This is a genomic window from Bradyrhizobium lablabi (assembly GCF_001440475.1).
Classification (GTDB): domain Bacteria; phylum Pseudomonadota; class Alphaproteobacteria; order Rhizobiales; family Xanthobacteraceae; genus Bradyrhizobium; species Bradyrhizobium lablabi.
Window position 1 is genome coordinate 1 of record NZ_LLYB01000071.1, and the last position, 92726, is coordinate 92726.

The following is a 92726-nucleotide window of genomic DNA, read 5'->3' on the forward strand; positions in this document are numbered from 1 at the left end:
CGCCGGTTGCCGTCGCGCCGCCACCGGTCGTCGCCCCGCCGCCGGTTGCCGTGGTCGCGGCCGCGCCACCGGCACTGCCGGTACCGGCTCAGCCGCAGGCAGAGGTGGTGCGCAGCCTCGATTCGAGGGAAATCGCCGCCCTGATCAGGCGTGGCCAGGATTTGCTTGCCAGCGGTGACGTGCAGTCGGCGCGGCTGTTCCTGATGCGTGGCGCGGAAGCGCAGAATGCGCGCGCCGCGCTGCTCGTCGGCAACACCTACGATCCGGCGCCGCTCAAGCAGCTCGGCGCCAGCGGCCTTGCCGACGTCGCGCAGGCCCGCATGTGGTATCAGCGGGCCAAGGAATGGGGCGAACCCGACGCGCAGCGACAACTCGACGGACTCGCGTTCGCGCGCTGATCCCGACGGGCGCGTCGCACGCGCCCGTCAATTGCAACCACCTTTGCCGATCGGTGACAGCGGCCGTTTTAATGGCCCGTTGCGTTCCGGCGTGGGCGAGGCCTATTGGCGAAAGCCGCTGGGAAAGGTGGGCTTGCGCGTTGTCACCGCCCGCCGTTCATCTGCGCCACCATGAACTCGGTGAAGGCCTTGACGCGTGGCGTGCGGTGACGGCCAGGCGCGGTCACGACGTGAACCGGAAACGGCTCGCTCAGATGGGTATCCTCCAGCAGCGGCACCAGCGCGCCCTCCTGTAACGCGCGTGCGACCACGAAATCCGCCAGCCTTGCAACGCCGAGCCCTGCCACCGCGGCATCGAGCAGCAGGTCTGCATTGTCGCTTGTAAGGGTGCCCGAGATGGCGAGCCGGTTGATGCCTTCGCTGGTGTGGAACGGCCATTGGTTGAACTGCGCAAAGCCGGTCAGCGTCAGGCAATTGTGCTGCAACAGATCGGCGGGCACGCGCGGTGAACCGTATGTCTTCAGATAATGCGGGCTGGCGCAGATCAGGCGTCTGGCGTCGTGGAGCTTGCGCGCCACGAGGGTCGAGTCACCGAGCCATCCGGAGCGGATGGCGATGTCCACCTGTTCGGCAACGAGATCGATTTGCCGGTCCGAAACAAGCAGCTCGACGGTGATATCAGGATAACGGCCGAGGAAGAGCGGTAGCGCCGGCCCGAGGATCTGCTTGGCGTAGGTCGTTCCGACGCTGATCCGCAAATGGCCGCGCGGCGCCCGGCTTGCCGCCGTGACCTCGGCCTCCGCGGCCTCGATCGATGCGAGGATCTCGCGGCTGCGGGCGACGAACAGCTCCCCCTCGGCGGTCAAAACCAGACGGCGCGTGGTGCGCGTCAGCAGGCGAACGCCGAGCCGATCCTCAATCCGGGTCACCAGCTTGGACAGCGCTGACGGTGTGATTCCGAGATCGCCCGCCGCCGCGGCGAAGCTGCCGCGTTCGATCACCCGCACAAAGGCATTCATTTCGTCCGAGGCGCTATTCATGAATTTATTTCACGAATGAAGTGAAAACATACGAGATTATCAGTTCCATGGAAAGGAATAGTTTTGTGGCATCAGGTCGTGGAGATCAGACAGATGTCAGCACAAGAGATTTGGAAGAATGGCTCAAGGCGGTTCGCCAGCGGCGATGCGGTACTGCGCCATCCCAACGGCAGCATCGATATCGGGGCCTATGCTGCGATCGCGCATCGCGAGCGCGCCGCGGCGCTGATGTCTTCGCTCTGGTCGGCGGTTCGGCCGATACGCGATGTCTGGGCTGCTATCGCCGTGCGCCGCGCGCATCAACGAACCGCTGCCGGGAAACCCTGCGGCTGATCTCGGGAAAGGGGCGGCGCGTGGCGCCGTTGCGTGAAGCTACCCGAAAATTCCGAACGTCCAGACCGATATGCCGGCGTGCGATCTCACGCCGGCATATCGTTCGAGTCCCTCCCGTCGGGGAGGGACAGCATTTGTTCACGCCGCCGCGTTCGGGAAGCGGTAGCTCTTGAACTGCTCGCGCAGCGCGGTCTTCAGGATCTTGCCGGTCGCGGTGTGGGGAATCCCCTCAACGAAGGCGACGTCATCGGGCATCCACCATTTGGCGATCTTGCCATCCATGAATTTCAGGATGTCCTCGCGGCTCGCCTGCTGGCCTTGCTTGAGCTGGACGATCAGGAGCGGACGCTCGTCCCATTTGGGATGGTAGACGCCGATCACGGCGGCCTCCGCGACCGCCGGATGGCCGACCGCGAGATTTTCCAGGTCGATCGATGAGATCCACTCGCCGCCGGACTTGATGACGTCCTTGGAGCGGTCGGTGATCCGCATATAGCCGTGCTCGTCGATGGTCGCGACGTCGCCGGTGTCGAAGAAGCCTTCCTCGTCGAGAATGTCGGTGTCGAGCTTAAAATAGGCCTTGGCGACCGCGGGCCCGCTCACCTTGAGGCGGCCGAACGTCTTGCCGTCCCACGGCAGTTCCTTGCCGGCATCGTCGGTGATCTTCATCTCGACGCCGAACGGCGGATAACCCTGCGTCTGCAGGATGTCGAGCCGCTCCTCGCCGCTGAGCTCGGCAAACGGCGGCTTGAGCGCCGCAACCGTGCCGATCGGACTCATCTCGGTCATGCCCCAGGCGTGGCGCACGCGGACGCCCATGTCGACGAACGACTTGATCATCGAGCGCGGCATCGCCGAGCCGCCGCACACCACGCTCTTGAGGTGGGGCAGCTTCAGATTGCCGGCGGCCATGTGATTGAGCAGCATCAGCCACACGGTCGGCACGCCGGCGGTGTGCGTGACTTTCTCGGTGTCGAGAAGCTCATAGACCGAAGCGCCGTCCAGCTTGGGGCCCGGCATCACGAGCTTGGTGCCCATCGACGGCGCGGAGAATGCGATGCCCCAGCTATTGGCATGGAACAACGGCACCACCGGCAGCATTGTCTCGGCGGCGCTGGTACCGAGGGCGTCGACATTGTTGGCCATCAGCCCGTGCAACACATTGGACCGGTGCGAATACAACACGCCCTTCGGATCGCCCGTGGTGCCCGAGGTGTAGCACATCGCGGCGGCGGTATTTTCGTCAAAGTCCTTCCAGGCGAACTTGCCGTCGACTTCGCCGATCCAGTCTTCATAGGCGATCGCGTTCTTCAGCGTGGTCTGCGGCATGTGCGCCTTGTCGGTCAGCACGACGTAGCGCTCGACGCTCGGCAGGTTGTCCGCGAGCTTTTCCAGGATCGGCACGAAGGTGATGTCGGTCATCACCACGCGGTCCTGCGCGTGGTTGATGATCCAGGCGATCTGGTCGGGAAACAGCCGCGGATTGACGGTGTGGCAGATCGCGCCGATTCCCATGATGCCGTACCAGCATTCGAGGTGGCGCCAGGTATTCCAGGCGATGGTGGCGACGCGATCACCGAGCTTGATGCCGTCGCGGTCGAGCCGTTGCGATACTTTCAGCGCGCGTGCATGAATTTCGGCGTAATTGGTGCGATGAATAGGACCTTCGACGGATCGCGTGACGACCTCTTGCGTACCGTGATACTTCGCCGCGTGTTCGATAATCCGGTGGCAGAGCAAAGGCCAGTCTTGCATCAATCCGAGCATACGCACGTCCCTCCGATGGTATTGTTTGTTGCCGCACGATCCGCCGATGATACGGCCGGATCGATGGGTGGGTTCATGGAATTGAGATGAACTTTACCGTGCGGAAAGCAAGCCGAAAATGGGCTATTGGCGCCTTTGGCCGCAGTGGGGCGGTAATGGTTACCGTTGCCGTGGCGGCGCTCCTGCTTGGCATGCCAAGCGAGCCGGCGCAGGCCAGGAAAGCATCCCGCACGGTGTGGGACGATCTGTTCAGGGTGCCCCCGTCAAAACCGCGGGCGACGGGGCACCGCGCGGCGGCCGTGCCCTTGCCAAGGCCGCGCCCGGCCGAGGCGCCGTCGGACGAGCGTGACGAGCCCGACAAGGAGCAGCAGGCGTCTCCCCCGAACGGCAAGCCCGGTCCCCCGAACGGCAAGCCCGGCGAGCAGGCCGCGCCCGCGCCGCAGCCCACGCCACAGCCGTCCGCGTGTCGGCTGGCGCTGACCGACGCCATCGCGATTGCCCCCAGCATCCCCGATATCAAGGGCGCCGGCGGCTGCGGGGGCGAGGACCTGGTGCGGCTGGAGGCGATCGTGCTGCCGGACAGCCGGCGGGTCTCGGTGAAGCCTGCGGCGGTCCTGCGCTGTACCATGGCATCCGCACTGGCCGACTGGATCCGCAAGGACATCGCGCCGCTGGCGGAGCGTCTCGGCAGCGCGATTTCCGATATCGATAATTTCGATTCGTTCGAGTGCCGGGGCCGTAACCGCATTGTCGGCGCCAAACTCTCCGAACACGGCCGCGCCAACGCGCTCGACGTGCGCGGCTTCAAGCTCGCCGACGGCACCTTCATCTCGCTGACCGACCGCACCGTGCCGCGGGGATTGCGCGAGAGCGTGCTGCGCTCCGCCTGCACGCGATTCCCGACCGTGCTCGGCCCGGGCTCGGACTGGTACCATGAGGACCATATCCATCTCGATCTGATGGAGCGGCGCGGCAATTACCGGATCTGCCAATGGGACGTCTGGGACCCGCTGCCGCCGAAAGCGCCGCTATTGCCGGCCGAGCGGCCCGAGGAAGCGCCGCCGCGCGAGGTCGCCGAAGACGCCAAACCGCATGCCGGCAAATCTGATGCCGGCAAGTCCGATACTGGCAAGTCCGATGCCAGCAAGTCCGATGCTGAAAAATCAGATGCCGAGAGGCCGGATGAGGCCGAGCCGCCGCGCGAGCAGAAGCCCGCAAAGAAAAAGCGCCGGCAAAACCGGCGCTCTTGAAATGTGATGGCTGTGACGATGCCGGTCTATTGTGGCATCGGGCCGCCGGCGCCGCCACCCTGCAGCGCCATCTTGGAATTGTACGGCGAGTCACCCTGCTTGGGGTCCAGCACGACGACGACCGTACCCTGCTTCACCCGGCTGTAGAGATCGATGACGTCCTCATTGGTCATGCGGATGCAGCCCGAGGAGATCGAGGCGCCGATATATTCCGGCTGATTGGTGCCGTGAATGCGGAACAGCGTGTCGCGGTTGCCCTGGTAAAGGTAGAGCGCGCGGGCGCCGAGCGGGTTGTCGACGCCGCCGGGCACGGAGGCCGGCAGGCCTTCGATGCGCTTGTGGATGTCGGCGGTCGGCGTCCATTTCGGCCACTCGGCCATGTTGCCGACCTTGGCGATACCGGAGAAGGCGAGCGCTTCCTCGCCGACGGTGACGCCATAGCGGATCGCCTTGCCGCCGTCCTGGACGAGATAGAGATAATGGTTATCGGAATCGACGACGATCGTGCCGGGCAGTTCTTTGCGGTGATAATCGACAATGGCGCGGCGGAACGGCTCCGCCGGCGGAACAGCGGCGTAGCGCGCCTTGGCGAGCTGAGCCTTGTCATTCGGCTTGAGGGTGGCTTCAGGGGCGGCCTGATAGGTAGTTGCCGGCATACAGCCGGACAATGCAAGGCCAGCAGCGAGCAACCCCAGGACTACTTTCAACGACGACATGGCACACTTCCAATCGAAAGTCTGGCGTTCGCAGCAACAATCTTGCGCCTTAAACGCGACGATTCCATTAATTTCATTATCCGCAAAAAGTGGCTGATGTGCCAGCATTTGCGCGCCCGTTCTGCGCTGCGGAAGGCCAGCTGTGGCTTTTATGCCGCAAATTTTGCGACTTCCGGTTGTTTGTCAGGCAGGGGCTGCGCCACGGCCGAATTGGGGCCGCACAGGCGCCGCCCCATTGCCATAAATGTGGACCGGCGGTTAATGCGCGGGTCATGAAGCGCTTGCCAGAATCGGGTTTAGTGCCGCTGGGTTAGCCATGGCGTTTTGAAGCGACGTGGGTATTGGTTCGCGTGAAGAAGAACGGGCCGCCGCCCCAGTTCCGGAGTTGCCCATGTTTTCGGTGTTTGTTCCCTTCGGTGCCTCCCTCAAGAAGCTCCCGGCCATGGACCCGTCGGCGTTGCCGGACAATGCGGTCTGGATCGATCTGGTCAAGCCGACCATGGAGGAGGACCGCGCGGTCGAGCGGCTGGCCGGGATCGCGGTGCCGACCCGGGAGGACATGCAGGAGATCGAGATTTCCAGCCGGCTCTATATCGAGAACGGCGCCCGCTACATGACGGCGACGTTGATGTGCCAGTCCGACACCGATGCGCCGAAGACCACGGCTGTAACCTTCATCCTGGCCGGTCACCGCCTGGTCACCGTGCGCTACGACGAGCCAAAGCCGTTTGCCCTGGTCGAGCACAAGCTGGCGCGCTCGTGCATGCCGGGCATCTCGGGCGAGATGGTGCTGATGGAACTTCTCGACGCGGTGATCGACCGCTGCGCCGACATTCTGGAGCGTGCCGGCGCCGAGGTCGACCAAGTCTCGCACGACATCTTCGAACCCGAAAGCGCGCGCCATGGCCAGGCCAAGCGATATTCGCAGATCCTGATCGCGATCGGGCGCAAGGGCGACCTAGTCTCCAAGATCCGCGAGAGCCTGGTCTCGATCGGCCGCGTCGTCACCTTCCTGTCGGCGGTGGTGGAGGGCGTCAAATGGTCCAAGGACATGCGCGAGCAGCTCAAGACCATGCAGCGTGACGTCGGTTCCCTGACCGACCACGCGTCCTACCTCTCCAACAAGATCACCTTCACGCTCGACGCCATGCTCGGCGTGGTCAATCTCGAGCAGAACAACATCATCAAGCTGTTCTCGGTGATGGCTGTTGTGTTGATGCCGCCGACGCTGATCGCCTCGATCTACGGCATGAACTTCAAGGCGATGCCGGAACTCGAATGGGCGCACGGTTATCCGATGGCGCTGTTCATGATGCTCATGGCAGCCGTGCTGCCGTACTTTCTCTTCAAGTGGAAGAAGTGGCTGTAGCGCAGCAGTTCCCTGCGGTTCCACACGTGCGAAGACCGACTCAATTCCACCGCTAAAATTTGAGCGGTGGACTGAACGAATGGTCGAAACTTGTCTGCGATAACGTGCGTCTCAAGCCGCGAGGATCCCATGGTTGAGAAACTCATAATGTCGCCGCGTAACGTCATCGAGCTGGCGCGCTATCAGCAGAGCCGCAGCGTTGGCAAAGTGCAGGCGTTCTCGACGCGGCTTTGCCGGTACTGCGGCGCGGCGCTGGCGGACGGCGAGAACGAAGACGAGTGTTCGAGCACGTTCAATATCGCAGCGGCTGCTCCACGCGTGGCGCAGCTAAAATTGCGCGCGGAGTGAACGGCAAGTCGCGAACGAAGAACCTCATCCTGAGGAGCCGCGAAGCGGCGTCTCGAAGAATGAAGGCCCCAGTCGGGGCCACATGGTTCGAGACGGCGCTTCGCGCCTCCTCACCATGAGGGTTTGATGATTGTAATCACATCCCCTAAACGTGCTGGCCGCCGTTGATGTGGATCTCGGCGCCGTTCACATACGAACTGGTTTCCGTACACAGCACATAGATGATCTTGGCGACTTCGTCCGGCGTGCCGAGGCGATGCATCGGAATCTGCTGGTCGACGATCTTCTCGGTGCCCGGCGACAGGATCGAGGTGTCGATCTCGCCCGGTGCGATCGCGTTGACGCGCACGCCGACGCGGCCGAAGTCGGACGCCATCTCGCGCGTCAGCGCGGCGAGTGCGGCCTTCGACGTCGCATAGGCCGCACCCGCGAACGGGTGCACGCGCGAGCCCGCGATCGAGGTGACGTTCACCACGGCGCCCCTGGCGTGTTTCAATTCCTCGATCAACCCGCGCGCGATCATGATCGGCGCGAAGAAGTTGACGTGAAAGACGTGGCTCCAGGTCTCGATGTCGGTGTCCATGGTGCCCATCCGCCCGCCGCCCGGAGTCTTGGGCGAGATCGCCGCGTTGTTGACGAGTGCGTGCAACTCGTCGTTATCGAGCCGCCTGCGGATTTCCGAAATCGCGCGCACGGTGTCGTCGTGGCTGCCGAGATCGACCTCGATGTGATCCTCAGGTCCCGCGCCCCACGGGCAGACTTCCGGGAAGGCATGCCGCGAGCAGGTGATGACGCGCCAGCCGGCGGAGGAAAACCGGATCGCGGTGGCATGGCCGATGCCGCGGCTGGCACCGGTCAGAAGCAGCGTGCGCCGTGGCGCATTGGATGAAGCGGGCATGCAGGTCTTTCAACTTTGAACGTCGTCGCGTGCGTTGGCGTCAGGGATACAGTCGCACCTTGCTCCAGGCTTGTGACGGCGCATCGCGGCGGAATTCGATGCGGTCGTGCAGACGGAACGGGCGGTCGTGCCAGAATTCGAAGCGGGAAGGCGCAATGCGCCAGCCGCTCCAGCCCGGCGGGCGCGGCACGTCGCCGATCATGTATTTGGCGGCGACCAGCGCGATCGCCTGCTCGAAGGCAAAGCGGCTTTCCAGCGGCTGCGATTGCTTGCTGGCCCAGGCGCCGATCTGCGCCTGCTTCGGCCGCGTCGCGAAATAGGCGTCGGCTTCCTCATCCGTCACCGGCGACACGTTGCCGCGGATGCGCACCTGACGGCGCAGCGACTTCCAGTGAAATAGTAAAGCGGCCTTAGGATTTGCGGCGAGTTCGCGGCCTTTCTGACTGGCGATGTGGCTGTAGAACACGAAACCATCCGCGTCATAGCCCTTCATCAGCACCATCCGGACATCCGGCAGCCCGTCCGCATCGACGGTTGCCAGCGCCATGGCGTTGGGATCGTTCGGCTCGGACTTCACGGCTTCCGCAAACCACTCGGCGAACAGCGCAAACGGTTCCTCGGCCGAGGTAAAATCACCCGATGTTAACGGTGTCGGGTGTTTGATGGAGGTCGTGTCCGTCATGTCAGGAGTCCCAGTTGCGTACCCTCGCGTCTCAGAGCGCGTTGCAGCCCCGATACGGGCTCGCCCTATATAGGGCATGGGGACGCGTTGGCCTATCGGCGATCGGGCCGAGGGGCGCCGTGGTGACGTTGATTTTGATCGGCCTCGGCTCGGGCGGCTGCAGCCTGTCGCGCCCGGATTCCTATGCCAGGATGGAAGCTGCCGACGTCACGGGCGCGCTGGGCAAGCAAGCGGCCGCGCCGACCGAGAGCGATCTTGCCTTTGCCCGCACCGCCGCTTCCGACGTGCTGACCAAGGGCGACAAGGATTCCAGCCAGCCTTGGGAGAATCCGGAGACTGGCGCACGGGGCTCGGTGACGCCGCTGTCGCAAGCCTATTCCGCCGAAGACGGCCGCACCTGCCGGGATTTTCTCGCGAGCTATGTCAACGGCCGCGCGGAGAGCTGGCTGCAGGGGGCAGCCTGCAAGGTCGGCCAGGGCCGATGGGAAATCCATACGATCAAGCCCTGGACCAAGGGATAAGCCCAAGCTTTATCGGGCGGCGCTATTGAGTGAGCTGATTGAGTGGCCTGGGCTAGTTGCAAAAATGCAACTGGCTCCCCAAATGAAGCCAAAGCGGGCGAATTGCCTTAAGCTTCGAAAATCGAATTCCCGTGAAGGAGACGTGACGGATGCGCGACCCCTATGAGGTCTTGGGGGTGCCGCGGGGCGCCAGCGCTGCGGCGATCAAGAGTGCCTATCGCAAGCTCGCCAAGAAGCATCACCCCGACAGCAACAAGGACGATCCGAAGGCGGCTGCCCGCTTCTCTGAGATCAACTCCGCCAACGAGATCATCGGCGACGAGGACAAGCGCAAGCAGTTCGATCGCGGCGAGATCGACGCCGAGGGCAAGCCGCGCTTCCAGGGTTTCCCCGGCGGCGGCGCAGGCGGCCGCGCGAGGGGGCCGGGCGGCTTCGAGTCCTACAGCTTCCGCACGGGCGGTGGCCCCGGTGGGATGGGTGGTGGCGCGGGATTCGAGGACATCCTCAACAGCATGTTCGGCGGCGCGGCCAGGGGCGGGCGTCCGGGCGGTGGCCGCACCTTTGAATTCGACACCGGCGGGATCGGCCTCGATCTCGATCTGAACGTCGCCATGACGGTGTCGCTGGAAGAATCGGTCAAGGGCGGCGAAAAGCGTGTCCGCCTGCCGACCGGCAAGGAGCTCAATGTCAGGATTCCCGCAGGCGTCACCGCCGGCCAGCAGATCCGGCTGAAGGGGCAGGGCGAGACCGCGCCGGGCCATCCGCCAGGCGATCTCCTGATCACGGTGAGCATCGCGCCGCATGCCTTTTTCAAGGTCGACGGCAGCGATCTGCGCCTCGATCTGCCCATCACGCTTTACGAGGCGGTGCTCGGCGGCAAGGTTCGCGTGCCCACGCTCGGCAGCGCAGTGGAGCTGTCGATCCCGAAAAACACCTCCAGCGGCCGCATCTTCCGCCTCAAAGGCAAGGGCCTGCCCAAGCCGGGGGGACCCGGGGACCTGTTCGTTACCACCCGAATTATTTTGCCCGACGGGAACGATAGCGATCTTGAGGCATTGATGGAAAAGTGGCGGGACGGCCACCCTTACAACCCGCGCAGCGATTTCGGCTGATTCGGCCGGGTTCGCGGCGGCGATGTTGTGTGGGACAAGAGCAGCGGGGTCCGAGCAGGCTTCCTGAAAAAGCGCGCTTCTTTCCTGGAAACAAAAGGTTTTCTGGAAAAAGGGGCGGCCTCGAAAGGGGGACCAGCGCGGTACCAAACCCCGATCGAGGCCGCTTGCGCCGATCGGCGGATCGAGCGCTACTCATTTTCGCGTGATCACCCGGTGCATTAATGAGACCGGTCGGTGGTTTCATTCCAGATTTTCGATGTCAGAATTTGGACAAGCGGCCTGAGTGGCCGATCTGCCACGTTTTCCCGTAGCCCGGATGAAGCCAACGGGTCGCGCGAATGCGCGCCCGGTGACAGGCTCCACGCAATCCGGGAATCGGTCGCGCTAATCCCGGGTTTCGCTGCGCTTCACCCGGGCTACAAGACAGCTAGGCGTTAGCCGCCCTTCTTTTCCATCTGATCGTAGACCGCCTGGGCCACCTGGCTCAGCCGTCCCCGGTCGGCGCCGGTAGACACCACCGCATAGACGACGCCGTCATCGGCCCAGAACAGCGTGCTCTCCTTGCCTTCCGCCGCGAATCGCATCTGCGTCGCCTCGGCGTCGGATTTGGCGGTGTAGATCGTAAAGCGCTCGCCCGAGGCCCCCTCATACATCATGAAGGACGCTGGGCCGGCGGAGCTCGGCAACAGCCGCCCGCCAACCAGCTTCAATCCCGCATTCGTCAGTTCGGGCGCGCGAACGACCCAGCCGCAGCGCTTGGTCAGCCATTGCTGCAGATGACTGCGCTCGCTGCCCGGCACCTCGACGGGATGGCGCACTTCCACAACGTAAAGCCGGTGTGCCTCGATCGCATGCACCGTAAAATTCTGGAGAACCGAGGGTGCCGCGGCCACCCCGCGCGCCGTCCAGCCGACGCTGCCGCCGACGATGAACGCCGCCAGCGTGGCCGCAACCGCGCCGTACACCCATTTGCGCGGCTGCTGCACCAGCCGCTCGATCTCGAGCCGCCTCGGCACCGCCTCGTCGATGACGGAATCGTATCTGGCATGCAGCGCTTCTGCCATCGCTTGCCATGACTGCACCCGCGCGGCATCGTCGGGATGCGAAGCGAGCCACGCCTCGACGTCGCCGCGGCGCTCCGCCGGCAGCTCGTTGTCGACGTAAGCATGCAGCTCGTCTTCGGTGACGGGAATGTTGCGATCGGTCATTGTCGTCGTCTCTGCCTGATCCTGCTCTGTCTATCCATCGTGCGTTTCACGCGTCTTCACTTCACCCGCCGCAGCGTCGTGCGCTCGCCCTCCAGCGAAGCTTTGACATGGGCGCGGGCGCGGGCAAGCCGGGACATTACGGTGCCGATCGGCACGCCCTGGATATCGGCGACCTCGCGGTAGCTCAATCCTTCCAGCATCACCAGCAGCAGCACCGAGCGCTGCTCTTCCACCAGCGTCGACAGCGCGCGCGCGATGTCGCGGCCTTCCGCCTCGGTGCCGCTGGCGTCCGGGTTGTTGTCCAGCAGCGGCATGAATTGCGGCCGCCGCGCCAGCGACCGCCGCCGGTTCTTGTTCAGATTGGTCAGGATCGTATAGAGCCAGCTCCTGACGTCGCCGCCAAGAAACAGACGTTCCGAACGCAACGCACGCACCAGCGTATCCTGCACCAGATCGTCGGCGATGTCGGCGTCGCGCGCCAGCGCTCGCGCATAACGGCGGAGCGCTGGAATCATGGCCTCGACACTTTGACGAAACGCGCTCATCGGCACCAGATTGCGAGAGTCCTGAGGCGCGAACGCCTTACAGAGCATAACACCCAATTGACGCGTCTATTCCAGCCATTGAGTCGCACCGGAAACAGCGTTAATCCGACAGGCAATTTGGGCTCGACCGCGCTGGAGCGCTGGTGTACCTCCAGACACGTCGCCGGCATGAAACGCCCGACGCTGCCTGACATCTCGCTCTCCCATTCGACCAGCGAAGCAATAGCCTGATAATCCGATGCCTGCGCCCGTGATCTACTACATCCGCCATGGCGAGACGTCGTGGAATGCTGAAGGCAGGCTGCAGGGCACGCGGGACATTGCGCTGAACGATCTCGGCCGCAGGCAGGCCGAGCATGCGGGGAATGTGCTGGCCGATCTGTTCGCGCGCGAGGACCGCGACAAGTCCGCACTGCCGTTCGTTGCAAGCCCGCTTGGCCGGGCGCGGGCGACGATGGAATTGGTGCGCGGCGCGCTGAAGCTTCCCAGGGACGAATATGCGCTCGACGATCGCCTGCGCGAGATCGGCTACGGCGTCTGGGAGGGCTCGACGCTCGCCGAGATGCAGGCCGCCGACCCGGTGCTGTATGCCAAGCGGCTGACGGCGAAATGGACGATGGCGCCGGAAGGCGGCGAGACCTATGCCGAGGTGCAGGCGCGGATGCGCGACTGGTACGATTCCGTGAAGGCGGACACCGTTACGGTCGCCCATGGCGGCACCGCGCGGGCGCTGATGGTGGCGCTCGGCATCGAGACCCCGCAAAGCGCCGCCGACCTTCTGATCGAGCAGGGCGCCGTCTACGTGTTCCGCGACGGGGGGCTTAGGAAGTATAGTTAAGGCGCCAGCCAGAAGCGCCGTCATTCCGGGGCGGTCCGCCGGAATGACGGTTGCCGGTTTGATCGGCGCGCGTTACCACAAGCCAGAATTGACTTATTTGAGCGAGCTGGCACAGCAATGTCCCACAACACCTTCGGCCACCTGTTCCGCGTCACGACCTTCGGCGAAAGTCACGGGGTCGCGATCGGCTGCGTGGTCGACGGCTGCCCGCCGCTGATCCCGCTGACCGCCGAGGACATCCAGCACGATCTCGACCGCCGCCGTCCGGGGCAGTCGCGCTTCACCACCCAGCGCCAGGAGCCGGATGCGGTCAAGATCCTGTCCGGCGTGATGGCGCATCCCGAGACCGGCGTACAGGTAACGACGGGAACGCCGATCGCGCTGCTGATCGAGAACACCGACCAGCGCTCCAAGGACTATTCCGAGATCAAGGACAAGTTTCGCCCGGGCCATGCTGACTTCACCTATGAGGCCAAATACGGCCTGCGTGACTATCGCGGCGGCGGCCGCTCGTCGGCCCGCGAGACCGCAACCCGCGTCGCGGCCGGCGCCATCGCGCGAAAGATCCTGCCTGACGTGAAGGTACGCGGCGCGCTGGTGCAGATCGGCCCGCACAAGATCGATCGCGACAAATGGGACTGGGACGAGGTCGCGCGCAACCCGTTCTTCTGTCCGGACAAGGACTCAGCGGCGTTCTACGAGACCTATCTCGACGGCATCCGCAAGAGCGGCTCCTCGATCGGCGCCGTCATCGAAGTGGTGGCCGAAGGCGTGCCGGCGGGATGGGGCGCGCCGATCTACGCCAAGCTCGACGGCGAACTGGCGGCGGCGATGATGAGCATCAATGCGGTGAAGGGCGTCGAGATCGGCGCGGGTTTTGGTGCTGCCGAATTGTCGGGCGAGGAAAACGCCGACGAGATGCGCACCGGCAATGACGGCACGCGGTTCCTGTCCAACAATGCCGGCGGCGTGCTCGGCGGCATCTCGACCGGCCAGCCGGTGGTGGTGCGCTTTGCGGTGAAGCCGACCTCGTCGATCCTGTCGCCGCGCAAGACGGTGGATCGCGCCGGCGCCGATACCGACATCATGACCAAGGGCCGCCACGACCCCTGCGTCGGCATCCGCGCCGTGCCGGTGGGCGAGGCGATGATGGCCTGCGTGCTGGCCGATCACTTCCTGCGCCACCGCGGCCAGGTCGGCGGGTAGGAGCCCGGCTGCTCTCACTGCATGGCGTCGGCGATCTTTTCCGCTGACATCAGGACCGGGAAATTGGTGTTGGCGCACGGCACCACCGGGAAAATCGAAGCATCGACCACGCGCAAGCCCTGCACGCCCTTGACGCGGCCTTGCGTGTCGACGACCGCCATCGGATCGTCAGCCGCGCCCATCCGGCACGAGCAGGAGGCGTGCCAGACGCCGATCGCCGCCTTGCGCACGAAGGCTTCGAGCGCCTCGTCGTCGCGCATCACCTGCTCGAACGTGAAACCTTCGACGATGAAATTGTCGATCATGTAGTGGCGCAGCGCCGCCGGTCCGTCCATCAGGACAGCGGCGATGGCGGTGAGGACCTTGTTCTTTGTGTTGACCACGCCGATCTTGCGCACGCGATCGGAATACGAGGCCGGGAACGGCTTGTCGGTCACAGCCTTGAGCGGTGCGCTCATCTGCAGCGCCGCCATCTTGCGAAAGCCGCTCATCAGGCGGTCGAGGTCGCGCCGGTCGGACAACAGGTTGAACTCGACAATCGGCTCCGCACGCGGGTCGCGCGAGGCGAGCTTCACCTGCCCAGTTTCCGAATAGGTCTTGTTGACGAAGGTGAGCAGCGAGGCGATCTGCTCGCCGACCGAATGCCAGGCCGACTTGGTGAGGACGGCGACGAACATGTCGCCGGCGGGTGTGCCCGGAAGACCCGAGGAGTAGCGCAGTCCCATCTGGATGTGGCGCCGGGTGTGCGCGTTCATGCGCGCGCCTCGCCGGACAAAGGACGACAGCGCGATCGAGGGATGATCCATCAGACGCTGGCCGACGCCCGCGAGGCCCATGAGGACCGGAATGCCCATCTCCTTCAGATGTCCGACCGGTCCGATGCCGGCGCGCAACAGATGCGCCGGCGAATGTATGGCACCGCAGGAGAGGATGACCTCGCGGCCGCGGAACTCTTGCTCCCGGCCATCGACCAGCGCCTTGACGCCGACGCATTGCGTGCCCTCGAACAATAGCTCCTTCACCACCGTGTTGGTCGAGATGGTCAGGTTGGCGCGCTTGCGTGTCTCGCGGTCGAGATAGCCCCTCGCGGCCGAGACGCGTTGCTCGTCCTGGTTGGAGTGTGTCACCGGGAAATAGCCGTCGACGAACTCGCCGTTCTGGTCGGGCAGGAAGGCAAAGCCGGCGAGCTTGCAGGCTTCGCCCATCGCTTGCGAATGCCGCGTCCAGTGCTCATGCGGTATGCGGCGGATGGGGATGCGGCCGTCCTTGCCGTGGTACGGCCCGTCGAAATCGAGGTCGCGCTCGACCTTCTTGAAATAGGGCAGCACGTCCTTCCAGTTCCAGCCCGCGGCGCCACGGGCCTCCCACTCCGCGTAATCGGTCGGCGCGCCGCGGTTGGCCATCTGGCCATTGATGGAGGACCCGCCACCCAAAACGCGCGCTTGCTCGTATTTGCGGAGCGGCGGTCGGCTCTCATCAGGATTGTTGTGGCTGACGATTTGGGTCGTGACCTTCAGCTCGGTCCAGTGGAAGCGCGGATCGAAATAGGCCTGCCCCGAATAGCTGTCGCGGATCTCGGGCGGCTCGTTGCCGGGCGGCGTATCCTGGCCTGCTTCGCAGAGCAGAACTTTGTTGGCACTCCTGGCGGAGAGCCGGTGCGCCATGACCGAGCCCGCTGATCCGCCGCCGACGATGATGAAGTCGTACACTTCTGCGTTTCCTTTTGTTTTTGCGCCGTAAAGCTAGCGCACCTCCGTCGTCGGGTCACGCCGGCTGTGGTGGGAGCGCGCTTGACGCGCGCTGCAGTTGCGCGGCAAATACCCGCGCCATGAATATCGCAGAACTGCAGAAGCTGACCGACTGGCTGATTGACGGCGGCAGGTCGACGACCAGCCCGACCCGGTTTATGGCCGAGTGCTGCGAACGGATGGTCGCGGCAGGGCTGCCGCTGTGGCGTGTCGGCGTCTTCGTCCGCACGCTGCATCCTGAGATCTACGGGCGCAATTTCATCTGGAAGCCGGGCGCCGAGGTCGAGCTGGGCACGGTCGATTACCATATCCTGGAGTCACCGGATTTTCACAACAGCCCGCTGAAGATCGTTTTCCAGCAGGGGCTGGAGGTTCGAGTCCGGGTCGATGATCCTCAGAACATGCGCTTTCCGATCGTCAACGATCTTCGCGCCGAAGGCGTCACGGATTATGTCGCGCTGCCGCTGCCCTTCATCGGCGGCACGGTGAACGCATCGAGCTGGACCACCAAACAGCCGGGCGGGTTCACGGATGAACAATTGGCGGCGCTGCGCAGCCTCGCGAAGCCGCTGGCGCGTGTCATTGAGATCATCAGCCTGACGCGCACCGCAGCGAGTCTGCTGGACACCTATGTCGGCAATCGCGCCGGCGAGCGGATCATGGGTGGACAGATCAGGCGCGGCCACACCGAGACGATGAATGCTGCGATCTGGCTGTCCGACCTGCGCGGCTTCACGGCGCTGTCGGACCGGCTGCCGGCGGAGACCGTCGTCGACATTCTGAACCAGTATTTCGATTGCCAGGTCACTGCGATCAAGAACCATGGTGGTGAAGTGCTGAAATATATGGGCGACGGGCTGCTCGCGGTGTTTCCGATCGATGAATATGTCGGTGACGAGCAGCAGGTTTGTTCGCGCGTACTGGAAGCCGCCCAAGAGTCGCGCGCGAGCGTAGCCAGCTTGAATTACCCGATCGGCGATGCCGTCGAGCGGTTTCGTTTCGGCGTCGCGCTGCATGTCGGGCGAATTCTCTACGGCAATATCGGCGGCGGCAACCGGCTCGACTTCACCTGCATCGGGCCCGCGGTCAATCTCGCGGCGCGGCTGGAGAAGATCGCGAGCCAGCTCAAGCGCACCGTCGTGGCGTCGGAAGGATTTGCCGGCGTCTGCCGGGGCGGGTGGGCCGATCTCGGTGAGTTTCCGGTCGCCGGTTTTTCAAAGGCCGCGCGGGTTTACGGATTGGCCGACGAGACGTCGGCGGCCTAGCCGCCGCGGACGTAGGACTGCTTCAATGCCCAGGTCAGCACCAGCAGCGTCACCCACAGCCGCAGCATCGCGAAGCTGAAGATGAACACGAAGAAGATCAGGTTCTTGATCAACGAGTGGGCCGACGATGTCTGGTAGAACTGCCAGAGCGCGTTGCGGATCAGTCCCTGGCCGAGACCAAGGCCGAGATAGATAATTCCAAGGGCGATCACGGCAGGAGCGAGCCAAAGGCTCCGGCGCGCAAATTCCAGGGCAGCTTCCCAGAAGTCGACCCGCCCGCGGTTTCGCTCGGCGCCGACGATCATGAGCAGGGTCATGGCGGCGACCACGGGGCTCCAGAACTTGCCGATGATCGAGAACTGATCGAACGCCATGCCGTCGAGCCCGGTCATCATATGCGGCGCGAGCGACATGTATCCAGCGATCAGCAAGATGCTCGTAGCGCCGATCATCAAGAGGCCGATCCGCCACAGGATCGCGCGTGTCAAACGGGATTGTTCCGCAAATTCGAGCGTCCCGAGATTGGTCTGGCCCTGCGCCAGTTCGATCGAGCGTTGCGTCACCACGAGGAAGGCATGCAGCACGGCAATGCTGGCGAACACGGTTGCCGGAATTGCTATCCAGGCGTTGTTGAACGCGATCACGCGCATGGAAGCGGCCAGCACCAGCCAGGGCATCGCTTCGAAGAAGCGGAATGGCCCGAATGAAACGTTGGGAAAGGCTTGTTGCCGAAGCTGCTGGCGAACTGCGACCGTCATGCCGCGACCATACTTGCGGAAGTTGAATGTCTGCTATTGCCGATAGCTAAAATTGAATGGAAACAATGGTTCTGGAAACGGCTACTCTTCCGGTTCGGTCGTGAACAGAAGCGGGTAACCCTTGGCGCGGCCGGCGTCGGTGGCGCGGGTGGCCTTGGTCTCGGCGACGTCCCTGGTGAACACGGCGACCACGCAGACGCCGCGCCGGTGCGCTGTTATCATCACCTTGTGGGCCTGGTCCTCGGTCATGCGGAATTCGGCCTTCAGCACCGTGACGACGAACTCGCGCGGCGTGTAGTCGTCGTTGATCAGAATGACCTTGTGCAGGCGCGGCCGTTCGACCTTGGTTTTGACTTTGGTCTTTGGCGTGACGACGGTATCTGCCATTTCGAGCTAAGTCCCGAAGCGAGCGAACTCAGACGGGCCGGCAGCGCTCAGTTGGCGCGGCAATCCGCCAGGCGCTGCGCCATGGTCTGATCGCCGCGGCTGACGGCCGTCTCGATCAGTTTACAGGCTCCGGGCCGGTCCTGAAACTGGGCGTTTGCCGAGAGTTTCAGCTTGATCAGGGCGGCCAGCGCGCCGGGTTCGTCGAGTTCCGCTGCCTCCACCGCGTAATAGAGCGTGCCCTTGGGATTGTTGACCCGCGTTTCCGGATACTCGGCGAGCAGCCGGACAACCTGCATGCGGGCGTCGAAATCATAGGTGCTGGCGCGGTCGATCAGGTTGACCGCCTCCTGGATGTCGCGCGACAGCAGCTTGCCCTCGAGGGTGAGCTGTCCGAGCATCCCTTTGGCCATCCAGCTATCACGCGTGCCTTTCAGCAACGACAATGCGCGCTTGGGATCGGACGGACCGCCTTCGCCTGCGATCAGCATTTCTGCCAGCGGGACAATGGCGCCGCCGGGATCGGGTTGGCGGGCTTCCTCGAGCAGCGTGCGGGCGCGCACCGGATCGTCTCTACGGATCGCCAGTGCCAATTCTCTCTTCGCGCCGTATTGGTAGTGCCCGGGCGCGTTCAGCTTTTCCAGAATGTCGAGGCCGCGAGCCCGTTCGTCTGGCTTGTCCGACGTGGCCAGCAAGCTGCCGAGCTGCACAAGCAAACCGCCATTGGTCGCGCTCCTTGCCTGGACCGCGCGCTCCGCCCAGTATCGCGCCGCCGCGGGATCGCGCCTTACGGTGGTGCCGCGACCGAGCAGCGCCGCCAGCGTGGACGTGGCGGCAGGATGGCCGAGCTCGGCCGCCTTGCGCAGGGCCTGATCGGCCTCGGCGCGAGTGACCAGCGGCACCTTGTCGAGATCGCCGCGGTCCCAGGATCGATGATGCTCGTAGAGCTGGAAGTAGGCCTCGGCACTGCCCTGCGACGCGGCTTCGCGCAGCATGGCGATCGCCTCTGTCTTCTTCTCGTAGGGCAGGTTACGCGCATACGCGGCCTTGAGATCTGCGTTCGCTGGGTTGGCTTCGAATGCCATCTTGCAGGCGTCGTGGCGCAAGTCCCAGCGCCGGCGCCGGGCCGCGTCGTCGAGATACTCCCGCGGTTCTTCAAAGAGCTGCTGGCAGAGTTCAACGGCATTTTGCGGCGTCAGCACTGGTTCCGGTTGCGCCGCCTCGGGCTGGTCGGGGCCCGAAAACACCAACGGCAGCGACAGCACCGCCACGACGAGCGCTGCGAATATCCCGGCCCAGAGCGCGACCGTGCGCGTTGCCGGGGGAAGGCTGTCATTTGCTGGAATTTTCGGGGGCGTAACCATGTCCGTGCCGTTCGCGGCCGCTTGCGGGCCCGCGCCCCTTCTGTCGCCGGAAGCGCGAGATTTGTTCAAAAGCGGTATCGAAAGGCTCATCCTTGCCGCCGATAACACCAGGAACCGTACCTGGACGCCTGAATGTTCGGCACTAACCCGAATGTGAAGGACAAATGATTTCAGCGCTTTGCGTCCGCCGTTTTGCGTGTCACCATCACTGTCGTTCGACGGGAGGGCCGCAATGCGCTGGTATGTCTCGATCGGGGTCGTGCTTGTGGCCGGTGCACTCGCCGGCGGAGATGTGGCGAGTTTTGCCGCGCCGAATCCTGCAAATCGGCCGGGCCAACTACTGACCGCCGCCGACAAGGAAGCCAATCCGACCGTCGACGTGGAACTCGTCCTTGCCGTCGACGTCTCCTACTCGATGGATCTGGATGAACTGGCGCTGCAGCGGGAAGGCTACGCGCAGGCGATCGTCTCCAAGGAATTCCTGCAGGCGCTGAAGACCGGACCGAACGGCAGGATCGCGATCACCTACTTCGAATGGGCGGCTTCCACCGACCAGAAGATCATCATCCCCTGGCGGGTGATCGACGGGCCGGAGACGGCCGATGCGGTCGCCAGCGAGATCATCAAGACCCCGATCCGCCGCGCCTCGCGTACCTCGATTTCGGGCGCGATCAATTTCGCCATGCCGCTGTTCGAGGAGAACCCGCACCGCGGCCTGCGGCGGGTGATCGATATTTCCGGCGATGGCCCGAACAACAACGGCATGCCGGTGACGGTCGCCCGCGATGCCGCGCTCGAGAAGGGCGTCATCATCAACGGCCTGCCGATCATGGTGAAGGAGCCATCCTACTCCACCATGGATATCGACAATCTCGATTTCTATTACGAGGATTGCGTCATCGGCGGCCCCGGCTCGTTCGTCGTCACGATCAAGGACCGCGACAAGTTCAAGGAAGCAATCCGCACCAAGCTGCTTCTGGAAATCGCCGGCCGCACGCCCGAACGTCCCGTCGTGCCGGCCGCCGGCCGGGAGCCGCGCGTCAATTGCATGATCGGCGAAAAGATCTGGCAGGACCGCTGGGGACGGTGATTATTTCGTAGCCCGGATGTAGCGAAGCGAAATCCGGTGGCAGTTGGTCACCGGATTTCGCTTCGCTACATCCGGGCTACGGCCGCCGGCTACCGCCACCTCCTGCTCCGGAAATACCGCCCGTTGCTGACTTGGCCGGGAACCTAAACCCAACAGGACGATTATGTGAGCGCGGCAGGCAGCAGCGAGGGTTCACGTGTATCGCACCTGTTTCGGATTGCTTTTTCTTGCCATCCTCATCCCGGAAGCCAAAGCAGAAAGCGGATTAGCCTCGTACTACAGCTACGGTAATCGTGGCCGTGCCGGCGAACTGACCTGCGCGCACCGGACCCGTCCCTTTGGAAGCATGGTGAAGGTGACCCACGGCAGCCGCTCGATCGTCTGCAAGGTCAATGACAGAGGACCGTTCATTCGCGGACGTGTCATCGATCTCTCGGTGAGCGCCGCACGTGCCCTCGGCATGATGCAATCGGGCGTCGTGCGCGTTTCCCTGGACTGAGAAACGATCGTGCGCGCGTAGATTCGATCATGTGCCGGGCTCAATCGTCCTTGCCGCGGCGCTGGTGCCGCTCAAGGCGCTGCCGCTGCGCTCGCATGCGCTTGATGTCCTCATCGAGCGCATCCATTTCCTCACTGCGTCGCTCGTCCCTGGACTTCTGGTCGTTGGAGCGCAGTTTTCCCAGCACTTTCTCCACGGAGAGTTTTGGTGTCTCAGCCATCGTTATTCCCATGCCCTGGGGTGGCGATAGAGGGGTGATCGATCCCAAGATCTGCGCCGGCGGACCGCGCTCCTTGATCTAGGTCAATATCACCGAACCGGTGGTGTCGAACGATGCCTTGCTCGCCGCACGTGTGGGCATTGACCCGCCTGGTGCGCATCACGTCCATCGACACCAGAGTAGGGCACATGAGATTTCCCGTCTGGCTGCTCGCCGCGATGCTGTTGCTGACGGGTGGAGGCGCAAGTCACGCAAAGGTCAGGATTACGAATGATCGGGGCGGAATTATCGAGCGTTACATAGATAGATACAAGCAATTGAGGGCTTCGCGGCAATCGGTGATCATCGACGGCCTGTGCGCCTCGGCCTGCACGATTGTGCTCTCGGAAATTCCGCACGACAGGATCTGTGTGACTTCAAAAGCCAGGCTGGCATTTCACGCGGCCTGGGATTTCGGTCTGCGCGGACGTGCGGTCACGAACCGGGGCGCGACGCGATGGCTCTACTCGATGTATCCCTCGCCAGTCCGGCAGTGGATCGCCGGTCGCGGTGGTTTGACGCCGCGCACGATCTTTTTGCAAGGCAGGCAACTGGAAGAGATGTATCGCCCTTGCGCCCTCAATGCGCTGGCCTCCTCCGGCGCGCGCAAATAATCGTTATGGAGAGGGCTGTCAGCGCCTGAATCTCGCCACCAATTCCACATGCGGTGTATGACGGAACTGGTCGACCGGCGTGACGCCTTCGATCCGGTAGCCGCCGTCGATCAAAATCTTCGCGTCGCGTGCGAAGGTGGTGACGTTGCAGGACACCGCTACCACCGTCGGCACCTTGCTGGCCGCCAACTGCGTTGCCTGCGCCTGCGCGCCCTGCCGCGGGGGATCGAATACGATGGTGTCGTAATCGCGCAGCTCCTGCGGCATCAGCGGGCGGCGAAACAGGTCGCGTGCCTCGGCCTTCGCAGGCTTCAAGCCTGAGGTGGACGTCGCAGCCTTCTGCAGCGCCGCGACCGCGCCGGCGTCGCTGTCGAGGGCGGTTACGCGCGACTTCGCCGCCAGCCGCAGCGCGAAGGGACCGACGCCGCAAAACAGATCGGCGATATGTTTGGCGCGCCTGCAATGCTCCGATACCAGTTCGGCCAGCGCCGCTTCGCCCGCCACCGTAGCCTGCAGGAACGAGCCGGGCGGCAGAACGACCTGCGCGCTGCCCATCGAGATGACCGGCGGCGTTCGCATCAGGACCAGTTCGCCATGGCGCGTCAGCCGCGCCAGCCGATGCTGTCCGGCGATGCGCGACAGAAGCGCGATCATGGCCGATGACACCGGGCCGGAGCCGCGGACGTCGACATCGAGCCCGCTATTGGTCGCCGTGATCTGGATATCGAGCGGCTTGCCCATGGCGATCAGCGGCTCGGCGATGGCCCAGGCCGCCTCGATCGCGCCGCCGAGCTGCGGGTCGAGGATCGGGCAGCGGTCGATCGGAATGATGTCGTGCGAGCCCGCCGCCGCATAGCCGACCTTGAGCACGTCGTGCGTGCCCATCCGCGCATGCAGGGTGATGCGCCTGCGGCCCGCGCCATGAGCGTCAACCAAGGGCGCGACGTCGCAATCGATTCCCGCCTGTGACAGCGTCGTCACCACAAGCTCGCGCTTCCAGGCGCGATAGGCTTCGGCGTCCCAGTGCTGGATTGCGCAGCCGCCGCAGACACCGAAATGCGGACAGAACGGTGCGACGCGCTCGCGGCTTGCGGTTTCGACCTTGAGCAGTCGCCGGCGGTCGGGATGGTGGCCGGGCACCGGGCCGACCTCCACCGTCTCGCGGCCCAGCGTGTAGGGAACGTAGATATTGCCGCCGCGCGATATGGCGACGCCGTCGCCGTGGTGGCCGACATGGTCGATGACGAGGCACTCGCTCTCAGTCACGGCGTGCGCCCATGAAGAATTCGATATTGCCGTCGCCACCCTTGATCGACGACGGAAACACCTCGATGCCGGTGCAGCCGAGGGATGCGGCGAACGCCGAAATATCGTCGCAGATTTCCTGATGCACCATCGCGTTGCGGATGATGCCGTGCTTGGAATGCTTTCGCTCCGCCTCGAATTGCGGCTTGATCAGCGCGAGCAGCTGCGTGGGGGCTGCCGCCAGTTCCAGCGCGACCGGCAGCACCGCCTTCAGCGATATGAAGCTGACGTCGATCACGACGACATCGGGTCGCGCGGGCAGTCGCTTGCCTTCGTATTTGCGAATATCGGTTTCTTCCATCGACACGACACGGGGATGGATCCGCAGCGAGGGATGCAACTGGCTGTGCCCGACATCGATGGCGAACACGAGGCTGGCGCCGTTCGCCAGCAGCACCTCGGTAAAACCGCCGGTGGAGGCGCCGACGTCGAGACAGACATGGCCCTCGATCTCGATCGGATATTGCTCCAGCGCGCCGGCGAGCTTGACGCCGCCGCGCGAGACGTAAGGGTGCGCGGGCTGCGCGCTCAATTCGGCATTGGCGGCGATCATTTCCGACGCCTTCGACACAGGCCGGCCATCGGCCGTGACGCCGCCGGCGTCGATCGCGGCGCGGGCACGCGCGCGGCTTTCGAACAGGCCGCGCTCGACCAGCAGCACGTCCACGCGCTTGCGGGCCGAAGTCTCTTTGTCGTCCTTGTCAGCCAATGTCAGTCCGGTTTGCCGGTGGCGCGATCCGCCGCGAGCGCGACGCAGGCCTCGAACGAGGTGAGATCGTGCCAGATGTCCTGAGGCGGCTCTCGCGGCGTCACCAGTCTAGCACCATGCAGGTCGAGCGTGTGGATCATCATGAGATTGTCGGGCAGGCCGAAATCCTCCACCGTGAGCCCGTCGGCATCGATCATATGACCGGCGGCGGACGTCGTGATGCGGAACGACCGCGCAACGCGGTCGGCGTAGATGGCCGGATCGTTGCTGTAGGCGAAGCGGAGCTTGCCGCGGCCGGCCATGTAGCCGAGTTCGTAGACCGTGCCGGCGTCGGCACTGGGGCCGCGAAATGGCGTCAGGTTGGCAATGATCGCATCCGCCGCATCCATCATGGCTTGATTGCCCTTGAAGATCGCGAGCGAAGCGTCGTCGGCGGCGAGGTCGACTACATTGTCGAGCGGATAGAGGCCGGTCAGCCCATGGCGAGCGCAGATCGCCGCCTTGCGGCGGCCGATCTCGACTGCGTCCGGCAGGAACACGTCGGGACCTGCCAGATAGATCTTCATGGAATTACCGGCGAAAGGGCCAGCTTTCGGTTCTGATCGGCTTAGAACCGAAAGAGCTTAGGCCTCAGGCGAGCTTGACGGTCTCGGTCTTGTAGTCCTTGCCGAGCGCATCGAACACCTTGGCGACGATGCCCTTGGCGTCGAGGCCGGCATGGGCGTACATCGCGTTCGGCGTATCGTGGTCGATGAACTCGTCGGGCAGGATCATCGCGCGCATCCGCAGGCCGCCGTCGAGCATGCCGTGGTCGGACAGCGTCTGCATGACGTGCGAGCCGAAGCCGCCGATCGAGCCTTCCTCGATGGTGAGCAGCACTTCGTGGTCGCGCGCCAGCTTCAGCACCAGATCGACGTCGAGCGGCTTCATGAAGCGCGCGTCGGCGATGGTGGTGGACAAGCCGTGGGCGGCGAGTTCGTCGGCGGCCTTTTCGCATTCGGCCATGCGCGTGCCGAACGAGAGCAGGGCGACCTTGCTGCCCTGGCGGACGATGCGGCCCTTGCCGATTTCGAGGGGAATGCCGACCTCGGGCATTTCGACGCCGCGGCCTTCGCCGCGCGGATAGCGCACCGCGCTCGGCCGGTCGTTGATCGCAACCTGCGTCGCAACCATGTGCACCAGCTCAGCCTCGTCGGACGCCGCCATGATGACGAAGTTCGGCAGGCAGCCGAGATAGGCGTTGTCGAACGAGCCGGCATGGGTCGCGCCGTCGGCGCCGACCAGGCCGGCGCGGTCGATCGCAAAACGCACCGGCAGGCTCTGGATCGCGACGTCGTGGACCACCTGGTCATAGCCGCGCTGCAGGAAGGTCGAGTAGATCGCGCAGAACGGCTTGTAGCCTTCGGTGGCCAGACCGGCCGCAAACGTCACCGCATGCTGCTCGGCAATGCCGACGTCGAAGGTGCGGTTAGGGAACGCCTTGTTGAAGATGTCGACGCCGGTGCCCGACGGCATCGCCGCGGTGATTGCGACGATCTTGTCGTCCTTCTCGGCTTCCTTGACGAGGCTCTGGCCGAACACGTTCTGGTAGGCGGGTGCGTTTGGCTTGGCCTTGGCCTGGGCGCCGGTCGCGACGTCGAACTTGACGACTGCGTGGTACTTGTCGGCGGAGGCTTCGGCCGGGCCGTAGCCCTTGCCCTTCTGCGTCACAACGTGGACCAGGATCGGCCCGGTTTCCATGTCGCGGACGTTCTTCAGAACCGGTAGCAGATGGTCGAGGTTATGACCGTCGATCGGGCCGACATAGTAGAAGCCGAGTTCCTCGAACAGCGTGCCGCCGTCCATCATGAAGCCGCGGGAATATTCCTCGACGCGGTTGGCGCGGTTGGCGATGATCTTCGGCAGGCGCTTGTTGATCTGCTTGGCCGCCTCGCGCAGCGTGCGGTAGGTCTTGCCTGAATAGAGCCGCGACAGATACGCGCTCATCGCGCCGACCGGCGGCGCGATCGACATGTCGTTGTCGTTGAGGATCACGATCAGGCGGGAATTCATCGCGCCCGCATTGTTCATCGCCTCATAGGCCATGCCCGCGGACATCGAGCCGTCGCCGATCACGGCGATGATGTTGTTCTTGCCGCCGGAGAGGTCGCGCGCCACCGCCATGCCAAGGCCGGCGGAGATCGAGGTCGAGGAGTGCGCGGCGCCGAACGGATCGTAGTCGCTCTCGCTGCGCTTGGTGAAGCCGGAGAGGCCACCGGCGGTGCGCAGCGTGCGGATACGGTCGCGGCGGCCGGTCAGGATCTTGTGCGGGTAGGCCTGGTGGCCGACGTCCCAGATCAGGCGATCGCGCGGCGTGTCGAAGATGTAGTGAATCGCGGTGGTCAGTTCCACGACGCCGAGGCCGGCGCCGAAGTGGCCGCCGGTCACCGACACGGCGTCGATGGTTTCCTGGCGGAGTTCGTCCGCGACCTGCCGCACCTGCTCGATCTTGAGCTTGCGAAGGTCGTCAGGTGTGCGAATGGTGTCGAGAAGCGGCGTTTTACTAAATGTGGTCACAGCGATATTCCAATTTTGCATGTCAGGACGAAGGGCCTGACGCGAGACGGGAAAGCGCGTTAACCGCGCCGTGAAAATCCAGACCCGCCTGCCAGTCCGGCAGGCCGGTACCTGATTTGAAACCCTAGATGCACTCCGGTTTAAACCATGTGATATGCATCACTTAGTCGCTCGGAACCCTTCCCCGGTTCAGTTTCTTTAGCTATTTGAGGTGCTTGCCGCCGCCCGAAGCCAGCCGCAGACTGCTCTCCACAGCCCATAGAACCGCAAGCTTTACACCAAAGCCGCCGCTAAAGCCAACCCGGAGAGCCGAATCGGTTCCGCGGTTCTGAGGCAAAAAGCCACGATTTTTCAACCACTGCGGCGGGCGGATGGTTCCACTTTGCTCAAATCGGCGGCACTTTGGGCCGTCCCTGGCGCTGTCATGGTGGCCGTTTCGATTCGCTTCCAGGCCCGGTCGCGCGCCCCGGAATCGCCGGTCGCGATATCAAGCGCGGCGTCGGGGAGGGCCATGCGGTCGCTGAGCGGGACCGGCCCGCAAACGATCATGAAGAAGTCGTAGGCGTTGGGCCGTTCGTTGGCCATCACGAACTGGAAATGCACGCGAAAGAACTGCCAGCGAAACTTCTTGTAATGCTCGGGCAGGATGATGTCGCGGAAGCGGACCGGCACGATCTTCGGATTGCGCCTTAAGGCGCCGACGTCGATGCCGTGGCTCGTGATCGGATCGAACTGGTAGAAATTCATCACGTCCTTGCGGGCCTGACAGTCGATCCAGTCGATCGACGGCTCGACCGCCAGCATCCGCAGATGCTCGCGAAACTCTGTCGATACGGCGTGATAGCCCACGATCGGGAAATTGCCGCCGATCGTCAGCAGCACGATCCGCGGCCCGTGACGGCCGAGCGCCGGATCGAGCTTGAGCGCACGCGCCAGCATTTCCGTACTCAGGAACGATCCGGAACTATGGCCGACGATGACGATCTCGTCGGCGTCGGTGCTCTTCGCCGTCTTGATGAGATGCTGCGCGAAGCGGTCGATGCGCTGGTCCCATTCGGGGCGTTCGCGGTGCGAGAACTCCCAGGTCCAGATCGTGTCGCACAAGAGATAGAGCACGTAAGTGGCGTTCTCGGTGTATTTAAGCACGGTCCCGAGCAGTGCCACGAAAAGGGCGATTGCGATCGCGATGCTGAACGTGTCGGGAATGCCGATGGCGTTCAGGCCTTTCTCGAACACGAAGGCGATGGCGCCGGCACCTGCGGCCTCGAGCAACAGCATCAAATGCGGGTAGGTGATGAAGGTGGCGAACCGCCAGTTCGCCTTGCCGAAGCGGCCGATGGTGCCGGCGAACACGAGGCGCCAGTAGATCCACACCGCGTTGAACACCGTGCGCCAGACCGGCGAGGCCAGATCCTGCTGGATGAAATCCTCGAACCGGAGGAAATCGTAGGACGTGCGGGTCTGCCAATCCTCAGCCTTGGTGTCGATGGTCCAGGACGCGATCTCGTCGTCGGCCGCGACCTTGGGCCGGCCGATGCTGGCCTGGAGCTGGTAAAGCCGGCCGAACTTGCGCAGCTCGGTCCGGAACATGCGGTAATATTGCGCCAGCCCGCGCGGATCGTAGCCCTGAATATAGATGATATGGCGGTGCTGGACGCGCACGTAGTGTCCCCAAGTGTCGGCGGACTATATCAGGCTGTGCAGCGCCGGAAGAACTAATTCGGCCGTTCCGCCATGCGCGGAGGCGCGGAAATTCGCCCGATGTTTCCGATTGTTGCGCCGAACCCCAAAAGGACAGGGCGTCTTACTGGACGTCGAGCGGTTCGGTCCCGGTGGCCTGGCCGTTCGCGTCCGTCGTGATCTTGTCGACGCGCGCCTCCGCCTGCCGCAGCAGCTCTTCGCAGCGGCGCTTCAGCGCTTCGCCCCGCTCGTAGATCGCCACCGATTCCTCGAGCGGCACCTTGCCGTCCTCCAGCCGTTTCACGATCGATTCGAGTTCCTCGATCGCGCGCTCGAAGGAGAGTTTCTTGACGTCCGCTTGCGTGTTTTCGGCCATATCGAGTTCCCGGATGCGCGCCCGGTCGGAAGCGCAGAATCAAGCAAAATAATTCGGGCCTATTGTGGCGGCTACTCACGCGCCCATCAACGCGGTGACATGCGCGGCAACCGATTCCTTCAGCCCCTGCAGGTCGTAGCCGCCTTCCAGCACCGAGACAACCCGGCCGCCGGCGCTCGAATCAGCCACATCCATCAGCTTGCGGGTGACCCAGCCGAAATCGTCCGCCTTCAGGTTGAGCGAGGCGAGGGGATCGCGGTAATGCGCATCGAAGCCGGCGGAGATGATCACGAGCTCCGGCGAGAATTTCTGCAATTGCGGCAGGATCAGGTTCTCGAACGCTGCGCGGAACTTGGCGCTGCCGTCTTCGGAAGCCAGCGGCGCATTGACGATGGTGTCGTGCTCGCCGCGCTCGCCGCTGGCGCCGGTGCCGGGAAACAGCGGCATCTGGTGCGTCGAGCAGTACATCACGGTCGGATCGTGCCAGAAAATATCCTGCGTGCCGTTGCCGTGATGGACGTCGAAATCGACGATCGCGGCGCGGCCGATGCCGTATTTGCGCTGGGCGTGACGCGCGGCAATGGCGACATTGTCGAAGAAGCAGAAGCCCATCGGCTTCGAGACCTCGGCATGATGGCCGGGCGGGCGCACCGCGACGAAGGCATTCTGATGGGTTCCGGACATGACGGCGTCGGTTGCGGCCACCGCGCCGCCGACGCCGCGCATCACCGCTTCCCAGGTGCCCGGCGACATCGAGGTGTCGCCGTCGATATAGATCATGCCGCTCGTGGGCGCGATGTGCCGGAGCTCGCCGACATAATGCTCGCCATGACAGAGCGTGACGGAATCGAGACTGCCTTCCGGTGCCTCGCTGCGCGTGAGCGGCTTGAAGCGATCTTCTCCCAGCGTCTCGGCGACCGCGCGCAGTCGGTCCGGACGTTCGGGGTGCCCCGGGGGCGTGACATGGTCGAGGCAGGCGGTATGGGTCAGAAGCAGTGTCATGCGAAATCCTGGCGTAGAGGAGCGCGCCGGCAAGGAGCGGCTAATCTAGGCCGTTAGAGGCCGCTCGGAAAGGCCCACGGCGCCGGGCTCAGTTGATCCGGACGATGCGATCGGCGGCCGTCGGGGCGATCGGGCTGTTCGCCGCAAAATAGGTATGCAGCGCGTCGACGTCATAGACGCCGGTCAGCGGTGCGGTTCCTTCCGTCAGCACGGTAAAACCGTCGCCGCCGACGAACAGGAAATGATTGACGGTGACGCGATAGAGCGCGGCGGGATCGACCGGCTGCCCGTTCAGCGTCATCCGTTCGGCGATGATGCGTTCGCCATCGCCCTTCGATCCGTCCCATGCATAGCTGAATCCTTTCGACACCTGCAAGATCCGCGGCCGCTTCGGGTCGCGCCATTGCGCCTCCAGCATCTCCTTGATCTGTTTTCCGGTCAGCGTCAGCGTCACCAGTTGGTTGCGGAACGGCTGGCTGGCGAACAGATCGGCATAGGTCACCGCGCCTTCTTCCTTCCGCGTGACGTCGGCGCGGACGCCGCCGGGATTGGTGAAAGCGATGACCGCGCCACCCTTTGCTTGCGCGCTGGTGGCCGCGAGCTGCGCGTCCGCGATGATGTCGCCGAGCGGACTTTCGCCTGCAGCGTTCGGCACGCGCGACAGCGTCGCCGTCACCGAACCCGCCGGGCGGTTGGCGATCGGCGCGGCAAGCCGGTCATAGGATTCGAGCAGCGCGGTCTGTTGCGCATCCTTCGCAAGCGTTGCGGTGCGGACGATGTTGTTGCCGGCGCTGGCGCTGACGATGTCGCGTGTGACGGGATCGAGTTTCAGATCGATCGCGGTGACGAGCGTGCCGTATTTGTCGCCTGACGTGACAAGCCGCCCGTCGATCTCGCAGACATAGGCGCGGTGGGTGTGGCCGGAGACCACGACGTCCACTGCCTTGTCGAATTTCCTGACGATATCGACGATCGGCCCGGAAATGCCGGGACAGTCGTTATAGTCCCCGGTCGGCAAGCCGCCTTCGTGGATCAGCACGACGATGGCCTCGACGCCACGCGCCTTCAATTCCGGAATCAGCGCGTTGACCGTCTCGGCCTCGTCGCGGAATTCGAGGCCGGCAATGCCGACAGGCGAGACGAGGCCAGGCGTGCCTTTCAAGGTCAGGCCGATGAAGGCGACCGGGATGCCGTCGAACTCCCGGATTTCGTAAGCGGGAAACACCGTCTTGCCGCTGCTTTTCTCGAACGTGCTGGCGGCGAGGTAGCGGAATTTCGCGCCTGTAAACGGGTGCGGCCCCTGGCATTGGTCGACCGGATGGCAGCCGCCGTTCTGTATGCGCAACAGCTCGTCCTTGCCCTCGTCGAATTCGTGATTGCCGACGGCGGAAATGTTCAAGCCCATCATCGACAGCGCTTCGATCGTCGGCTCGTCATGAAACATCGCCGACAGGAACGGGCTGGCGCCGATCAAATCGCCCGCCGCGACGAAGATCGAGTTCTTGTGTCCCTCGCGAAGCTGGCTGACCAGCGTCGCCATGTGCTCGGCGCCGCCGGCTTCGACGGTGATTTTCTTCGTGCTGTCCTCGGGATCGGTAATGATGATGCCGCCCGGCGCCGGACGGAGGTAGCCGTGAAAATCATTGATCGCGAGAATGCGCAGGTCGACGGGCGCAGGCGTTTGCGCGAAGGAAGCGGCAGGCGCCAGCATGATCGCCAGCGCAAGGACGGGTTTAAGAAGAACTTTCATGGCTTTGATGTTTCCGCGTCATTGCGAGGAGCGCAGCGACGAAGCAATCCATTCTTTCTTGATGCGGCGCGATGGATTGCTTCGCTGCGCTCGCAATAACCGCGGGCGGGGGAGCGCGCCCTTACGTTACCCCTTCTTCCGCTCGAAGAACGCCTTGAACGCGGTTACCGCTTCCTTCGAGCGCAATCGTTCGCCGAACAGGTGGCCTTCCTGGTCGATCCGGCGCGTCATGTCTTCCGGCGGCAGTTTCAGCAGTTTGCGCGTGATCGCGACCGCCTCCGCCGGCAGCGCGCAAATCTCGCGCGCGACCTTGCGCGCCTCGGCTTCGGTGTGTCCGGGCGCCACCACCACATTGACGAAGCCCGCCTCGCGCGCCTCGTCGGCGGACATCTTGCGTCCCATCACCAGCATGGCGAAGGCGCGCTGGTGCCCCATGCTGCGCGGCATCAACAGGCTGGAGGCGCCTTCGGGCACCAGTCCGAGATTGATGAACGGCGTGGAGAAGGTCGCGGTCGTGCTGGCCAGCACATAGTCGCAATGGAACAGCATGGTGGTGCCGATGCCGATTGCGACGCCGTCGACGGCGGCGATGATCGGCTTGACGTTGTGCGCCAGCGAATAAAGCAGCTTTACGGCGTTGGAGGCGCCGCGCGGCGTGTCGGTATCAGATGTGCTCTCTTTGAGAAAATCCTCGAGATCGTTGCCGGCGGTGAACACGCCCGAACCGCCTGTTATGATGATGCAGCGGATATCGGGATTGTTCTGGGCCTTGTCGATCGCATCGCTCATCCCGCGATACATGTCCTGGGTGAACGCGTTCTTCTTCTCGGGCCGCCGCAGCTTGATCACGCGCGTCGCGTCTTCGTCTGAAACAATGAGGTGCCCGGTCATGAACTGTCCCTGGATCGCGGGCGGCAACGCTGCCGCTGGCCAATCATCCGGCCATATCCTACATGATCCGGCAAGGGGCCCAACTACTCCGTGCAATTTTCCCGGGGGTGTGACTACGAGGTTAATGCAATGCAGCTAGGCGGAATTCATCATCTGACCGCGATCTCGGCGAAGCCGCGGGAGAATTTGGCCTTTTACACCGGCCTGCTTGGCATGCGGCTGGTCAAGAAGACCGTCAACCAGGACGACGTCAGCGCCTACCACCTGTTCTATGCCGACGGCAAAGCCAATCCCGGCACCGATCTCACCTTCTTCGATTTTCCCGCAGCCCCCGAACGGCGTGGAACCAATTCGATCTCGCGCACCGGCCTGCGCGTTGCCGGCGAGAAGACCCTCGGCTACTGGCGGGATCGCCTCAGGAAGGCCGGCGTGGAGACCCGCGACATCGTCGAAGTCGACGGCCGCCTGACGCTGCCGTTCGAGGACGGCGAGGGGCAGCGGCTGGTGCTGATCGACGATGGCGGGAAGGGCGCCGCCTCGCCGTGGGAGAAGAGCCCGGTGCCGGCGGAGCATCAGATCCGCGGGCTCGGTCCGATCGTGCTGACCGTGCATGAGCTGTCGCGCACCGCCTTCGTGCTGACCGAGGTCATGAACATGCGCCGCGCGCGGGAATATGCCGCCCACGGTGCACAGATTCACGTGTTCGAGATGGGCGAGGCAAGGGGAGAGAGCAACCCCGCCGCCGAGTTGCACGTCCTCGAGGACAAGGCCTCGCCGATCGCGCGCCAGGGCGCCGGCGGCGTGCACCACGTCGCGTTCCGCACCCCCGACGAGGCGCAGTATCACGCCTGGACGAAACGCCTGACGGACTTGCGCATCCCCAACAGCGGCGAGATCGACCGCTTCTATTTCCGCAGCCTCTATTTCCGCGAACCTAACGGCATCCTGTTCGAGATCGCAACGGATGGTCCGGGTTTCGCGACGGATGAGCCGATGGAAACGCTCGGCGAAAAGCTGGCGCTGCCGCCATTCCTGGAGCCGCGAAGGGCGGCGATCGAGGCGGGGCTGAAGCCGATCGAGTGAATCCGTAGGATGGGTAGAGCGCAGCGAAACCCATCGTCTTGCCGCACACCGTGTTTGATGGGTTTCGCTGCGCTCCACCCATCCTACGCGCTGGAGTATCCATGAGCCTTGGACTTGCCAAACATGACGCGTTGATTTTTGAGCGGGACGGCGCCTTGCGCAAGACTGCCGTGCTCGGCGCGTCGGACTTGCCGGAGCTTGACGACATCGTTGCCGAACTGCCGCCGGATCAAGCGGGAATCCGGCTTCATGGGATTTCCGCACTTCGCCCGCTGCTTGCCTCATCGGGGGCGATTGGACAAATAGCGGCCTCGACGCTGGGCGATGCGTGCCGGCCGGTCAGGGCAATCCTTTTCGACAAGATCGCTTCGACAAACTGGGCGCTGCCCTGGCATCAGGATCGAACCATTGCGGTGACGCGGCGTGTCGAAGTCGAGGGCTTTGGTCCCTGGACCGTCAAGAGCGGTCTGCTTCACGTGGCTCCGCCGTTCGATGTCCTGGCTGGCATGGTGACGCTGCGTGTCCACCTCGACCGGGTGCCGGAAACCAACGCGCCGCTTCTGATCGTGCCGGGGTCGCATCGGCTCGGACAAATTTCCGAAAGCGAGATCAAGTCCGTCGTTCAAAGGTGCGGGACTGCCGTCTGTCTCGCCGATGCCGGAGACGTCTGGCTCTATTCGACGCCGATCCTTCACAGTTCGGAAGCTGCGCGCTATCCCGTCAGTCGCAGAGTCCTGCAAGTCGACTTCGCTGTCGGCGATCTTCCCGGCGGATTGACGTGGCTCGGCGTCTGAATGAGTGCGCAGCAAGTTTCGCAGGAGGGATAGCGCGAAGCAAAACCCATCATTGGTCCACGCCGCAGCTGATGGGCATCGCTGCGCGCCACCCATCCTGCGGACAATCACCACCGGGATGGGTGTGATGCGCCCGTCACCGCGATTTCGTTTCTAACGCATCTGAAGAAGTGACCACCATCAACCGAGGAGCCAAAATGCGTAAATTCCTTGTCGAAAATTTATCGGATCAATCGGTCAACCTCGGCATAGAACCTTGGGCAGATCTGGAAATTTTGGCGCCGGGTGGTCGGGTCGTATTCGAGTACGAAGAGCATGAAGAGCCTGCCGGGATCGAGTTTTCGATAATGGGCAACGGCAGAGTCGTTGTGGGTATCGTCAGTGATTTGATCAAAATAACGGGCAACAACGGCGAAAAAATCTTCAAGTGCTGAGCAAGGATGCTCCCAGCTCGATTAAACGAGCAGGTCGTACGGCGGATTAGCCGTGTGGTGGGTTACGGCTTCGCCTAACCCACCCTACGAAGCTGCGTTGATAGCCTCACGCCTCGTTTTTCGGCGTGTACTTGCCGAGCACGCATTTGTAGCTTTGCAATCGCCAGGCGTGATACGGGCCCTTGGCGAGCCAGTCGGCGATTCCGATTTGTGCGTTGACGGCGCAGGCACCCATGGTGATGCCGGACTGCTCACTGGTGGTGACGACCTTTTCGAGGCAGAGCTGGCTGTTGCAGAGAACAGCGATGAGGGTGACGAGCATGGTGACCTTCGTTGAAAAGAGAATATCCTGTGTTCAACTCATGCAGGGTTCATGCCACCCTCGATGCACGCGTGTCCTGCCCGATATTCCGTGGACGCACTGACCTGTAAAAATACGGTGCAAGCCGGGCCTTTTGGCGCGGACGGCGGCAACAACGCCTGCAGAATACAACTTGCGACGACAGTAGAATCCGCGCGTGAACGATTCGCAAAGCGTAGAACTACGGTCAACGCGCCGGAACGGCTGTGACTGTCGTCACGCGGCAACAGTTCCGGATGCTTTGGCCTGAATTGTGCCAAGGGCAGAAATCGCTCCTCGCAGGATCGGTGGAGCGACTTGTCCGCCGTAGCTCAAAGAGCGAAGGCGGAAGCGATACCCGTCGCGGTCCCGCGAGCGGCGTCGATGCAATTCGCTGAGCACGCCAGCGAAAGAGTATGAGCGCGAAGCTGCAAATTCAGTTAGGCGGCCGACGTCAGCACTGAAGCGCATTTCGGACTCAATCCCGACAACGCGCCATATCTATCTCGCGCTCTACGTGCAGGGCGGTTCCGCGCGGGGCCCGGATGAGACATTCGTGCAACAACCATCGCCCGAAATTCCGGAAGGCGAATCGTTGGGCAGCGATGGCCTGCGGGTGCGGGTATAATCGCATCAACGAATCCGAAGAGGGGTTTTCGATGTCGAAGTTTGCGATCGGCGAGCAAGTCGAAAACGTTGCCAACGATCATGAGTCGGGCGCGGTTGTCGCCGTGTTTCCGACCGTTGATGGAAGCTTTAGATATGCCGTCGACACGGAAGGCTATGGCGCACTTCAGTTCTTCGCCGAGGAAAAGCTGACGATCGCCGTTTCGAGGCGGGGGGCCACATGACAGGCCGTGCAACCACGCGAGCGATTTCCGCCGCCGAACCGACGGAGGGCGACAGCGACGCCATGCGCATCAGGCATCAGCTTGATGCCTGGGCCAATGCCTCAAATCGTGCCCCTAGATTGGTGACAACACCCGCAGAAGCCCTCAACAATGAATCATCTGGGGAGGCGCCCCAGGCGGCAAAGAAACGCAGCCGCTCCTCCCCGGCGGCCGGTCGCAGCAAAACCACCAGGGCGACCAAGGCCAAGGCAGCAGCAACGGCAGCAGCCACGGAAGCGACCGAAGCCAACGTCGAGCCGGAGGTGCCGAACGCGCCGCTTGAGCCGCCGACGGTTGCCGCCGCGCCTGCTATGCCTGAGGTCGTTTCCGTCGTTTCCGCCCCACCAAGGCAGGAACGCACCAGCCGTGTCTTTGCCATTGCCGCCGCTCTCGCGCTGGCGACGGTGGCTGCCTATTTTTCGGTCGCGGGCATGGCCGAAATATTTCCCGGCGATCCGGTCGCGGTCATGGTGCTCGCCGCCACGATGGAGGCCGGCAAGCTCGTGATCGCCGGGTGGCTGGCCGCGCATTGGCGCCAAACCAGCTGGAAAATGCGTTCGGTCATGGTCGCACTCGTCGCCGGCCTTGCGCTGATCAACGCCGCCGGTGTGTTCGGCAAGCTGGTCGAGGCGCATGTCAGTGTCGCGGCCACCGCGCGGTCAGGCGTCACCGAGCGCATTGAATCGCTTGACGCCCGCGTGGTGGCGCAAACGGCCGCCGTTGCCGATCTCGCCGGCCGTATCGCGCAGATCGACCGTGCCGTCGATGAATCGACACGGCGCGGCCGGGTGACGCGGGCCCTCAACATCGTCAGCCAGGAGCGGGCGACGCGGGACGGGCTGGATGCGCAGCGGCAGGCGGCAACGGCTACGCTGGTCGACCTGCAGGCACAGCGCGCGGCGCTGGCCGGCGAACGCTCGCGCATCGAAGCGTCCACCGGTCCGATCCAGTATCTCGCCATGATGGTCGGCGCGGCGCCCGAAGCCGCGGTGCGGTGGCTGATATTGTTGATGGTGCTGTGCTGCGATCCGGCGGCAATCGCCCTGACAGTCGCGGCGTCCAGTTCGCGACGGCAATGAGTAGTGGAGCCGGGGAACAGTTTCATTCGCTACCGCATGTCGCTGTCGCTCATGCGGGCTTCGCGCTTTAACTCACCCCGATAGCTGCGGCTTGCGTCTTCCCGCGTGGGCGGGAAGGGCAAGCGGTGGACCGGCTACATGGTCCTGCCTTTCGACAATCTTGCCGTTTTGGCGTTGGCTGTTTTCGTGCGCTTTGCCGTGCGGTGATTGTCGCGCGCAGTCACGCGCTCGCGCTTCTTGATGCTCGCTTGCGCTTCCTGCGTCTTCGCTCCGCCACGGCGGGAGGCATACTCCTTGCCGTCGATCGGTCCGACATGCGGCGGATCCCGGTCGAGATACGGCCGCCCGATGCCGTACGTCTTGCCGTTTTCGTCGATCCACTTCCAGAGCTTGTCGGTGGAGACCCAACGCTGCGCCCGTGTCGCGCCCTTGACGCTGACGATGTCAGCGGCAAGCCCGCGGCCATAACCGCCACGCAAACTTCCGCCATGGTAGGACCGATTGCTCGCGGCCTTCAGGCCGCTGGCGATCCCCTGACGGTAGTCGTCGCGGAACGCGCTGGTGATGCCGGGCGACAGCCCTGCCTGCTCGGCCGCGTGCAGCGTATGAAAGAGTTTCAGCTTGAAGCTCTTGTCCATGCCGCCGATCACGTAGTCGATCATTGTCATGCCGGCTCTGTCGGCCGCCTTCGGGTCCTTCCAGGTAAAATCCTCGTCGACGCGCTTGGTGAAGGTCCTGGTGACGGTTCTCGTCTTTCCCTTCCGCTTGATCGTCACCTTCCGCTGCTCATACACCTTGATCGCGTCGATCTTGGGCGCGCGCTCGTAGAGCGCCCAGAGATAGCGATCGATGCAGATCTCCGCGACGAGACACTCCTCGTTGATTTCGATGGTGCTGACAGCCGGCAGGACAGTGTCGGGCATCGAAGCGGTCGCGCTCGCCGCGGCCACGTTGGCGGCAGGCATCTCTGGTGCGAGCACCTCCGCCGGATCGGTCAGCGAGGCCACGACAAAAGGTTTCGGCTCTTCCGGGACAACCGTGTCGGGCGCTTTCGTGATGTCCGGCGCTTTCGCCGCTTCAGGCGCTTTCCCGATCACGGTCGCCGCAGGGAGCGGCACCTGGATGGTATCGATGGCGGCGCTTGCCAGCGCGATCACCGGTGGCGTGACGACGGGCGGCGTAACCACGGGCTCGGCGCTTGCGACGCGTGACAGTTCCTTGCGTTCCGCGGTTGAAGCCGCCTCGGCGCTCTCGATCGAAGCGCCGGCATTCTTGACAGAAGCGCTGACCCTTTCGATGGGAGTTGCACCGGGGCTGGCAAGCCAGACGAGAACCCAGCTCGAGAGGGCCACGCCCGTGAGAAGGTTGATTCGACGCTGCGCTTTCGTCGCCAATCGCCATGGGTCCATCGTCCGGCCTCCAAGGCTCCGCATGAGCCTGATTGCACAAGCACGCGATTGGCTCATTCTTCGGATTGCGAAATGAATGCGCAACGGCCGGAGACTACGGGATCATCTGTTTTTTCAACGGTGTTGCTTCGCTACAACGCGAAACGGCATGGAACTTGTTGTGTATTTTTGGGACTTGTGCACGCTACCCAACAGAGGAACGACGATCGCAGGGCCATACGGCGGATAACGCAGCGCAAATCCGCCTTGGTTCGTCGAATAGCACCTGTGGAGGCCGGTTACGTTTCGCTAACCCACCTTGCGAATTGTCAGCCCAGCAACACCGCGTCCGCGCCGTTCACCGCATCGGCTGAGTCCGTCACCGTCTTCTCTAGCGAGCTTGCCTGCACGGTGATGTTCTCGGCGAAGAACCGCGCCACCGTGACGTAGCGCTGCGGATCGCCGGCCTCGCCATTGCTCTTGGCGGCGAGCGCTTCGCCGGCCAGCATGCAGCCGCCAACCGTTGAGCCGAACAGGCGCAGGTAGGGCGTCGCGCCGGCGAGTGCGTCGTTCGGCGCGGAGGCGACGCGCTCCAGCAGCCATTTGCTGGCGCGTTCGAGCGAGCCAAGTGCGTCGCGCAGTTTTGCGCCCGTGGTGCCGAAGGCGGGATCGTTCGAGGTTTCGACCTGCTTGACGATGCCGCCGAGTTCATCGAGCAGCGCCCACACCGAGGCGCCGCCATTGGCCGCGAGCTTGCGTGTGACGAGGTCGATCGACTGGATGCCGTTGGTGCCCTCGTAGATCGAGGTGATGCGCGCGTCGCGGTAGTGCTGTGCCGCGCCGGTTTCCTCGATGAAGCCCATGCCGCCATGGATCTGCACGCCGAGATACGTCACCTCGTTGCCGATGTCGGTGGAGAACGCTTTTGCAATCGGCGTCAGCAGCGCGCCGCGGGCGGCAGCGTCGGCGCGGACCTTTGCGTCCTTGGCGCGCGTGGCAATGTCGAGCGCGACGGCGGTGGCATAGCAGATCGAGCGCGCCGCAGCCGTCATGCTGCGCATCTGCAGCAGCATGCGCTTGACGTCGGGATGCACGATGATCGGATCGAGCCCGTCGCCTTGTCTGCCGACGGCACGGCCCTGCTTGCGCTCCTGCGCGAAGGTGAGCGCCTGCTGATAGGCGCGGTCGGCAATCCCGACGCCTTCGAGGCCGACGCCGAGGCGGGCCTGGTTCATCATCGTGAACATGCAGAGCATGCCCTTGTTTTCTTCGCCGATGAGGTAGCCGATCGCGCCGCCCTGATCGCCCATGGTCATGGTGCAGGTGGGGGAGGCGTGCATGCCGAGCTTGTGCTCGACGCCGCTAGGATAGATGTCGTTGCGCGCGCCGAGCGAGCCGTCGGCATTGACGAGGAATTTCGGAATCAGAAACAGCGAAATCCCCTTGGTGCCCGCGGGGGCATCGGGCAGGCGCGCCAGCACGAAATGCACGATGTTATCGGTCATGTCGTGATCGCCATAGGTGATGAAGATTTTTGTCCCTTTGATGCGATAGGTGCCGTCGCCGACCGGCTCGGCGCGCGTCCGCAATGCGCCGACGTCGGAGCCGGCCTGCGGTTCGGTGAGCTGCATGGTGCCGGTCCATTCGCCGGAGACGAGCTTCTCCAGATAGATTCGCTTGAGCTCCTCGCTGCCATGGGCGTCCAGCGCCTCGATCGCCGAGAGCGTGAGCAGCGGGCAGAGGCCGAAGGCAATGTTCGAGGCACTCCAGATTTCGGTGCAGGCGGCGTTGATCGCCAGCGGCAGGCCCTGGCCGCCAAATGCTTCCGGTCCCGACACCGCGTTCCACCCGGCAGCCGTCCAGCGCTGATAGGCATCCGGCCAGCCGGGGGCGGTGGTCACCTTGTTGTCCGCCAGCTTGATGCCGTGTTCGTCGCCGACGCGGTTCAGCGGCGCCAGCACGTCGCCGGCGAATTTGCCGGCTTCTTCCAGCACGGCGGCGGTAATGTCGCCGTCGAAATCGCCGTAATGGCCGGCCTTCACAGCCGCCTGCAGCCCGGCGCCGTGGTTGAGCGCGAGCAGAATGTCGGAGATCGGCGCGCGGTAGGTCATGACGAAAATCTCGCTTTTTTGGCCAATGTACTGCCGCCGTCTTCCCACGAAATTTGGGTTCTCTCAACTCTCCGCCGGGCGGTATTCGGCCGCGCTGGCGGCACGAAACCGGCCCGGGAGACCCGGAGTGGTGACCCTTTATAAAGGGTCGGATCAGTGGAGCCGATTTTGGCGTGAAATTCGCCCCCACGGCCTGTTGAAATGGCGTGGCTCCCTCTATAGACCGGCGGGGCCGGACACGGATCGGGCGGTCGATCCGCCTGTTCCAGCCCGGCGTGTTGGGGCGTAGCCAAGCGGTAAGGCAGCGGATTTTGATTCCGCCATTCGGAGGTTCGATCCCTCCCGCCCCAGCCANTTGATATTACTCGTCTAATCGCCCTTTTGGTTGCTTCATTTGGAAGAGCGCGATTCCGCCGCCTGTTGAAGAGAGGATCGCTATGGGGGCTGCAAACGCCGTGCGTGCACCGAGCCCGACACCACGAAGCCAGGGGAAAGAACATCTCATCGGCTGCTGCAGCCGTGGGATTGGCCGGCAATGAACCGGCAGGCGGCTCATTTGGTCGGCGGCGACTGGTGGGCACGAAGTCGCCGGCTACCAAAGTGCGGATGTCTTCCGCCGTGATGACGCCAGTGGCGATGCTTGCGCGGGGTCATATTCGTATTCGGCGTTGCACTCTTTGGCACAGACACCCTTTGGTCATTTGATTGGGCCACCGACAGATTTTGAGGCACTGCAACTGCCGTCAACGCGCCGATAATCAGGGCGCTTGCATAGAAGTCGGATTTTCATGCTTGCCTCCGTGCGTTGCTTCAGATCCGAATGTCACCTCTCGTCAAAATGACCCGAACACCGAACCCAGTATCAGGACAGCAACAAGTGCGATGATGCAACTGACGATCACGGTCATCACCATGTCGAGATAGCTCTCACGGTGAGTAAGACCGCTGGTTTGCAGCAACAGCAACACCGTGCCGTTGTGGGGAAGCGCGTCCAGCGTACCGGCGCTCATCGTTGTTATGCGATGCATCAACTCGGGATCGATGTGATGCTCAGTAGCAAGACGCATAAAGTCGGCGCCAAACGCATTGAGCACAATTGCCATGCCGCCGGAAGCAGTACCGGTCAGCCCCGCCAGCACATTCATGGAGAGAGCCAATGAGACCAGCGGTCCTCCCTGAACCGAGAATACCGCATCGCGAACCAGCGCAAACGCTGGCACTGCAGCAACGACCGCGCCGAAGCCGACAAGACTGGCGATCATCAGCATCGGCAAGGCGGCAGAATTCGCACCCGCGTCGAGAGTTTCGCGCACGGATGGCAAGCGTCGAAAGTTGATGAGAATGACAGTCAAGTTTGCCAACGCGAGGGCCACCAAAACTGACCAGACGCCGGACACGGCCCCGATCGTGATACCGCCCCAGCGGGGCTCGGACAGGAACGAAAAATCGAGCCGCGGGAATACGACGAGCGCCATCAGGAAATTGGTGACGATAACGACGACGATGGGCAGGATGGCCAGGACGAAGGGCGGCCCGCTCTCGGCCCGCTTGCCATGTGGTAACTCGGCCGGGTCGAAGTCGCCCGCCGGTGCCGCCTGCTCGCGGACCATCTCGTTGACGACAGGAGCGATTCCCGCCTCGCCAGCGTAACCTTCGCCAGCCTTGCGCGCGGCCGCCTCAGCACGGCGAAGCCACCACATGCCGAAGACAAAGATGATGGCCGACGCGATGAGACTCAACCCGGGGGCCGCAAAGGTGGTGGTGCCGAAGTACGGCATCGGAATCGCGTTATTGACCGAGGGGGTTCCCGGCATCACCGACATGGTGAAGGTGAATGCACCGAGGCCGACAGCCGCCGGTATCAACCGGGGCGGCAGATTCGTGGCCCGGAACATCTCGTGAGCCAGCGGGGCCAGCACGAAAAACGCCACGAACACGCTCACACCGCCATAGGTCACGATCGCCGAGGCCGCCACCACCGCGAGCATCGTGTGGCTGGCACCTAACTTCTTGGTCAAATACTGCGCGATGGCGCTGACCGAGCCGCTGTCGCCCATGAGCTTGCCGAACAATCCGCCGAGCAGAAACAGGGGGAACCATTGCGCCACAAAACGCGCCGCTCCCGACATGAAAGTTTGCGTCCAGTGGGCGAGGAGCGGTTCTCCCGAGAACACGGCCACGATGATCGCCGCCGGCGGAGCGACCATCAGAATGCTCCAACCCCGGTACGCGAGCCACATGAGCAGGGCGAGACCGAGCAATATCCCAATGAGTCCCATGGTTCGCTTCCTCCTGCAAATCGAGGTTGATGATTAAGTTACTCGCAGGCCCCACGGCAGTGCGAGGGCGAACCAAACCGCGAACATCACCATCCAGAGCACCTGCATCCAAACGAAGTAGGGGAGCATCAGCGCCACTACCGTGCCGACGCCCGCATCCGGCTTGTATTTCCAGGCGATCCCGACCAGGAGGGCGAAGTAGAGTTGATTGGTGTCAGCTGATTCATCATTGAGTCGCCGACGCGATAGGCGGCCAGCACTGCCTCCGGAAAGAGGGGAAAGGCATGGCTAAGTCTCCTTCGCTTCATTGGCCCGTAGCTGGGCGGCAGGCTTCTCGATACTGACAGCAGGTACCTCCTCCAGGCGTTGCCGCGGCAACAGGAACAGCCACGTCACAAGCACGAAAGGAGCCGTCAGAGCCGGAATCGCGAACGGTGTCAGCGCAACGTTCATGGCTGACTGGACGATTACCGTGAACACCGTGGCGAGGACCGTGTAGGCCACGACGCGCCAACTCGGCTGATAGAAGACGGTACCGAGTGCGATTGCCGTCAGTACCGGGCTGAATCCGAGGAGACCGCCGGTGATCAGGTCACTCTCGGCGCCGAAGAGATGGGCCGTCAGCACAGCCAATATCGCGCCTCCGAGAGCGAAGGCGGCGGCTGCGCGCGAGCTCACGGCGAGCCCCGCAAGCAGGAGCAGCGCCGCGATGCTGCTGGCTTTCAGGAAGACCTGCGAAATGCTCAGGAACACGCCCTGAACAAGGTCAATCAGCTGGAGCGGGCTTCCCTTGTAGGGTTGGAACGCGGTCACAACGTTGCCCGTCGGCAGTGCTGCTCCCGCGAGGCCGGAGAATCCATACGTGGCCAACAAGAGAAGCCACGTTGTGAGCACGAACGGAAATGTGAGAGCGCCACCCCAAGGCTTTACGACGTTGGTCGTCGCCAGCATCACGACGACCGATACGGCCGCCCCCAGTATCACATACACCCAAAGCAGCGGTCCGGGCGCCAGAAACGTCGCCAGCGCAAGGCCGACGAGGATGCCGTTGAAGCCGTAGAGTCCGGCATGGAGCGACTCGGTATCGGCGTGGAGCAACTGCGCGGTGAGGTTTGCCGCGACGACCGCGAGGACGCCCGCAACTGCCACCCGGGGAACGCCAGCTGCATATGACCCCCAGGCGATCGCTGCGAGGAAGAGAATCCCGCTTAGCGGGTTGTTTTGAAACATGACTTGCCCCACGCTGCGCAAATTGATGTCCAAGAACCGCAATGCGCCTGACGATGCGGCGAGGCTTTCCCACTTTGCCAGGACCTGTTCCATTGCTGCCTCCTCTGAGGTGTCGTCACCCGCTCTCGGCTAGCGCCATAGATAGCGCGGAGGTAACGCGGCGCCGATGATCTCCTGACGAACGATTTCCCAGAACTCGCGAACCTTGGCCTTCACCTGCGCGGTTTCGTGGCCCAGCACTTTGAAGATCACGCCGGCATCGTTGGGCAGACGACAGGCGCCGAACGCCAGGCCTTCCGCAAAATTCACATCGGCCCCTGCGCGGGCGTGGATGCGTTCGGCCTTGTCTTTGGGAGCGCACAGGATCACGTTGGCGAACACGTCGAAGGAGTCCATCACACCAGTCTGCCGCATCACATATCGCCGTGGCTCGATCACCAGTTTCTCTGCGAACAGGGCACGACCATCGGACCGCGCCGCTGCTGTTGATATCGACAGCACGGTTGCTCCGAAGCACTCGTCCAGATGATGGTGCTTTCGGCCTGGTTGAATAATTTCTGAAAGGAGCAATGTGGCGGACGGAGCGACGCAGATTTGTGTATCGCTGATGAACCGTGAGTGCCGGTGCGGGATTACTGGCTCGGGAAGAAACTCCAAGTATGCGTCATCGGCAAGCGAAATAGTTTGGCTTTGCGCCGCATAGTTGGCGTCCATTGCATGAATCTTGGTTGCCGATTGCGACGTGAGGTGCGCCTGCGCACGTGGACCTAGGGTTATGTCGAGAGCTAGCCTGTCTCCCTGCAGCAGGCAGCCCGTGGTGGTGATTAGAAATACGCAGGCCAAATCTGGCATTTGTTCGTCGCAATGCAACGCGCGCTGCACCATGTAGGGAACGCGGCGTTCCAGGTTTGCCAGGATCGTTTTGCCAGAGCGGTGTTCGAAACCCAGGCGGAGGAAGCCGGTCTTGCCCACAGTGCCGCTGCTCATCTGCGGCGGCTCATCCTGGAACGAGGCGAATTCCGGCATCGATGCGCCGAGCGCTTCAGCGCGCGCCCAGGGAGGGAAGGGTGCCGGTATCATGCTGAACGCCGTGCACGCGGGTTGACATCGAACAGGAACTCCCGCTCGATCAGCGCGACCAGTTCTGGAATGCCTTCCCCCGTCTTGCAGTTCGTGAACAGGAACGGCTTGCTACCGCGCATTATCGCTGAGTCCTGTTTCATCACCTCAAGGCTGGCCCCGACGTGGGGGGCAAGATCCGTCTTGTTGATCACCAGGATGTCGGAATACGTGATCCCGGGTCCGTTCTTGCGAGGGATCTTATCGCCCGCGGCGACGTCGATCACGTAAATGAAGTAGTCCACCAGCGCCGGCGAGAAGGTCAGCGTCAGATTATCGCCTCCGCTTTCGATCAGCACGACATCGCTATCCGGGAAGCGCCGTTCCATATCCTCGACCGCAGCGAGGTTCATGCTTGGGTCTTCGCGGACCGCGGTATGAGGACAGGCGCCTGTCTCCACTCCGAGAATGCGTTCCTGGAGCAGAACACCCTTGAGGGTACGCTGAACGTGCTTGGCGTCTTCGGTCGTCACCACGTCATTGGTGATGATAAGCACCTTGATGCCGAGGTCGAGCAAACGCGGTGTAATGGCTTCCACGATCGCGGTCTTACCTGACCCGACCGGTCCGCCGATGCCGATACGCGTGATATTCTTCGACATCCGAAGCTCCCTTCAACGTCAGCTCATGAACAGGCGCACATGCGCCCTGGCATGGACGGCGGCCAGAACGTCCGTCAACGGCGCAAAACCTGCCATGTCCGACAACCGCGCCGTCGCGGCGGTCTCGTACATCCCTGCCGCTTGTCCGGTCAGCTCGTAGAGAATCTTCTGCGTCTCGATGTGGCTGACTTTCATCAACCGCAAGGCCGCACCGAGGATCGTTGTCGAAACGCCGTACTGGTGCACGAGAAACGCCTGGCTGGCGGGCAGATCCTGTACGGCAAAATTGATGGCCAGGGCTATCGGGTAGCAACCGGGGGTAACGGACCTTTCAATGCATTCACGCCAGGTGCGAAGCAGCGGCGCGCCCACCACCTCCACACCCATCTCCGTGAACTTCTTGCCCATGCGCACCGACATCGTCCGCGCTTCGTCTGAAAGCTTGCGCGCGTATGCCTGCGCATCGATCCGGATAAGGATATCGACGTCTCCCGAAGTCGCCGCGCGATGCGCGGCGATCAGCGCGATGCCGTCACCGCGCGCCGCTTGCTCCAGCGCGGTGCGCGCGAACGCTCGAAGCGTCGCCGCGTCGGTGACGACACCCTCCTGAATGGCGGATTCCAGGCCGGAGGAAAACGCGAATGCGCCAATGGGAAACATCGAGTCACCAAACTGCAGCATCCGCGAGAGAAATGCAGTGCTGCTCGATGCCTCGACGCCATCATTCTCGATGATCATGCGCAGAACCGACCGTTGCCGGCGATGTTTGTCCCTGAGCGGTGGCTCCCGGATGGGCGTGGACGTGCGTCGGTGGATGTCCGTACACGCGTCCCGTCTCGGCCTCGACACCGGCATAGCTCTCATGCGTGTGTGAATGCACCGGCCCCTCCGCGCCACCGAAAAGCCGACGTGATTCATGCGGAGCGAGGTAGGGAACGACCTCTCGGCCGGCTACGAATTCGTAGCGGATTCCTTCAAAACGGTGCGTGTTCATGACCGACGTCATCACCTTGCGATCGACCGTGAGCGGGACGTAGACGAGGCGGCCCTTGACCAAAGCCGGCCAATGCTGATTACCCATTGCATGGCCCAGTTCAACGCATGTGCGCATTGCCACTTCGGGCGCAAGGTGCGCTATCTCGTCGAGATGCACGACCATCACGTCACGCAGCTCGATCCTCGCGACCAGCGCCGTGCGCGCTTGGGCATCCCAGAGCAGCACGTCTCCATCGCGGATATGGGTGTTGCGGTCCATTGAGACTGCGATCTCCACGCCCTTTGCGGTCGTCTTGCGGAAGCGGCTCTTCTGCGCCTCCCACTGGTCGATCTCCAGCAAGTCCGTGTTCGCGGCAGACAAGCGCTTGGCCCATTCCCCATCGCCGATGTTGCCCAGAACGGATTTGATGAGAATCATGGCGAGCGCCTTAACTGAAGAAATACTTCTGATTTAGCGAGACTGTCGTCAGGGGCTGCACTGTCGCGTGCTTGCCGTCGACTGTTACGGCGAATGTTTCCGGACTGACTTCAATTTTCGGCGTCCCGGCATTTCTGACCATATCGCGCTTGCCGATCTTGCGCACATTTCGCACCGGCATCACCTGGCGGCGAAGCGCCAGCCGCTCCTTGATTCCGGCAGCATGAGCGACGCCGGAGACGAACGTGATGCAGTTGGCCGCCAACGCATCGCCATAGGCGCCGAACATGGGCCGATAGTAGGTGGGCTGCGGCGTCGGCAGCGACGCGTTTGGATCGCCCATTACCGCCCAGCTGATAAAGCCGTTCTTGATGACGATCTTGGGCTTGGCGCCAAAGAAGGCCGGCTCCCAGAGGACGAGGTCGGCGATCTTGCCGACCTCGACCGAGCCCAGCACGTCGGCAATACCGTGGGTGATCGCCGGGTTGATGGTGATCTTTGCCACGTAGCGCAGCACCCGGAAATTGTCGTTGCCCGGCGCGTCCTCCGGCAGTTTGCCGCGGCCGGTCTTCATCGCATCGGCGGTCTGGATGCAACGCAGCCAGCATTCCCCGATGCGTCCCATGGCCTGCGAATCGCTGGAGAACATCGAGATTACGCCGAGGTCCTGAAGGACGTTTTCCGCGGCGATGGTCTCAGCGCGGATGCGACTCTCAGTAAATGCAACATCCGACGGGATGTCGGGGCTGAGGTGGTGGCACACCATGATCATGTCATAGAGCTCCGCCTGCGAATTGATGCCGTAGGGGAGCGTGGGATTGGTCGAGGATGGCAAGACGTTGGGAAGGCCCGCGATCTTGATGATATCAGGCGCGTGGCCGCCGCCGGATCCTTCGGTATGAAACGAGTGGACCGTCCGACCCTCAAACGCTTCGATCGAATCGTCGACGAAGCCGGATTCGTTCAGCGTGTCGGTATGGATGCACACTTGAGTGTCCGTCTCGTCTGCGACGGTTAGCGCGGACCGAAGCACCGCGGGGGTGGTGCCCCAGTCTTCGTGACATTTCACGCCGACCGCACCCGCCTCGATCTGTTCAACCAGAGCCGCCTTGCCGTGTCCGTGCCCCTTGCCGAGGATGCCGACGTTGAGTGGCCAGTTTTCGAACGCGCGCAACATCATACTTATGTTCCCGGGACCCGACGTGACCGTTGTGGCATAGGAGCCGTCCGAGGGACCGGTGCCGCCACCGATCAATGTCGTGGTGCCGTTTGAGAGCGCCGCCTGCGCCTGCTGCGGAGAAATAAAGTGAATGTGTGTGTCGATCCCGGCGGCCGTCAGGATCAGATGTGAGCCGGAGATGGCATCGGTGGTCAGGCCAATCTCCAAGCCAGGCGTAACACGATCCATCGTCTGCGGATTGCCGGCCTTGCCGATCGCACTGATACGGCCGTCCCTGATCCCCACATCCGCTTTCACCACGCCCAGCACCGCGTCGATCACGGTCACGTTGGTGATCACGAGGTCAGGAGCACCGCCCGCCCGCGTCACCTGATTGTCCATGCCCATGCCCTCACGCATGCTCTTGCCACCGCCGAAGACGAGCTCGTCGCCGTAGCCGCCGCGTAAATCGCGCTCTATTTCGACGAACAAACCCGTATCGCCCAAGCGGATGCGGTCACCTGTCGTTGGACCGAAGAGGCCGACATATTCTTGTCGAGACATGGTAGGCATGGTGGCCTCATTCTACATTTGTCTTTCGACCCGACCTCACGCCTTATCTCGAGCGGAAGCCTCGCTGCGCCGCCTGCGCTACCGCCCTTGATTTGACCGTGGCGGCGTCCTTGCCTGCGGTAGGACCATCGACGAGATTGTTGAAGCCATAGACGGCGCGTTTGCCGCCGTAGGGAACGAGCTGAACCTCGCGTTCGTCACCGGGCTCGAACCGCGTTGCCGTCGATGAGGGAATGTTCAGGCGCAACCCGAAGGCCGCCGCGCGATCGAATTCCAGCGCACGATTGACTTCGAAAAAATGGAAATGCGATCCGACCTGTATCGGGCGGTCACCCGAATTGCGCACCTTAAGCGTCGTCACCGGACGATCGGCATCGAATGTGACCGCCGCTGAACTGCACACATAACCGCCGACCGGCACGTCCTTTGTTGCCGGGTCGACATTTCCGGCAACAGCGGGGCCGATTTTTGGTCCAGCCATGTTTAGCCTCCTGTCAGGGCACTCACTGGACGGGCGTGTGCACCGTCACCAGGCGACTGCCGTCGGTGAACACCGCCTCGATCTGCACCATCGGAATAAGATCGGCGACGCCATCCATCACATCAGCCTTGGTCAGGACGGTACGCGCCTCGTTGGTTACGTCTTCGATTGTTTTCCCAGCGCGCGCGCCATCAAGGGCGACCGCTGAGATGACAGCGACGGCTTCGGGATAATTGAGCTTGAGGCCCTTGGCTCTTCGCTTTAACGCGACATCTGCCATCATGTAGACGAGCAGCTTGTCGAACTCTCTCGGAGTAAGCTGCATGCAATCCTCCGGGTCCTGCCTGGCTTGCTTTACTCAGGGATAAGCAGGAGCACGATTGAGCTAATTGCTGTCGCCTCCATGGAACCTCGTCAGAATCTCCGCGCAACGACAGCTACTCGACATTAGGTGGACCACGACTGGGGCGTGTCAATCAGGGTTCTCCCCCGGTCTTCTATCGGAATCACCCTGATGGACCAGCTGTTGCTGGTGGCCGTATCGTCTTGAGCGACCCGCGTGAAAAGTTCTTGGCTTCGATGCCATCTTGAAATGTGCGCAATGAGCGAAGTCGCCCTGAACGTCGTGTCCTTCCTGTTTCTCGGCTTCTTCCTCGGAATGCGGCATGCAACCGACGCCGACCACGTGGTCGCCATTGCAACAATCGTCAGTCGCGAGCGCAGCGTGGCGGGCTCGGCGCTGATCGGCGCCGCCTGGGGCGTGGGGCACACCGTAACGGTCATCGCGGTCGGCGCGGCAATCATCGTGTTCGGGGTCGTCATTCCGCCGCGGCTCGGCATGTCGATGGAGTTTGCCGTCGGCATCATGCTGGTCCTGCTCGGCGTGCTTACCCTGGCAGGCATGCGCCGCACGGGCGGCGTGGCCCACGCGCATGTGGGCGTTTCCGACGCACAGGAGCCCGGCGTCCACGATCATCTCCATGCGCACGGCGACTATTTGCACCGGCACCCGCATGGTCACGGCCCCGGCGCGCACGGGCACGCCGACGAGCACACGCCACTGGCGCGGCTCGACCGCAGCGGGCTCGGCCGGATCGCGTTCTATGGCTGGCTGCGACCCTTCGTGGTCGGCCTCGTGCACGGCCTGGCAGGGTCGGCCGCCGTCGCCCTGATGATCCTGTCTATCATCCGCGAACCGATGGCCGCGCTCGGGTATCTGCTGCTGTTCGGGCTCGGGACTATCGTTGGAATGATGCTGATCACGCTGATCCTGTCGGCGCCGTTTGTGTTCACTGCTGTCAATCTGCCGAAATTCAATTGGCGGCTCCGCGTGGCATCGGGCCTAGTCAGCTTCGGCTTCGGGGTCGTCCTGATCTACGGCATCGGCTTTGCCGAGGGCGGTCTGTTCACCGACGCGCCGATCTGGGAGCCTCGTTGACCCCGTGCGCGGCTTGGGGTCAGCGGCAAGCCAGGAGTCGTAAGTCTGCTCCGCTGCCCACACCGATTGACCGCTGGGAAACCGAAGGCCAGCTATCTTTCAGGGTAATTTCCGGTCTCCACTAGGGTGATCATCTGATGTCACGCGGTGCGGCAGTAGCGCAGGCTCGCGGAAACATCGTCCGGTGCGGCGTGGAGACGCGCGTGCAGGTCTGCGACTGCGATAAATCTCTCGTCGGCAAGAACGCCGACGCCATCGCGCAGTAGCTGAGCGGCTAGCTAATCTCGCATCTCCGGTGCAAATCGGCGGAGTTGGAACATGCTGGAGGGTGGGATAGGCACAGACGGGCAGATGCCGCAATTGCATTGCTCATGACTGAAGTTGATGCGCCAGCAACAACAGAAATCCAATTGACCGGTAGATTGGGCTTATCGGCTTCCGTGAGGAAGCGCCCCGGCGGATCGTCGGGATCAGGAGGAACAAGACCATGTCGGATTACGATCGAAATGCCGGAACGTCTGGCCTTCCCGTCGACGCCGCCATCGCGATAGACGCCGGCCTGCGCGCCTACATGCTGCGCGTGTACAACTACATGGCCGCAGGTGTTGGCCTCACCGGCGTTGTCGCGTTTTTCACCTACCAGTTCACCGGCCCTGAACTACTGCAGAGTCCGCTGATGTGGGTGCTCATACTGGCCCCGCTGGGGCTGGTGTTTTTTATCAGCGCACGGATCAACACGTTGTCAGTGGAAGCGGCGCGAGGATTGTTTTTCCTCTATGCGGCCCTGGTCGGGGCTTCATTGTCGACCATTTTTCACATCTACACGCAATCCTCGATCACGCGGGTGTTCTTTATCTCGGCGGCGGCCTTCGGTGCGCTCAGCATCTGGGGCTACACCACTCAGCGAAACCTGTCGGGATTCGGAACTTTCCTGTTTATGGGCCTGGTCGGCATCATTATCGCGAGCCTCGTTAATCTGTTCCTGAGATCGAGCGAACTGGACTGGATGATTTCCATCATCGGTGTCGGCGTCTTTGCGGGCCTTACGGCCTACGATACGCAGCGGATCAAGGGCATGTACGACCGCGGCGATGACGCCACTTCTGCGGGCCGCAAGGCCGTGATGGGCGCGCTTTCGCTCTACCTCAACTTCATCAACCTTTTCATGATGCTGCTGCGTCTGATGGGTGGGCGACGGTAAAGTATGCGGTTTCAGAAGCGGGGAGCGAATAGGGACCGGGAGAGCAATTGGGATTGATGAAAACAGGGAAGGAGCGATCTTATGTGCAATTCTTGCTCGCAAGCAGGTCCCAGCCGTCGGTCGTTGTTGCTAGGGGGCGCTGCACTCGCAACGACTCCTCTCATCGGAAGTGTCGCTCAAGCCCAGCCCGTGTCGGCCGCCGACACGCCGGAAGCAGCGTTGAAACTAATGACCGAGGGCAACGAGCGCTATGTGGCGAACCAGCCGCGCGAACGGGATTTCTCTGCCGGACGCGCGAGCCGAGCACTTGGTCAAGCTCCCTTTGCAGCGATTTTTAGCTGCGCAGATTCTCGGGTCGCACCCGAACTCGCTTTTGATCAAGGGCCGGGAGATCTGTTTGTTGTTCGCGTTGCCGGCAATTTCGTAACGATCGAGGGGCTTGCGAGTTTGGAGTTTGGCGCTGCGGTGCTCGGCACCAAGTTGATCATGGTGCTCGGCCACAGCAGTTGTGGCGCGGTCAATGCCACCGTCGCGGCACTTCAGAAGGGCAACGATCTGCCCGGACACATCGCGGATCTGGTGCGGGCCATGAAACCGGGTATTGAAGAGGAAATGAAAAAAGCCGGTCCGGATCTCGAGCAGCGCGCTGTTGTCGCGAATGTACGCCATAATGTGAAGCGACTGGAACAGGCAACCCCGATTCTGGCGGAGATGGTGGCCAACAAGAAGCTCCGCGTGGTCGGTGCAGTATATGATCTTCCCACGGGAAAAGTCGCCATGGTTTAGTTTCGGGTGCCCATTCGATTCGAAGGGGAAAAGCGTTTGCGTCAAGACGCCTTTTCGCTGGCGCAAATCATCCTTCCTGGCGGAATGAGGTTCGCGTCCTGCGATTCTGCGCGCCATTTCTACCGCGCGAGCACCGCGGTACCCAGCGCAATGGTCAGTACGTGTTCAACTCGTTTTGTGGTTCAAGTCGCGCCATTATTTGCCCGGCTTGCACCCGTTCTCCGAGCTTGCCGCTCTTTTCCAGCAGGCGCCCGGAAATCCGAAACGCCACGCTCACTTCATCCTCGGCTTCGATACGGCCGGTAAATGTAAGCGCTTGGCCACCCTCGCGCTTCTCAACGGTTACGGTTCGAACTGGGCGGGCTGCCGGAGCTGCGGTTTCTGTGTCTCTCTGACAAGCCGCGAGCGACAACGCCGGTGCGATCGCAACAAGCGCCGTCATCAGCAATCGATACGATTTCGTCCTGCCGAAGCGTGAAGGCATGGCAAGACCTATGAAATGCTGATCGACCCAGGTGAGTATTTTCGGCCGGGGCGAAGACCCTCCGCCATCAGCAAAAGTACTGAGCGGTCCTGCTGATTGCCGAGGCCTTCAGTCAGTAGGCATCTCGTTTTGGCGTTGTCTACGGCGTGGTCATTAAGTAACTGAAATCGCGTTCAATCTTTAATTGTGACGGGGCGGAACTGAAAAATTCGAGCAAAATGAGATGTACAAATTGTGCCAAAAAGGTCGCCTTTTCTGATACGAAAACAGATGCTTGACGAGTGTTTTTCAGAGGGTATTTACTTAAGTAAGCCCAGCGCGCGATGTGGACTTAACGTTACGCAAGGAAAGCGACTAGTTCGATAGGCCGCGCGATCTGGGGAGTATCAGGGGCAAGACCGTGATGGGTCCCCGACCAGCGTACCACAAGCTCCACTGGATGCATGCTCCGGAATATCTCTTCGGAATGCAGATTTCGGATGTCGGACAGTTTTTCTACGAGAGCATGAATCCGGCTTTCGAACGCTCGCTCGGAATTTCAATCGCGAGCGAAAGAGCAATTCATGAATGCATGAGCGAAGAGGACGCAAAGTCCATTTGCGCTTCCTGCGATGCATGTGTGGCTACGGGAAGGTCAGTTCGCTACCGGCAACGCCTTACTCTCGGTGGACGTCGGCGCGAGTTTGATACGACGATCAATCCCGTCCGTGATTCCCAAAGCGGGAAGATTGTCAAGCTAGTCGGTAGCCACCGGGCGGTCGAAGAGCGGGTGACTGTCGATGCTGCCGACGGGACGGCGAAAAGGCGGGCTGCAGCAGGACTCGAGCTCCGGCTGTTATCGCTTCAGGAAGAGGTGCAGCAGCGGATTGCATCCGACCTACACGACTCGACTTGTCAGCATTTGATCGCCGCCAGCCTGAACATGATGCGATTGAGGCGCGCAATAGGCGATAATGATCATGCAGAGAGGATCATCGACGATATCGATGCGTCGATCGACCGGGCGCAGAGGGAGATCCGGGCCTTTACCTATCTGTTGCATCCCCAGAATCTGCTAACCGATGGCCTGAAGATTACGATCGAACAATTCGTAGACGGATTTTCGGCGCGCACTTCACTGAAGTCCAGTCTCCAGATCGCTCCCGAGGTTGATAGATTATCCTACGAGCGGCAGCGCGCTGTGCTGAGAGTTATTCAGGAAGCCCTCGCGAACGTCTTCCGTCATGCCCAAGCGACCCATGTGAAAGTCGCGATGGAAGCTACGGATACGCATTTCAAGCTTCGGGTTGCTGACAATGGCCGCGGCATGCCAACCCATCAGGCGAGATCGGGCCCTAAGGCGGTTTCATTTGGCGTCGGAATTCCGGCAATGAGAGCCAGATTGCGGCAGTTGGGCGGTACTCTGGAAATCCGCTCTTCATCAGCGAAAGGGGGGCGAGGTACTACGTTGCGCGCAGATCTACCGCACTGCCTCTCGCTCAAGAGAACGCGGCAGCCGGCACAGCGTCAGAGCCATCTAGGATACGATGGATCCATCGTAGAGCCGCATTAAACGGCTGCTCGAAATCTTGGAGGAGCGTGGAGTCCAGGGAAGTTTGCGAGCGAATAGAAGGTCGAGACCCGACGCGATGCGGCATTTGAGCTTTCTTCGATCATGAAACGGATTCTTATAGCTGACGATCATGAGACGGTGCGATCCGGACTACGTGCCGTGTTGGAAGGGCGCGCCGGCTGGGAAGTCGTTGTTGAGGCACGCGATGGCAAGGAGGCGGTCGCGGGGGCCTTAGAAAAAAAGCCTGACGTTGCCATTGTTGACTACGCGATGCCCCTTATGACCGGAATAGAAGTTGCACGGCGCATCAGGGAACATCAGCAAGAAACCGAAATACTCATTTTCACGATGCATGACTCAGATGTGCTTGCTTTGCAGGCCTTCCGGGCAGGTGCCCGTGCATTTTTGCTGAAGTCGGATGCGAATAAGATGCTCTTGGCGGCCGTCGAGTCATTGATAACTCATAAGCCCTTCTATGCGGGCTCGTTCGTGAGCGAACTAAAGGGTATGGTGACGGGAAAGGGCGACCCAAACCAAGTGCTCTCGCCTCGAGAGAAGACGATCGTAAGACTGGTTGCAGAAGGGTACAGCAATAAGGGTGTGAGCGCGATTTTGAATCTCAGCATAAAGACTACGGAAACGCATCGAGCGGCAGCTATGCGCAAGCTTAACATTAATTCGACAGCAGGCCTGGTTCGCTACGCGGTTCGTAGCAAGCTCGTGGAGGCATGAGAACACGGTTCATCCGTCTGAGAGAAAGCGAGTTCGCGCCAAGATCAGCGCAACTTCGAACGTCGAGTCCCGACCAGAGGTAGAGTCCTGGTTTACTGGATCGTCTCGTGAGATTGCGTGGACCCCTTGCACGGAGGTCGGGGAGGCTGGACCAACCAGATGGTGAGCGCCGGCGCCTTTGCGGTATCGAAAAGTGCTCAATCGAGAAGATCCGGACACTCATCCACCGAGTTTCAGGGTTTTGTGCGATTACCGGCAGGCAAGCCGGTCAGTACAATGAGTCAATCCTACAGTCGCATCGCTATCGTCGATTGCCTGGCCAGTGGCTCCAACGGACAGGAACGTCACTGTGAAGCAGATCCTGATTGCGGACGACCATGAAGTCGTTCGCTCTGGCCTTCGCGCGATCATCGAAACGCGCGCCGACTGGATTGTGGGCGGAGAAGCAATCAATGGTCGAGAGGCTGTTGCGTTAGCTTTGAAAATGAAGCCGGATCTCGCAATCGTCGATTACTCGATGCCCGTCATGAATGGGTTGGAGGTCAGCCGTCGAATTAGATTGCATCATCTACAGACAGAAGTGCTCATTCTCACAATGCATGAAAGCGAGGAGATTCTGACGGAAGTGCTTTTGGCGGGCGTGCGGGGGATCTTGCTAAAATCAGATGCGAGGAGCCACCTTACTACAGCTATTGAAGCGCTACTTGACCATCGACCTTACTTCACCAGTATTGTGTTGGAGAGGTTGCTTCATGACTATCAGGCAAACAAAAAAAACAAATCGGAGATCTTGCTATCTTCGCGAGAACAGAGCGTTGTTCAGTTAATTGCAGAAGGGCACACCAACAAGTCCGTGGGCGAGGTCTTGAACCTCAGTGTGAAGACGGTCGAGACCCATCGCGCATCGGCAATGCGTAAACTCAATATTTCATCGACTGCCGAGTTGGTCCGGTATGCTATTCGTACAAAATTGATCGGACCTTGAAAGGAAGGTTCTTTTGGCCAGCTGAACCTGCTCTTTGGGTTGAGAAAATGCGAAGCGTCGTCAATGACGTGAGCGATATGCGGAGGGGGCGATTCGTGGTGAGTGCGATGGCGACATGCAGCATCTGGCAGGCAGATGCCAAATGCCCGTGACTTCGCCCGGCTCGTGCTCACCAGAAAATGGAAAGTGCGAAGGAAGTGCTGCACTCGCGAGCGTCCGATCATGCCAGTTTCTCTCGTTCCGTTTCCGACGAGCTTCGCGAGCCCGCAAAAGGGACTGTGACTGTCACCTCGCGCGTCCGGGATGCGTGCTTGTGATGCACCAGGGACGAAGCGTGTCTCTTCGCAGTCGGCGCGCGGCCTCATTGTCTTAGGTTTTTCAGGACGGATTCTCCCTGCGAGGGCTGCTCTTCATTTGGAAACGATCGCCAAGCTATTGAAATTGCTCGATCGCGTTTCGGCTATCTTTTCCAAATGCGCCTTGAAATTGTTGAACAATCAAGCGGATTTTGATTCCGCCATTCGGAGGTTCGATCCCTCCCGCCCCAGCCANGAGCTAATGCACTGAATTCATTAGCTAAATATTCAGTGAATGCCGATGGAAAGCCTCGCGGGCTTGAACGCTGCTTGGCTTGCTAGAAATCGAAGTGAGCATTCGAACGCTGCTTGCGGATCGCAAGCCCGCAATCGGTGTCAGATTGCGTTGCCTCGAGCCCTTTCTGCGCCAAGAGATGTGCATGTCGTTTGCGAGTTGCAGCCAACGCTCGCATCATCGTTTCCCTGGCGTAGCCGCGCCACCACAAGTTCGGCCGCTGCTGGTTCGGGAAAACCCGCTCGGCCTTCTGCTACTGCGGCTCGATTCCCGCCGCCTTGATAATTCGTCCCCACTTGGCGATTTCAGCCCGAAGGAACGCCTCCAGGGCTTCCGGGGTCGCGCGTTCTTGCTCGACCGGGGTCATGCTGAGTTCGGCAAAGCGACTGACGAGCGTTGGGTCCTTGAGGGCGGTCTGAAGGGCAGTGACCAGCGTGGTGACCACGGGCTTTGGTGTGCCGCGCGGCGCATAGAGGCCGTACCAAGTGGTTACGTCGAATGCGGGAAGGCCGGCTTCGGCCGACGTCGGCACGTCCGGTAATGTCGCGACGCGCTTCTTGCTGGTGATCGCATAGCCCTTGATGGTGCCCGCCTGGATATGGGGCGTCGGCCCGGTAGCTGGATCGCAATAGACGTCGATATGACCCGCGATAACGTCATTCAGCGCGGGACCGCCGCCTTTGTAATAAACCGGCGTCAGCTTGGTGTCGGTGGTGCTCATGAACATCAATCCGCATAGTTGCGAAGCGGAGCCGAGCCCGACATTGCCGAACGTCGTCTTTTCGCCGTCGCTGCGGATGCGGGCGACGAGCTCGCTCAAGTCCTTGGCCGGAAAGTTCGGCCGCGCCACGAGGACCATCGGCACGTCGGTGACGAGGCCGATCATCGAGAAATCGCCGACTGGATCGAATGGCAATTTGGCATAGAGCGCCGGAGCGGTCGCCTGGCCGACATGCATCAGGAGCAACGTGTAGCCGTCGGGCGGCGCCTTTGCGACGCGATTGGTGCCGAGCGTGCCGCCGGCGCCGACCGCGTTCTCGATGACAAACGACTGCTTCAGCGTCGTGCTCATCGCGGTCGCGAGGATACGGGCGATCACGTCGCCGGGGCCGCCGGCAGAAAAGGGCACGATCATCGTGATCGGACGGGTGGGATAATCCTGCGCGAACGCCGCCGTGTTCGAGAGAGGCAGCAGCAGAAGCAACAAAAGCGATCGTACCAGAAACATCATCGAACACTCCCATTCGCTTCTCCTATTCGTCGGGAAGCGTATTCTCCTTGGCCGGCATCCGCTGGATCATGTCGAGCGCGGCCACCGCTGCCGCCTTGACGTGATCGATGCAGCAGCGTTCGGCGAGTTCCTCATCTCCGCTCTGGATCGCGCGCCAGATCGCGGTTACCTCACGAAGGCTCTTGTTGATCCGCTTCGGTTGAGACATCGAGGTGATCCGCAACAGCGTGATCCGGTCATGCAGCGGCTTGAGCATCCGTTCGACGAAACTGTTGCGACAACCACCGATCAATGCGGCATAGAAATCCGTTTTAGCCTCAAGGCACCCCACGAGGTCCTGTTTGGCGGCGGCCGCCTTGAGCCGTGTCAACGCATCGCCGATCCGGTGCACCACGTCCGGGTCGCGCAGGCGGGCGCATTCCCGGCCCGCGTATCCTTCGAGCACCGCCCGGGCGGCGTAGAGCTGCTTGGCTTCCTCGAGGCTGATCGTGCTGACAACGGGGCCGCGGTGCGGCACCGTGTTGACAAGCCCGTCGGCTTCCAGAACCCGCAGCGCCTCGCGGATCGAGGGCCGGCTGACCCCCATCATTTCGCAAAGCTCGCGCTCGACCAGCCGCTGGCCCGGCTTCAACGTGCCGGACATGATTGCCTCGCGCAGCTTCTGGGCGACAATCGCCCGGACGGTCGGGACGTCCTCGATGCGAAGCGTAGACTGCAGTTTGGCGCGTCGGTCCATTTGCGAGGTGCCTTCTATCCCGGGTTCACCAGCGATCTACCGGCAGAATCAGCATTTCCGCAATTTGAAGGTGGGGCCATTTGCCCCGAAAAACCGGTTTTGCTCATGCAATCGACCAGCCTCCGTCGATCGGCAAGGTGGCCCCCGTGATGTCCTGAGCCGCGGCGCTGCAGAGGAAGGCCACCAGCGCGCCGACCGCCTCCATTCCGATGAACCGGCGGGAGGGCTGACGCTCGGCCAGATAGTTTTCGGTGGCGTCTTTCACGGTCCTGCCGGCCTGGGCGGCGATGGCCGCGATCTTGCTCTCGATGGCGGGCGTCGGCAGCGTGCCAGGGGCAATCGCGTTGCAGGTGATGCCCGTGCGCGCCGTTTCCAGCGCGACGGCGCGGGTGATGCCGAGGATCGCGGTTTTGGTGGTAACGTAGTCGATGCGATCCTCGATAGCACGGGTCGAGTAGATCGAGGCCATGTTGATGATGCGACCCCAGCCGCGCTGCTTCATGGCGGGGAGCGCCAGGCGGATCAGGTGAAAGGGCGCGGACAGATTTACCGCCAGTGCGCGATCCCACTCATCGGGAGGAAAATGCTCCACGGCAGCGAAATGCCGGACCACGGCATTGTTGACGAGGATATCGATCGCGCCGCAGCGGCCGAGCAGGCCCGCCATCATGGCCTCGATAGCGGGCCGTTGCGACAAATCGGCTTCGGCGGCAATAACCGTGACGTCGAAGCGTGCGCCAAGGCGATCGGCGGCCTCTTGGGGCGCGACGAGATCGTGCAGGACGATATTGGCCCCCGCGCCGGCAAGGCTTTCCGCCACGGCCAATCCGAGGCCGGCGGTTGCTCCGGTTACGAGTGCCCATTTGTCCTTCATGGCGCGGCGGCTCCTATTTCTTGTCGAGCTCGGCAAACACTTCCCTGGCGTTGCGGAACGCATCCACGCCGGCGGGCACGCCGCAATAGATCGCCACCTGCATGAAGACCTCGCGAATTTCTTCGCGTGTGGCGCCGTTGGCCAGCGCTCCGCGTACGTGCGTCTTCAGCTCATGCGGACGGTTGAGCGCGCAAAGCATTGCGAGGTTGAGGAAGCTGCGGGTCTTTCGTGTCAGGCCGTCGCGGCCCCAGACATAGCCCCAGCAATACTCCGTCGTCAGGTCCTGCATCGGGCGGTTGAAATCGTCAGCCGTAGCCAATGCCTTGTCGACGAACTCGCTGCCGAGCACGCTCTTGCGGATTTCGAGTCCACGGTCGTAGGTCGCCTTGTCCATGTTGTTCTCCGTTTCTTTTGGCGATCTCAGCTCTTCGGCCAGAATGGTTGCGCCATCGCGAGCTGCGGCGGGAACACCGTGACCGGCACGCCCGTCTGCCACTGCACGATGGTCATGCCGGCACCGACGCGGCGACCTTTCTCATCAAACTTGATCTCGCCGAGCGGATAGTATTTGGAGGGCCCGGCGTCCATGCTGCGTAGCGCCTCGGCAACCGCGACACGATCGGCCTTGCCGGCCTTCTCGAGCGCGTCCTTGATCACCCACATGTCGCCATAGGTGGAGATCGCGTTCTGCGTCATCCATGGCTCTTTGTATCGGCTCTTCAGCTCCGCGATGAGCGCTTCATGTCCCTTGGCTCCCCAGCTTGCGACGCAGGTCAACACGCCCTGCAGCAGCTCCGGGCTGACCGTCTGCAGCATGTCAGGCTCGGCGATCGCAATTCCGAAGGAAATTGTCGGAATCTTGCCCTGGCCGAGGCCGAACTCGTTCATCTTCTCCAGCAGCAGCTTTGCGTCGGAGATGACAGTCGGCAGGAAGAACAGCAGGTCGGGTTTGGCCGACCGGATCTTCTGCACCAGCGACGTGGCGTCGGCGAGCGGAGGCGTAAAGGTCTCGTCGACGATCAGTTGCAACTGGTTCTCTGCCAGAAGACCTTCGCGCATCGACTTCGCGGAGGCGACGGAAGCTGCGGTGTTGTCGGTCAGGATCGCGACCGTCTTCGGCCGCTTGCCGGAGGCGCTTTCTGCAAGCTTGATGATCTGCGGCAAGGCCTGCCGGGCCTGGGAGCCCGCGGTCGCCGAGGNTCTGGAAAACGTATTTGAAGCCGCGGTCGGTGATGAGGTCGGAGTAGGAGAGNGGTAAGGACGGGCAGGTTTGCCCGTTCCGTGACCTCGGTGACAGCGAGCGTGAAGGATGAAAGATAGGCGCCGCTCGCCGCTACCAGATCGGTTTCCTGCGCCACCATGCGCTGCGCGGCATTCTTGGCCTTCTCGGTGCTGTCGCCGGAATCGAGCACCACCAGCTTCATCTTGGCGCCGCCAAGCGCCTTGATGCCGCCCTGCGCGTTGATGTGATCGATCGCCAATTCGGCACCCTGGCGCATCACGGTCCCTGGCCGCGCGTACATGCCGGAGATCGGCACCAACAGGCCAACCTTTACTTCAGAGGGCTGCTGCGCCCAGGCACGGGATGCAATCAGCACGCTGGATGCGCCGGCGAGCAATGTTCGTCGGGTCACTTTGGTGGGGATATTCGCAGTCATGACGATCCTCCCTCAATGGTGAAAAGTATTTCTTGTCAGGATTTCTTCGGCCAGAACGGCGTGGCCTGTGCGAGCTCGGGCGGATAAACCGTGACCGGCACGCCATTTTGCCACTGCACGATGACGACACCGGCGCCGACACGGCGGCCCTTCTCGTCGAATTTGAGCTGGCCGCCCGGATAGTATTTCGAAGGTCCGGCATCCATGGTGCGGAAGGCTTGCGCGACAGCCTGGCGGTCGGCCTTGCCGGCTTTCTCCAGTGCCTCCTTCATCAGCCACATGTCGCCATAGGTCGAGACGACGTTTTGTGTCGCCCAAGGCTCCTTGTACTTGGCCTTCAGCTCCGCGATCAGCTCTTCCTGGCCCTTCGAACCCCAGTTGGCGACGATCGTCATGATGCCCTGCACGGCCTCGGTGCTGACACTTTGCAGCATGTCCGGCTCGGCGATCGTGATGCTGAAGGAGACGGTCGGGATTTTGCCCTGGCCGAGGCCGAATTCGTTGATCTTCTCCAGCCCGAGCTTGGCGTCCGATACCGCGTTCGGCATGAACAGGAGGAGGTCAGGACGCGCGGAGCGGACTTTCTGGATCAGCGGAGTGGCGTCCGACAGCGGCGGCGTCCAGATCTCTTCCACAACGAGCTGCAGGCCTTCCTGCGCGAACAGCTTTTCCTTCAGCGCTTTCGCTGTGGCGATCGAGGTGGCCGTGTTGTCCATCAGCATCGCCACCGTCTTCGGCCGTTTGCCCGACGCAGATTCGGCGAGCTTCATCAGCGTTGGCAATCCGAGCTCAGACTGCCGGCTGGCGGGTGCCGCGGTCTGGAAGATGTACTTGAAGCCGCGCTCGGTCAGCAGGTCCGAATAGGAGAGCGTCAGCACCGGCAATTCGGCGCGTTCGGTCACCTCGGTCACCGCCAGCGTGAAGGAGGAGAGGTAGGCGCCGGTCGCGGCAACGAGGTCGGTTTCCTGCGCCACCATTCGTTGCGCCGCGTTCTTTGCCTTTTCGGTGGTGTCGCCGCAATCGATCACCACGAGCTTCATCTTGGCGCCGCCGAGCGCCTTGATGCCACCCTGCTTGTTGATGTGATCGATACCCATCTCGGCGCCCATCTTCATCACCTGGCCGGGACGGGTGTAGATGCCGGACAGCGGCACGATAAGTCCGACCTTGACCTCTGCCGGCTGCTGTGCGCGGGCCAGTCCTGAGAAGCCGACAGCGGCGGCACCCGAAAGAACGGTCCGACGCGTCAATCCTTTGTTGTTCTTGTTCATCCTGCTTCTCCCTGTTTCTTTATTTTTTGAACTTGTCACATGCCGAGATAGGCCTTGCGGACCCGATCATCCGCCCGCAGCGTCTCGTTGTTGCCCTCGAGCACGACCCGCCCGGCTTCGAGGACGTAGCCGTGATCGGCGGATTCCAGTGCTTCCGCGACGCGCTGCTCGACCAGCAGCATGGTCAGGCCGGACTGCTTGCGGATGTCGATCAGCCTTTCGAAGATGAAATCCGCGGTCGACGGCGCGAGCCCCATCGATGGCTCGTCCAGCATCAGGAGCTTGGGCGAAGAGGCGAGGCCGCGGCCGATCGCCAGCATCTGCTGCTGCCCGCCCGACAGGGTGCCGGCAAACTGGCCCCGGCGCTCCGCGAGCACCGGCAGCCAATCAAAGATGCGCTCGATATTCTGTTTCCAGTCGCGTCGGCCGCTTTCGGTCATTGCGCCCATTTCCAGATTCTCCATCACCGTGAGCGACGGAAAAACCTGGCGGCCTTCGGGCACATGGGCGATGCCGAGATGCGCGCGCTGCGCCGGCGGCACCGTCAGCAGGTCGGCGTCGCCGAACATGATCCGGCCGGCGCCCGGCTGCAGGATGCCGGAGATGGTCTTGAAAAGCGTGGTCTTGCCCGCGCCGTTGGGTCCTACGATTGCAACGAACTGGCCCGCCTCGACATTGATCGACACGCCGTTCAGAACGGGCTTTGCCGAATAGCCCGCACTCAATCCTTCAATGCGGAGCATGGGCCACCCATTTCTTGCCGAGATAGGCCTCGATCACGCGGTTGTCGCGCGTGACAACCTCCGGCTCGCCTTCGGTGATGACGGCGCCGTGGTCGAGGACGACGAAACTGTCGACCAGGCGGACCATCGCCTGCATCGTGTGTTCGATGATTGCGATCGTGATGCCGTCGCGCGCGAGCTGCCGGATGACTGCGACGACCTCGTCCGCTTCTCCATGGCCGAGACCCGCAAGCGTTTCGTCGAGCAGCAGGATACGCGGCTGGCCCGCCAGGGCGCGCGCGAGCTCCATCAGACGCAATTCCTTGGTCGACAGCTCGCCGGCGACGCGATCCGCCACGTCGGACAGGCCGACGCGTGCGACGGCGTCGGCCGCAAGCTTTCTCGCTTCGTCCTCGGTCTTCGCGCGCACATAGGCGCCGACCACGACGTTGTCGAGGATCGACATGCGCAGAAACGGACGCATGACCTGGAAGGTGCGGCCGATACCGGCCTCGCAGATCGTATGCGGCCGTTCACCGGACATATTGCGGCCATCGATGACAACTTCGCCCTCATCGGGCCGCAGGAAGCCGTTCAGGAGATTGAACAGCGTCGTCTTGCCGGCGCCATTGGGGCCGATGATGCCGAGGATCTCGTTCTTGTGCAGCTTGAAGCTGACATTCTGAACGGCCTTCAATCCGCCGAAGGAGCGCGAAAGATTGCGCACTTCCAGCACGACTTCGGAAGCGGCGGCGTGCCGCCGGGCAACGGGTAAGGCTGTCACATTAGCCGTAGCCGGCTGTAATGCTTGCGGCGCGGCCGATGCTTCGGGGGTGGTTTGCTTGGCAAATCGCCTGCGCAGGAGATCGCGCAGCTTCCAGAACAGTCCCTCCGGCGCAACCAGGATTACGCAGATGATGGCAAAGCCGAAGATCACGCCCTGGATGCCGGGAATATGTGCGCCAGCTTCGGCGTGCAACGTCTCGGCCAGAGGAATCAGGATGACCGAGCCGATCACCGGACCCCATACCGTGCCGACGCCGCCGAACATGGCGACGGTGAGCGCCTGTGCCGACACCAGCATGCCGAACACAGACTGAGGGGTCACGACGAGCAGTACCTGGGCGTAGAAGGCGCCGATCGCGGCGGCGATGGCGCCGCTTAGCGTAATCGCGCGCAGCTTCCAGGCCAGCGTATTGATACCGGCGGCCTCGGCGGCGGCCTCATTCTGCTTGATCGCGAGCAGCGCCATGCCGAAGCGGGACTGCTCGATGATCCGCGTCAAAATGATTGTGGCCAGCATGATGGCCAACGCCAGCAATGTGTAGATCCGGGGATCGGCGAATTGCATATAGGCGATCGGCGCGTCGCGCTTCATCGGAAGCGTGACTTCCTGAAAGCCGAGCCACTCGAAGACGTAGAGGATGGCGAGCGGGTAGGCGAGCATGGCCAGCGCAAAGTAATGGCCCTGCAGGCGGAAGGTCGGAAAGCCGACGAGGAGCCCGGCGATGCCGCCAAGCATGGCCGCGATCGGTATCAGAAGCCAGGGAGACAGATCGAAATAGATCTGGCCGAGCGCCGTCGTATATGCGCCGATTCCGAAGAAGGCAGCGTGGCCGAACGAGATCAGGCCGGTGTAGCCGCTGAGCAAATTCCAGGACAGGCCGAACACGGCCCATACCGGGACCAGCGTCAGCACCAGCTGGTAGTAGGAGTTGGTGACGCTGAGCGAGACCACAGCATAGGCGATCGTGAAGACAATCGCAGGCAGCAGCGAACGGAATTGGCGCATGGTCACGTCCTCTCGACCACCCGCCCGAAGAAGCCTTGCGGACGGAAGAAGATGATCAGGAGGAAGACGACGAAGATCGCAGCATTCTGCAACTGCGTCGGCAGGATCAGCGTCGACATCTGCTGGACCAGGCCGATGGTCATGCCGCCCCAGAAGGCGCCGATGATGCTGCCCATGCCGCCAAGCACGACGCCGGCATACATCACGATCACATATTCAAGGCCGACGAAGGGATGGAACGGGTAGTTGGTGGCGAGCAGGCCGCCGGCGATGGCGGTGATGCCGCAGCCGAGCGCAAAGGCGACACGGTGCGCGCGGTCGACGTCAATGCCCATATACGTCGCGGCGGTGGGATTGTCGGCGGCGGCGCGGAGCGACTTGCCGATCCGCGAACGCGTGATCAGCAGGCTGAGCAGCGTCATGATCACGAGCGAGACGATGGCATCGATGCCGCGCGCCTTGTTGATGAAGACGCTGATGTCGGAGGTGAGACCCAACTCCCAGGCCGAACTCGAGAGCGGAGTACGGATCGAGGCCAGCACCGATCCGAACACGATGAGGCCTCCGTTCTGCAGGATCAGCGCGATGCCGAGCGTGAGGATCAGCTGGGCATAGTGGCCTTCGCCTTCGAGCGAGGCGGTGCGGGTGCCCGACACGTGGGAGATCAGGGTGCGATGAACGAAGTAGCCGAAGACGGCGAGCACGGGGCCGGCGAGCAGGATCGCGACGAACGGTCCGACGGCATTGCCGAACACGGCCTGCACCCCTGCGGCGGTGAAGAGGTAGAAGGCAGTATACATGCCGAGCATCATGAAGTCGCCATGGGCGAAATTGATCACGCGCATGACGCCGAAGATCAGCCCGAGGCCTACGCACATCAGGCCGTAGACCGCACCGATCAACAGGCCAGCGGCGAGCGCTTGCAGAAAACCCTCCATCAGCGGCCGCTCCCGGTTGTTGCAATGCTGGTTTCCTGGTTCACGATTCCCCCGACACTGGCTTAAGACGCTGTTCGTAAAATCTGTCCCGGCGACTCGAGCCGGCATGCCGCGGCGATGACGCCGGCATCGGCAAGCTGTTCGCAGTCGTCGATCGCCTGCTCCAGCCGGCGTGTGCGATCCTCACCGATGGCGCGCGCCGCAGCGGCGCGAAAGCGGGTTCGGATTTCGGCCGGGGTCGCAGCGACGACGTCCGAAAGGCTGTGTCGGATCGTCTTGCCGTCTCGCCGCCGGACGGTGACATCGGCGCCTTGTTTGGCGGGAAAGGCGGCCGTGAAGGCTGTGTCGCTCTCAAGATCGGTTACGGCAATGAGGCGGAGGATTTCCGGATCCTCGAGGGACGCGTAATTCTCTTCGTCGATCTCGCCGCGGGCAAGCGTAGCCGCCACGCCGAACGGAATGCTCATCTTTGCCTGCAACGCATTCCGGTAGGGGCCCTTGGCGTCGCAGCCGGGATAGCGAACCGCAGCGTCAGGCGCGCGAATGATGATGCGCTCGACCGATTCGGTTTCGGCAAGCTCGTGCGAGACGCGGAGTGCGGCTTGCGATGCGGTCTGCGCGAAATTGCACGCCGGCGCCGGCTTGTTGTAGACGGCCATGATCTCCGCCTCGCCGCCGGCAAACAGCTGAATTTCGTCTGGTGCCCGCTGCCGCCGATAAGCTGCGAACAGACCGCCTTCGCCTTCCAGGATGGTCTCGGAGGCAAGGGCGCCGGCTTCGGCCAAGGCGATGGCCTTGAGTGCGTTGGAAGCCGCGAAGCCCGGATGAAAGTACATTTCTGATCCGCCGCCATGCGGCCACTCGTTGAGGCCGCTGGAAGTGTTGGCGGCGATCGCGATGGCGCTCGTCGCAGCTTGCTCGGAAAGGCCAAGCGCAAGGCTGCCGGCCAACGCGGCGCCAAGCGGAGCCACCAGGCCGGTCGGCCGGTACAGGCGGGCGAGGTCGGAGTTGAATAAGGCGCGACCAATCCGTGCGCCGGCCTCGTAACCGATGATGGCGGCGACGAGCAGAGTGGTGCCGCGCAAGGGAGCCTGTTCGGAGAGCGCGAGCAGGGTCGGCCAGATCACCACGCCATGGTGCGAGATGCTGGCCGCATGCATGTCTTCGCGGACGAGACCGTGCCCCATCACGGCATTGGCAAATGCCGCATCTGCCGCAGATGCAAGCCGGGAGGTCCCGATGATGGTCGCGCCACTGCCGGCGGGATGGGCCGCGGCAAGTGCCTGGCGGCTCCAGGGGTGACCGCCGGCCTCGAATGCGCAGGAGAGAAAGTCGATCAGGCAAAGTTTGGTCTTCGCAACCACGTCCGGACCGAAATCCGCGAGTTCGACGGCACGCGCCGATCTCGCCATTCGCCTCGCCAACGGTTCAGTGCAGGATCCGGTCGCGCCGATCACCATTGCACCCGCTGCTCCCCTGAGATGCTTGCCGATCAGCCGCGCATCTGAACGCCGGCCCATTCCTCAACGACTTTGGCGATGGATGTGAAATCAGATGCCGCGCCATATTTGGCGTTTGTGATCGCAAGCATCTGCCGCACCACTGCGCCGCAGACCATCGGCACACCCATGGCTTCGGCTTCGTCAACGCAGAGCCGAACGTCCTTGTAGGAAAGTCCGGTCGCAAATCCGAAATCGAACGTGCCGGGCAATACGGCGCGCGGAAACTTGTCTTCGGACGCACTGTTGCGGCCGCTGCTGGCATTGATGATGTCGATCAGGACCTTGGCGTTGACGCCACCCTTGACGCCCATCGCCACCGCCTCCGAGGTGATCACCAGCGCCGCGGCCGCCATCAAATTGTTGGCAAGCTTGGCCGTCTGGGCCACGCCGGGCTTGTCGCCGGTATAGAACAGCTTGCCGAAATTCTTCAGGATCGGCTGCACTGTGTCGTAGGTCGCCTGCGGGCACGACACCATCACAGCCAGCGTGCCGTTGACGGCGCCCTTGATGCCGCCGCTGACAGGCGCGTCGACCAGCGTCATACCCTTGGCTTTCAGGCCTTCGGCCACCAGCTTGGCAGCGCCCGGGCCGGTCGTCGACAGATCGACCACGATGCGCGCGCGGTTTCCGCCGATAATGCCGTCGGGGCCAAGCGCGACGGCCTTGACGATGTCGGGGGTGGGCAGGCTGGCGAGAACGATTTCCGCGCGGGAGGCGACGTCGGCCGGCGATTTGGCCTGTTGCGCGCCGCGCTCGAGCAGCGGCTGCATCGCCTCGCTCTGGGTGTCGTAGACGACCAGCGAATAGCCGGCGTCCATCAATCGCCCCGCCATGGGTCCGCCCATGCGGCCCGTGCCGATTACGCCGAGCGTCTCTCCCGCCATCGTTCACTCCCTGTCGCGCGTCTCAAAGGCGAGCGCGCTGTTGTTGTTCGCTTGTCGTCGTCGCGGCAGCGGTTTCCCGTGCCACGTCGTCCTAATTGTTAAGATTGTCAGTCAATCTGTCAAGCTTAAGATTTTGAGGTCGACAGTTGGCCGCAGGTCGGCTTAAGGTTGGAAAAACGGGGAACGCGCTCAGGTGTTGCAACAAGAGGTTTTAGGCGTCAGCAGGACACTCGCCGAATTCGTTGCCGCCACGTCGTCGGCGGACGTCGCGGCGCAGGACCACGAGGCCAAGCGATCGATTCTCAATTTCTTCGCGACTGCCCTCGGCTCGGCCCGCGATCCGGCGGTCACGATCGCATTAAGGGTCTTGTCGCCGTTCAGCGGCGCCGCGACCTCGTCGATCATTGGCCGGGCCGAGCAACTCGATGCGATGGGCGCCGCGTTCGTCAACGCCATCTCGGCCAATTTGCTCGATTTCGACGATACTCATCCGGAGACGATTATTCACCCGACAGCGCCGGTTGCGGCTTCCGTGTTTGCACTCGCGGAAGCGCGCTCGCTGTCGGGACGCGACGTGTTGACGGCGTTCATCCTCGGGGTGGAGGTCGAGTGCCGCATCGGCAACGCGGTCTCACCGAAACACTATGCGCGCGGCTGGCACATCACTTCGACCTGCGGGATATTCGGTGCCGCAGCGGCTTGCGGCAAACTGCTCGGGCTACCGGTGGACGGCATTGCCAATGCCATCGGCATTGCCGCCAGCCAATCGGCCGGCAATGTCGAGAATCTTCCGACCGCCGCAAAGAATGTGAGCGTCGGGAATGCTGCCCGAAACGGCCTGTTCGCAGCAGTGCTTGCACAGCAGGGATATGAAGCCGCGCCGCGTGCCATCGAGGGCCCGCTCGGCTGGGCGCGCGCCATGGGCGATGATCCCGATCTTGAGCGCTTGCTTGGCGGCCTTGGCCGGACATGGGAGATATCGAAGAACACCTATAAGCCCTATCCGGCGGGGATCGTGTTTCATGCCGTCATCGATGCCTGTTTCAAGCTCCGCGAACGCATCGGGGAACGGATCGACCGGATCGACTCGGTGACGGTGCAGGGGTCTGCGCTGTTACTTGCACGCGGAGACCGGCCAGTCAGGAACGAGCGCGATGCCCGCGTCAGCATTCACCATTGCGTCGCCTGCGGCATGGTGATCGGTGCGGCCGGCGTCCAGGAATTTACACGCGAAACGGCATCCCGGCCGGACGTTGCAAAATTCAGGGAAAAGGTGCGGGCGGAACTCGATCGTTCCATGCCGGACGGCGCCGCGCGGGTCAGCATCCGACTGGCTTCGGGGGAGACCATCACCGAAACCGTGATGTCTCCGCGAGGCAGCCTTGCCGATCCGCTCGGAGATCGTGAAATCGAAGCCAAGCTGCGTGACGGCTTGCAGACCGGCGGCAGCGGCTGGGATGCCGAATCCATCATCGAATCGATCTGGCAATTCGAAGCATGCGGTGACATCCCCGGTCTCATGCGCCGTGCGCGCACCGGGCCGGCTCCGCACGCGGCCTTGAATCATTGATCAGATAGAAATGCTCTTCAAAGTGAAAGGACGATCCATGAGCAAAAGCGAGCTGTTCGAAAAGGGCCTCAAGGTCCGCAAGGAAGTTCTTGGCGAGGACTACGTCAACAAGTCGATCGCGGGCGCCGATGAATTCACCCGCACAATGGCGGAATGGTCGACCGAGTTCTGCTGGGGCGCGCTATGGACGCGGCCGGGAATGGACCGGCGAACCCGCAGCATCGTCAATCTGGCAATGCTCGGCGCGCTGAACCGGCCGCATGAACTGAAGTTGCATGTAAAGGGTGCGCTGAAGAACGGCCTCACCAAGGACGAGATCAAGGAAATCCTGTTACAGGTGGCGGTCTATTGCGGCGTACCTGCCGGCATTGACGCCTTCCGCAACGCGCGCGAAGCGTTCAATGAGGTCGAGGCAAAGTAGTGAAGCGCCGGAGCATCGGGAAATCGCATGGCTGAGCAGGAATACGAACTCTTTGCCATCCGTTATGCGACCCGCGATGCGCGGCGCAGCGATCATTTCATCGGCGGCGATCCGCATGACGGGCCAATGCCGATGGACTACTTTATGTGGGTGGCGCGAGGAGGGGGGCGCACCTTTGTCATCGACACGGGCTTCAATGCGGAAGTGTCGGCGAGGCGGAAGCGTACGTTCCTGCGTTGTCCCGTAGAGACGCTTGATGCGTTCGGCATTGATGTGAATGCGGTTGAGGACGTGATCCTCACGCATTTGCATTATGACCATGCAGGCAATTTCGACCGGTTTCCGAATGCGCGCTTCCACCTTCAGGAGCGCGAGCTGGCGTATGCCACGGGTCGCTTCATGCGGTTTCCGAGGTTGTCGCATTCCTTCGAAGTCGAGGACATCTGCGGGATTGTGCGGCTCAACTATGCCCGCAGGATCTTGTTCTACGATGGCGATGCCGAACTCGCTCCCGGTTTGACGATCCATGCGGCAGGCGGCCATTCAGCCGGACTTCAGTTTGTCCGTGTCAGGACCCGCCGGGGGTTCGTCGTGCTGGCCTCCGACGTCAGCCATTTCTATGAGAACATGGCGAGCGAGCGGCCGTTTACGACCGCCCTTCATATCGGCGAAATGCTGGAGGGATTCGATCGGCTGCTCGCATTGGCGCCGGACGAGAGCAACATCATTCCTGGCCATGATCCGCTTGTCATGAAGCTCTATCCGGCGCCGAGTCCGGAATTGGAGGGCGTTGCCGTACGCCTCGACGTGCCGCCATCGGGGACCGCGCCGGCTCGTGCTCACTATCAGTCGGGGCGCTAGCCGATCTCGATGTGACCTCGACGGAAGCCATGCATCGAGCGCGATTCACTTGCCGTGCCTGCTGTCCGGCGCAGCACTTGGAATCGGCATCGGCTCAACGACTTTGAGGATATTGAGAGCGCCGATCTCCTGGCGAACCCGGGTAGCGGGCAGGTTGCCCGGCACAAGATGCCCATTTTAGGCACAGAAACCGGGTTATTGCCCAATAGCTGGGTATATGCTCTTATCGGGATCGGAAAACCTGCGATGATAGCGCCCGATCTCATCATCTTCGATTGCGACGGAGTGTTGGTCGATAGTGAAGTGCTGAGCTGCCGTTGTCTCTCGCATGCGCTCGCGGGATACGGCATCAAGCTCGACGTCGATCAGGCGCTGGACTTGTTCCTTGGGCGAAGCTTGACGGCGGTTTTCGAACATTACGAAGCGCTGGGACGTTCGATCCCCAGCCAGTTTGCAGCCGAATTGAGAAAAGGCGTTCGCGCTGCGTTTGTTTCGTCGCTTCGTGCCATCGAAGGGGTGAATTCAATATTGAAGGAGTTGCAAATTCCGCATTGTGTGGCCTCGTCCAGCGATGTCGATCGGGTGTCTCTCTCGCTTTCCCTGACCGGGCTGGCGTCGCATTTCGACGCACGCCTCTATACCTCGCAGATGGTGGAACGGGGCAAGCCGGCTCCCGACCTCTTCCTCTACGCGGCCGAACGGATGCAGGTGGATCCGCATCGCACGCTCGTGATCGAGGACAGCGTTAGCGGCGTCAGGGCAGGCAAGGCGGCTGGCATGACCGTCTGGGGATTTGTCGGAGGCAGCCACTATCAATCACGCGACGGCAGGGACATTCTGCTTGGAGCGGGGGCCGATCGCGTGTTCGAGCGAATGGCCGATTTTTGGCGAACGGACCAGTAGGGATAGATGGCTACAGCCGACAACGAAAAATCGCGCCTCGACGAAGCCGCGCGGGCCGGCTGGCTCTACTTCATTGCCGGTCACACCCAGGACGAAATCGCCAAGATGCTGCAGGTTTCGCGCGCATCCGCGCAGCGCCTCGTCTCGTTGTGCCTTGCCGAGCGTCTGATTACTTTCCGCCTGGAGCATCCGATCGCAGCCTGTATGGAGCTGGCAGCGCGTTTGAAGGACTCATTTCATCTCGCCTATTGCGAAGTCGTACCGACCGATCCGGCGGCCCCCTCGTCGGCGACCGGCATCGCCGAGCGCGCCGCCAACATCCTGGAATCAACGTTGCGCGCCGAAAAGCCGGCCATCGTGGCGCTTGGCACCGGGAGAGCGGTGCGGGCTGCCGTCGAGCGCGTATCCCCGATCGATTGTCCGAACCACCAGATCGTGTCGCTGGTCGGAAACATTTCCGCCGACGGCTCGGCCAGCTTCTTCGATACCGTCGGCCGTCTCGCGGATAGGACCAAGGCGCGCCACTATCCGATGCCGCTGCCGTTTCTGATGTCGTCCGAGCGCGAGCGTGACCAGATGCTCAAGATCGATCCGATCGCCAAGGTGAGGGCGGTCGCCGCCAAGGCCGACCTGCGGCTGGTCGGGGTCGGGCAGATGGATCAGCAGGCGCAAGTCCGCGTCGACGGTTTCGTCTCGCGCGAGGAACTGCTCGAGATGATGCGGCTGGGCGCCGTCGGCGAACTGACCGGCTGGGCGTTCGACGGCGAGGGCCATCTTATCAAGGGCGGGACAAATCTCCGTCTCACCAGCATCCCACCGCTGGTACCCGCCCAGGCCCTGACCATCGGGGCAGCGGTCGGCCGTGCCAAGGTTTCAGCGATCAGGGCGGCCCTGAAGGGGCGGCTCCTCAACGGGCTGATCACCGACGAGGCGACGGCGGGCGCCATCCTCAAGCCGTAGCGAACCGCCGTCGCTCAACCTCACCCGGCAGGCGGCGCGGCCGAAAGCGATTGCGGGATCGGACCGCATCGCACCATCTCCTTCCTCCAAGTTCAGTGCGCGAGTCCGATTCCGATCCTTGACAAGGTCTGCACTCGGTGTGAACATAAATGCAAGGCGTGGGCATATGCTCAATGCCAATAAGGCTCAATGCCAATAAGGGAGGTTACCGTGAAGCACGTCCTTGGCGTCCTCCTGGGCGCGGCTACGCTGTTGGGCACAGCCCCTTCCATCGCGCAGACAACCCTGACCATCGCCACCGTGAACAATGGCGATATGATCCGGATGCAGGCGCTGACCAACGAATTCACCGCCAAGAACCCCGACATATCTGTGAAATGGGTGACGCTCGAAGAGAACGTCCTGCGGCAGCGCGTCACCACTGATATCGCGACCAAGGGCGGACAGTTCGACGTGCTCACCATCGGCACCTATGAGGTTCCGATCTGGGCCAAGAAGAACTGGCTCGTTCCGCTCGACAATCTCGGCGCTGACTATGACACGGCAGATCTGCTTCCAAAGATCCGCGATGCCGTATCGGCGTCGGGCAAGCTGTATGCCGCGCCGTTCTACGGTGAAAGCTCGATGGTCATGTATCGCACCGACCTGTTCGAGAAGGCCGGCTTGACGATGCCGGAGAAGCCGACCTGGGACTTCGTGATCGACGCGGCGAAGAAGCTCACCGACAAATCCGCCGGCGTCTACGGCATCTGTCTGCGGGGCAAGGCGGGCTGGGGCGAGAACATGGCGTTCCTGACCGCAATGTCCAATTCGTTCGGTGCGCGCTGGTTCGACGAGAAATGGGAGCCGCAATTTGACAAGCCGGAGTGGAAGAAGACACTCTCGACCTATGTCGATCTGATGAAGGCCGCCGGCCCTCCCGGCGCCAGTTCGAACGGCTTCAATGAAAACCTCGCGCTGTTCAATTCCGGCAAATGCGCGATGTGGATCGACGCCACGGTGGCGGCGTCCTTCGTCACCAACCCGAAGGATTCCAGGGTTGCCGACAAGGTCGGCTTTGCGCTCGCTCCGAACGCAGGGCTGGGTAAGAACGCCAACTGGCTGTGGGCGTGGAATCTTGCGATTCCCGCGGGCTCGAAGAAGACCGTCGCGGCGGAGAAGTTCATCGCCTGGGCGACCAGCAAGGACTACACCAAGCTCGTTGCCTCCAAGGAGGGATGGGCCAACGTGCCGCCCGGCACCCGGACCTCGCTCTACCAGAATCCGGAATATCTGAAGGTCGCGCCGTTCGCCAAGCTTACGCTTGCATCGATCGACGCTGCCGATCCGAACAAGCCGACCGTGCAGCCGGTGCCTTACGTCGGCGTGCAATATGCGGCCATTCCGGAATTCCAGGGCATCGGCACGGCCGTCGGCCAGCAATTCTCGGCGGCACTGTCTGGTTCCTCGACCGTGGACGCCGCCCTCGCAGCCGCACAGTCAGCCACCGAACGTGAAATGAAACGCGCCGGCTATATCAAATAGCGTGTAACGCCACTGTTGGCTGCCGGCCCGGTCATGGCCGGCAGCCGACATCTCCTTTCGAGAGATAGCCGGAGGCAGTGATGGCAACGCAGCAAACCCAGGTCCTCGGTAGGGCCCTGCTGACGCCGGCCGTCGCATTGCTGTTCATCTGGATGATCGTCCCGCTCGTCATGACGATCTATTTTTCCACGCTTCATTACAGTTTGCTCGATGCTGAAGCCTGGAGGTTCGTCGGGCTGGAGAACTTTCGATACTTTCTCACCGATCCCGCTTTTCTGACCGCCTTGCGGAACACGCTGGTGCTGGTCGGATCGGTACTTGCGATCACGATTCTGCTCGGAACGCCGCTGGCTCTGCTGCTCGATCAGCAGGTGGTCGGGCGCAGCATCGTCCGGCTGATGGTGATCGCGCCGTTCTTCGTGATGCCGACCGTCAGTGCGCTGGTCTGGAAGAACCTCCTGATGCACCCGGTGTCCGGGCTGTTCGCCTGGATCGCGACGCTGGTCGGCGCAACGCCGATCGACTGGTTCAATGATGCGCCCCTGCTCGCGGTGATCCTGATCGTGGCCTGGCAATGGCTGCCGTTCGCAACCCTCATCCTGCTCACCGCGTTGCAGTCCCAGGACGAGGAGCAGAAGGAAGCGGCCGAGATGGACGGGGCGAGCGCGCTTTCCACCTTCATCTATCTCACCCTGCCGCACCTCGCGCGGCCGATCACCGTCGTGATCCTGATCGAGACCATATTCCTGCTGACCGTGTTCGCAGAGATCTTCGTCACGACCGGAGGCGGACCGGGCCTGCAGACCACCAATATCGCCTTCCTGATCTACTCGCAGGCGCTGATCCAGTACGACGTCGGCAACGCCTCCGCCGGCGGACTGGTCGCGGTCGTGATTGCCAATATCGTGGCCTTCTTCCTGGTGCGGATCGTCGGGCGGAATCTGGAGGCGTAGGCGATGGCGCGCAGGGTGACGGCGAGGCGCATATGGGTGTCCACGGCTGCCGCGTGGTTGTTCGGATTTCTGATTTTCCTGCCCATCCTGTGGATGGTGCTGACGAGCTTCAAGACCGAGCTCGAGGCGTTCTCGATGCCGCCAAAATTCCTGTTGTTTCACTGGACCACCGAGAACTACGTGACGGTGCAGGAGCGCAGCGACTACCTTCATCATGCGGTCAACTCGCTTCTCATTGCCGGCGGGTCAACGCTGATTGCGATGATCATTGCCATTCCGGCGGCCTGGTCGATGGCGTTCGCGCCAACCCAACGTACCAAGGACATTCTGCTCTGGATGCTCTCGACCAAGATGATGCCGTCGGTCGGCGTGCTGGTTCCGATTTACCTGATCTTCCGGGACTTCGGTCTGCTCGACAGGCGCGCCGGACTGGTCATGATCCTTTGTCTCGGCAATCTGCCGATCGTGATCTGGATGCTCTTCACCTATTTCAAGGAGATTCCGAAGGACATTCTGGAGGCGGCGCGGATGGATGGCGCGACCATCGGGCGCGAGCTCGTCTACGTGCTGACGCCGATGGCCGTTCCCGGCCTGGCCTCGACGCTGCTGCTCAATTTCATCCTGGCGTGGAACGAGGCGTTCTGGACACTGAACCTTTCGACATCGGACGCAGCGCCGCTCACGGTGTTCATCGCTTCCTATTCGAGTCCGGAGGGCCTGTTCTGGGCCAAACTGTCCGCCGCCTCGACGCTCGCCATTGCCCCGATCATCATTCTCGGGTGGTTCACGCAGCGGCAACTCGTTCGCGGGCTGACGTTCGGCGCCGTCAAATAGCAGGGGATCAGGAATCATGGGCCAGATCACGTTGCAGGGAGTCCGCAAGTCGTTCGGGCCCGTCAACATCATCAAGGATGCCAATCTGGATATCGAGAACGGCTCCTTCGTGGTTTTCGTCGGGCCGTCCGGTTGCGGCAAGACCACGCTGTTGCGCCTGATCGCCGGACTTGAGGATGTCACGGGCGGACAGATCCTGATCGACGGCAAGAACGTGGTCGATGTGCCGCCGGCCAAGCGCGGCCTGTCGATGGTGTTCCAGTCCTACGCGCTCTATCCGCATATGAGCGTCCGCGGCAACATCGCCTTCGGCCTGAAGATGGCGGGCCTGCCGCGTCCGGAGATCGACCGCAAGGTGGAGGCCGCGGCCGCCACGCTGAACCTGACGCCTTATCTCGATCGAAAGCCGCGTGAACTTTCCGGCGGACAGCGCCAGCGCGTCGCAATCGGACGCGCAATCGTGCGCGAACCCAAGGCGTTCCTGTTCGACGAGCCGTTGTCCAACCTCGACGCCGCGCTCCGCGTTCAGATGCGCCTCGAAGTGACAAAACTGCAGAAGCAGCTCGGCACCACCGCAATCTATGTCACGCATGACCAGGTCGAGGCCATGACCATGGCGGACAAGATCGTCGTGCTCAATGCCGGCCGGATCGAACAATATGGTTCGCCACTGGAATTGTACGAGCGGCCTGCAAACCTGTTCGTGGCCGGCTTCATCGGTTCGCCGAAGATGAATTTTGTGCCCGGCGAGGCGGCCGGCGAGCCCGGCGTCGCGACGCTCGGCATCAGGCCTGAGCATCTGAAGATTGGCAAGGAGGGCGAGGGCTGGCCGGGCACCGTGTCAGTGGCCGAGCATCTCGGCCGCGACACGTTTCTCTACGTCGATGCAGGCACGCTCGGGATGCTCACGGCGCGCGGTGTCGGCGAATTCAGCCTGAAAGCCGGCGATCGCGTGTGGCTTTCGCCCGAGCCAGCCCGGCTGCATCGCTTCGACAAGGAGGGGGCGGCGGTCCGGGCCTGAGCGGCGGCGCCGACTGCGGGGCAAGCAAACAGGGAAAACAATAAATGTATCTGGAAAAATTCAGGCTGGATGGCAAAACGGCGCTGGTGACAGGCGCCGGCCAGGGAATCGGACTTGCCTGCGCCGAAGCGCTCGCCGAGGCGGGAGCAAAGGTCGTGATCGCGGACCGCGACCCGAACGTCGCCCAGACCGGTCATGCAAGCCTCAAGGCCAAGGGCCTGGATGCCGAAATCGTCACGATGGATGTAACGGACTCCAGGCGGGTTTCCGAGATTGCAGATCAACTGGCGTCGCGTTATGGCCGGGTCGATATCCTCGTCAATAATGCCGGAATCGCGCGCAGCGAAACACCGGCCGAGAGCGTGACCGACGAGCACTGGAACAACGTCATCGACGTCAATCTCAACGGCACGTTCTGGTGCTGTCGCGCCTTCGGCAAGCATATGCTGGACGCAAAGTCGGGTTCCATCGTGAACATCGGCTCGATGTCCGGCTTCATCGTCAACAAACCGCAGGAGCAGTGCTACTACAACGCCTCCAAGGCCGCAGTGCACCATCTTACCAAATCGCTCGCGGCCGAATGGGGCGGGCGAGGCGTTCGGGTCAACGCCGTGGCGCCGACTTATGTCACCACGCCTCTCAATGCATTCGTCAAAAGCAACCCGAAGATGTACGATGCCTGGATCGGCGGTACGCCGATGGCGCGGATGGGGGAGGTCGACGAAATTGCCTCCGTCGTTCTGTTCCTGGCGTCGGACGCCGCCAGCCTGATGACCGGGAGCGTCGTCCTCGTTGATGGCGGCTATACGTGCTGGTGAGCTGGCGCTGATCTGAAGCGGGGTTGTAATGAGGCATGCCTTCGTCGGCATCGATGTCGGAACATCGAGCGCGCGCGCCGGGATATTTGACGAGAATGGAGGCCTGCTGGCGACCGCGCGGCATCCGATCACGGTGTGGCACGAGACGGGCGGTGTCGTTGAGCAGTCGTCGTCTGATATCTGGGCGGCCTGCGTGGCCTCGGTCCGCGCGGCAATGATGGAGGCTGCGCTTCCTGCTTCGGCGGTCAAGGGTATTGGTTTCGACGCGACCTGTTCACTTGTGGTGGTGGACGCCGCCGGCAATCCGCTGACGGTCAGCACATCCGGCGACATCAGGCGAAATGTCATCGTCTGGATGGACCATCGCGCGATTGCCGAAACCCGCCGGGTCAACGAGACGCGGGACGATGTGCTCCGCTATGTCGGCGGTTCGATCTCGCCGGAAATGGAAATTCCAAAACTGCTTTGGCTGAAACGGCACCTGCCATCGACCTATCGGTCGGCCGGTCATTTCTTCGACCTTGCCGACTACCTGTCGTTTCGGGCGACCGGGTCGACGGCGCGCTCGATGTGTACGCTGGCCTGCAAATGGAATTATCTCGCCCACGAACAGCGCTGGAGCGGCAGCTATTTCGAGCGCGTCGGTCTTGGCGACCTTGCCGCGGACACATATGCGAGAATTGGCAACGAGATCGTCGCACCGGGAACGGCGCTGGGCGCGGGCCTGACCAACTCTGCGGCGCATGATTTCGGCCTGCTCGAGGGAACGCCGGTCGGCGCGTCACTTATCGATGCGCACGCCGGCGGCGTGGGCACGATCGGCGGGCGCGGCAGGTCGGGTGAGCCGGTCGATGTGTGCCGCCGTCTTGCCTATATTATGGGGACGTCGGCCTGCATCATGGCGACAACGCGCGAGCCATGCTTCGTCCCCGGCGTCTGGGGTCCCTATTATTCGGCAATGGTTCCCGGGTTCTGGCTCAACGAGGGCGGACAGTCCGCCGCTGGCGCGGCCATTGATCATCTCATCAGATCTCATCCTGCCTATCACGAGACCGCCGCAGCGGCCCACGCTGCCGGTATTGAAGTCCTGGAATTTCTCGAGCGGCGCATTGTCTCACGTGTGGCAGGTCCCGGCGAAGCGGCGTCCCTTGCCAGAGACATCCACGTTCTGCCCGAGTTTCTCGGCAATCGATCGCCGTTTGCCGATCCTGACGCACGTGCGGTCGTTGCAGGAATGGATCTGGACACCGATATCGGCTCGTTGGAGCGGCTGTTCGTGGCTGGGCTTTGCGGGCTTGCCTATGGTCTTGCGGATGTCGTGGACGCGTTTCGATTGCACGGCGTCGAAAGCGATATGATGGTGATCAGCGGCGGCGCGGGGCGCAGTCCGCTGGTCCGCCAGATCATGGCGGATACGACGGGCCTGACCGTTGTCGTCCCCGAAACGCAGGAGCCGGTCCTGCTCGGCGCCGCCATGCTCGGCGCCGTTGCGGCGAAGTCTCGCGGATCGATCGGTGAAGCCATGGCTTCGATGTCGGCGATCGGCCGTCTGAGCGAACCCACGGCGCCCGGAATGGCGGCCTTCCATCGTACCAAGCGGAAGGTTCATGGGCTGATGCGAAAGCTCGACTCTGAAAGCCGCGATGCGATGAAGGGCATCGAATCGATCGTCGGAATTGACACGAAGAAATAGGATCATGCTGCTGAGCTGCGGAGATGCCCTGGTTGATTTCCTACCGGTCAAATCCGCTGATGGGCGCGACGCGGCCGTGCCGGTGGCCGGGGGATCCTGTCTCAACATCGCCGTCGGCATGGCGCGCCTGGGTGCGCCAGCCGGGTTTGTGGGTGGTATTTCGACCGACCTGTTCGGGCGCATCATAGCCGACCACGCGCTTGGCTCGCAGGTCGACCTTCGCTATGCGACGCGCAGCGAACATCAGACGACGCTTGCATTCGTCCGTCACGTGGGCGGCGAGCCACAATATGCCTTCTATGACGAGGCGACGGCGTCCCGACGCTGGACCTATCGGCGGGGGTCCATTCCCTTTGACGAGATCGAAGCAATCCATATCGGGTCGACCACGCTCACCCACGACGAGGGGGCCGCTCAGGCGCTTGCGATGATTGGGGACGCGCGCGGCGCAACAACCGTTTCCTTCGATCCGAACTGCCGACCCAATTTGGTCCGGCACAAGGCGCGCTATGTCGACCAGATGGACGCATTTGCCGCCGCCGCCGACATCGTGCGGATGTCCGATGTCGACTTTGAATTTCTCTATGGCGGCCGTGATTACGGGGAAAGGGCGAGATCGCTCATTGCCGCCGGTGCAAGCCTGGTCGTTGTCACGCGTGGTATCAGGGGAGCTCAGGCATGGCACGGCGAGGCGGGTCTGGTTGAGGTCGCGGCGCCGGCAACTGATGTGGTGGATACAATCGGGGCAGGCGACAGCTTTCAGGCCGCTCTGTTGTTCGCTTTGCGTGCCATTGGGCGGATCAAGCGCGGAACACTGGTGCAAATGAATTCGAAAGAGCTCGGCCGGGCATTGTCGTTTGCGTCGGTTTGCGCCGCCTTCACATGCGGGCGCGCCGGGGCCGATCCTCCGCGGCAATCAGATGTTGGCTCGGCGTTCCCTCATCTTCTGGCCGGATAGATCGCAATCTGACGGACGACGCTCTCTCGCGAACAAAGTGTGACTTCCGGTCACCGGAAGAGGTACACGAGCCCGATGCTCAAGCCCAGCAGGAGAAGCAGCGACAGCGTGACGGCAGCGGTGACCCTTCCGCCGACAGTCGAGAGCACCCGCACGTCGACGCCAAGGCCGAGTGCGGCCATCGAGAGCACGGTCAGAATGGCCGCGGTCTTTGTCACCGGCGCGATCACCAGGTCCGGCACGAAGTGGAACGAGCGCAGGGTCGCCAGCGCCAAAAAGCCGGTGATGAACCACGGAACCAGCTTGAACGCGCTGATGGCGGCGACTTTCGTCTGATCGGCGTGGCGCTTGCGGCGGCGGGCCGCGACCAGCGAGAGGACGACCACGATCGGCCCCAGCATCAGCACGCGGACAAGCTTGACCAGCGTGCCGATTTGCGTGCTGACGATGCCGGCGGGCACAGTCGCCGCCAGAACCTGCGGAACGGCATAGACGGTGAGGCCCGCCAGAATGCCGTATTGCGTCGCCGACAGACCGAGCAAGGGAATCAGGAGCGGCAGGCCCAGCACCATCAGCACGCCAAGGATCGCGGTGAACGAGATCGAGGAGGCGACATCATCGCCATCGGCGCCGATCACAGGTGCCACGGCGGCGATTGCCGAATTGCCGCAGATCGAATTGCCGCAGGCAATCAGGATCGACAGTTTTGTCGGCAGCCCGAGCATGCGGCTGAGGCCAAAGCTCACCGCGAGCATCACCACGACCGTGGCGACGATCGCGCCGATCAGGAGGTAGCCGGAGGCGGCGATCGCACTAAAGCTGAGCGACGCGCCGAGCAGCATGACGGCGACCTCGAGCAGTTGCTTGGCACTGAAGGCAATACCGGAACGCCAGCGTTCGGATGGCTGCCAGACGGTGCGAATAGCCATCCCGAGCAGGATCGCGATGACCAGCGCTTCGACGTAAGGATGAACGAAGATATGCTCTTCGAGGCGTTGCGCGCCAAGCGAGACGGCGGTGATGGCGCCGCAGAGCACGAATCCTGGAATGAGGGCGAGGCCGCGGCCGAGCAGACCGGGGCGTGGCTTTCCGTCGTCAGAACTGTTTGCGGGCGGCGACACTTATCCTCCTTGGAGAATAATTTATGCGCCGGGCCGCACAGGCTCGCTAGTACATTTTCGGATTGTGCCCATTCAGAGAGGTTATATCCTACAACCTGCATTTGCAGGCATTGATGTCGTCATCGTCCCGACGGCGACAATCGACCGTCAGATGAGGCCTGGGCGGTTCAAGGCAATCCTGCAGCGGTCGCGTTCAGGCGGATCATCGACGTACGACCACCGCACAGCCCGACGGGAACGGCGCTTGCCGGCAGGATGTCAGAGCGAGGCGAGCAAGCTCTGCGCCCACGCAACGGCGCGCTCGAAGGTGAGGTCGCTTGGCTCGAAAAAGACCGCCCGCGCCAGCACGATGACGCCGACAAGCCCCCAGAACAAGCCAATGCCGGCCGATTTTAGCCATTTGGATGCGCGTACCGGCTCGGTCGAAGGATCGACCGCCGGGACTGGCTCTCCAAAGGGATCGAATGCGGATCGGCTCATGATAGCTTCCGTTTCGCTGAGGCTAATTTCGCCAATCGCGGCGCGGAAGCAAGGGTAGGGATGTGCCTTTTTTGGCAGCGACGTGGAAACACGTTTTCCGCGGCCGCCTTGGAATGGGGCTTTCTTCTATCGGCCGGAAATGTAGCCCTCAGCCTGCGAGAAATCCGCCATCGACGGTGAAGACGTGCCGGTCGCGTATTGCGACGCCGGAATGCAGCGAAATGCAATGTCCTCCGGCTGATGGCTCATCCTTATAGCCATCTGTATCAGCTGCCAGCCACCGGGCTCCGCATCTTTACAGTTTGCGGCCCGTGGGGGCGGCGAGGTAAAGCGATCAACCGGCGCAGGGATCGATAAAGTGCGAAGGGCCGTGGACGCCCACGGCCCTCCGTTGGAGACAGATCAGCTCATCGTCGGCATCACGAACTCGGCGCCGGCGCGAATGCCGGTCGGCCACCGGGTCGTGATCGTCTTCAGCTTCGTATAGAAGCGCACGCCTTCGGGGCCATGCATGTGGTGATCGCCGAAGAGAGACGCCTTCCATCCGCCGAAAGAGTGGAACGCCATCGGAACCGGGATCGGAACGTTGATGCCGACCATTCCGACCTGAATTTGATGAGCGAACTCTCGAGCTGCGTCACCATCTCTGGTGAAAATGGCGGTGCCATTGCCGAACTCGTGCTCGTTGATCATGTCGGCCGCTTCGTCGTAGGACTTGGCGCGGGCCACCGCCAGCACGGGACCGAAGATCTCTTCGCGATAGATCTTCATGTCGGTCGTGACACCGTCAAACAAGCTTCCACCGATGAAGTAGCCCTTCTCGTAACCCTGACGCCGGAAGTCGCGTCCGTCGACGACGAGCTTCGCGCCTTCGTCTACGCCGGAATCGATGTAGCCACGGACCTTGTCGAGATGCTGCTTCGTCACCAGCGGGCCCATCTCCGCGTCTGGATCGGTGCCGGGACCGATGTTCAGGGCGCGGACCTTTGGCGCCAGCTTTTCGATCAGCCGTTCGGCCGTGGTGTCGCCGATCGGCACGGCGACCGAAATCGCCATGCAACGTTCGCCGGCAGACCCATAGGCCGCACCCATGAGCGCATCGACCGCCTGGTCCATGTCGGCGTCCGGCATGACGATCATATGGTTCTTGGCGCCGCCAAGCGCCTGGCAACGCTTGCCGTGGCGAGTGGCGGTCTCATAGATGTAGCGCGCGATCGGGGTCGAGCCGACGAAGCTGACGGCGACGATGTCCGGATCGGTCAGGATGGCATCGACCGCTTCCTTGTCGCCGTGCACGACGTTGAACACGCCGTCCGGCAGCCCGGCCTCTTGCAGCCACTGCGCGAGCACCAGCGAGGCTGACGGATCGCGCTCCGACGGCTTGAGGATGAAAGTATTGCCGCAGGCAAGCGCAACCGGAAACATCCACATCGGAACCATCGCCGGAAAGTTGAATGGCGTGATTCCGGCGACGACGCCGAGCGGCTGACGCAACGAGTGGCTGTCGACGCGGGTGCCGACGTTCTCGGTGATCTCTCCCTTGAGAAGTTGCGGCGCGCCGGTCGCGAACTCCACGACCTCCATGCCGCGCTGGATTTCGCCCTTGGCATCGGAGAGCACCTTGCCATGCTCGGCGGTGATCACTTCGGCAAGTTCATCGATCCGATCCTCGATGATTCTCAGGAAACGGTTGAGGATGCGCGCGCGGCGTAGCGGTGGGGTATTCGCCCAGGCCGGGAAGGCCTTTCGGGCCGCGGCCACCGCCGACTGGACGTCCTGCGTCGAAGCCAGTCCGAGCGTTCCCGACTGCTCGCCGGTGGCGGGGTTGTACACGGGTGACGTGCGGGTGCTCCGGCTCGGCACCAACTCGCCATTGATGAAGTTCAGAATGGTCGTGGGCATGGGCTCATCTCCTCCAAACGACGCTTGATCGAGCCCGATATGCAGCGCATAAAAATGCGCATCAACGGCCGAATACGCGGCTCCGTTGTGCAGAAAGTATAGTCGTGGATTGGGAACGGGTCCGGATATTCCTTGAGGTCGCGCGCGCAGGACAGATTCTGAAGGCCTCGAAGAGCCTGCGCCTGAACCATGCCACGGTTGCCCGCCAGCTCACGGCGTTGGAGCGCAGCCTGAATGCCAAATTGCTCGAACGGCACACGTCGGGCTGCACGCTGACCCCGGCGGGGGAGGCGTTGGTCGCGGCCGCCGAGCGTGCAGAGAGCGAATTTCTTAAAGTCGGCTCCAGCATCGGAGGGACTGCCGAGGCAATTACAGGGACGGTGCGCGTCGGGGCGCCTGATGGGCTTGGCAACTATTTCCTGGCCGATTGCCTGGGCGTGCTGGCGGCGAAACATCCGGGGCTCGTCATCCAGCTCGTGCCGCTTCCGCGCACCTTCTCATTGTCGAGGCGGGAGGCCGATATCGCAATCACGCTGGATCGGCCCAAGCAGGGGAAGCTGATCCTTTCCAAACTGACCGACTATACGCTCAGCGTCTACGCGTCGGAAACGTACCTGACGCGCGAAGGGCCCATCAGGAATCAGGCCGACCTTGCCGGCCGTCTGTTCGTTACGCACGTCGAGGATTTCGTCTACAGCCGAGCCCTGGATTACGCCTCGGTGCTCGGCCGCCTGATGTCGCGTCGCTACGAGTGCGGAAGCGTCGTTGCGCAGATGGAGGCCGTCCGGGGCGGCCACGGCGTTGGCATCCTTCATGACTACGCCGCTCGGCGTTATCCCGAACTGAAGCGCCTGCTTCCCGACATACGCTTCGTTCGAAATTACTGGCTCACTTCACATCCCGACACCCACGAAACGCGGCGCGTTCAGGAGGTCCATCACTTCATCGTCGCCTCGGTGAAGGCGGCCAAGCCATCTTTCGAAGCGCGTTGAGCATCGTTGATCGCTCCGGTGATGCTGCTGGGGAAACGCGAAAGCGAGATCAGGCTGCCCGGGCGTCGCTCGCAGCCAGTTTGAGCCCGAAATCGTAATTCAGGTGGAAATAGTCGGTGTCCATCGCACGGCCGTCCGGCGCAGTGCCGGGTGTTCGGTGAGCGAACTCGCGGATCAGGCTGTCCTTGACGCCGAAAACGACGTCCGAGTCGAGATACTTGTCGCCGGCGACGAATACGTGCGTCACCAGTTGCTCGAAGCCCGGCGCGGAAATCATGAAATGCACGTGAGCCGGCCGCCAGGGATGGCGCCCCTGCACCTCCAGCATCTCGCCGACCGGGCCGTCATGCGGGATCGGATAGGGCGCGGGCTTGATCGACCAAAAGTGGAATCGACCGTTTGCGTCGGTGTGGAAGCGGGCTCTCATGGCGAGATCGCCGATCTTGTCGAGCTGCTGCACGTCGTAATAGCCGTCGTCATCGGAGTGCCACACATCGACAGTGGCGCCAGCGAGCGGGCGGCCATCGACGCTCGAGACCGAGCCGGTCACGAGCATCGGTTCACCCTCCATGCTGCCGGAGATATCGTCTCCATTCTGCTTCGCCGGCGCGGCCTGGACGAAGAAGGGACCGAGCACCGTGGTTTCAGTGGCGCCTTCGGGCACCGGATGGTTGATCGCGTCGACCAGCATGGATACGCCGAGCGTATCCGACAGCAGGATGAATTCCTGGCGCTTGTCATCGCACATGTGCCCGGTGCGCGTGAGAAAATCGATGCCGAATTCCCATTCCTTCTGGGTAGGTCGCACCTCGCGCACGAAGGCATGGAGATGCCGCACCAGTGCTTCGCTGACCTGCCGGATGCGCGGATCGCTGGCGCCGCTGATCCGCTCAAGCACTGCATGGGTGATCGTATTCTCGTTGAAGTTACGCATGAAGGCTCCTTGGATCAAAAAGCCCGGCTTGCCGAGGCAGGACAGGACGCATCGAATGTTGTTCAGGCGGCCGCTTTCGTCGCGAGCGGCGCTTCACCCGACCAGGCGCGTGCGATCAGATCGCGAATGGCGTTGCGTTCGAGGGGACGCGGATTCCAGTAGGCGTTGGTCACGGCAAGATCCGCCGCCTTGTCGATCCCGCTCTCGGGCATGCCGACATCGCGCAGCGCCAGCTTTGCATTGAGCTGCCTGGCGAGATCGTAGAGGCCTTGCGCCGCATCGGCTGCGCCAATCGCGCGCGCAATTCGCGTCATCGCCTCAGGCACTGCAGGCGCGTTGTAGGCCAGCGCATGCGGCAGGACGATGGTGTGCGTCTCCGCATGCGGCAGGCCGAAAGTGCCGCCGAGCGTGTGGCACAGCTTGTGGTGCAGCGCCATGCCGACGGTGCCGAGGCAGACGCCGCAAAGCCAGGCGCCATAGAGCGCCTCGGTGCGGGCGCCGCGATCGTCGGAATTCGCGGCAATGACGCGCAGGGCGTTCGCAAGCGCGCGAATGCCTTCCTCCGCCATCAGCGAGATCACCGGATTATTGTCGCGCGCATAGAGCGCTTCCACGGCATGCGCGATCGCGTTGATGCCGGAGGTGGCGGCAAGTCCCGCCGGCAGCGACAGCGTCAGGTCGACGTCGTAGATCACGGTCTCCGGCAACACGGCATTGTCGCGCACCGTGGTTTTCAGGCCGTCCCTGGTCTCGCCGAGAATGGGCGTCATCTCGGAGCCGGCATAGGTGGTGGGGATGCAGAGCTGGTTGACGCCGGTCCGCAAGGCAAGCGCCTTGCCGAGGCCCGTCGTCGATCCGCCGCCGAGCGACACCACGCAATCGGCCTCGCACGCCTTCATCGCCGCAAGCGCCTGCTCGGTCACCTCGACCGGCGTATGCATGGTGGCGCCAGCGAAGATACCGGCATAGAGCGGCCCCAACGCGGCTCCGAGCTTCGCGCCTTGCGCCTCCTGCTGCGGCGTGGTCAGCACGAGTGCGCGCTTGCCGCCGAGACGCTCGATCTCGGCTTTGGCCGCGTTGAGCGTCCCGCTGCCGAACACGACCCGGCAGGGCAGATTCTCGAAGGTGAATGAACCGATCATGCGCCGGCCTCTTCGATGTTGTAGTCGACCTGAAAGCGCCCGATCCGCAGATCGCCGAGTTCCTCGCGCACCCGCAGATGCTCCGGATGGGTGGCATAGGCCTTTAGCGAGGCGCTGTCGGTGAATTCGGAGATCAGGACGACGTCGCAGGCATAGTCGACGTCGCTGACGTCGAGGCCGACTTCGATCCGGGTCAGGCCGTCGATCCGGCCTTTCAGGCCCTCGAACAGGGTCTTGACTTTCAGCCGCGCCGCGACGCGCTCGTCGGCGGTCTCCCCGCGCAGCCGCCACATCACGATGTGCCTGATCGGGCTCGACATTTTCCTGGTTTCCCGTCCTCGTCGCAGCCCTATTCTGCCTTGCAGAAATCGGAATTAAACGTCAAAATTCGTAAGTCTCTTTTCCGATAAGTGAAAAAATGGACCGACTCCTGCAGCTTGAGGTTTTCTCCAAGACGGCCGAATTTGGCAGCCTCTCCAAGGCCGCCGAGAGCTTGCGGATGTCGAATGCAGCGGCGAGCCGGCATCTCAGCGCACTGGAAGAGCGGCTCGCGGTCCGGCTGATCGAGCGCAACACCCGTCGGCTGTGGCTGACGGAAGCGGGGCAGGAGTTGTTGCAACGCTGCGGCACGCTGTTGAGCGAGTTCGCCGAAGCCGAGGACGCCGTGAGCGATCGCGCACTATCGCCAACGGGCATGCTCCGCGTGACGAGTTCGCTCTCTTTCGCGATGATCTATCTGGCGCCGATGCTGCCGGCTTTCCGCGCGCTCTATCCAAAGCTCAACGTGCAGATTGTCACGGCCAACCGATATCCGGACTTCATCGAGGCGGGCATCGACGTCGCGATCCGCACGCGCGAGCACGAACCGGACTCCAACATCATCGTGCGCCGCATAGGCCAGATGCGGCGCGTGCTCGCCGCCGCGCCATCCTATCTCGCAAGTCACGGGCGTCCGAGGCAGCCGGCGGACCTCGCGCATCACAACATGCTGATCTACAACCTCGCCAATGACCCCTATTCACTGCGGCTTCGCAAAGGCAGCGCGGCGCAGACCGTTCGCATCACGCCGACCCTCGACAGCAATGACGGCCAGGTGATCCGTACTGCCGCAGTTGCAGGTCTCGGCATCCTCATCCAGCCGCTCTACATCGTGCAGGGCGACATCCAGGCCGGCAAGCTCAAGCCGATATTGATGGATTGGGAGCTGCCGCTGCTTACGATGAACATCGCCTACCAGAACAGGATCAGGTTGCCGGCGAAGATCAGGGTGTTTTCCGATTTCCTGGTGAGCCAGATCCGTGCCAGTTCGGAGGCAGGCATTTGGATGGACGCTGCCAAGGGAGAGACGCTCGGCAACGTTCGAGTCTGAGGACGAATGAGCACCAAGCCACGTCAAGGCATGTGATGCGGCGCGGGCCAGGGTCCTTCCCGGTCAGTTGGCGCTAATGCCCCGTTCACGGATGATTGCGCCGAACCGCTCGGAGTCTTTCCGGGACTTTTCCTTGAACGCTTCCGGAGACATCGGCGCGGCGATATTTCCAAGCGTCGCGATGCGCTCGTTGATCGCGGCATTTGCAAGCGATCGATTGATTTCCTTGTTCAAGCGCGCGACGATCTCGGGAGAGGTTCCAGCCGGCGCGTAGATGCCGAATAGGGCGTCCGCGTCAAAGCCGCTCAGGCCGAGTTCGTCGAGCGTGGGTACATCAGGAAGTTGGGGCGATCGTTGCGGGCTTCCGATCGCAAGGGCGCGCAGCGTGCCGGCTTTCACGTGCTCGATGGCAATGCCCGGGTCGAACAGGAAGTCGAGTTGCCCCCCAAGGAGGTCATTGAGTGCCGGCGCCGCGCCACGATAGGGCACATGCACCGCATTGGTTCCGGTCATGTTTTTCAGCATTTCTGCCGCAAGATGGGGAGAGCTGCCGACACCGGGCGATCCAAAATTCCGTTTTCCCGGGTTGGCTTTCAGGTCGGCAATGAACTCCTTGAAATCACGCGCCGGATTGGTGGCCCGGATGACGAGATAGAACGGGACGCGCGCAACGGAAGCGACGGGGATGATATCCTTCGTCGGGTCGAAGGACATCTTGGCATAGAGATGGGGATTGATCGCCACCATCCCGCCTGAAGACATCAGCAACGTGTAGCCATCCGGCGCGGACCTCGCCACGAATTCCCCGCCCAGATTTCCGCCAGCGCCTCCCTTGTTTTCTATCACGACTGGCTGACCGAAAACTTCACTGAGAGGCTGACCTATCAGGCGCGCAAGCTGATCTGCCGCTCCTCCTGCGGGAAAGTTGACAATGAGGCGAATGGATTGGGTGGGCCAGGTCTGTGCAAGCGACGTGGATATCAGGCCCGCGGTGAAGGCGATCGCGACCACAATGGCTCTCATGTTTGTCTCCCCGGGTTATATTTTTTGAAGGAATGTCAGTGGATCCCGATCCGATCCACGCTCGTTATCTGAAGGAGAGCGGATCGAATGCCCGCTTTCACGCCGCAAGGAAGTCGCCGATCGCCGTGACGCAGACGGGATCTTCCTGCATGGCGAAGTGCCCGACGCCGGACACAATAAGCGTGCGCGCTTTCGGAATCGCTCCCGCCCAGAGCTCTGCCTGACCGGCAAGTGCTACCCTGTCTCTGTCGCCCCACACGATGAGGGTCTCGTTGGGTATCCGGCTTAGCCACCGGCCGAGATTTGGGTGCCCCATGCCGTGTGCCTTCTGAATGTTCTTCAACGCGTTGCCCTCCTTTTCCCTTGCAGCAATGAATTGCTCGGGCGGAGGGGCGAGCGAGCCTCCGGGAAAATATTGGGCTGCAATCTCGGTACGATGAGCTAGGTAGTGAGGCATATCTTGTGGAGCGACTTGGCGGAGGTCGGTGCTGGGATGATCGGGGTGGTTGAGCCCAGCAGGTGCGTTCAGTACCAGACGGGCAAAACGTTCGCCGGCGACCGCCGCGATTTCAGCCGCCATCCACCCGCCCATGGAATGACCCACGAGGTGCGGCCGATCCAAACCCAACGATGCGATGAGCCGCAGATTATGGACGATCAAATCCTGCATTCCGCAGATATGTGGCGCGGGTCCGCTTTCACCGAAGCCGGGGTGGAACGGCAGATAGACGCGAAACCTGTCGGCTAATCCCCGCGCCCATTCCTGTCCCTCGATTGTTGCCGCTCCGTGCAGCGCCAGGACGGTTGGGCCTTTTCCGATGACTTTTATGACCGTGTCGACGGCATCGATGTCGAGCCTTATCGTTTTGAAAGTCACGTCAAACTCCCTTTCTGACCATGGCTACTCTCGGAGGACGCCGAACACCTGAGGCTTCAGGACTTGCCGGGACTATGGCGCGACCGTTGCATCGATCGGGATGGAGTGTGCTCGCGGCCTGCCGCGGGATTGCATGCGCACGAAATCGATCACCTGATGCCCGACCGTCTCGAGCTGACGCTTGGTTGCCACGTCGGTGCAATTGCCCTCGACGTCGAACAAGGCCATGGAAGTGTTCAACACCGCACCAAATGGCGTTGGCCAACCCCTGAGCGAGTGAGCAATCGTCCGGAGAGCGGCCAGTGTCTGCCCGACTGCCTGCCACCCGCCGGCGCAAGCGATGCAGCCGACTGGAATTCCGTCCAGGTAAGGGCGCGCGTCCGTCCTGAGTTCTTCCGTGTAGTCGAAGGCGTTCTTGATCAGTCCGGATATCGACCCGTGGTAAGCGGGTGACGAGATGATGATCCCTTGGCATTCACGAAACGCGGCCAGCAGACGCGAAGCTTGCCCGGACGGCGGCTGCCCGGGGATATACATCGGCAATAGCAGCTCTGCGCCGGAGAGAAGAATTGTCCTTGCGCCCTTATCCTCGGCGGCCTTGAGACTGATCGCGAGCGCGCGTTCGGAGGACGACCCGCGCCGCGGCGTTCCTCCAATCCCGAGAATGAGAGGCATGTCCTGAATCATCCATTGCTCCAGCTGATGCTCACGCGATCCGGTTGGGCTCATTAGTCGATCTGCGCGCGTCGCAATTGGGGGAGGACCTCCTCGCCAAAGAGAGTGAGTGCTTCGCGGCGACGCGCCGAAATGCTCCTGCCCAGCATCGCGAGAAAATGACCCGCGCCGCATTTGCGGCATTGATCGATGACTTGCTCGGCGACCTGCGCCGGCGTGCCGGCGATGTAGTCGTCGTCATGCAGTGAAAATCCGGCCCCCGCCCTCGGTGCATCAAGCAATGAGGACGCGCGATCCACGACGCGCGGATCGCCAGCGACAACTTTCAGTGTCGCCGCCTTCGCAGCCTGCGATTCCTCGCGTGCCTCGGCTGCATCCCGTGAAATGGAGATGTTGCGCCGGATTGCGAGCTGATCGGGCCCTGCCGCAAATCCCAGTTGGGCAGCCTCCTCACGGTACACGTCGAAGATTTCCGATATGCGGGCGACGGACTCGAAACCGGTGCAGATCTTGGATCGCCGCTGAGCAGATTTCTGCGCGGACCCGGTACTCACGACCGTGGTCCATTTCGGCGGAGAAGGCTGCCGGAAGACGTTCGGCATCAGGGTCAGATTTTCGAGTTTCCAATGCTTTCCGCCGTGGTTGATGACGGGGTTCACGAGAGCGGCATCGAGGATTTCCAAAGCCTCGTTGAATCGCTCGCGGGATTCCTGCATTCCGAGGCCGATCCGCGCGAGTTCTTGCGGCACCCCGGCGGCAAAGCCGATCTCAAGCCGTCCATTCGTCAGGTGATCAAGCATCATCAGTTCTTCGACGATGCGCCAAGGCTCGTAGAACGGCACGACCATTCCCATCGTGCCC

Annotated in this window: 92 protein-coding genes, 1 tRNA gene and 3 pseudogenes; 39 read left to right on the forward strand and 57 right to left on the reverse strand. The window is 62.5% G+C overall.

Annotated features, from left to right (window positions below; genetic code table 11):
- Nucleotides 1-398: pseudogene (locus CQ14_RS44660) on the forward strand (hypothetical protein); the annotation flags it as partial.
- Nucleotides 399-541: 143 nt separating this feature from the next.
- Here the strand turns inward: CQ14_RS44660 and CQ14_RS17480 are convergent.
- On the reverse strand, nucleotides 542-1438 hold the full coding sequence (locus tag CQ14_RS17480) for a LysR family transcriptional regulator (protein ID WP_063800375.1): 897 nt from the start codon (nucleotides 1436-1438) through the stop codon (nucleotides 542-544).
- Between the two features lie 93 nt (nucleotides 1439-1531).
- Between CQ14_RS17480 and CQ14_RS17485 the strand changes: the two genes are divergently transcribed.
- Entirely contained in the window at nucleotides 1532-1771 is a 240-nt protein-coding gene (locus CQ14_RS17485; RefSeq protein ID WP_156435110.1) for a hypothetical protein, read from the forward strand.
- Between the two features lie 138 nt (nucleotides 1772-1909).
- Here CQ14_RS17485 and CQ14_RS17490 read toward each other — a convergent pair whose 3' ends face one another.
- Complete coding sequence (locus CQ14_RS17490) at nucleotides 1910-3538, reverse strand: fatty-acid--CoA ligase (RefSeq protein WP_057859097.1); 1629 nt, start codon at nucleotides 3536-3538, stop codon at nucleotides 1910-1912.
- Between the two features lie 86 nt (nucleotides 3539-3624).
- Here CQ14_RS17490 and CQ14_RS17495 point away from each other — a divergent pair, with 86 nt between their 5' ends.
- Entirely contained in the window at nucleotides 3625-4788 is a 1164-nt protein-coding gene (locus CQ14_RS17495) for an extensin family protein (protein WP_057859098.1), read from the forward strand.
- Between the two features lie 26 nt (nucleotides 4789-4814).
- Here the strand turns inward: CQ14_RS17495 and CQ14_RS17500 are convergent, their stop codons facing one another.
- Nucleotides 4815-5504, reverse strand: a complete 690-nt coding sequence (locus tag CQ14_RS17500; protein ID WP_057859099.1) for a L,D-transpeptidase — start codon at nucleotides 5502-5504, stop codon at nucleotides 4815-4817.
- Nucleotides 5505-5895: 391 nt separating this feature from the next.
- Here CQ14_RS17500 and CQ14_RS17505 point away from each other — a divergent pair, with 391 nt between their 5' ends.
- Nucleotides 5896-6873 (forward strand): magnesium transporter CorA family protein, encoded by a 978-nt coding sequence (locus tag CQ14_RS17505; protein ID WP_057859100.1) that lies wholly within the window; start codon nucleotides 5896-5898, stop codon nucleotides 6871-6873.
- Nucleotides 6874-7002: 129 nt separating this feature from the next.
- Nucleotides 7003-7221, forward strand: coding sequence for a hypothetical protein (locus tag CQ14_RS17510; protein WP_057859101.1), 219 nt, complete (start codon nucleotides 7003-7005; stop codon nucleotides 7219-7221).
- Between the two features lie 145 nt (nucleotides 7222-7366).
- Here the strand turns inward: CQ14_RS17510 and CQ14_RS17515 are convergent, their stop codons facing one another.
- Both CQ14_RS17515 and pdxH read right to left on the reverse strand, forming a co-directional pair.
- Nucleotides 7367-8119 (reverse strand): SDR family NAD(P)-dependent oxidoreductase, encoded by a 753-nt coding sequence (locus CQ14_RS17515; protein WP_057859102.1) that lies wholly within the window; start codon nucleotides 8117-8119, stop codon nucleotides 7367-7369.
- Nucleotides 8120-8159: 40 nt separating this feature from the next.
- A complete protein-coding gene (gene pdxH / locus CQ14_RS17520) occupies nucleotides 8160-8801 on the reverse strand; it encodes a pyridoxamine 5'-phosphate oxidase (protein WP_057859103.1) in 642 nt (213 codons plus the stop codon).
- A 122-nt stretch (nucleotides 8802-8923) separates the two neighbouring features.
- On the opposite strand from pdxH, the gene CQ14_RS17525 reads away from it, so the two are divergent.
- Together CQ14_RS17525 and CQ14_RS17530 are read left to right on the forward strand one after the other, a co-directional pair.
- Entirely contained in the window at nucleotides 8924-9322 is a 399-nt protein-coding gene (locus tag CQ14_RS17525; RefSeq protein WP_057859393.1) for an RT0821/Lpp0805 family surface protein, read from the forward strand.
- A gap of 149 nt (nucleotides 9323-9471) precedes the next feature.
- A complete protein-coding gene (locus CQ14_RS17530) occupies nucleotides 9472-10434 on the forward strand; it encodes a DnaJ C-terminal domain-containing protein (protein ID WP_057859104.1) in 963 nt (320 codons plus the stop codon).
- 434 nt (nucleotides 10435-10868) lie between these two features.
- Here the strand turns inward: CQ14_RS17530 and CQ14_RS17535 are convergent, their stop codons facing one another.
- The gene (locus CQ14_RS17535; protein WP_057859105.1) at nucleotides 10869-11642 is read right to left on the reverse strand and encodes an anti-sigma factor family protein; all 774 of its coding nucleotides are present in this window, start codon (nucleotides 11640-11642) and stop codon (nucleotides 10869-10871) included.
- 56 nt (nucleotides 11643-11698) lie between these two features.
- Nucleotides 11699-12187 (reverse strand): RNA polymerase sigma factor, encoded by a 489-nt coding sequence (locus tag CQ14_RS17540; RefSeq protein WP_057859394.1) that lies wholly within the window; start codon nucleotides 12185-12187, stop codon nucleotides 11699-11701.
- Nucleotides 12188-12425: 238 nt separating this feature from the next.
- Between CQ14_RS17540 and CQ14_RS17545 the strand changes: the two genes are divergently transcribed.
- Together CQ14_RS17545 and aroC are read left to right on the forward strand one after the other, a co-directional pair.
- Nucleotides 12426-13025, forward strand: a complete 600-nt coding sequence (locus CQ14_RS17545) for a histidine phosphatase family protein (protein ID WP_057859106.1) — start codon at nucleotides 12426-12428, stop codon at nucleotides 13023-13025.
- 117 nt (nucleotides 13026-13142) lie between these two features.
- Complete coding sequence (gene aroC, locus CQ14_RS17550; RefSeq protein ID WP_057859107.1) at nucleotides 13143-14231, forward strand: chorismate synthase; 1089 nt, start codon at nucleotides 13143-13145, stop codon at nucleotides 14229-14231.
- A 14-nt stretch (nucleotides 14232-14245) separates the two neighbouring features.
- Here the strand turns inward: aroC and CQ14_RS17555 are convergent, their stop codons facing one another.
- Nucleotides 14246-15940, reverse strand: a complete 1695-nt coding sequence (locus CQ14_RS17555) for a GMC family oxidoreductase (protein WP_057859108.1) — start codon at nucleotides 15938-15940, stop codon at nucleotides 14246-14248.
- 119 nt (nucleotides 15941-16059) lie between these two features.
- On the opposite strand from CQ14_RS17555, the gene CQ14_RS17560 reads away from it, so the two are divergent.
- Nucleotides 16060-17244 carry an adenylate/guanylate cyclase domain-containing protein gene (locus CQ14_RS17560; protein ID WP_057859109.1) on the forward strand — a complete coding sequence of 395 codons (1185 nt, stop codon included), beginning with the start codon at nucleotides 16060-16062 and terminating at the stop codon, nucleotides 17242-17244.
- Here the strand turns inward: CQ14_RS17560 and CQ14_RS17565 are convergent.
- From CQ14_RS17565 to CQ14_RS17575, 3 genes are all read right to left on the reverse strand, one after another.
- A complete protein-coding gene (locus tag CQ14_RS17565) occupies nucleotides 17241-18002 on the reverse strand; it encodes a hypothetical protein (protein ID WP_199805547.1) in 762 nt (253 codons plus the stop codon). The two genes, CQ14_RS17560 and CQ14_RS17565, sit on opposite strands and share 4 nt — an antisense overlap.
- An 81-nt stretch (nucleotides 18003-18083) precedes the next feature.
- Complete coding sequence (gene clpS, locus CQ14_RS17570) at nucleotides 18084-18389, reverse strand: ATP-dependent Clp protease adapter ClpS (RefSeq protein WP_057859110.1); 306 nt, start codon at nucleotides 18387-18389, stop codon at nucleotides 18084-18086.
- 47 nt (nucleotides 18390-18436) lie between these two features.
- Nucleotides 18437-19657, reverse strand: coding sequence for a tetratricopeptide repeat protein (locus CQ14_RS17575; RefSeq protein WP_156435112.1), 1221 nt, complete (start codon nucleotides 19655-19657; stop codon nucleotides 18437-18439).
- 325 nt (nucleotides 19658-19982) lie between these two features.
- On the opposite strand from CQ14_RS17575, the gene CQ14_RS17580 reads away from it, so the two are divergent.
- Together CQ14_RS17580 and CQ14_RS17585 are read left to right on the forward strand one after the other, a co-directional pair.
- Nucleotides 19983-20840 carry a DUF1194 domain-containing protein gene (locus CQ14_RS17580; protein ID WP_057859112.1) on the forward strand — a complete coding sequence of 286 codons (858 nt, stop codon included), beginning with the start codon at nucleotides 19983-19985 and terminating at the stop codon, nucleotides 20838-20840.
- A 196-nt stretch (nucleotides 20841-21036) separates the two neighbouring features.
- A complete protein-coding gene (locus CQ14_RS17585) occupies nucleotides 21037-21339 on the forward strand; it encodes a septal ring lytic transglycosylase RlpA family protein (RefSeq protein WP_057859113.1) in 303 nt (100 codons plus the stop codon).
- A 40-nt stretch (nucleotides 21340-21379) separates the two neighbouring features.
- Here the strand turns inward: CQ14_RS17585 and CQ14_RS17590 are convergent, their stop codons facing one another.
- Complete coding sequence (locus CQ14_RS17590) at nucleotides 21380-21559, reverse strand: hypothetical protein (RefSeq protein WP_057859114.1); 180 nt, start codon at nucleotides 21557-21559, stop codon at nucleotides 21380-21382.
- A 188-nt stretch (nucleotides 21560-21747) separates the two neighbouring features.
- Between CQ14_RS17590 and CQ14_RS17595 the strand changes: the two genes are divergently transcribed.
- Nucleotides 21748-22212 (forward strand): hypothetical protein, encoded by a 465-nt coding sequence (locus tag CQ14_RS17595; protein ID WP_057859115.1) that lies wholly within the window; start codon nucleotides 21748-21750, stop codon nucleotides 22210-22212.
- Between the two features lie 18 nt (nucleotides 22213-22230).
- Here the strand turns inward: CQ14_RS17595 and CQ14_RS17600 are convergent, their stop codons facing one another.
- The 9 genes from CQ14_RS17600 to CQ14_RS17640 all read right to left on the reverse strand — a co-directional run bounded on the left by CQ14_RS17600 (nucleotide 22231) and on the right by CQ14_RS17640 (nucleotide 32481).
- Complete coding sequence (locus tag CQ14_RS17600) at nucleotides 22231-23478, reverse strand: class I SAM-dependent RNA methyltransferase (protein WP_057859116.1); 1248 nt, start codon at nucleotides 23476-23478, stop codon at nucleotides 22231-22233.
- The gene (locus tag CQ14_RS17605; RefSeq protein ID WP_057859117.1) at nucleotides 23471-24226 is read right to left on the reverse strand and encodes a TlyA family RNA methyltransferase; all 756 of its coding nucleotides are present in this window, start codon (nucleotides 24224-24226) and stop codon (nucleotides 23471-23473) included. The genes CQ14_RS17600 and CQ14_RS17605 overlap by 8 nt, the downstream gene beginning before the upstream one ends.
- 2 nt (nucleotides 24227-24228) lie before the next feature.
- Nucleotides 24229-24792, reverse strand: a complete 564-nt coding sequence (locus CQ14_RS17610) for a nucleoside 2-deoxyribosyltransferase (protein WP_057859118.1) — start codon at nucleotides 24790-24792, stop codon at nucleotides 24229-24231.
- A gap of 64 nt (nucleotides 24793-24856) precedes the next feature.
- A complete protein-coding gene (dxs, locus tag CQ14_RS17615) occupies nucleotides 24857-26803 on the reverse strand; it encodes a 1-deoxy-D-xylulose-5-phosphate synthase (RefSeq protein ID WP_057859119.1) in 1947 nt (648 codons plus the stop codon).
- Between the two features lie 330 nt (nucleotides 26804-27133).
- The gene (locus tag CQ14_RS17620) at nucleotides 27134-28444 is read right to left on the reverse strand and encodes a hypothetical protein (RefSeq protein ID WP_057859120.1); all 1311 of its coding nucleotides are present in this window, start codon (nucleotides 28442-28444) and stop codon (nucleotides 27134-27136) included.
- A gap of 142 nt (nucleotides 28445-28586) precedes the next feature.
- The gene (locus tag CQ14_RS17625) at nucleotides 28587-28838 is read right to left on the reverse strand and encodes an exodeoxyribonuclease VII small subunit (RefSeq protein ID WP_057840143.1); all 252 of its coding nucleotides are present in this window, start codon (nucleotides 28836-28838) and stop codon (nucleotides 28587-28589) included.
- 75 nt (nucleotides 28839-28913) lie between these two features.
- On the reverse strand, nucleotides 28914-29840 hold the full coding sequence (locus CQ14_RS17630) for a histone deacetylase family protein (RefSeq protein ID WP_057859121.1): 927 nt from the start codon (nucleotides 29838-29840) through the stop codon (nucleotides 28914-28916).
- A gap of 88 nt (nucleotides 29841-29928) precedes the next feature.
- Nucleotides 29929-31590, reverse strand: coding sequence for a bifunctional metallophosphatase/5'-nucleotidase (locus tag CQ14_RS17635; protein WP_057859122.1), 1662 nt, complete (start codon nucleotides 31588-31590; stop codon nucleotides 29929-29931).
- Nucleotides 31591-31716: 126 nt separating this feature from the next.
- The gene (locus tag CQ14_RS17640; protein WP_057859396.1) at nucleotides 31717-32481 is read right to left on the reverse strand and encodes a crotonase/enoyl-CoA hydratase family protein; all 765 of its coding nucleotides are present in this window, start codon (nucleotides 32479-32481) and stop codon (nucleotides 31717-31719) included.
- Between the two features lie 129 nt (nucleotides 32482-32610).
- Between CQ14_RS17640 and CQ14_RS17645 the strand changes: the two genes are divergently transcribed.
- From CQ14_RS17645 to CQ14_RS17655, 3 genes are all read left to right on the forward strand, one after another.
- Nucleotides 32611-33564: a ring-cleaving dioxygenase gene (locus CQ14_RS17645; protein ID WP_057859123.1), complete on the forward strand. Its 954-nt coding sequence runs from the start codon at nucleotides 32611-32613 to the stop codon at nucleotides 33562-33564.
- 101 nt (nucleotides 33565-33665) lie between these two features.
- The gene (locus tag CQ14_RS17650; RefSeq protein WP_057859124.1) at nucleotides 33666-34358 is read left to right on the forward strand and encodes a phytanoyl-CoA dioxygenase family protein; all 693 of its coding nucleotides are present in this window, start codon (nucleotides 33666-33668) and stop codon (nucleotides 34356-34358) included.
- Between the two features lie 197 nt (nucleotides 34359-34555).
- Nucleotides 34556-34792, forward strand: a complete 237-nt coding sequence (locus CQ14_RS17655) for a hypothetical protein (RefSeq protein ID WP_057859125.1) — start codon at nucleotides 34556-34558, stop codon at nucleotides 34790-34792.
- Nucleotides 34793-34898: 106 nt separating this feature from the next.
- Here CQ14_RS17655 and CQ14_RS17660 read toward each other — a convergent pair whose 3' ends face one another.
- Complete coding sequence (locus CQ14_RS17660) at nucleotides 34899-35114, reverse strand: hypothetical protein (RefSeq protein WP_057859126.1); 216 nt, start codon at nucleotides 35112-35114, stop codon at nucleotides 34899-34901.
- A gap of 677 nt (nucleotides 35115-35791) precedes the next feature.
- Between CQ14_RS17660 and CQ14_RS17665 the strand changes: the two genes are divergently transcribed.
- Together CQ14_RS17665 and CQ14_RS17670 are read left to right on the forward strand one after the other, a co-directional pair.
- Entirely contained in the window at nucleotides 35792-35983 is a 192-nt protein-coding gene (locus CQ14_RS17665; protein ID WP_156435115.1) for a hypothetical protein, read from the forward strand.
- On the forward strand, nucleotides 35980-37101 hold the full coding sequence (locus CQ14_RS17670) for a hypothetical protein (protein WP_057859128.1): 1122 nt from the start codon (nucleotides 35980-35982) through the stop codon (nucleotides 37099-37101). Before CQ14_RS17665 ends, CQ14_RS17670 begins: the two co-directional genes overlap by 4 nt.
- 134 nt (nucleotides 37102-37235) lie before the next feature.
- Here CQ14_RS17670 and CQ14_RS46400 read toward each other — a convergent pair whose 3' ends face one another.
- The gene (locus CQ14_RS46400) at nucleotides 37236-38510 is read right to left on the reverse strand and encodes a M15 family metallopeptidase domain-containing protein (protein ID WP_082649918.1); all 1275 of its coding nucleotides are present in this window, start codon (nucleotides 38508-38510) and stop codon (nucleotides 37236-37238) included.
- A gap of 308 nt (nucleotides 38511-38818) precedes the next feature.
- Entirely contained in the window at nucleotides 38819-40600 is a 1782-nt protein-coding gene (locus tag CQ14_RS17680) for an acyl-CoA dehydrogenase family protein (RefSeq protein WP_057859129.1), read from the reverse strand.
- A gap of 279 nt (nucleotides 40601-40879) precedes the next feature.
- On the opposite strand from CQ14_RS17680, the gene CQ14_RS17685 reads away from it, so the two are divergent.
- Nucleotides 40880-40954: transfer RNA gene (locus tag CQ14_RS17685), tRNA-Gln, on the forward strand.
- A 479-nt stretch (nucleotides 40955-41433) separates the two neighbouring features.
- On the opposite strand, the gene CQ14_RS17690 is transcribed toward CQ14_RS17685, so the two are convergent.
- The 10 genes and pseudogenes from CQ14_RS17690 to CQ14_RS17730 form a co-directional block, all read right to left on the reverse strand.
- Nucleotides 41434-42879: a GntP family permease gene (locus CQ14_RS17690; RefSeq protein ID WP_057859130.1), complete on the reverse strand. Its 1446-nt coding sequence runs from the start codon at nucleotides 42877-42879 to the stop codon at nucleotides 41434-41436.
- A 33-nt stretch (nucleotides 42880-42912) separates the two neighbouring features.
- Nucleotides 42913-43148, reverse strand: a pseudogene (locus tag CQ14_RS42330) (AbgT family transporter); the annotation flags it as partial.
- Nucleotides 43149-43167: 19 nt separating this feature from the next.
- Nucleotides 43168-44202, reverse strand: a complete 1035-nt coding sequence (gene yut, locus CQ14_RS17695; RefSeq protein ID WP_057859131.1) for an urea transporter — start codon at nucleotides 44200-44202, stop codon at nucleotides 43168-43170.
- Between the two features lie 36 nt (nucleotides 44203-44238).
- Entirely contained in the window at nucleotides 44239-45189 is a 951-nt protein-coding gene (locus CQ14_RS17700; RefSeq protein WP_057859132.1) for an urease accessory protein UreD, read from the reverse strand.
- The gene (gene ureG / locus CQ14_RS17705) at nucleotides 45186-45830 is read right to left on the reverse strand and encodes an urease accessory protein UreG (RefSeq protein WP_057859133.1); all 645 of its coding nucleotides are present in this window, start codon (nucleotides 45828-45830) and stop codon (nucleotides 45186-45188) included. Before ureG ends, CQ14_RS17700 begins: the two co-directional genes overlap by 4 nt.
- A gap of 18 nt (nucleotides 45831-45848) precedes the next feature.
- Entirely contained in the window at nucleotides 45849-46568 is a 720-nt protein-coding gene (locus tag CQ14_RS17710; protein WP_057859134.1) for an urease accessory protein UreF, read from the reverse strand.
- Nucleotides 46552-47244, reverse strand: a complete 693-nt coding sequence (locus tag CQ14_RS17715) for an urease accessory protein UreE (RefSeq protein WP_082649921.1) — start codon at nucleotides 47242-47244, stop codon at nucleotides 46552-46554. Before CQ14_RS17715 ends, CQ14_RS17710 begins: the two co-directional genes overlap by 17 nt.
- A gap of 10 nt (nucleotides 47245-47254) precedes the next feature.
- Complete coding sequence (locus CQ14_RS17720; protein ID WP_057859135.1) at nucleotides 47255-48976, reverse strand: urease subunit alpha; 1722 nt, start codon at nucleotides 48974-48976, stop codon at nucleotides 47255-47257.
- 43 nt (nucleotides 48977-49019) lie between these two features.
- Nucleotides 49020-49457 (reverse strand): urease subunit beta, encoded by a 438-nt coding sequence (locus CQ14_RS17725; RefSeq protein ID WP_057859136.1) that lies wholly within the window; start codon nucleotides 49455-49457, stop codon nucleotides 49020-49022.
- A gap of 22 nt (nucleotides 49458-49479) precedes the next feature.
- Nucleotides 49480-49782, reverse strand: coding sequence for an urease subunit gamma (locus CQ14_RS17730; RefSeq protein ID WP_057859137.1), 303 nt, complete (start codon nucleotides 49780-49782; stop codon nucleotides 49480-49482).
- 276 nt (nucleotides 49783-50058) lie between these two features.
- On the opposite strand from CQ14_RS17730, the gene CQ14_RS17735 reads away from it, so the two are divergent.
- From CQ14_RS17735 to CQ14_RS17745, 3 genes are all read left to right on the forward strand, one after another.
- Complete coding sequence (locus CQ14_RS17735; protein ID WP_057859138.1) at nucleotides 50059-50895, forward strand: high-affinity nickel-transport family protein; 837 nt, start codon at nucleotides 50059-50061, stop codon at nucleotides 50893-50895.
- Between the two features lie 487 nt (nucleotides 50896-51382).
- Nucleotides 51383-52096, forward strand: a complete 714-nt coding sequence (locus CQ14_RS17740; RefSeq protein ID WP_057859139.1) for a Bax inhibitor-1/YccA family protein — start codon at nucleotides 51383-51385, stop codon at nucleotides 52094-52096.
- Between the two features lie 81 nt (nucleotides 52097-52177).
- On the forward strand, nucleotides 52178-52882 hold the full coding sequence (locus CQ14_RS17745; protein ID WP_057859140.1) for a carbonic anhydrase: 705 nt from the start codon (nucleotides 52178-52180) through the stop codon (nucleotides 52880-52882).
- 154 nt (nucleotides 52883-53036) lie between these two features.
- On the opposite strand, the gene CQ14_RS17750 is transcribed toward CQ14_RS17745, so the two are convergent.
- The gene (locus CQ14_RS17750; protein ID WP_057859141.1) at nucleotides 53037-53324 is read right to left on the reverse strand and encodes an efflux RND transporter periplasmic adaptor subunit; all 288 of its coding nucleotides are present in this window, start codon (nucleotides 53322-53324) and stop codon (nucleotides 53037-53039) included.
- A gap of 508 nt (nucleotides 53325-53832) precedes the next feature.
- On the opposite strand from CQ14_RS17750, the gene CQ14_RS17755 reads away from it, so the two are divergent.
- From CQ14_RS17755 to CQ14_RS17765, 3 genes are all read left to right on the forward strand, one after another.
- Entirely contained in the window at nucleotides 53833-54918 is a 1086-nt protein-coding gene (locus tag CQ14_RS17755; RefSeq protein WP_057859142.1) for a PAS domain-containing sensor histidine kinase, read from the forward strand.
- A 102-nt stretch (nucleotides 54919-55020) separates the two neighbouring features.
- Nucleotides 55021-55650 (forward strand): response regulator, encoded by a 630-nt coding sequence (locus tag CQ14_RS17760; protein WP_057859143.1) that lies wholly within the window; start codon nucleotides 55021-55023, stop codon nucleotides 55648-55650.
- A gap of 349 nt (nucleotides 55651-55999) precedes the next feature.
- Nucleotides 56000-56635, forward strand: coding sequence for a response regulator transcription factor (locus tag CQ14_RS17765; RefSeq protein ID WP_057859144.1), 636 nt, complete (start codon nucleotides 56000-56002; stop codon nucleotides 56633-56635).
- Nucleotides 56636-57479: 844 nt separating this feature from the next.
- Here the strand turns inward: CQ14_RS17765 and CQ14_RS17770 are convergent.
- The 12 genes and pseudogenes from CQ14_RS17770 to CQ14_RS17820 all read right to left on the reverse strand — a co-directional run bounded on the left by CQ14_RS17770 (nucleotide 57480) and on the right by CQ14_RS17820 (nucleotide 68834).
- The gene (locus tag CQ14_RS17770; RefSeq protein ID WP_057859145.1) at nucleotides 57480-58457 is read right to left on the reverse strand and encodes a tripartite tricarboxylate transporter substrate-binding protein; all 978 of its coding nucleotides are present in this window, start codon (nucleotides 58455-58457) and stop codon (nucleotides 57480-57482) included.
- Nucleotides 58458-58479: 22 nt separating this feature from the next.
- Complete coding sequence (locus tag CQ14_RS17775) at nucleotides 58480-59193, reverse strand: GntR family transcriptional regulator (protein ID WP_057859146.1); 714 nt, start codon at nucleotides 59191-59193, stop codon at nucleotides 58480-58482.
- 103 nt (nucleotides 59194-59296) lie between these two features.
- Nucleotides 59297-60067: an SDR family oxidoreductase gene (locus CQ14_RS17780; RefSeq protein WP_057859147.1), complete on the reverse strand. Its 771-nt coding sequence runs from the start codon at nucleotides 60065-60067 to the stop codon at nucleotides 59297-59299.
- A 13-nt stretch (nucleotides 60068-60080) separates the two neighbouring features.
- On the reverse strand, nucleotides 60081-60461 hold the full coding sequence (locus CQ14_RS17785; protein WP_057859148.1) for a carboxymuconolactone decarboxylase family protein: 381 nt from the start codon (nucleotides 60459-60461) through the stop codon (nucleotides 60081-60083).
- A gap of 26 nt (nucleotides 60462-60487) precedes the next feature.
- Nucleotides 60488-61266 (reverse strand): ABC transporter substrate-binding protein (locus CQ14_RS46405; protein WP_245320391.1); only part of this gene is annotated, 779 nt, incomplete at its 5' end.
- A gap of 54 nt (nucleotides 61267-61320) precedes the next feature.
- Nucleotides 61321-61725, reverse strand: a pseudogene (locus CQ14_RS46410) (ABC transporter substrate-binding protein); the annotation flags it as partial.
- Nucleotides 61726-61760: 35 nt separating this feature from the next.
- Complete coding sequence (locus tag CQ14_RS17795; protein ID WP_057859149.1) at nucleotides 61761-62996, reverse strand: ABC transporter substrate-binding protein; 1236 nt, start codon at nucleotides 62994-62996, stop codon at nucleotides 61761-61763.
- Nucleotides 62997-63031: 35 nt separating this feature from the next.
- Nucleotides 63032-63739: an ABC transporter ATP-binding protein gene (locus CQ14_RS17800; RefSeq protein ID WP_057859150.1), complete on the reverse strand. Its 708-nt coding sequence runs from the start codon at nucleotides 63737-63739 to the stop codon at nucleotides 63032-63034.
- Complete coding sequence (locus CQ14_RS17805) at nucleotides 63726-65510, reverse strand: branched-chain amino acid ABC transporter ATP-binding protein/permease (protein ID WP_199805548.1); 1785 nt, start codon at nucleotides 65508-65510, stop codon at nucleotides 63726-63728. The genes CQ14_RS17800 and CQ14_RS17805 overlap by 14 nt, the downstream gene beginning before the upstream one ends.
- Before the next feature lie 2 nt (nucleotides 65511-65512).
- Nucleotides 65513-66448: a branched-chain amino acid ABC transporter permease gene (locus CQ14_RS17810; RefSeq protein ID WP_057859152.1), complete on the reverse strand. Its 936-nt coding sequence runs from the start codon at nucleotides 66446-66448 to the stop codon at nucleotides 65513-65515.
- A gap of 62 nt (nucleotides 66449-66510) precedes the next feature.
- A complete protein-coding gene (locus CQ14_RS17815; protein WP_245320392.1) occupies nucleotides 66511-67860 on the reverse strand; it encodes an MmgE/PrpD family protein in 1350 nt (449 codons plus the stop codon).
- 80 nt (nucleotides 67861-67940) lie between these two features.
- Nucleotides 67941-68834, reverse strand: coding sequence for an NAD(P)-dependent oxidoreductase (locus CQ14_RS17820; RefSeq protein ID WP_057859153.1), 894 nt, complete (start codon nucleotides 68832-68834; stop codon nucleotides 67941-67943).
- A 193-nt stretch (nucleotides 68835-69027) separates the two neighbouring features.
- Here CQ14_RS17820 and CQ14_RS17825 point away from each other — a divergent pair, with 193 nt between their 5' ends.
- The 12 genes from CQ14_RS17825 (at nucleotide 69028) to CQ14_RS17880 (ending at nucleotide 81350) form a co-directional block, all read left to right on the forward strand.
- Entirely contained in the window at nucleotides 69028-70404 is a 1377-nt protein-coding gene (locus tag CQ14_RS17825) for an MmgE/PrpD family protein (protein WP_057859154.1), read from the forward strand.
- Nucleotides 70405-70441: 37 nt separating this feature from the next.
- Nucleotides 70442-70825: a carboxymuconolactone decarboxylase family protein gene (locus tag CQ14_RS17830; RefSeq protein WP_057859155.1), complete on the forward strand. Its 384-nt coding sequence runs from the start codon at nucleotides 70442-70444 to the stop codon at nucleotides 70823-70825.
- 27 nt (nucleotides 70826-70852) lie between these two features.
- On the forward strand, nucleotides 70853-71686 hold the full coding sequence (locus tag CQ14_RS17835; protein WP_057859156.1) for an N-acyl homoserine lactonase family protein: 834 nt from the start codon (nucleotides 70853-70855) through the stop codon (nucleotides 71684-71686).
- A gap of 246 nt (nucleotides 71687-71932) precedes the next feature.
- Complete coding sequence (locus CQ14_RS17840) at nucleotides 71933-72589, forward strand: HAD family hydrolase (RefSeq protein ID WP_057859157.1); 657 nt, start codon at nucleotides 71933-71935, stop codon at nucleotides 72587-72589.
- 6 nt (nucleotides 72590-72595) lie between these two features.
- Nucleotides 72596-73549, forward strand: a complete 954-nt coding sequence (locus CQ14_RS17845; RefSeq protein ID WP_057859158.1) for a sugar-binding transcriptional regulator — start codon at nucleotides 72596-72598, stop codon at nucleotides 73547-73549.
- Between the two features lie 210 nt (nucleotides 73550-73759).
- Complete coding sequence (locus tag CQ14_RS17850; protein WP_057859159.1) at nucleotides 73760-75073, forward strand: ABC transporter substrate-binding protein; 1314 nt, start codon at nucleotides 73760-73762, stop codon at nucleotides 75071-75073.
- Between the two features lie 80 nt (nucleotides 75074-75153).
- Nucleotides 75154-76026, forward strand: coding sequence for a carbohydrate ABC transporter permease (locus tag CQ14_RS17855; protein WP_057859160.1), 873 nt, complete (start codon nucleotides 75154-75156; stop codon nucleotides 76024-76026).
- Between the two features lie 3 nt (nucleotides 76027-76029).
- Nucleotides 76030-76860 (forward strand): carbohydrate ABC transporter permease, encoded by an 831-nt coding sequence (locus tag CQ14_RS17860; protein ID WP_057859161.1) that lies wholly within the window; start codon nucleotides 76030-76032, stop codon nucleotides 76858-76860.
- Between the two features lie 16 nt (nucleotides 76861-76876).
- Nucleotides 76877-77881, forward strand: coding sequence for an ABC transporter ATP-binding protein (locus tag CQ14_RS17865; protein WP_057859162.1), 1005 nt, complete (start codon nucleotides 76877-76879; stop codon nucleotides 77879-77881).
- Between the two features lie 44 nt (nucleotides 77882-77925).
- On the forward strand, nucleotides 77926-78699 hold the full coding sequence (locus CQ14_RS17870; protein WP_057859163.1) for an SDR family NAD(P)-dependent oxidoreductase: 774 nt from the start codon (nucleotides 77926-77928) through the stop codon (nucleotides 78697-78699).
- Between the two features lie 28 nt (nucleotides 78700-78727).
- A complete protein-coding gene (locus CQ14_RS17875; RefSeq protein ID WP_057859164.1) occupies nucleotides 78728-80392 on the forward strand; it encodes an FGGY-family carbohydrate kinase in 1665 nt (554 codons plus the stop codon).
- A 4-nt stretch (nucleotides 80393-80396) separates the two neighbouring features.
- Entirely contained in the window at nucleotides 80397-81350 is a 954-nt protein-coding gene (locus tag CQ14_RS17880; protein WP_057859165.1) for a carbohydrate kinase family protein, read from the forward strand.
- A gap of 50 nt (nucleotides 81351-81400) precedes the next feature.
- Here CQ14_RS17880 and CQ14_RS17885 read toward each other — a convergent pair whose 3' ends face one another.
- From CQ14_RS17885 to CQ14_RS17895, 3 genes are all read right to left on the reverse strand, one after another.
- Nucleotides 81401-82471, reverse strand: coding sequence for a YeiH family protein (locus CQ14_RS17885; RefSeq protein WP_057859166.1), 1071 nt, complete (start codon nucleotides 82469-82471; stop codon nucleotides 81401-81403).
- A gap of 258 nt (nucleotides 82472-82729) precedes the next feature.
- A complete protein-coding gene (locus CQ14_RS17890; RefSeq protein WP_057859167.1) occupies nucleotides 82730-82951 on the reverse strand; it encodes a hypothetical protein in 222 nt (73 codons plus the stop codon).
- Nucleotides 82952-83353: 402 nt separating this feature from the next.
- Complete coding sequence (locus CQ14_RS17895) at nucleotides 83354-84853, reverse strand: CoA-acylating methylmalonate-semialdehyde dehydrogenase (RefSeq protein WP_057859168.1); 1500 nt, start codon at nucleotides 84851-84853, stop codon at nucleotides 83354-83356.
- A 104-nt stretch (nucleotides 84854-84957) separates the two neighbouring features.
- Here CQ14_RS17895 and CQ14_RS17900 point away from each other — a divergent pair, with 104 nt between their 5' ends.
- Nucleotides 84958-85845 (forward strand): LysR family transcriptional regulator, encoded by an 888-nt coding sequence (locus CQ14_RS17900; protein ID WP_057859169.1) that lies wholly within the window; start codon nucleotides 84958-84960, stop codon nucleotides 85843-85845.
- Between the two features lie 49 nt (nucleotides 85846-85894).
- Here the strand turns inward: CQ14_RS17900 and CQ14_RS17905 are convergent, their stop codons facing one another.
- The 3 genes from CQ14_RS17905 to CQ14_RS17915 all read right to left on the reverse strand — a co-directional run bounded on the left by CQ14_RS17905 (nucleotide 85895) and on the right by CQ14_RS17915 (nucleotide 88241).
- Complete coding sequence (locus CQ14_RS17905; RefSeq protein ID WP_057859170.1) at nucleotides 85895-86779, reverse strand: intradiol ring-cleavage dioxygenase; 885 nt, start codon at nucleotides 86777-86779, stop codon at nucleotides 85895-85897.
- A gap of 62 nt (nucleotides 86780-86841) precedes the next feature.
- Nucleotides 86842-87921, reverse strand: a complete 1080-nt coding sequence (locus CQ14_RS17910; protein WP_057859171.1) for a maleylacetate reductase — start codon at nucleotides 87919-87921, stop codon at nucleotides 86842-86844.
- Nucleotides 87918-88241, reverse strand: coding sequence for a Dabb family protein (locus tag CQ14_RS17915; RefSeq protein WP_057859172.1), 324 nt, complete (start codon nucleotides 88239-88241; stop codon nucleotides 87918-87920). Before CQ14_RS17915 ends, CQ14_RS17910 begins: the two co-directional genes overlap by 4 nt.
- 98 nt (nucleotides 88242-88339) lie before the next feature.
- On the opposite strand from CQ14_RS17915, the gene CQ14_RS17920 reads away from it, so the two are divergent.
- The gene (locus CQ14_RS17920; protein WP_057859173.1) at nucleotides 88340-89290 is read left to right on the forward strand and encodes a LysR family transcriptional regulator; all 951 of its coding nucleotides are present in this window, start codon (nucleotides 88340-88342) and stop codon (nucleotides 89288-89290) included.
- 63 nt (nucleotides 89291-89353) lie between these two features.
- On the opposite strand, the gene CQ14_RS17925 is transcribed toward CQ14_RS17920, so the two are convergent.
- The 4 genes from CQ14_RS17925 to CQ14_RS17940 form a co-directional block, all read right to left on the reverse strand.
- Nucleotides 89354-90313, reverse strand: coding sequence for a Bug family tripartite tricarboxylate transporter substrate binding protein (locus CQ14_RS17925; protein ID WP_057859174.1), 960 nt, complete (start codon nucleotides 90311-90313; stop codon nucleotides 89354-89356).
- 97 nt (nucleotides 90314-90410) lie between these two features.
- Nucleotides 90411-91190: an alpha/beta fold hydrolase gene (locus CQ14_RS17930; RefSeq protein ID WP_057859175.1), complete on the reverse strand. Its 780-nt coding sequence runs from the start codon at nucleotides 91188-91190 to the stop codon at nucleotides 90411-90413.
- 72 nt (nucleotides 91191-91262) lie between these two features.
- Nucleotides 91263-91877: an NADPH-dependent FMN reductase gene (locus CQ14_RS17935; RefSeq protein ID WP_057859398.1), complete on the reverse strand. Its 615-nt coding sequence runs from the start codon at nucleotides 91875-91877 to the stop codon at nucleotides 91263-91265.
- A 41-nt stretch (nucleotides 91878-91918) separates the two neighbouring features.
- The gene (locus tag CQ14_RS17940) at nucleotides 91919-92713 is read right to left on the reverse strand and encodes an LLM class flavin-dependent oxidoreductase (protein ID WP_057859176.1); all 795 of its coding nucleotides are present in this window, start codon (nucleotides 92711-92713) and stop codon (nucleotides 91919-91921) included.
- Between the last annotated feature and the right edge of the window lie 13 nt (nucleotides 92714-92726).

Bases quoted from the DNA above. Each gene is read 5' to 3' on its own strand.
- CQ14_RS17655 (WP_057859125.1), top strand. From the start codon at position 34,556: ATGCGTAAATTCCTTGTCGAAAATTTATCGGATCAATCGGTCAACCTC.
- CQ14_RS17835 (WP_057859156.1), top strand. From the start codon at position 70,853: ATGGCTGAGCAGGAATACGAACTCTTTGCCATCCGTTATGCGACCCGC.
- CQ14_RS17920 (WP_057859173.1), top strand. From the start codon at position 88,340: ATGGACCGACTCCTGCAGCTTGAGGTTTTCTCCAAGACGGCCGAATTT.
- CQ14_RS17880 (WP_057859165.1), top strand. From the start codon at position 80,397: ATGCTGCTGAGCTGCGGAGATGCCCTGGTTGATTTCCTACCGGTCAAA.
- CQ14_RS17565 (WP_199805547.1), bottom strand. From the start codon at position 18,002: ATGACGGTCGCAGTTCGCCAGCAGCTTCGGCAACAAGCCTTTCCCAAC.
- dxs (WP_057859119.1), bottom strand. From the start codon at position 26,803: ATGCAAAATTGGAATATCGCTGTGACCACATTTAGTAAAACGCCGCTT.
- CQ14_RS17810 (WP_057859152.1), bottom strand. From the start codon at position 66,448: ATGGAGGGTTTTCTGCAAGCGCTCGCCGCTGGCCTGTTGATCGGTGCG.
- yut (WP_057859131.1), bottom strand. From the start codon at position 44,202: ATGGAACAGGTCCTGGCAAAGTGGGAAAGCCTCGCCGCATCGTCAGGC.
- CQ14_RS17775 (WP_057859146.1), bottom strand. From the start codon at position 59,193: ATGGACCGACGCGCCAAACTGCAGTCTACGCTTCGCATCGAGGACGTC.
- CQ14_RS17485 (WP_156435110.1), top strand. From the start codon at position 1,532: ATGTCAGCACAAGAGATTTGGAAGAATGGCTCAAGGCGGTTCGCCAGC.
- CQ14_RS17925 (WP_057859174.1), bottom strand. From the start codon at position 90,313: ATGAGAGCCATTGTGGTCGCGATCGCCTTCACCGCGGGCCTGATATCC.
- CQ14_RS17895 (WP_057859168.1), bottom strand. From the start codon at position 84,853: ATGCCCACGACCATTCTGAACTTCATCAATGGCGAGTTGGTGCCGAGC.
- ureG (WP_057859133.1), bottom strand. From the start codon at position 45,830: ATGTCGAAGAATATCACGCGTATCGGCATCGGCGGACCGGTCGGGTCA.
- CQ14_RS17750 (WP_057859141.1), bottom strand. From the start codon at position 53,324: ATGACGGCGCTTGTTGCGATCGCACCGGCGTTGTCGCTCGCGGCTTGT.
- CQ14_RS17730 (WP_057859137.1), bottom strand. From the start codon at position 49,782: ATGCAGCTTACTCCGAGAGAGTTCGACAAGCTGCTCGTCTACATGATG.
- CQ14_RS17545 (WP_057859106.1), top strand. From the start codon at position 12,426: ATGCCTGCGCCCGTGATCTACTACATCCGCCATGGCGAGACGTCGTGG.
- CQ14_RS17490 (WP_057859097.1), bottom strand. From the start codon at position 3,538: ATGCTCGGATTGATGCAAGACTGGCCTTTGCTCTGCCACCGGATTATC.
- CQ14_RS17635 (WP_057859122.1), bottom strand. From the start codon at position 31,590: ATGAAAGTTCTTCTTAAACCCGTCCTTGCGCTGGCGATCATGCTGGCG.
- CQ14_RS17725 (WP_057859136.1), bottom strand. From the start codon at position 49,457: ATGGCTGGACCAAAAATCGGCCCCGCTGTTGCCGGAAATGTCGACCCG.
- CQ14_RS17865 (WP_057859162.1), top strand. From the start codon at position 76,877: ATGGGCCAGATCACGTTGCAGGGAGTCCGCAAGTCGTTCGGGCCCGTC.
- CQ14_RS17700 (WP_057859132.1), bottom strand. From the start codon at position 45,189: ATGATACCGGCACCCTTCCCTCCCTGGGCGCGCGCTGAAGCGCTCGGC.
- CQ14_RS17540 (WP_057859394.1), bottom strand. From the start codon at position 12,187: ATGAGCGCGTTTCGTCAAAGTGTCGAGGCCATGATTCCAGCGCTCCGC.
- CQ14_RS17660 (WP_057859126.1), bottom strand. From the start codon at position 35,114: ATGCTCGTCACCCTCATCGCTGTTCTCTGCAACAGCCAGCTCTGCCTC.
- CQ14_RS17645 (WP_057859123.1), top strand. From the start codon at position 32,611: ATGCAGCTAGGCGGAATTCATCATCTGACCGCGATCTCGGCGAAGCCG.
- CQ14_RS17785 (WP_057859148.1), bottom strand. From the start codon at position 60,461: ATGGACAAGGCGACCTACGACCGTGGACTCGAAATCCGCAAGAGCGTG.
- CQ14_RS17650 (WP_057859124.1), top strand. From the start codon at position 33,666: ATGAGCCTTGGACTTGCCAAACATGACGCGTTGATTTTTGAGCGGGAC.
- CQ14_RS17845 (WP_057859158.1), top strand. From the start codon at position 72,596: ATGGCTACAGCCGACAACGAAAAATCGCGCCTCGACGAAGCCGCGCGG.
- CQ14_RS17745 (WP_057859140.1), top strand. From the start codon at position 52,178: ATGTGCAATTCTTGCTCGCAAGCAGGTCCCAGCCGTCGGTCGTTGTTG.
- CQ14_RS17755 (WP_057859142.1), top strand. From the start codon at position 53,833: ATGCAGATTTCGGATGTCGGACAGTTTTTCTACGAGAGCATGAATCCG.
- CQ14_RS17860 (WP_057859161.1), top strand. From the start codon at position 76,030: ATGGCGCGCAGGGTGACGGCGAGGCGCATATGGGTGTCCACGGCTGCC.
- CQ14_RS17855 (WP_057859160.1), top strand. From the start codon at position 75,154: ATGGCAACGCAGCAAACCCAGGTCCTCGGTAGGGCCCTGCTGACGCCG.
- CQ14_RS17580 (WP_057859112.1), top strand. From the start codon at position 19,983: ATGCGCTGGTATGTCTCGATCGGGGTCGTGCTTGTGGCCGGTGCACTC.
- CQ14_RS17480 (WP_063800375.1), bottom strand. From the start codon at position 1,438: ATGAATAGCGCCTCGGACGAAATGAATGCCTTTGTGCGGGTGATCGAA.
- CQ14_RS17910 (WP_057859171.1), bottom strand. From the start codon at position 87,921: ATGATCGGTTCATTCACCTTCGAGAATCTGCCCTGCCGGGTCGTGTTC.
- CQ14_RS17630 (WP_057859121.1), bottom strand. From the start codon at position 29,840: ATGACACTGCTTCTGACCCATACCGCCTGCCTCGACCATGTCACGCCC.
- CQ14_RS17720 (WP_057859135.1), bottom strand. From the start codon at position 48,976: ATGCCTACCATGTCTCGACAAGAATATGTCGGCCTCTTCGGTCCAACG.
- CQ14_RS46400 (WP_082649918.1), bottom strand. From the start codon at position 38,510: ATGGACCCATGGCGATTGGCGACGAAAGCGCAGCGTCGAATCAACCTT.
- CQ14_RS17500 (WP_057859099.1), bottom strand. From the start codon at position 5,504: ATGTCGTCGTTGAAAGTAGTCCTGGGGTTGCTCGCTGCTGGCCTTGCA.
- CQ14_RS17680 (WP_057859129.1), bottom strand. From the start codon at position 40,600: ATGACCTACCGCGCGCCGATCTCCGACATTCTGCTCGCGCTCAACCAC.
- CQ14_RS17690 (WP_057859130.1), bottom strand. From the start codon at position 42,879: ATGGGACTCATTGGGATATTGCTCGGTCTCGCCCTGCTCATGTGGCTC.
- CQ14_RS17875 (WP_057859164.1), top strand. From the start codon at position 78,728: ATGAGGCATGCCTTCGTCGGCATCGATGTCGGAACATCGAGCGCGCGC.
- CQ14_RS17590 (WP_057859114.1), bottom strand. From the start codon at position 21,559: ATGGCTGAGACACCAAAACTCTCCGTGGAGAAAGTGCTGGGAAAACTG.
- CQ14_RS17800 (WP_057859150.1), bottom strand. From the start codon at position 63,739: ATGCTCCGCATTGAAGGATTGAGTGCGGGCTATTCGGCAAAGCCCGTT.
- CQ14_RS17595 (WP_057859115.1), top strand. From the start codon at position 21,748: ATGAGATTTCCCGTCTGGCTGCTCGCCGCGATGCTGTTGCTGACGGGT.
- CQ14_RS17715 (WP_082649921.1), bottom strand. From the start codon at position 47,244: ATGATTCTCATCAAATCCGTTCTGGGCAACATCGGCGATGGGGAATGG.
- CQ14_RS17710 (WP_057859134.1), bottom strand. From the start codon at position 46,568: ATGATCATCGAGAATGATGGCGTCGAGGCATCGAGCAGCACTGCATTT.
- CQ14_RS17770 (WP_057859145.1), bottom strand. From the start codon at position 58,457: ATGATGTTTCTGGTACGATCGCTTTTGTTGCTTCTGCTGCTGCCTCTC.
- CQ14_RS17870 (WP_057859163.1), top strand. From the start codon at position 77,926: ATGTATCTGGAAAAATTCAGGCTGGATGGCAAAACGGCGCTGGTGACA.
- CQ14_RS17610 (WP_057859118.1), bottom strand. From the start codon at position 24,792: ATGAAGATCTATCTGGCAGGTCCCGACGTGTTCCTGCCGGACGCAGTC.
- CQ14_RS17820 (WP_057859153.1), bottom strand. From the start codon at position 68,834: ATGGCGGGAGAGACGCTCGGCGTAATCGGCACGGGCCGCATGGGCGGA.
- aroC (WP_057859107.1), top strand. From the start codon at position 13,143: ATGTCCCACAACACCTTCGGCCACCTGTTCCGCGTCACGACCTTCGGC.
- CQ14_RS17890 (WP_057859167.1), bottom strand. From the start codon at position 82,951: ATGAGCCGATCCGCATTCGATCCCTTTGGAGAGCCAGTCCCGGCGGTC.
- CQ14_RS17505 (WP_057859100.1), top strand. From the start codon at position 5,896: ATGTTTTCGGTGTTTGTTCCCTTCGGTGCCTCCCTCAAGAAGCTCCCG.
- pdxH (WP_057859103.1), bottom strand. From the start codon at position 8,801: ATGACGGACACGACCTCCATCAAACACCCGACACCGTTAACATCGGGT.
- CQ14_RS17510 (WP_057859101.1), top strand. From the start codon at position 7,003: ATGGTTGAGAAACTCATAATGTCGCCGCGTAACGTCATCGAGCTGGCG.
- CQ14_RS17640 (WP_057859396.1), bottom strand. From the start codon at position 32,481: ATGACCGGGCACCTCATTGTTTCAGACGAAGACGCGACGCGCGTGATC.
- CQ14_RS17760 (WP_057859143.1), top strand. From the start codon at position 55,021: ATGAAACGGATTCTTATAGCTGACGATCATGAGACGGTGCGATCCGGA.
- CQ14_RS17905 (WP_057859170.1), bottom strand. From the start codon at position 86,779: ATGCGTAACTTCAACGAGAATACGATCACCCATGCAGTGCTTGAGCGG.
- CQ14_RS17780 (WP_057859147.1), bottom strand. From the start codon at position 60,067: ATGAAGGACAAATGGGCACTCGTAACCGGAGCAACCGCCGGCCTCGGA.
- CQ14_RS17665 (WP_156435115.1), top strand. From the start codon at position 35,792: ATGTCGAAGTTTGCGATCGGCGAGCAAGTCGAAAACGTTGCCAACGAT.
- CQ14_RS17495 (WP_057859098.1), top strand. From the start codon at position 3,625: ATGAACTTTACCGTGCGGAAAGCAAGCCGAAAATGGGCTATTGGCGCC.
- CQ14_RS17940 (WP_057859176.1), bottom strand. From the start codon at position 92,713: ATGGTCGTGCCGTTCTACGAGCCTTGGCGCATCGTCGAAGAACTGATG.
- CQ14_RS17935 (WP_057859398.1), bottom strand. From the start codon at position 91,877: ATGATTCAGGACATGCCTCTCATTCTCGGGATTGGAGGAACGCCGCGG.
- CQ14_RS17830 (WP_057859155.1), top strand. From the start codon at position 70,442: ATGAGCAAAAGCGAGCTGTTCGAAAAGGGCCTCAAGGTCCGCAAGGAA.
- CQ14_RS17805 (WP_199805548.1), bottom strand. From the start codon at position 65,510: ATGCGCCAATTCCGTTCGCTGCTGCCTGCGATTGTCTTCACGATCGCC.
- CQ14_RS17625 (WP_057840143.1), bottom strand. From the start codon at position 28,838: ATGGCCGAAAACACGCAAGCGGACGTCAAGAAACTCTCCTTCGAGCGC.
- clpS (WP_057859110.1), bottom strand. From the start codon at position 18,389: ATGGCAGATACCGTCGTCACGCCAAAGACCAAAGTCAAAACCAAGGTC.
- CQ14_RS17515 (WP_057859102.1), bottom strand. From the start codon at position 8,119: ATGCCCGCTTCATCCAATGCGCCACGGCGCACGCTGCTTCTGACCGGT.
- CQ14_RS17735 (WP_057859138.1), top strand. From the start codon at position 50,059: ATGAGCGAAGTCGCCCTGAACGTCGTGTCCTTCCTGTTTCTCGGCTTC.
- CQ14_RS17535 (WP_057859105.1), bottom strand. From the start codon at position 11,642: ATGACCGATCGCAACATTCCCGTCACCGAAGACGAGCTGCATGCTTAC.
- CQ14_RS17560 (WP_057859109.1), top strand. From the start codon at position 16,060: ATGAATATCGCAGAACTGCAGAAGCTGACCGACTGGCTGATTGACGGC.
- CQ14_RS17740 (WP_057859139.1), top strand. From the start codon at position 51,383: ATGTCGGATTACGATCGAAATGCCGGAACGTCTGGCCTTCCCGTCGAC.
- CQ14_RS17670 (WP_057859128.1), top strand. From the start codon at position 35,980: ATGACAGGCCGTGCAACCACGCGAGCGATTTCCGCCGCCGAACCGACG.
- CQ14_RS17840 (WP_057859157.1), top strand. From the start codon at position 71,933: ATGATAGCGCCCGATCTCATCATCTTCGATTGCGACGGAGTGTTGGTC.
- CQ14_RS17795 (WP_057859149.1), bottom strand. From the start codon at position 62,996: ATGAACAAGAACAACAAAGGATTGACGCGTCGGACCGTTCTTTCGGGT.
- CQ14_RS17530 (WP_057859104.1), top strand. From the start codon at position 9,472: ATGCGCGACCCCTATGAGGTCTTGGGGGTGCCGCGGGGCGCCAGCGCT.
- CQ14_RS17815 (WP_245320392.1), bottom strand. From the start codon at position 67,860: ATGGCGAGATCGGCGCGTGCCGTCGAACTCGCGGATTTCGGTCCGGAC.
- CQ14_RS17915 (WP_057859172.1), bottom strand. From the start codon at position 88,241: ATGTCGAGCCCGATCAGGCACATCGTGATGTGGCGGCTGCGCGGGGAG.